This is a genomic window from Methanoculleus sp. (genome assembly GCF_020696975.1).
Taxonomy (GTDB): Archaea; Halobacteriota; Methanomicrobia; order Methanomicrobiales; family Methanoculleaceae; genus Methanoculleus.
Window position 1 is genome coordinate 1 of the sequence record NZ_JAJGBK010000014.1, and the last position, 109591, is coordinate 109591.

The following is a 109591-nucleotide window of genomic DNA, read 5'->3' on the forward strand; positions in this document are numbered from 1 at the left end:
CTATCTCATCCCCGAGATGATGGTGCCCGACGACGCTGACTGGTACCTCACGTTCGCGAAGAACCGGATGGTCCTGACCTACTCAAACGAGAGCAAGTACGCAGACGAGATCACCGCCGAGAACTGGTATGAGATCCTCGACCGTGACGGCGTCCGGTGGGGCTTCTCCGACCCGAACTCCGACCCATGCGGCTACCGCACCCCGATGGTGATCCAGCTCGCGGAGGCCTACTACGAAGACGACCAGATCTTTGAGACCCTTGTCAGCGAGCACAGCGAGATCACCGTCACCGAGGCAGACGGCGTCTACACGATCCACACCGCGGATCCCAAGCCCGACAGCACCACGCTGACGATCCGGCCCAAGAGCGTCGAACTCGTCCAGATGGTCCAGGCCGGCGGGCTTGACTACGCCTGGGAGTACAGGAGCGTTGCAGTGCAGAACGACCTTCAGTTCCTCGAACTCCCCGAGGAGATCGATCTCTCGTCGGTCGCGTTCGCGGAGACCTACGCGACCGTCCAGACCGAGACGAAGAAGGGCGACGGCACGGCAGTCTACGTGGGCTCTCCGATCGTCTACGGCGTGACGGTCCCGAAGATCGCCGAGCACCCCGACCTCGGCATCGCGTTCGTCGAGATGCTGATCGGCGCCACCGGCCAGGAGATCCTCACTGCCGACGGCCAGCCCCCGATCGTGCCCGCGGACGGCTACGGCAGCGTCCCTGAAGACCTCAAGCCGCTCGTTGCGGTGCAGGCCTGAACCTCCCCTCTTCTTTTTGCCTTACAGGCTTTCAGTGAGGCGTGTACAACTTGTATTAGCAACATCACGGACATGAAGACTGAAACACTCTCAACCGATCCCTTCCCGGCAGACGGGGAGACGAACGCCATCCGGTGGCACAGGTACCGGGAACGCTACGTGGACTGGTGCACCATCGGGTTCTGTATCCTTGGCGGACTGCTCGTCGGGATCACGGTGCTTGCCATCGCGAACATCGCGTCCGCAGAACTCGCCGACCCGGCTCACCTCATCGAGGTGGCGGCAACGTCCGAGGTGGTTCACTCGATCCTCCTCACATTCGGCGCGGGAGCGAGCGCCGTCCTCCTTCTCATTCTCTTCGGGACCCCGCTTGCCTACGTCCTCGCCCGTTCCCGCCCCTCCCGCTTCAAGGGGGTTGTCGAGAGCATCGTCGATATACCGCTCATCCTGCCCCACACCGTGGCGGGCCTGCTCGTCTACCTCCTCTTCATGCGCCGGGGATGGCTCGGCGCGCCGCTCTCGGAGATCGGGCTTGCGTTTGAGGACGCACTCCCGGGGACGATCGTCGCGATGCTCTTCGTCGCCTCGCCCTTCTACGTCAACAGCATGCGGGAGGGGTTCGAGAAGGTGCCGGTCCACCTGGAGAACGTCGCCCGCACGCTCGGGGCGGGAACCTTCACGGCGTTCCGGACGGTCACCCTCCCCTTAAGCCTCCGGCACATGTACAGCGGGGCCATCCTCGCCTGGGGGAGGGCGATCGGGGAGTTTGCCGGCGTCATCATGATCGCGTACTACCCGTTCATCATATCGACGCTGATCTACTACTCTTTCACGACGGACGGCATCCACACGAGCAGGAGCATCGCGTTTACCGTCATCCTGGTCAGTTTCGGGGTCTTCTACCTTCTCAGGCGGATGACCCGGTTCATGGGGAGGTACGATGATCGCGTTTGACCGCGTCTCGCTCAGTTTAGGCTCGTTCCACCTGAAAGACGTCAGCCTGAAGATCGGTAAGGGCGACTACTACTTCATCGTCGGGCCGTCGGGGGCGGGGAAGACGGTGCTCCTTGAGGCGATCGCCGGCCTCCACCTGCCGGATAGCGGCCGCCTGCTCCTCCGGGGCAGCGAGATCACCGCTCTCCCCCCGGAGAAGCGGAAGGTTGCCCTCGTCTATCAGGACTACTCCCTATTCCCGAACATGCGGGTCATCGAGAACGTCTCCTACGGCCTTCGGGTGCAGGGGATGGGGAAGAAGGAGGCGCACCGCGAGGTCGCCCCTCTCCTCGAACGGTTCGGGATCGCTCACCTCGCGGACCGCTACCCGGGAACCCTCTCCGGCGGCGAGCAGCAGCGGGTGGCGCTCGCCCGGGCCGTCGCGGTGAAACCCGACGTCCTCCTCCTCGACGAACCGCTCTCGGCCCTCGACCCCGTCACGCAGGAGAAGTTCATCGCCGACCTCAAGCGGCTCCACCGGGAGGACGGTCTCACGATCGTCCAGGTGAGCCACTCCCGCCGGGAGGCCCATCTCCTCGCCACCCGGGTGGCGGTGATCATCGACGGGACGCTCGTGGACGAAGGAGAGGCCGACGTTGTCCTGAACACTCCCCGGAGCCGGGAGGTCGCGGCGTTCGTCGGGATCGAGAACATCCTTGACGGAAGCGTGACGGCGAACGAGGGCGGGCTCGCGACGATGGACGTCGGCGGGCGGGCGGTCGAGGCGGTGACAGACGCCGCCGTGGGTGAGGAGGTCACCCTCTGCATCCGGGCCGACGACGTCGTCCTCGCCGTCGGGGATGGCCCGCAGTCCAGCGCCCGGAACACCATGGCCGGGACGGTTGTCTCCATCGCCGAGAACGGTCCCGTCGCCGAGGTGCGGGTGGACGCGGGCATCACGCTCACCGCGGTCCTGACCCGGCGGTCGGTGCGCGACCTCGCGCTTGCCCCCGGGACCGCCGTGACTCTCTCGGTCAAGGCGACGGCGGTTCATGTCATCCGCGGGTGAGATCCCTCACCCGTTCTTTTGTTTCAGCATGAGTAGCAGGCCGATCAGCCCGGCCGTGACTGCGTTCGCCGCGACGATGGCAAGATCCCCCTTCACCACCCCGTAGGCGAGCCAGAGCAGAACGCCGGTAAGAAGGACGAGGAGCATCGAAAGAGAGAGATCGGCGGTCGACTGCGTGCGCCATGCCCGGATGGCCTGCGGTGCAAACGAGAGCGTCGTGAGCGTCCCGGCGATAAGACCGAGTAAGGTGACGGTGTCCATAAGTCCGTCACCCGTATTCAGACCAGATGAACCCTGGGTTTCAGCAGGATCTTACCTTCAGGCTCCGGCCCCCCGCCTTCCTGTCCACCACTTCTGCGCGTAGGCAAGGACCATCCCGATGATGAAGGCGAACGTGAGCCCGATCAACAGGGTGAGGACGGCGATGACCGCCGTGACCAGGTAGGACTCCGTCTTTGCGCTATGCTTCCCGAGCTCGAGCGCCACAAAAACCAGGAGCGCGCCGAAGACGCCGAAGGGGATGAGAGTCAGCACCTCCGGCGGGGCGAAGGCAACGGCGAAGATGAGGATGAGCAGGCCGGCGACGATGTTCGCCCCGCCGGTTCGCGCGCCGAACCGGTACATGGCCGCAAGCCCCCCGGCGCCGTGGCACATCGGAAACCCGCCGAGCGGCGTCGAGACCAGGTTCATGGCGCCGATCGTCCGGGAGAGCCGGTCGGGGTCGACGCCCTTCTTCGGGAAGAGGTCGTAGGTGAGGAGCGATGTCGCGAGGATGGCGTTTGCGATCGTGAGAGGGATCTGCGGGAGGACCAGGTCCCACGTCGCGGTGATAAAGTCCGCCGGCATCGGGATGACCGGGACCGGAAGCGGCATCAGCCGGAACGGCGGCATCCCCTGGGCGGCGATCCCGGCGGCAAGCCCGATGATCAGGACAAGCAGGGCGGAGACGTCCGGGACCCGGGTGCGCTGCGACGCGACGAAGAAAGCGAGGATGATCCCGATGGATATGGCCGCAACGAGGACGTCGGCGAGGATGTAGCCAAGAGATGTCCGCAGGAGGAGGAGCGCAAGCCCTGCCTGGACGCCCCGGATGACGCTCTTCGGGATATGCTCCCCGAGCCAGGTCATCCCACCGGCGAGCCCGAGCAGGAGGAAGAGCACCCCGACGATGATCCCCGACGCCACGATCTCGCCGGCACAGAGCCCTTCGGCGATGACGATGGCCCCGATCGCCTTCATCGGCTCGATCGGGATGGGGAGGCGGTAGTAGAGCCCGGTGATGATGAACCAGGCGGCGAAGAAGAGGAAGAAGTGGCTGACGCTCACGTCCGGGCAGACGATCGCGACGCCGAGCAGGATAGGGAAGATGGTCCCGAAGTCGCCGACGGCTCCGGCGATCTCCTCGATGTTGAACCGGATGCCGCCCTTCTCCGTCGCACTCTCCTCCGCCATGGAACACCTTTCGATCCCCTCGCGGGGGTCCGTCCGGGGCTTCGTTTCCCGTGACGTCTAAAGGTTTATTACTCCCTCTTGATAAGTAAAACCGTTAACTTACAATCATTTCCCCGGTACCACATGTAAACGCTTATTGTGCCCATTTGTGCAATTATTCTTATGAAAGCAGACCTGACCCTTGTTCTTACGCCGTCTGTCGCGGCAGCCGCAGCGCGTGCATGCGGGTGTACCGCGGCACTGACCGCCTGCGCGACCTCCAAGGAGATGATGCATTGACGGGCCAGGAGGAGAACGAAACTATGGAAACCGCCACCTACCGGATCATCGGCACCATCCACTCACCGTTCACCGACCAGGACACCACGCCCATCCAGAGCATCTTCTCCGAAGCGGAGGGGACGATCGAGGTCTTCCCCGAGTATGCCGAGGGGCTTGAAGGGGTCGATGGGTTCTCCTACATCTACCTCCTCTACCACTTCCACCGGGCGAACGGCTATCGCCTGCGCCAGCGTCCGTTCGCTGACGGCAGCAAGGAGCGCGGGATCTTTGCCATACGCCATTTCAGCCGCCCGAACCCGATCGGGATCTCTCTCGTCGAGGTCGTCTCCGTCGAGGGCAGCACAGTCCGGGTCCGTGGGATCGACGTGCTGGACGGCACACCGCTCCTCGACATCAAGCCATACGTCCGCCAGTTCGATCAGCGCGACGATGTCCGGAGCGGCTGGGTCGACGCACGGCATATCGAAGAGATGAAGGTCCGGAGTTTCTCGCCAAAGGACCTCCGAGAGTACGAGGAGTCCTCACGAACCTGAAAACTCCTTTCTTTCCCACTGCATGCCCCCTACCTGGGCGCGGCGCCCTTCCCCGAAGCCGCGGGGTCCGGCCCGGGCTCGTCCTCCCGTTTCTTCTCGGCGAGGAGGTCCTCGGCCTTCAGCCGTTCGATGGCCGCGTCCAGGTAATCCGAGACGATCCGGTCCCTCTCCGGGATCTGCCTGATCCAGACCCGCACCATCAGCCTGACCCACTCCTCCTTGACCGACGAGACCTGCACTTTCGGTTCGAACAGTACATGACCGGGGCGGGGAGTGTCGGAGGAGAGGCGCCCGATGTAGGGGAGATCGAAGAGGTTCTGGAGGGCGGACCGCTCGGCAGGCTCGACGTGGGGCAGGATCCGGGGATGGTCGTGCGCGGCGGCGAGCGCGATCTCCTGAACCCGCGCGAGATCTGCAGTGACCGGGACAGCGAGCGGGATCGAGACCTCCAGAAGCCCGCCCCGGGAGTAGTTGATGACCTTTGAGGTTATGATGCTCGAGTTCGGCGTGAGGACGAAACCGCCGTCGAGCCCTCGGAGGGTCGTCGTCGTGAAGGAGATATCCTGCACCTTCCCGGGCCCGGTCTCCGGCCTTCCGCTGACGGCCACCCACTCCTCGAGCTGGATCGGGCGATTGACGGTGATCAGGACACCGGCGATGGCGTTCTGGATGATCTGGCGCGACGAGAAGGCTATGACGATACCGAGGACACCGAGCGACGCGGCGAAGGCCGTCGGGTCGAAGGCGAGGAAATGCCTGGCGCTCGCGTAGATCCCCCCGATGGTGATGCCGTACTGCAGGACGGCCGCCGTCCACTTGGCCGTCCCGCGGGAGACGCGTCCGTCAAGAATCCGCCGGAAGAGCAGGTAGGCGAGGTTGCCGAGGAAGAGAAACCCGATGAGGGTGAAGAAGAATGCGAGGAACGCATCAAGGGGTACCCCGCCGATCAGGACCGAATCGCTCTCCTGCATGTAAAGGGGTGAGAGGGAGGAAGATTAATCCCTTCCGTCAGGCCGCTTCGGCCTTGACCGGAATCTCCTCAGCCGAGAGACGCCTGAGAACCTCCTTGAGGTACCGGGAGACGATATCGTCCTTCTGGGGGATCTTGCGGGTCCAGACCCCGACGGTCAGCCTGATCCAGCCGTCGGTGACGGACGTGGTGCGGATGGCGGGCTCAAGGTATGCGAAGTCAGCGCGGTCTGAGCGGAGACGCCTGTTGTAGGGAAGGTCGAAGAGGTCCTGGATGGCGGAGTGTTCAGCTTCATCGAGGTTTCGGATGATCCGGGGATCGTCGTGCGCTACCGCAAGTGCGATCTCCTTGACCCGCGCGAGGTCTGCGGTGGCCGGGACGGAGAGTGAGACCCGAATCTCCATCAGCCCGCCCCGGGAGTAGTTGACGACCTTTGAGGCGATGATGCTCGAGTTCGGCATGAGGACGAGGCCGCCGTCGAGCCCCTGGAGGATCGTCGTCGTGAAGGATATGTCGCGCACCCTGCAGAGCCCGGTCGACGGCAGTTCCCCGACAACGATCCACTCTTCGAGCTGGACCGGGCGGTTGATGGTGATCAGGACACCTGCAAGGACGTTCTGGATGATCTGGCTCGACGAGACGGCCACGACGATACCGAGGATCCCGAGGGATGCGGCGAAGGCCGTGAGATCGAAGGCGAGGAGATACCGTGCGCTCGCGTAACCCCCGCCGATGATGACGGCATACTGGAGAATAGCCGCCGCCCACTTGGCCGCCCCGGGGGAGACCCGCCTGTCAAGAACCCGCCTGATGAGGAGGTAGGCGAGGTTACCAAGGAAGAGGAGCCCGATAAGAGCGAGGATGAACCCGAAGAACGCGTCAAGGGGTACCCCGCCGATCAGGACCGGATCGCCCGACTGCATCTCAAAAGTAATGGGTGAGCGAAGGAATTAACTCTCCTGTATCGTCCCGTCTACCGCTCAGGCTCCTCGCCGCCCGGTGCGGCCGCGCGGGCCTGAAGCGCCGGGAAGATACCGGCGCCGAGGATCTCCTCCGCGTGCTCGCCATACCGCTCCGCCATGATCCCGAGGAGCCGGCGGGTCCCCGCCGCCGTGGTCGAGATCCCTATCCGCTCCACCCGGCGGATCAGCCCGTCGCGTTCCATCGCCCCGAACCGGGGAAGCACGTAGTAGTGGGGTATTCCAAGGTGTTCGGCGAGTTTGCGGGTCGTGGGGAAGCGGATGGAGATGCCGTCCGGAGAGAAACCGATGGTTACGCACCGATCCTCCTCGAGGAGGATCCTGACGGCCGCATCGATTATGTCGTCGTGTTCATGCGTGGACATCCGATCGTAGGAGTACTCGCGCCCGGCGCAAAAAAGAGAGTCGGTTCGGTTACGCCGCTTCGGCCTTCTGCATCTCGCCCCGCTCTTCCTCGGGCATCTCTTCGAGATAGACGATCTCCGCACCGATGTCCTGTGCAATCTGTTCGAGTTCTACTTTGCGAAAGTGCGTCCCCTCCACCTTCAGGTGCTTCTTTTCGCCCTGCTCTTCGACGACGGCGACGACGCGGAACCGGGGCTGCTTGACGCCGGTACCGACTTTCTGGCGTTCTCGTGCATAGATCTTCATATTTTTCCTCCCATACCAGTTGGTATACCTGCTGATATACCCCAAAGATACATAACGTTTTCCCTCACACCTGAATTAAGTGGTCTTCTATGGCAGAACGGTTTGAGATGGGATCGAGACTCAAAGGCGAGAGTCTGGTCCGGCGGGGCCTGCTCCGCGAGACTGAGGGGGGCGAGCAGATCAGGATCATGCCCGACCTGAACGTCGTCAAGATCGGCGGCCACGGCGTCATCGACTACGGGCGGGAAGTCATCTATCCGCTGATCGAAGAGATCGGGGAGCTCTCCCGGAACAACAAGATCCTGGTCGCCACCGGCGGCGGCGCCCGGGTGCGGCATATCCTGGACGTCGGGATCGATCTCGGGATGCCGACGGGGGTGCTTGCGGAGCTCGCGGGCAAGATCAGCGAGCAGAACGCTATCATGATGTCCATCCTCTTCTCGAAGTACAACGGCACCCGGATCCACACCGACGATCTCTTAAACCTCCCTTCGCTCATATCCCTCGGGATGTTGCCGGTCGTCCAGGGCACCCCGCCCTACGGGCTGTACGAGCACCCCCCGAAACTCGGGAGCATCCCCCCACACCGGACCGACACCGGCGCCTTCCTGATGGCCGAGGTCGTGGGCGGGAAGAACTGCATCCTCGGGAAGAACGTCGACGGGCTCTACACGGAGAACCCGTTTGAAAACCCGGACGCCGAGTTTATAGCGGAGATCGCGGCCGACGAGCTCCTGGAGATGCAACTGGAGGATATGGTGCTCGAACCGATGGCAGTCGAGCTCCTCCGGGACGCCGTCCATGTCAGAGAGATCAAGGTGGTGAACGCCCACATCCCCGGCAATATCGCAAAGGCTGTCAACGGGGAGCGGGTCGGCACGATCATACGGGCCTGACAGCCCGAAGTCAATCTCTTTTTGTTAACTGATGAGAAGCCTTCTTTAGTCTTGCGAGTGGATACAGTACAGCATACGAGCGATCCCATGACTCTTTATCTCGGCATTGACGACACCGACACCCGCGAGTCCCGGGGGACCGGACGACTCGCCCGCGCGATTGCAGCAGAACTCGCCAGGAGATACACCGTGACGGGGGTGACCCGGCACCAGCTCTTTGTCCACCCCGCCGTCCCCTACACATCCCACAACAGCTCCGCCGTCATCCATATCCAGGAAGGAGAGAACGGGGCCGCGGCCGACGTCTTCGCGACGGCAAAGGAACTGATGCTCGCCGACTTCATCGAGGGGAGCGACCCCGGCATCTGCGTCGCCGCCGGCCGGACCATCGACGGCACCCTCCACCGGTTCGGGCTCGCCGCAAAGACGAGCATCGTGACGCAGGAAGAGGCGCGAAGACTTGCCCGCAATGCCGGAATCCTCCTCGAAGGGCTCGGCGGTACCGAGGACGGCGTCATCGGCGCGCTTGCCGGCGTCGGGCTCGCGGCGTCGGGCAACGACGGCCGGTTCGTCCAGAAAGGAACGACCCGGGACCTCCGCGGCAGCCAGACGGTCGCCGCGATCCTCGCCTCAGGCGTCGACCGTGTCTCGACCAGGGACGGGAAGACGGTCAGCGAAGGCATCGTCACCCTCCGGAAGTTCCCGAAACCCGCCTTCATCGAGGGAAACGCCGTCCTCTTCGTCGAGGCTGACGGTGACGCCTACCGCGACATCGTGGTCGGGTGACGATGACCGGGGTCGGAACGACCACACTCTATCAAATCCATTTTTCAACCGACCACCCACGCAAAAATAGGTAAACCTAATCAAGTTAACACCAGCACAAAACGACAGTATTTAAGTGTGAGTATTCCGACACTTCCATGATATTTATGGTAAGACGAACCCTTTTCGCTGTTGCGGCCGTCATGGTCGCCTTCCTGCTCATCTGCGGCTGTACCGGGACGACATCCGACCCGACTCCCGTAGAAAAGCAGCAACTCCGTATCGCGACGACGACGAGCCTCTACGACACCAAACTCCTCGATCACCTCACACCGATCTTTGAGGAGAAGTATAACGCCGAGGTGCTGATCGTCTCCGCCGGGACCGGCAAAGCGCTCGAGTACGGGCAGCGGGGCGACGTGGACGTCATGATGGTCCACGACCGCGCACGTGAGGACACCTTCCTCGCCGACGGCTACGGGACCGACAGGCGCGTCTTCGCCTACAACTACTTCGTCCTCGTCGGACCGGAGTCCGACCCGGCAAATGTCAGCGGCATGGCTCCCGAAGCAGCCTTCACCGCCATCCGCGAGAAGGGAATGGCCGGCGACGCGAGCGTGATCTTCGTCTCGCGCGGCGACGCATCGGGCACACACTCTAAAGAGCAGGCCATCTGGAAGGCCGCCGGGTTCAACTACTCGGCAGAGGTGAAAGGTTCCGGCGACTGGTACCAGGAGGCCGGGACAGGCATGGGCGCGACCCTTGAGATGGCAAACGAGAAAGAGGCCTACACCCTCTCCGACATCGGGACCTACCTCGCCTACAAGGGCAACCTTGACCTTGTGACGATCGTGGACGAGGGCGACATCCTGCTCAACGTCTACTCCGCGATGCAGATCAACCCCGAGAAGTTCCCCGACATCAACAGCTCCGTCGCAAAGGACTGGGTCAACTTCATGATCTCCGACGAGATCCAGCAGGAGATCGCCTCCTTCGGTGTCGACCAGTATGGCCAGCCGCTCTTCTACGCAGCCCAGAACGACTGGGAGAAGATCGGCGTGACCGAGGCTGAAGTAAAGAACCCGGTTGTCTGAGCCGGTAACAATCTTCACTCCTTTTTGCCTCCGGCGGACCATAATCAGGTGCAGAGTATGTACGAGATCATCGAGGGATTCCTGGAGGCGGCAAGACTCATCGCCACGTTTGATGGCGATGTGATGGGAATCGCCGCACGAAGCATCATCATCTCGCTCACCGCAACCGTGCTCGCCACCCTGATTGCCGTCCCGCTCGGGGCCGCGATCTACTTCGGGACGTTTCCCGGCAAGAAGAGCCTGATCAACCTGATCCAGACGCTCTACTCCCTGCCGACGGTCATCGTCGGGCTGCTCATATTCCTGCTCATATCCCGTGTCGGGCCGTTCGGCTTTATGCGGCTTCTCTTCACCCCGACCGCCATGGTCATCGCCCAGACGGTCCTGGTCCTCCCGATCATGACCGGCCTCACGATATCCGCGCTCTCCGGGGTCGACCCGGTCATCAGGGATACCCTCCGCTCGCTCGGGGCGACCCACCTCCAGTTCCTTGTGAACATCATGAAGGAGGCCCGGTTTGCAATCCTCGCGGCCGTCGCGATCGGGTTCGGGCGGGCGATATCCGAGGTCGGAGCCGCAATCCTTGTGGGCGGCAACATCATGGCGTCATCGTTCGCGAGTTCGACCCGGGTGCTGACGACCGCGATATCCCTTGAGACCTCGATGGGGAACATCTCCCAGTCCATCGCGCTCGGAATCGTCCTCCTTGCAATCGCCCTCGCCGTCAACCTCGTCATAACGACGATCCAGCACCGGTGACCCTATGATTGAACTTGATAACGTCTCAAAGCAGTTTGACGGTCCGGCGGTCCTTGCCGGCGTCACCGCACGCATCAGGCGGGGAGAGATCTTCACCGTCATCGGCCCCTCCGGGTCCGGAAAGTCGACCCTGCTGCGCCTCATCGACCTCCTCGACTCCCCGACGGGAGGGACGATCCGGGTCAACGGCACCGATATCCACGCAAACGGTGAAGAAAGCCTCCGGATTCGCCGGATGATGGGGATGGTCTTCCAGAAACCCGCCGTCTTCAACACCACGGTCACCGAGAACGTCGCCGTCGGCCTTCGGTTCCGGGGAGCGGAGGAGAGGGTGGTTCGAGAGAAGGTCGAGGAAGCCCTCGCCATGGTCGGCCTTGCCGATTACGGGGAGCGGCGGGCCCGGACGCTCTCGGGTGGAGAGATGCAGCGGGTGGCGCTTGCCCGGGCGATGGTGATCGAGCCGGAGATCCTCCTTATGGACGAACCGACCGCGAACCTCGACCCGGTCTCGGTGGAGAAGATCGAGGAGCTGGTGCTGCGGATCAACCGCGACCTCGGGACGACGATCCTCTTCTCGACCCACGACATGTACCAGGGCCAGCGGCTCGCCCACCGGGTCGGTGTCCTGATGAACGGTATCTTCGCACAGGTGGGGACCCCGAGGGAGGTCTTCACCCTGCCCGCGACCCGGGAGGTCGCCCGGTTTGTCGGGATCGAGAACATCATCGACGGGGTTGTCGTCGCTGAGAACGGCATCTCCGTCATCGATGCCGGCGGAATACGGATCCGGGCGCGATCGCCGTTGTCCCGGGGCGAACAGGTCGCCCTCTGCATCCGGTCGGAGGACCTGCGGGTCTTCCTTGAGGAGGGAGGAAAGACTCATCTCAACGGGAACACCCTCCCCGGCACCGTGGCCTCCATCGTGCCCCGCGGCCCGTTCAGCAGGGTGACGGTCGACTGCGGGTTTGCTCTTTCGTCCGTCCTCTCCTGGAAAGCGGTGGACAACCTCGGCATCCGGGAAGGGAGCCGGGTTACCGTCTCGTTTGCCGCGGAGTCGGTCCACGTTATCCGGCAGGAGTGACGGGCGCCTCCACCCCGGGTCTTGGTGTGAAGATGGATTACCGCGACGTCGGCGCCGAAGGCTCCACCACCCCCCCGCTCTGGACCATCCGGATCTTCTCTATAGCGTCCTCCGCGACGCTCTTCTCCTCCGCATCCCCGCTCCGGGCGAGAGCCTCGAGAGCGTCGATCGCTCGCGGGTTGCCGATGTACTTGAGCGCTCCGGCCGCATAGAGCCGGACGTTCCTGTCGGCATCCTTCGTCGCGCCGATGAGCGGGTCCACTGCAAGATCGCCCATCCGGAAAAGAGCGCCGGCCGCCGCCCCCCGGACGTCGGTGTTCTCGTCATGGAGCGCCCCGATGAGCGCCGCGACCGCGGAAGCCTCCCCGGTATCACCAAGGACACCAAGCACGACGGTCCGCACCTCGGGATCGGGGTCGGCGAGCATCGCGGTGAGCGGTTCCACCGATCCGCGGCCGAACTTCGCTATGGCTCCCGTCGCCTGGCACCGGAGATCGTCGTTTGGGTCCTTGAGCGCCCGGATCAGGGACTCCACCGCTGACGGATCGCCTATCTCGCCAAGGATGGCGGCCGCGTAGACACGCCGGAGGTCCCGCCGGGTCTCGATCTCCCAGGTCTGGCCCCCGGGCCCGGTCACGGTCGCCTGCCCCCCGGCAGTCGTCGGCTCCTCGTACTTCCCCGACGCCTCCGGGTTCTCGATGAGTTCGATCAGCGGTTCGACCGACGCACCCTCGAGCAGGGTGAGCGAGTCCGCCGCCGCTTCCCTCACCGCCGTCAGCGGGTCGCCGAGGGCCCGGATGAGCGGATCGACCTCCTTCACCCCGCCGAAGTCCCCGAGCGCCAGAGCGGCCCGCTGGCGGGTCAGGCCGTCACCGCTCCCGAGCGCCTCGATCAGGCCGTCGATGTCCTCCTCGGCCCGCAGCAGATCGATATTGAACCTCCTTTCGCCCTGCTGCTCCTCGATAAAACTGCTCTCTTGCTCCAACCATTTCGCCTCCGGGTCCGGCGTATACCATTACCCGATATAATAACCTTCTCCGGCAGGGATGGCCCGGCCGGGGAACCGCAAAAATGAGTGGCCGGTTCCGGCATCAGCGCGATGCCGGTGGGACGACCGTGGGCGTACCCCGCCTCTCCCGGAACCGCACAAGCCCGTCCTCGGCCGCCCTCCTGACGGCGGGGTCACTGTCGGAGAGCGCACGGTTGAGAGGGGCCTCCACCCGCGGATCGGCAATCTCGCCAAGGATGACGGCGGCATAAGCGCGGCGCAGTCCCCGCCCGGGAAGAGCACCCTCCGGTACGACGGCGGCCCTCCTTGCTCCGGGGAAGAGCCTTTCGTGCTCCTTCGCATCCTCAGGGCCGCCGAGGAGGTCGTGCTGGGCGAGCTCCCGATGCCGGAGAGGTTTTTGCGGCCCGACATCCCCCGGGCCGCCGAGGAGATCGTGCTGGGTGATCTCCCCCTCCGTATCGCGCGACACTGCGCCCCCTGACTCCCGGATATCTGCCGGACCGCCGAGCGCATCGTGCTGGGCGAGGCCCTCCTCCTCATCACGGGCCCTTCCGCCCCCCGATTCCCGGATATCCGCGGGGCCGCCGAGCGCATCGTGCTGCCTGATGCCTCCATGGTGGCGGAGTCTCCTCTTTGCGGGCGGTATCCCCTCAGGCCCCCCGAGGAGGTCGACCTGGGTAACGCCCTCCTCCGGCGCCTCCTGCGGCATCCCATACGCTGCCGCGGCCTCAGGACGCTCCAGGAGGTCGATCAGCGGGTCGACCGCCGGCGTCCCGACCATGGCAAGCGCGTTCGCCGCCCCCTCCCGGACACGCTGATCCGGATCGGCGAGTGCATGGATGAGCGGATCCACCCCCCTCCATTCCCCGAGCGCGCCAAGGGCAAGGGCAGCATTCCGGCGGACAGCCGGATCGCCGCGCCGCAACGCCTCAGTCAGGCCGCCGATGTCTCGTCCGGACGTCATGCGCTCAAGATCGTATTGCTTCTCCCCCATTGGAAGATCCCTTCTTTGCACCACAATCACCTCAGGATAGGGCGTTGTAACCGGCGCAGAGTATAATAATCTTATGTATAAAAATCCCCACATACCATCCGAAGGATCCGGGCCGTTTCCGGGAGGAATCCCACCGGGAAAGGCGGCCCGGGGGTTACAGATATTTATCCCCGCAGAGCGAGGAGAGTACCATGCCTGAGGAGAAGAGGACGGCGGAACTGAAGATATCCGGGATGCACTGTGCGTCCTGCGCCCTCAACATAGAACATGCTCTCCAGGGCCGGGACGACGTCTATGATGCCCGGGTCAACCTCGCGGCCGAGACCGCCACGGTCGAGTACGACCCGACGAAGACCAGCCTTGCCGACCTCGAGCGGACGGTCGCCGACGCCGGTTACGAGGTCGTGAGGAACGAGGTCACCGTCAGGATCGGCGGGATGGTCTGTGCGGCCTGCGCCCAGGTGATCGAGGCCTCGCTCACCGATCTCGACGGCGTCTACGAGGCCCGGGTCAACCTCGCGACCGAGGACGCGCACGTCGTCTACAACCCGGCGCTCGTCACGATGCCCGATATCCGCGCCGCCGTCGAGGGGGCCGGCTACCAGTATCTCGGCCTCGAGGAGGAGGTCTCCGAGGACGTCGAGGAGAGGATGCGGGAGGAAGACCTCCGGGACAAGTTCCGGCGGTTCGTCGTCGGGTTTGCGGTCAGCATCCCGCTCTTCTTCTACATGCTCCTCGGGATGCCGGGGATGGCAGCCCTCCCGGTCTCGGCGAACCTCATCATGCTCGTCGTCACCCTGCCGGTCTTTCTCTATGTCAGCGCCCCCATCTTCAGGGCGGCCGCCGCCGCGCTCCGGAACCGGGCGCTGACGATGGACGTCATGTACGCGATGGGGATCGGCGTCGCCTACGGCGCAAGCGTCCTCGGCACCTTCGGTATCGTCCTCACCCCGGCCTTCAACTTCTACGAGACCGCGGTGATGCTCGCGGCGTTCCTGACGCTCGGGCGCTACCTTGAGGCCCGGGCGAAGGGGAAGACGTCTGAGGCCATCAAGAAGTTGATAGGACTTCGCCCGAAGACCGCAACGGTGATCCGGGACGGTCAGGAGGTCGAGGTCCCTATCGAGAACGTCGTCGTCGACGACGTCCTCATCGTCCGGCCGGGGGAGAAGGTGCCGGTGGACGGTGTGGTCGTGGGCGGCGAGAGTTCCGTCGATGAGTCGATGATCACCGGAGAACCCATCCCGGTCGACAAGCGGGAGGGAAACGAGGTCGTCGGCGGCACCCTGAACGTGAACGGTCTCCTCCGGGTCCGGGCCCAAAAGATCGGGAAGGATATGGTGCTCGCCCAGATCATCAGGCTTGTTCGGGACGCCCAGGGCTCACGCCCACCGGTGGAGCGGATCGCCGATATCGCGGTCTCCTACTTCATCCCGGCCGTGCTCGTGATCGCCGCCGCCGCCTTCCTCATCTGGTATGTGGGGCTCGGCGCATCCCTCCTCTTCTCACTCACGGTGCTGATCTCCATCCTGGTCGTCGCCTGCCCCTGTGCGCTCGGCCTCGCCACACCGACCGCCGTGACCGTCGGGATCGGCCGGGGCGCGGAACTCGGGCTGCTGATCCGGAACGGCGAGGCACTTGAGATATCCGAGAGACTGACCGCGGTCGTCTTCGACAAGACCGGGACGCTCACCCGGGGGAAACCGGACGTCACCGACGTCATAGCGTTCGGGATGCCGGAGGACCGGCTCCTTGCAATCGCGGCGGCGGTCGAGTGGAACTCGCAGCACCCGCTTGCGGCGGCGGTCGTCCGGCGGGCGGAGGGTGCCGGGATCACGATCCCGGCCTCAACCCGGTTCACGACCTTCGGCGGCCGGGGGGTCAGCGCTGTCGTGGAGGGAGAGGAGGTCCTCATCGGGAGCCAGCCCTTCCTCATCGAGCGCGGTATCGCCGTCCCGCCAAAGGTGGAGATGCGGGTAGCCGCGTTCCAGGATGTGGGGAAGACCGGGGTCCTGGTCGCCGCCGGGACCGAACTTGCGGGCATCCTCGCCATCGCCGATACCCTCAAGCCGACGACGAAGAACGCCATCGCGGACTTAAAACGGATGGGTCTTAAGGTAGTGATGATCACCGGCGACAACGAGCGGACAGCGAACGCCATCGCGCGGGAGGTCGGGATCACGGACGTCCACGCCGGGGTGCTCCCGCAGGAGAAGGCACAGGAGGTCCGGGCCCTCCAGGAGCAAGGAGCGGTCGTGGCGTTCGTGGGCGACGGGATCAACGACGCCCCGGCGCTTGCGCAGGCGGATGTCGGGATTGCGATCGGGAGCGGGACCGACGTCGCCATCGAGAGCGGGGACATCGTCCTCGTCCGCGACGACCTCGTCGACGCCGTCGCGGCCGTCGAACTCTCCCGGAAGGTGATGAGCCGGATCAAGCAGAACCTCTTCTGGGCGTTCGCCTACAATGCCGCCCTCATCCCCCTCGCGGCAGGCGTGCTCTATCCCTTCTTCGGCATCACCTTCCGGCCGGAGTTTGCGGCGCTCGCGATGGCCCTCTCATCGGTGACGGTCGTCTCGCTCTCGCTGCTGCTCAAGACATATATACCTCCGGCGAAGAGAGGGATCCTGTCGGAGGTTGATACATATGGCAGTTGATCCGGTATGCAAGATGGACGTCGACGAGGCGACCGCGAAGTTCAAGAGCGAGTATAAGGGCAAGACCTACTACTTCTGCGCCCCGGGGTGCAAGAAGCTCTTCGAGCGGGACCCCGAGGCGTACCTCAAAGAATCGTAACCATTTTTAAAACCGGTAGACCGCCTGCCGGGTCCGGGCTCCCTGCCGCTCCTCCCCGGGCTCGAGGTCCGCGGCGTCGTCGCAGACCCCCCGGAGGGTTGCGCTCGCGTTGTCGGCGAAGTGGACCGCCCAGGCCTCGGGGGTCCGGGGCAGGACCTCGCCGTGGGGGCCGTGGTGGGCCATCACGATATGCAGGATGTGGCTGAACCGTGCAGGGTCGACGCCGGCGGAGTGCCGCAGAAGCGCAGCGGCCCCGATCGCCGTATGCCCGACGAGGGTGTACTCGGGGAGCGCGATGAACGTGAACCCCTGGCGGCGGAAACAGGACGCTTTGCCGATGTCGTGGAGGAGGGCGCCGGCGAGGAGGACGTCGGTGTCCATCTCCGCCCGGTTGATCGTCTTCGCGAGCGAGAGCGCAATCTCAGCGGTCTCGAGGGTATGCTCCGCAAGGCCGCCGATGTAGGCGTGGTGGTGGCGTTTGGCCGCCGGTGCTTCAAGGAACCCCGGGGTGGTGTTCATGACCGCGGAGACGAGGGAGAGTATGCCGGGGTCCTCGATCTTTGCAGTCATGCGGGCGAGCCCCAGCCGGACACCGTCGCCGTCGACGGGCGCATAGACAAACAGGGTGGGATCGAACCCATCCGGCGGCACGGGGGTTGCGAGGCCGGTTATTCCGTCGTTCACGTTGACCTCGCAGGTGCGGTTGTAGACCTTCGCGTAGCCCTGGATGCGGTAGATCGCACCCGGCCGGATCGCGTGGCAGAACGCCTCAATCTGCTCCACGGTGTGTTCAGACGTCCCCCACACCTTGCAGGCCCCCCGGCCCGTCCTGTCGGAGATGGAGAGCTGGATGTACTTGCCGCCGTCCCGCTTCTCCTTCAATTCTGCAGTCTCCACCACGAAGGGCGCATCGACCTGCATGCTCCCGTTGATCTCCTCCACAAAGACCGCCTTCTCAAACACCGGGCTCATCGCTCCTGTGAGAATTCGTTCGCCCGGAAAAACCTTAAAACCCGGCGGTTTGTTCCGGGAGAGCAGGAGAGGGCTATCTAGCGAACCGGAGGCGGAGCATCCCCATCAGCATCGCTTTTGCATCCGACGTCGCAACCTTCGACTCGTCCCGGTTCTCCCAGGTTATCGGGACCTCCACCACCCGGCAGCCGCGCTGCGCGAGCCGCCAGAGGAGTTCGACGTCGAACTCGAACCCTGTCGACCGGATGGAGGGGAGAACCGTATCAAGAGCAACTCTGCGGAAGGTCTTCGCGCCGCACTGGGTGTCCCGGTAATCGAGCCCGAAGAGTGTTCTGACCAGGAGGTTGAAGAGACGGCTCTCGGCCCTGCGCCGGAACCCCTGTTTCACCGTCAGGACCGAGCCGGTGACCCAGCGCGAGCCGATAGCGCCGTCCGCGGTCGCGAGGCGGTCAAAGAGGCGCTCCATCTCGGACAGGGCCGTCGAGCCGTCGGCATCCATGTAACCGACGTAGTCCGTCGCCGCCGCCTTCATTCCGGCGACAACCCCTCCACCCTTTCCGAGACGGGCCGGGAACGTCAGGCACCGGATGGAGAGGGAGGGGTGCTCGGCCGCAAACGCGCCGATGATCTCTGCAGTGGCGTCGGTCCCGTCGCAGACGAAGACGATATCGCCGGCAAACCCGGAGATATCTCGAAGAAGTGACTGGATCCGCTTTTCTTCGTTGTACGCGGGGATTACCAGGGTGCAGTCCGCCCGGCTCACGCCACCGCCGTCCGTATCGTCTAGCATTCCAGTTTCGTTATGATGGTATCGGCGAACTGCGCGGCAGCAGTGGGGCCGTTCGCGGTCACGATCTGCATATCGGCGACGACGGGGATCTCTAGGAGGTTCGCTCCAGCCTTCTTCATCTCCTCGACCGCCTCCGGGCTCGGGTAAACCGTGGCCTGCCGTCCGGAGAGGATGCCCGCCTGTGCCAGGACGACCGGCGCAAGACAGATGGCGGCGACGACCTTGCCCTGCTCGAAGAATGACCGGACAAGGGCGATGAGCCGCTCGTTTCTCCAGAGATGGTCCTTTGAGCCGGCGCCGCCCACCACGACGATCCCGGCGTAGTCGTCGGGGTTCACGCCGTCGAACCCTACGGCCGCCTCTGCGGTGGCGCCCAGCATCCCGGTGCACGTGCCGGCAGCGGTCGAGGCGATATCGACGCCGATCCCCGCCTCCTCAAAGGCTCTCTTCGGGACCTCCAGTTCTTCATCCCTGTACTGCTCCGGTGCAATCGCAAGCAAGAGTCTCATGTGGGTTTCCTATCAGGGTTTGTTCATAAGCGTATTGATGGTTGTGGGGCAGGGAGACACCGGCAGAACCGGGTCGTATTCTGGCCGCCACACCCGGGATGCTGGGCGCCACCGCAAGGCCCGGCGGCCATCCCGGAAAGGGTCGGATCGAGGCATACCCGATCGTGAGATCATGGGCTGTTTTCGATTCTCCACCCCATCTGATTTTGAAACAACATTATTATATTAATGTCGCCATCCTGATGCAGACCCCGTTGTGTTGTAGGACCATGAACGCTACAGGGGACCCGCCTTCCCGTTACCGGACCCAGGGCATGGCAACCGCCTATGTTTCGTCGAAACGCGGGACGACAGGCGGCCCCCGGCACGGACTGCAGCACGTTCCCGGGGAGAGGACCTGAGGAATTGTCATGCAACGCAGCATCTATTTGGGGATCATTCTCCTGACGGCACTCGCGCTCATCGCAGTCACGGGAGCGCAGACAGGAGAACCAGCAGTTATCTGGAACCGGACGTACGGAGGACCGGGTGCCGGGGATGCGGCATACGGGATCGTCACCGACCCCCAGAGAGCCGGATTCTTCCTCGCCGGGGAGACGGCATCGTTCGACGAGGGAAAGACGGACGCCCTGGTGATCCGGCTGACACCTGAGGGCGCCGAGGATTGGAACAGGACGTACGGCGGGAACGAGACCGACACCGCACGTTCGATCATCCAGACCGATGACGGCAACCTTCTCATCGCCGGGAACATCACGCTCGTCACGAATGAGACACGACGGGACACCGATGCCTGGATTGTGAAGATAGAGCCCTCGGGCGACGAGATCTGGAACCGGACCTACGGCGGCCCGGACGTCAACGCCTCGGCGAGCGCGGTGACCGGGACCGATGACGGCGGCTACCTCTTCGTCGGGTCCACCATACCCTGGGGAGGGAACGAGTCGGATGCCTGGGTGGTCAGGCTGAACGAGTCGGGCACGGAGGTCTGGGACGGGAGGTTCGGCGGGGACGGGAACGATACGGCAAACGCCGTCACCCGGCTCCCGGACGGGGACTTTGTCTTTGCCGGCAGCACCGCGTCCACCGGAGCGGGCATGACCGATATCTGGGTGGTCAGGCTGAACGAGTCGGGCACGGAAGTCTGGAACAGGACGTTCGGCAGCCCCGATGATGATGCTGCACTGGCGGTGATCAACACCTCGGACGGCAATCTGCTCGTCGCCGGTTCGTTCACGGAGAGGCCCGATAATACAACGGTCGATACCGACGCTCTCCTGATCAAACTCACGCCTGAGGGGGATATCGTCTGGAACTGGATCTACGGCGACTTCGGCGTGAACGAGTCGGCCGCAGCCGTCATCCAGACCGCTGACGGCGGCTACCTCTTCGCCGGGGAGACGGCTTATCCGGGTGTGAACGATACCGACGCCTGGCTTGCTGCGACCGATGCTGACGGAGCGGTGGCGTGGAGCAGGACCTTCGGAGGCAACAACCCCGGCGACCGGGCTCTAGCCCTCCTTGAGATCGCGCCGGAAGAGCACATCTTTGCAGGGATCTTCAACTCCACGGAGAAGGGAGGACCGGCAGATACGGACGCCTGGGCCGTGAGACTGGGACCGCGCCCGGAGCCGACGCCGACCGTAACCCCGACGCCCGAGCCCACGGCAACGCCGATAAAGCCCCCGAAAGCACCGGAAGTGCCCCAGAAGCCGATGGTAACGGCAACTCCGATGCCGACCGTGATAAAGCCGACGGCGACACCGACAGAGATACCCACCCGGACCGCAAGACCCACTGAAGAACCGACGATGACACCGACGCCGACGCCCACCCGGACCGCAAGACCCACTGAAGAACCGACGATGACGCCGACGATGACCCCTACCATGACACCGACGGAGACACCGACGGAGACACCAACGGAGACACCAACGGAGACACCGACACCGACGCCAACGATGACCCCTACGATGACCCCTACGATGACACCGACGATGACACCGACGGAGACACCGACGATGACACCGGATGACAATGGGGACGATAACGGCGACGATAATGGAGACGACAATGATAATGGAGACGATAACGGAAACAATGATAACGGAGACGACAACGAGAGCAATCCCGGCAGCAGCGGTTCGCTCTCGGGAATGGTCTGGTATGACCTGAATGGGGACGGCATCCTCGATCCCGGCGAGCCGGGCATCCCCGGCATCGCGGTGCGGCTTATCGGGGCGCGGACCATGATGGACTATACCACCACCAGCCCTGACGGGTCGTACCGGTTCGGGGACAACACCCCCGGCGGGTACGTCGGCGCCGAGTTCGTCCTGCCGGACGGCTTTACCTGCACCGTCTCCGGCCAGGACAGCCATGCCGCTCCTCTCGACAGGCATGTGGCATACGCTGAAGGAGGGAGCGGGCAGCGGATCCTGAACGCCGGATTCACCGGGAGTCCCTTCCCCCCGACCCCTGCCGCGGACTACGGGTGGGTGCTCGGGACCACCTGGAGCGACGGCAACCAGGACGGCGTCAGGGACGAGACCTACGGCATGACGGATGTCGAGGTCCGTCTCCTGGATGCGGGCGGGAATGTGGCGGCATCGGCCCGCACGGGCTACCATGACTACTACTTCTCCATGTATCTCTTCGGGCCCCTCCCGCCCGGAGAATACACCCTGGCGTTCACCGCGCCGGACGGCTACACCTTCACAGGCACCGGCCAGGACAGTTATGCCGACCCGGAGACCGGAAAGACCGGCCGGTTCACGGTCGGCGGCGGGGAGACGGTCGTCAGGGATGCGGGGCTGGTCCCCGTACCTGCCACCTCTCCGGGCAATCCGCCCCCGGGGGAGAGCGGCACAGCCGCCGACGAGACCCCAAGAGAGCCTGCTGGCGAGGCTGCCGGCGGCACCGCGGACGATACGCAGGAGAGACCGGCCATAGCGGATAAGCCGCAAAACCCGGAGAGTAAGCCTGCTGACGGTAAGCAGGAGAGTGATGCCGGCGACAGGACAGACGATGCGGAGAATAGACCGGCCATAGCGGGTAAGCCGCAAAGTAAGCCTGCTGACGGTAAGCAGAAGAGCGATGCCGGTGACGAGCGGAAGACCTCAAAACAGGTTAAAGACGACAGGTCGGATAAGAAGAGCAAGCCGGGTAAAGATACCAGGTCTGTAAAAGATAACAGGTTAGACAATAGCGGCAAATCGGACAAAAACAAGTCAGACAAAAACGACAGATCGGATAATAACGACAGATCGGACAAAAACAAGTCAGACAAAAACGACAGATCGGATAACAACGACAAATCGGACAAAAACAAGTCAGATAAAAACGATAGATCGGATAACAGCGACAAATCGGATAAAAACAAGTCAGACAAAAATGATGGATCGGATAAGAAACGATCAGACAAAGACCGCAAATCGGATAAAAAACGATAGATCAATCACGGGCAACCGGCCAGCGATCAGGAAAGACAGAAGCCGGAATAACGGCCACAGCAACTCCCGAACAGACCGCTTGGCGCGAAGACCGCCATGACCGGCCACAGCGATTCTCAAAGAGACGTTCATCCTCCAGTCGCCCGCATACCGCTATTTGCTGCAGTATCAGGCTCCAGTCGGCGGGCTTCCCCCACTCGGGCAATCTCCTCGAGTAGAGGTTCGAGTGCAGTGCGGATATCAAGGACACCTGCCCCGAGAACCATAAAAATATTAATATAATATAACGACCATTCAAAGCCCGAACCCGGGGCAGGCGGAGTATCGGAGAAACCCCGATTCATCCCGCTGCCGGAAGGCGAACCAGATGAGCACTGCAGCCTTCCATGGGGTTACACGCCCGGAGAGCCCGATGAGGCATCCGGGCAGATGAGGTGAACCGATTGAGAGGGATCAGCATTCTACTAATCGTCATTGTATCAGCGTTCGTCTTCGGTTCGACCGCAGGCGCGGCAGTCCACGCTCCGCCGGGTGCGGGAGAGGAAAGAGGTATCGGCACGATCGGAGGGACGGTCTTCCTGGATGCCGACGCAAACGGCGTGCAGGACCCCGGCGAGCGGGGTATGAGCGGTGTTGCCGTCCACCTCCTCGACGCCGCAGGGGAGAGGATCGCGACGGCCGAGACGTTCTCCCACGCCTGCGAAGGACTCTACATCTTCAGCGGCGTCCCCCCGGGAGACTACACCGTCGAGGTCGTCCCCCCGGAGGGGCACGCCTTCACCCACCCCGGCCGGGGCTCCCCCGGCGAGACGGCGAGCACAATCGACCCGGTCAACAGAACATCCACCGGCATCAACCTGACTTCCGAGGTCATCCGGACGACGGACCTCGTTGTCAGGGATGCCGGGCTCGTGCCGACCGAAGGCTGACAGCACCGGCACAACACTTTTTGGAAGATCTCACTGGTGTTTCCCGACATGCTGCCGGAGCATCGTGCCGGGCTTGTAGCGGTCGGCGATATCAAGCGCCGTCGCGCGCAGGGCCGCGTGCTCGGCGATGCAGGTCTCCGGCGGGGCGGTCTTCCTGAGGATGGCGGACGTGTTCTCGGTGATCTGGATGAGTTCAGTGGCTATCACGGCATTGAGCCAGACGAGGTCACGGAGCATCTCCTTGAGTTCTTCATCCTGCTGCATGGAGGAAATGTAGGGGATGCTCCCACATCAAGCATGCAGACCCGACCCTCCAGGAAACCCGTTCATAACGCTTATCGCGGCTGACCCCAAAGCCTCTTGCAGAGAGGTCTGGTCACGTGGGCTACATAGACGAGATAAAACGGGTCGGGAGGGACGCAAACCCCTTCTTCAAACTGATGGGCATCGAGGTGGATGAGTTCGGCGACGGGCGCGCCCGCCTTACGATGGAAGTCCGGCCGGATATGCTGAACGGCGCCGGGTGGCTCCAGGGCGGGATCTACGTGGCGCTCGCGGACGAGGCGATTGCGCTTGCGCTGTATACGCTCCTTGCCGAGAACGAGAAGATCGCCACGATCGACGAGCATACCAGTTTCATCAAAGGCGTCAACACGGGGGCGATCACCGCCACCGGGAGGGTCGTCCGGAAAGGCCGCCGCGTGGCGTTTGCCGACGGAGAGGTCCGGAACGCCGCGGACGACACGCTTCTCACCCGGACATCGACATCGTTTGCGGTCATCGACGGGTAGCGCCGCGAAGGCCGCCGGCCGACCGTTCTCCGCCGGGAGGCCCCTTCCGGAGAATGCCCGAACAATACATTCTCAATCTCAAAGATCACATACATGAGATAAAGACTCTGGAACAACCGGAGGGGAACGAGAGTTTGAAGTATATCATTGTAACCGGCGGCGTCATGAGCGGGCTCGGGAAGGGCATCACCACCGCATCCATCGGCCGCCTCCTAAAAAACCGCGGCTACCAGGTGACGGCGGTGAAGATCGACCCGTACCTGAACATCGATGCCGGCACCATGAACCCCGCCCAGCACGGTGAGGTCTTCGTCCTCTCCGACGGTGGAGAAGTCGACCTCGATCTCGGCAACTACGAACGGTTCCTGGACATCAACCTCAAATCGATCCACAACATCACGACGGGCAAAGTCTACCGGAACGTCATCGAGAAAGAGCGGCGCGGAGACTTCCTCGGCGCGACCGTCCAGATCATCCCCCACATCACCGACGAGATCAAGCACTGCATCGGGCGTGCGGCGGGCGAGGAGGTCAACGGCGGCAGGGGAGCAGACATCTGCCTGGTGGAGGTCGGCGGCACGGTCGGCGACATCGAGAGTATGCCGTTTCTGGAGGCAGTCCGGCAGATGCACGGCGAACTTGCCCCGCAGGATATGATCCTGGTCCACGTCACCCTGGTCCCGATGGACACCATGGGGGACTTCAAGACCAAGCCCACGCAGCACTCGGTCAAGGCGCTCAGGGAACTCGGGCTGCAGCCCGATATCATCGTCGCGAGGAGCAGCGAGGTGATCGGGCCGCAGACGAAGAAGAAGATATCCGCCTTCACCGACGTCCCGGCAAAGGCCGTCATATCCGCAAAGGACGTTCCGGACATCTACCAGATCCCGATGGAACTGGAGAAGGAAGGGCTTGCGGACGTCGTCTGCAGTTACCTCGCCCTCGAGAACAGGGAGCCCGACACCACATGGTACCGGGTCGTCTCGCAGGAGTACACGAACCGGGCGACGGTCGCCATCGTCAGCAAGTACGGGATCGAGGACGTCTATATGTCCATCAAGGAGTCGCTCAAGCACGCTGGAAGAGCGCTCTCCACCGAGGTGAGCATACGCTGGCTGGATGCCGAGATGCTCGATCTCGCTGATCTTGCCGACGTCGACGGCATTCTGATCCCGGGAGGGTTCGGCAAACGCGGGATCGAGGGCAAGATCCGGGCGATACAATACGCCCGCGAGAACAAGAAACCCTATCTCGGCCTCTGCCTCGGCTTCCAGCTCTCGGTGATCGAGTATGCCCGGCACGTCCTCGGCATCAGCGACGCCACGAGCGAAGAGATGGGAGAGGGAACACACGTCATCGCCATCCTCCCCGAACAGGAGGAGGTCAGCGACCTCGGGGGCACGATGCGCCTCGGGGACTGCAACATCGTCCTGAAGGATGGGACGAGAGTGGCCGAGCTCTACGGCAGGACCACAATCCTGGAGCGGCACCGCCACCGCTACGAGGTGAACCCGGAGTTCATCGGCGACCTCGAGGGTGCCGGCCTCCTCTTCTCGGGCTCCTGCGGGCCGAGGATGGAGGTCTGCGAACTCCCGGACCACCCCTTCTACCTCGCGACGCAGTTCCACCCCGAGTTCAAATCGAGCCCGACAAACCCCTCCCCACCCTACATCGGCTTTGTCAATGCATGCAAAAAGAATAAGACATCCTCAAATGACCAGGTGAGATGACAGAATGGTAAATGTTGAGAAGTTCATCGACCGGGCAGTCCAGCAGATCCGTGACACCGCTGGTGACGATAAGGTCGTGATGGCGCTCTCCGGCGGCGTGGACTCGTCGGTCTGTGCGGCGCTCGCCACCCGTGCGATAGGCGACCGTCTCGTTCCGATATACGTGGACACCGGCCTCATGCGCAAAGGGGAGACCGATCGCATCCGCTCCCTCTTTGCCGACGCAAACCTCCGCGTCGTTGATGCGGCCGACGAGTTCTTCGAGGCCCTCGCCGGCATCACCGATCCCGAAGCGAAGCGCAAGGCCATCGGCGAGAAGTTCGTCCGGATCTTCGAGCGGGAGGCAAAGCGGACCGGCGCGACGATGCTCCTGCAGGGCACGATCTACCCTGACCGCATCGAGAGCGAAGGGGGCATCAAGAGCCACCACAACGTCGGCGGCATGCCCCTCGATATCGAGTTCAAAGGCGTCATCGAGCCGCTTGCCGACCTCTACAAGGACGAGGTCCGCGAGGTTGCCGGCGGGCTCGGGCTTCCCGCAGAGATCCAGCACCGGATGCCCTTCCCGGGACCGGGGCTCGCCGTCCGGGTGCTCGGTGAGGTGACGAAGGAGAAGATCGCGATCGTCCGGGAGGCGAACGCCATCGTCGAGGAGTGCCTGGTGGAGGAGTTCCACCCCTGGCAGTGTTTCGCGGCCCTCATCGGGCTCGGGACCGGCGTCAAAGGGGACGTCCGGCTGCACGGCTGGATCGTCGCCGTCCGGGCTGTTCAGTCGCGGGACGGCATGACCGCCGACCCCCTGCTCCTGCCCTACGAGACCCTCTCGCGGATGGCAACCCGGATCACCGCCGAGATCCCCGGGGTCTCCCGGGTCGTCTACGACGTCACCCCCAAACCCCCGGCGACGATCGAGTACGAGTGATACGATGATGGAACGAGAATCGCGGGTTGATGCCCGCGGCCAGAACATGGAAGGAGATTCACGGGAGCTTGATGCTCGCTACTACATGCCCGCGTTCAGCCGGACGATGAAGATCGTCCGCGGCGCGGGTTCGCGTCTCTGGGACGACCAGGGACGGGAGTATATCGACTGCGTTGCCGGTATCGCGGTCTGCAGCACCGGCCACTGCCACCCGTTGGTGGTCGAGGCGATCTGCGACCAGGCAAAGCGACTGATCCACTGCTCGAACCTCTACTACGTCCCGAACCAGGCGGAACTCGCCGAGAGACTTGTTGAGATATCAGGGCTTGACAAGGCGTTCCTCTCGAACTCCGGCGCGGAGGCGAACGAGGGCGCGATCAAACTCGCCCGCGTCCGGACGGGGAGGAAGAAGTTCGTCGCGTTCAACCACGGGTTCCACGGCAGGACCTGCGGGTCGCTTGCGGTCACCCACAAACCCGCAATCCGGGAGCCGTTCGAGCCGCTCTCGCCCGCCTGCACCTTCGTGGACTACGGCGACCTCGACGCCCTCGCGGGTGCGGTCGATAAGGATACCGCCGGGGTCTTCGTCGAGCCGATCCAGGGCGAGGCCGGGGTGCTGATCCCGCCCGACAGTTTCCTCCGGGGCATCCGGGAGATCTGCGACGATGCCGGCGCGCTGATGATCGTCGACGAGGTGCAGACCGGTATGGGCCGGACCGGCAAGTGGCTTGCCGTCCAGCACACCGGCGTCACCCCCGATATCGTCACGCTCGCGAAAGGGCTCGCGAGCGGGTTTCCGATCGGGGCGCTCGTCGCCCGCGAGGGGCTCGAGTTTCAAAAGAGCGAGCACGGCAGCACCTTCGCCGGAGGGCCGCTCGCCTGTGCGGCGGCGCTCGCAACCATCGGCGTCATCGAAGAGATCCTCCCCGACATCGCGCGGAAGGGCGAACTGTTCATGCAGGGTCTCTCCCGCCACAACCCCCGCGGCCGCGGCCTGATGATCGGCATCTCCGTCGGCGACCGGTGCCCGGAGGTGCAGAAGACCTGCGCCGAAAACGGGGTGCTCGTCAACTGCGCCGCAGACGGGAATCTCCGGCTGATCCCGCCGCTCGTGATCACGGACGAGGAGATCGAGACCGCTCTCGGTGTCATCAATGCGGCGCTTGATTAGAGCGTGCTATACGGGCGCGGGGGGTTACTCCTACGCCAGAAAGGCGGACGACGTCGCGCGGGAGCACGGCTTCGACCGGGTGGCCCGCCTCGCGAGCAACGAGAATCCCCGGCCGCCGTCGCCCGCCGCGATCGAGGCAGGGATGGCGGCCCTCCGGGAGGGGAACCGCTACCCGGACGAACGGGCCTCTGCGCTCGCCGGGGCTCTCCGCCGCTACCACGGCGATTACCGGTTCGTCACCGGCGCCGGGATGGACGGCGTCATCGAGACGGTGATCCGGACGGTCGTCGAGCCGGGCGAGACCGTGGTCGCCTCGACCCCGACTTTCTCCTTTTACGGGATCGCGGCCGCGGCGCACGGCGCCCGGGTCGTGACCGTCCCCCGTCGTGAGGACTTCTCGGTCGACCCTGCGGCATTCGCCAGAGCGTGCCGGGAGGCAAAACTCGCCTTCCTCTGCTCCCCGAACAACCCCACGGGAGACTCGGTCCCGATCGAGGCGGTCGAGGAGATCCTCGAGGGGATGGAGGGGCTGCTCTTCCTCGACAACGCCTACGTCGATTTTGCGGATATCGACTACCGGCCGCTCATGCGGCGCTACGAGAACCTTATCCTCGGGCGGACGATGTCGAAACTCTTCGGCCTTGCCGGACTCCGGGTCGGCTACGCCTTCGTTCCGGAGTGGCTCGAACCGTTCTACCAGAAGGCGGCGACCCCGTTCGCCCTGAACTCGGTATCGGCGGCGGCGGCCATCGGAGCGCTCGCCGATACCGACCAGGTGCGCGAGGCACGCGACCACGTGCGGGAGTGGCGGCAACGGTTCCTTGAAGAGGTGCCTTTTAAGGTGTTTCACTCCGATGCCAACTTCGTCATGATCGACGTCGCCCCCCACACCGGCGACGAGGCGGCAGAACGCCTCGCGGCGATGGGTGTCCTCGTCCGGTCCTGCACCAGTTTCCCGGGGCTCGGGGACCACTACATCCGGGTCAGCATCGGTGAAGACTGGGAGAACACTCGATTCCTCGAGGCGATCCGCAACCTATGATGATCGGCATCACCGGCACGCCGGGAACCGGAAAGACGTCCATCGCGGCCGAACTCGAACGGCGCGGACACACAGTCGTCCGCCTGAAGGATACGGTGCGGCCTTACATCATCGAGGAGGACTGCGACCGCCAGACGATGGTGGTGGACGTCGACCGGTGGGTGGAGGAGTTCGAGCCCATCGACGGGTTTGTCGAGGGCCACCTCGCCCACCTCCTCCCGTGCGACCGTGTGGTGGTGCTCCGGTGCCGTCCCGACGTCCTCCGCGAGCGGCTCCGTCCCAGGAACTACCCCAAAGAGAAGATCGCGGAGAACGCCGAGGCGGAGGCGCTCGATGTCATCCTGATCGAGACGCTCGAGAACCACCCCGACGATCACATCCTTGAGGTGGACACGACCGAGCTTCCCGCCGGTGAGTGCGCGGACAGGATCGAGCGGTTCGTCCGGGGAGAGCTGCCGCCGTCCTACGGGTCCATCGACTGGACCGGATACCTGGAGATAGGCTGATGACACTCGACCAGTTCCGACCGCAGGTGCAGGGCATCATACAGCCCGTGGTGAACCTGACCCGGAAGATCGGGGTCACCCCGAACGGACTCACCATCGCCTCCTTCTTCGTCTCGATACTCGCGGGTGTCGCGTTCTATGCCGGGGGCGTCGTGCTCGGCACCGTCATGGTCGCCCTGAACGCCGTCTTCGACGCGCTTGACGGGGCGCTTGCCCGGGATATGGGGATCGCGAACCTCCGCGGCGATTTCCTGGACCATGTCATCGACCGCTACGCCGATATATTCATCATCACCGGCATCTTTGCAGGCGGCGCCGCACCCTGGCCGATCGGGGTCTTTGCCCTGACCGGCGTCCTGATGTCCTCGTACCTCGGCACCCAGGCGCAGGCCGTCGGGGTCGGCAGGTTCTACGGTGGCATCCTCGGCCGGGCGGACCGTCTCGTGCTGATCATCATCGCGGGCATCCTCACGGTGCTGATCCCGGGAGCGATCTACGGCCTGAACTATCTCGGGTGGCTCCTCGTCATATTCGGTATCCTCGGGCACTACACAGCCTTCCAGCGTTTTGCGCATGTCTGGCGCCAGATCGAGAAACACTGAGTCTGCGCCGACGCAACGTCTCGAGGGCGCTCTCCTTTTTTGTCGCGAACCGCAGGCACGCATTACGGGTTGAGGACGTAGATCCCGTAGTTGAGGTAGGCCGCGAAGGTCACCCAGAGAAGATAGGGCACCAGGAGGACCGCCGCGGGCACCGATACCCGGTAGAAGGTGACGACGGTCATGAGGATCGCAACCCAGAGGAGGACGATCTCAATGAGAGCAAAGAAAGGCGCCTGCAGTCCGAAGAAGAGGTATGACCAGAGGACGTTCAAGACCAGCTGGACGGCAAAGATTGCCATGGCGACCTGCACACCCTTCCGCCCCCACCCCTTGCTCCAGACAAGATAGAGCGCGATGCCCATGAGGATGTAGAGCACCGTCCAGACGGGCCCAAAGACCCACGCCGGCGGGTTCAGGTCGGGTTTTGCGAGCGCGGCATACCAGGTCGGGACGGCCGGCGTCGTGAAGAGCGACCCGATCAGCGCCGCAAGCAGACAGACTCCTACCGCCACCAGAAACCTTGCGGCCTGGACGTATGCAGATGCCACGAGGCTTAGTAGCGGATTGCGGCCACTTATATTTTTTGATCGCAGGGCGGATCGTCAGCCTCCACCCTGACAAAAAGCCGACGGCATGCCGCTCCCCTACCGGGGCTCAGTCGTACTCCTCGTCCTCGTCCGGGTCTTCGTCACCCCCGGGCGGGAGGACTTCACGGAGGGTGAACCTGAACGCCGCACCGAGATCCGGCCGCCCCTCCACCCGGTCCTCCACCCGGATGGTCCCGCCGTAGCGCTCGATGAGGGTGCGGACGATGAAGAGCCCGAGCCCGTCGCCGCATCCCCCGACCCACCCGCGCTCGAACCGGTGGAAGATCGACTCCTTCCTGCCGTCGGGTATGCCCGGTCCGGTATCCTCGATGGAGACCAAAACGCTCTCGCCGTCGTAATCCTCCACCCGGATGGTGATCTCGACCCCCGAACCGCCGAGGTCGGCGGCGTTCCGGATAAGGTTCGCGAAGACCTCGGCGAGAAGGTCGTCCGCCCAGACCTGGCGGGGGGCATCACTGTATTCTATCGCAACGTCCGGGAAGGCGGCGATCTCGTTCCTGACGACGGCGTCGAGGTCAATCGGCCCGGCATCAGGCGGATCGTGGTGGATGCGGCGGATCGTGGCGACGTTGCCGAGGATATCCGCACTCCTCTGGATGCTGCTCCGGATCTTCCTCGAGTAGAGCGCGGCCTCCCCGTCCAGCATCTCGGTGAGGAGATCGGCGTAGAGGCCCGAGACGTTCTCGGTGTTCCTGATATCGTGCGTCATGATATCGAGGTAGAGGTTTGCCTCCCGATTCGCCGCTTCGAGTTTCTTGTGGAGCATCGCCTTTAAGATGCCCGACCCGATCTCTTTTCCTATTGTCTCAAGAAGTGTCCTCTCCTCGCAGGAGAAGGACTCCTTTGTCCTGCTGCCGGCGTAGACCGCCCCGACAACGACCGATTCGGCGATGAGGGGGATACAGGCAAGCGACGAGACATCGATCTCCTGGAGGATGCTTGCTTCGATCGAGTTGAGATCGGACCGCCGCTCGATATAGCGGGGTTGGCCGGCAACAAAGATGAAGTTGAACGGCCAGTGGTGGACCTTGATGACGCGGTTCCGGGACATGCAGGATGCGGGCATCCCTCTCTGGTGTTGCAGCAGGGCCCGTTTTCGCTCGGCATCGAGCATATACACGATGCCGACATGGAGCCCCATCAACTCGAGCGTCTTCTCAAGCGACTCTTCCAGGAGTTCGGCAAGAGAGAGGGAGGTGGCCGAGACGCTGATCACGCGGTTGAGCACCATGAGTTGCTCGTTCCGGATCCGGATCTCCTCGTCCACCCGTTTTCGTTCGGTGATATCCATCACGCCGGCAATCGAGCCCTGGAACTCACCGGCATCGTCGGTGAACGGGGACGCGATCATCAGCGCCGTGATGCAGCCGCCGTCCTTGCGGATGAACTCGCACTCATACTGCTCCCGGGCGCCGTCCCTCCACCGACGCATATGGTCCTGCATCATGGCAGTGCAGGAAGGGGAGAGGAAGGTGTAGATGGATTGACCGATCAACTCTTCCGGGGCATACCCGAGCATCTCCGCCATCCGGGGGTTGACAAACGACGTGCAGGCATCCGTATCGACCACCCATATTCCCTCGCTGAGACTCTCAACGACGAGCCGGTACTTCTGCTCGCTCCGTCTAAGCGCCTCTTCCGCCTGTTTTCGGGCGGTGATGTCGAGCACCCCGGCAAGGCATCCGGCGAAGGCGCCGGCGGCATCGGTGATCGGCGACGTGACCACAAGCGCGTGGACATGCCTCCCACCGCTATCGAGGAGGTCCAGTTCAAACTCCTGCCTCTGGTCGGTATGGCCGCAGAACGGGTTTTTAGGTGTATTGATGAACCCGGCGATCGGCGACCCGACCAGGCGCCCGGCGGGGCAGCCGAGGATCTCTTCCATCGCCGGGTTTGCGAAGGTGATGAGACCGGCCTCGTCCACGGCGAGGACGCCCTCGTTGAGGTTCTCAACCAGTCTCCGGTAGGTGGCCTCGGAATGGCGGAGGGCGAGTTCCATCCGCGTCCGCTCCTGCGCGTACCTGACGGCCCGGCAGAGGAGTTCCGCGCCGGTCTTTTCCTTGACCAGGTAGTCCTGCGCGCCGCGCTGCATCGCACGGAGGACGGCGGGGTCGTCTCCGGCCGCGGCGAGCACGATGATCGGGATGTCGGGCGCGGCCGCCCGCAGCCGGTCGAAAGCCGCCGCACCCCGGTTGTCCGGGAGGTCGAGGTCGAGGAGCACGACGTCGATTCCGCCCCTGAATACCGCAGTAAGCCCGTCATCGGGGCGCTCGCAGTGGATCAACTCAACCTCGCGCCCGCACTCGCGAAGCATCTCCCCGAGATTGCCGGGACTCACCCCGATCAACAACACGCGTAAGGGTTCGCTCATGGTCTCACTCGCATCCAGGGCCCAATACCCGCCCGTATCAGCGTAAACTCAGGTGACCCGGTCCGGGACGGCTGCGCCACGGGGTTCTGTTCCCCTCGTGCGGGCATGACGACACGCGGCCGGGTTCTCGCTATCTGTAGTACCGCCCTCGGGGAATTTATACCTCATTCTTTGGGTGTGCCGGGCCGGGGCCGTCCTGGTGCTCGCCACCGGCGGGTTCCTGGTCCGGCGGTGGTGGATCAGGAGGCAGAACCCGGCGCTCTTCGAGAAATACGATTAATAGTGAGGCGCGATAACACGCCCACCATTTTTTGAGGCAAAAATTGAGACGGGTTACTTCTTCCTCGCCCGCAGCCGTGCGATCTCCTCGCCGCCCGGGACCTTCACCACAAACGTCCCGTGGCAGGGCTTGGTGTAGGGGAAGATGAGGTGTTCGCCCTCGACGCCGATGTAGAGCGGCGGGACGCCGATGATATGGACGTCGAAAATCTTATAGCCCGGCTCGACCTCGTGGTACTCCCGGACATTCTTCTTGATGTACTCCCGCGCCTCCTTGAAGGATGACTGGGAGAGGATGATCTCGGGTTTCATTGCTTCGAGACAGCCGCCCATTGCTGCATCACCTCGTCAAGTCGCCGCTTCAGCGGCATGGGGTTGTGCACGGCCTTCGCCGCGACGACCTCGCAGGGGAACTCAATCTCGCCGGCGAGGTCTTCCGCGTGCTCCCCGAAGAGGAGCGCATACAACCGCGCCTTTGATATGTAGGCCATCGTCCCGGCATACGCAATCCCCGAGTCGTTGTGGATGAAGACGAAACAGAGGTCGAAGTCACGCTCTTTTCCCGTGATCGCGTCGATTGCATCGTCAAGGTCGGTCATCTCCGAGACGTAGTACCGGCCCGGGTCGGCAACCTCCATCAGTTTCCGCGCCGCCGTCGTCCCGGCAATCACGGGCCGGATACCCTGCTGCTTCAGACTGTGCAGCAGGTAGAGCGCCATGCTCGTCTGGACGGGCACCTGCGGGCACCCGAGCAGGATCAGTGCGGTCTTCTCTTCGTTATTCTCTGTCATGGTTGAGCCTTCTTTAGGCGTTCGAGGACGTCGGGCACCCGCTCGGGATGCGTGTAGATGGTGAACCGGTCTCCCCGCGAGAAGCCAATCAGGGTGATCCCCGCCCTCTCCGCCGTGAGGATCCCCCCGTCGGTCGAGGCGGCGCGGGAGACGACGATCGGGATACCCGCGTTTGCCGCCTTCGCGACCATCCCCGCCGGTTGCCGGCCAGTGCACCCGAGGATGCAGGTCGACCGGTCGAGCCCCCGGAGGGCCGCGTGGCCCACGACCTTGTCGACGGTGTTGTGCCTCCCGACGTCGCAGGCCCGGGTGATGAGTTCGCCGTCGCAGAAGAGGACCGAGCAGTGGACGGCGCCGGTCCTCCGCCAGACATCGGACTCGATCGCCGCCGTGACCGCACGGATGCCGGCCGCCGTGACGGTGATGGACGAAGCGACCGATCCCGGCTCGCCGACCACGCGGGAGCCGCCGGAGGACTCCGTCTCGAGCTGGATCTCCTTTTTCGCCGGGGCGGTGATGTGGATATCCTTCCCGGAGACCTCCACCGACTCGACCCGGTCGGCCAGCCCCTCGCTGATGACGAACCCGGCCCCGAGATCGTCAAGGCGGTCGGCGCTCGCCACCAGGGCCGTGAGGAACTCGCCGTTCAGGAAGAGCCGGACGCGGTCCTCGACGATGATGTCGTCATGGACCTCGCGGGCGCTCTCCCCCGCCACCTGGATCCCGGCGCGGCAGACGATCTCCATCACGATGTCTCCTCCCGGATCCAGTCCAGGTACGGCGTGTAGCCGCCGATGATGGGAATGGCGATGATCTCAGGGGTTTCATAACTGTGAAGGCCCTTGATCCTGGCGATCAGGGGATCGAGCAACTGGTACTGCGTCTTGATGACCAGGAGCCGTTCGGGCTCGTCGCGGATCGTCCCCTCCCACCGGTAGCAGGACTGCACGCCGGTGACGTTCACGCAGGCGGCAAGCCGGGCATCGACGATCGCCTTTGCGATCGCCTCCGCCTCACCGGCAGGGGCCGTACAGAGGACAACAACATACTCCGGGAGAACCATGGTTTTACCTTTGCACCGCCCGTATTTAACCGTTCTCCGGTTCTGCCTCGCCACAGCACCCGCGGGATCCCGCGTCCCATGGGGGAAGCCCCTGGCGTGTCCGCCAATCGTTGATGGCGGCCCGGATGGCGTCGCTCGCCAGGACCGAGCAGTGCACCTTCGCGGGCGGGAGACCGCCGAGAGACTCGACAACGTCGCCGTTCGAGAGGCTCCATGCCTCGGCGAGCGTCATGCCCCGGATCATCCGGGTCGCCATGGAACTCGATGCTATCGCTGCAGCGCACCCGAAGGTCTGGAACCGCACATCGGCGATCCGGTCGCCCTCGACCTTGAGGTAGATCTTCATGATATCCCCGCAGGTCGGGCTCCCGACCTCGCCGACACCGTCGGCGTCCGCCATCTCACCCACATTCTCGGGGTTCGTGAACTCTGCTATCACTCTCTCTGTATACATCAGTCAACCTCCCGCACCCCGGCGCCGGGCGGCGTCAGTGGCGATATCCGCCGCAGCCGCCCGATGACGTCGGGGAGGACGCTAAGGACATAATCGACGTCGTCTTCTGTGTTCGCATCACCAAGGGTGAGCCGGAGCGAACCGTGCGCCTCCTCGTGGGAGAGCCCGGTCGCGAGCAGGACATGCGACGGCTCAAGCGACCCCGATGAGCAGGCGCTCCCGGTGGATGCGCAGATCCCCTGAGCGTCGAGCAGGAGGAGGATCGACTCGCCTTCGACGTAGCGGAAACTGAAGTTCGCGTTGTTCGCGAGCCGCTCCGTCGGGTGGCCGTTCAGCCGGGCATCCGGGATCGACCCGAGGACGCCGCGGATCAGCCGGTCCCGCATCGCGGCGATCCGGCGGTTGTGCCCCTCGATATCGGCGGTCGCAAGTTCGATCGCCCGCCCGAGCCCGACGATCCCGGGAACGTTCTCGGTCCCGGCCCGCCGGCCCCGCTCCTGCCCGCCGCCGTGGACCAGGTTCTCAAGCCGGGTCCCGCGACGGACGTAGAGCGCCCCGGTCCCCTTCGGACCGTAGAACTTGTGCCCGGAGAGCGAGAGAAGGTCGATGTTCATCGCGTCGACATCGATCGGCACCGCCCCGACCGCCTGGACGGCGTCGGTATGGAAGAGAGCGCCGTGGTCGTGCGCAACCCGGCCGATCTCCGCAACCGGCTGGATCGTCCCGATCTCGTTGTTCGCCGTCATCACCGAGACGAGGGTCGTCCTATCGGTGATCGCCTCCTCGACCGAGCCCGGGTCCACCCTGCCGAACTCGTCGACGGGGAGGTAGGTGACCAAGAACCCCTGCCGCTTTAGCCACTCGCAGGTGTGGAGGACGGCGTGGTGCTCGATCGCGGAGGTGATGATATGGTCGCCGCGCTTCCGGTTCGCAAGCGCCACCCCCTTGATCGCCCAGTTGTCGGCCTCGCTCCCGCCGGCGCAGAAGTAGATCTCCTCGGGGTTTGCGCCGAGAGCCGCCGCCACCTGCCGGCGCGCCGCATCGACGCCCTTCCGCGGCTCGCCGGAGAACCGGTAGAGGGAGGAGGGGTTGCCGAAGTATTGGGAGAAGTACGGGGCCATCGCCGCGAGGACCTCGGGCTTCATGAATGTCGTCGCCGCGTGGTCCATGTACACGGGACGGTCTGCCTGGTCGTTCATGTCCGCTAAAGGGTTGGATGCAGGGGCGTATCAGCGTTACCGGACCGGGGGCATCCTCGGGGACGAGCAAGAAATTAGATAGGCTTCTGCGCGCAACCATTCTGGCAATGTACTCAAGACGCATGGATCACCTTCCCCCGTATCTCTTTGCACGCATTGACGAGATGAAAGAGGAAAAGAGGCGCCAGGGTGTCGACGTCATCGACCTCGGGGTCGGCGACCCCGACCTCCCCACGCCGCCGCATATCGTGGAGGCTCTCTGCGACGCGGCCCGCGACCCGAAGAACCACCACTACCCCTCCTACACCGGCATGCTCGCCTACCGTGAGGCGGTGGCCGAATGGTACCGGAACCGGTTCGGCGTCGATCTCGATGCGAAGAAGGAGACCCTCGCGCTCATCGGGTCAAAGGAAGGCATCGCCCACATCGCCGAGGCCTTCGTCAACCCAGGAGAATACGTCCTTGCCGCCGACCCGGGATACCCGGTCTACAAGACCTCGACGCTCTTTGCCGAAGGAAAGGTCCACGAACTGCCCCTCCGGGCGGAGAACGACTTCCTCCCGGTGCTCGAGGATATCCCCGCCGACGTCGTGAAGCAGGCGAAGTTGATGTTTATCAACTACCCAAACAACCCCACGGCAGCCATCGCGCCCCTCTCGTTCTTCGAGGAGGTCGTCGAGTTCGCACGGGAGCACAACATCGTCGTCGTCCACGACAACGCCTACTCCGAGATCACCTTCGACGGCTATAAGGCGCCCTCGTTCCTCGAGGTCGACGGCGCGATGGAGGTCGGTATCGAGATGCACTCGCTCTCAAAGACCTACAACATGACCGGGTGGCGGATCGGTATGGCCTGCGGGAACCCGGATATCGTCGCCGGGCTCGGCCGGGTCAAGACCAACGTCGACTCGGGCGCCTTCGACGCCATCCAGCATGCCGCAATCGCGGCGCTCACCGGCCCCCAGGACTGTGTCGCGAACGCCTGCTCGATCTACCAGGAGCGCCGGGACGCCCTTGTCGCGGGGCTCACCGAGATAGGCCTCGACGTCACGGCGCCGAAGGCAACCTTCTACGTCTGGGCGCCGGTCGACGACTGCATGACGTTTGCCGCAAAACTCCTCGACCAGGCGGGGATCGTCGCGACCCCGGGCGTCGGCTTTGGGAAGAACGGCGAGGGGTTCGTCCGGTTCGCGATCACCCGTTCCATCGAGCGGATCAACGAGGCGGTCGACCGGATGCGGGGGCTTGACCTGTGATCCTCCCCTCCCACCTCTCGGTCGGAGACGGCCGTCTCCGGATCGGCGAGCACGACACGGTCGACCTCGCCGGGCGGTTCGGCACCCCGCTCTACGTCACGAGCGAGGACCGGATCCGCGAGAACTTCCGGCGTCTCTCCGGCGCGCTCACCGCCCATTACCCGAAGATCCGCATCCTCTACGCCGCAAAGGCGAACGGCAACCTCGCGGTCTTCAAGACCCTCGCCTCCATGGGTGCGGGAGCGGACGTCTTCTCCGCAGGAGAGGTGGCGCTCGCCCTCGCCGCCGGGATGCGCCCGGCATCGCTCCTCTTCAACGGGAGTTCAAAGACCCCCGCCGACCTCGCCCTCGCCGTCGAGAAGGGGATCCGGGTCTCGGTGGACTCGCCCGACGAACTCCGGCAACTCGATGCCGCGGCCGGGAAGGCGGACAAGACCGTCGATATCGCCTTCAGGGTCAACCCCGCAATCGACGTCCCCACCCACCCAAAGATCGCGACCGGTCTTGCGACGAGCAAGTTCGGTATCCCGGCAGGCCAGATCCTCGATGCCTACAAAGAAGCGCTCGCGCTTGAGCACACGAACCCCGTCGGGATCCACTGCCACATCGGCTCGCAGATCCTCGCCGTGGAGCCCTTCGCCCGCGAGGTCGAGGTCCTGATCGACGTCGCCCGCGATCTCATCAATATAGGGGTTGACCCCGCGTTCATCGATATCGGGGGCGGCCTCGGCATCCCCTACCGCCGGGAGACCGACCGCGCCCCGACGCCGGAGGAGTACGCCGGAGCGGTGATGCCGGTCTTCCTCCGCGGCATCAAAGAACTCGGGATCGAGCCCGAACTCTGGGTCGAGCCGGGCCGGTGGCTCGTCGCCGACTCGACGATCCTCTTAACACGGGTGAACTCCGTCAAGACCGCTCACAAGACATTCGCGAACGTCGACGCCGGTTTCAACCTCCTGGTCCGGCCGACGATGTACGACTCCTACCATGAGGTCGTGGCGGCGAACAAGGCCGACGCGCCCGCCGTGCGGGAGTACTCCGTCACGGGGCCGATCTGCGAGACGGGCGACATCCTCGCAAAAGACCGGATGCTCCCCGAACTTGCCGCCGGCGACATCGTAGCGGTGCTCGACGCCGGGGCCTACGGGTTTGCGATGTCGTCGCAGTACAACAGCCGCCCCCGGTGCGCCGAGGTCCTCCTCACGGGCGAGAAAGCGGCCCTGATGCGCCGGGCCGAGACGATCGAGGACCTGACCGCTCCCATGGTGACGGTGCCCTGGCAGGAATGAGATCGCCGTGAAGTTCCACTACCTCCTGGTCGACGACCTCCTCAAAAAGGAGGAGTTCGACCGCCGTGTGGAGGAGAAGGTGGCGGAGTCGGGCGACCTCCTCGACGAGCGGACGGCGGCGATGCTGGTCGTCAAAGACCTGGGCCGCTCGCACGTCCGGATACGCGACCTCGCGGCCGCCCCGAGCCTCGCCTGCTTCTTTGGGAAGGTCCTCTCCGTCGAGGAGCCCCGGGAGTTCGAGCGGCCCGACGGCACGACCGGTCTCGTCGCAAACGTGATGGTGGGCGACGAGACCGGGAAAGCCCGGCTGACCCTCTGGGACGAGAAGGCCGGGGGTGTTGCTGAGATCGAGGCAGGCGACGTCATCGAGATCCTCGGCCGGCCGAAGGGCAAAGGAAGGGTCCCTGACGTCACCGCCGTCGCGGTCCAGGAGGCGGCGTGCGAGATCACCTGCGAGGAGACGGGACCCTCTGCACCCTCCGGACCGGGAGGAGACCTCCTGGTCCGGCTGATCGCGGTCGAGAGCCCGCGGACGTTCAAGCGGCGCGACGGGAGCGAAGGAGAGATGGTCGAAGCGGTGATCGGGAGCGAGGACGGCATCTTCCGGCTCGTCGCCTGGGCTCCGGCCGTTCTCGAAGGCGTGGAAGCGGGGGAGACGGTCGTCATCCGCGGCGCCGTCGCCCGGGAGAGCGACCGGGGCATTGAGTACAGCCTCGGCGAGGCGGCATCCGTCTCCCCATCAGAGCAGGAGGTCGACGTCCCGATGGACGCGATCGCGGACGTGGAGGAAGGAGGAGCCTACTCGCTCACCGGAACGGTCCTCTCCGTGCAGCCCCCCCGGTCGTTCGTCACGCGGACCGGGAGAGAGTCCGCGGTCCGGAACCTGGTGATTGCGGACCGGACCGGGGAGATCCCGGTCGTCATCTGGGGCGAGAAGGCAGAGGAGCACCTGGCCCCCGGCGACCGGATCGAGGTCTACAACGTAACGGCGAAGCGGGGGCGGTATGCCGACCTCGAGGTGCATGTATCCTGGGGAAGCGCCCTTGTCCTCCTCGCGGAAGAGGAGAAGGAGGTTGAGGTCGAAGGAACGGTCATCCCCACGGCCCACGGGACCGTCCTTGAGACCAGTGATGCCTGCTACCTCCTCAGCCAGCCCCTGCCAGTCGGATATATCGTGCGCGGGCAGGGAACCGTTCACCGGGGCGTGATCAGTTTAAGCCACCTTGAGGTCGTAATCCCGGATAGGGATGAATTGCAGCGCCGCCTGGATCGGTTCACCGGGAAGCCCTGATCCCGATCTTCACTTTCACCCCGCACGGCGAGCGACCTTTATCTCTCCCGCTATAGACTCTTAGTGTAGCGTAACAGAACACACCAGAGATCAAGTGAGGAATAAGATGTCAGAGATTGATCTTGAAGATTTACCCGGCGTCGGGACCACCACCGCAGAAAAACTCCGTGAGGCCGGTTACGGAACCGTCGAGAGCGTTGCAACGGCCACCACATCGGATCTCGCCGAGGCGGCGGAGATCGGTGAGGCGACCGCAAAGAAGGTGATCCTCGCCGCCCGGAAGATGGCGGATATTGGAGGCTTCAAGACGGGCCGGGATATCCTCGACAAGAGGAAGGATATCAAGAAACTCAGGACGCTGGTCCCCGAGTTCGACGAACTGCTCGGCGGGGGCCTGGAGACGCAGGCGATCACCGAGGTCTACGGCGAGTTCGGGTCCGGGAAGAGCCAGCTCGTCCACCAGATGGCCGTCAACGCCCAGCTACCCGAGGAACTCGGCGGCCTCGGCGGCGGGGTTGTCTACGTCGATACCGAGAACACGTTCCGCCCGGAGCGTATCGAGCAGATGGTCAACGGGCTCCCTGAAGAGGCGGACCTCGGGTCGATCGAGGAAGTCCTCGAGCGGATCCACGTAGCCCGGGCGCACAGCTCCGACCACCAGATGCTGCTCCTTGAGACCGCACGCGAACTCGCAAACGACCTGCGGAACTCCGACTACCCGATCAGGCTCTTCGTCATCGACTCGCTGACGTCCCTCTTCCGCTCGGAGTACGCAGGACGGGGCACGCTCGCCGCCCGGCAGCAGAAACTGAACCGCCACATGCACGACCTCTTAAAACTGCTTGACGACCACAACGCCGTCGGTCTCGTGACCAACCAGGTGATGTCGAACCCCGGCATCCTCTTCGGCGACCCCACGAAGCCTATCGGCGGCAACATCGTCGGGCACACCGCAACCTTCCGGCTCTACCTGCGTAAGAGCAAGGGCGGCAAGCGGGTTGCCCGCCTGGTGGACAGCCCCAACCTCCCCGAGGGCGAGGCGGCATTCATGGTCGAACAGGCAGGGCTCAAGTCGTGTTAAAGGCGCTTGTAACGGACGTCGACGGCACCATCACCGACAGGCGGCGGCGGATCAACACCGCCGCCGTCGAGGCCATCCGGACGCTCGTCGATTCCGGGATCGAGGTGGTGCTTGCAAGCGGCAACACCGTCTGCTTCATGGACGGACTCTCGAAGATGGTCGGGACGGACGGGACGATCATCGGCGAGAACGGTGGCGTCCACCGGAGAACGTTCGGAGGCACCCTCCAGGTCTCCGGCGACCGGACGGCCTGTCTTTCGGCATTTGAGGAACTCAAAGGTTATTTTGCCGAAAAAGGCACCGATCTCGAACTCTTCGGGGCGCAGTACCGGTTCGCCGACGTGGCATTCGCCCGGAACATCGATCCCGACGAGGCCAGAGCGGTCATCCGTGACCGCCATCTCCCCGTCCGGGTGCTCGACACTGGGTTTGCGATCCACCTCCAGGCGCTCGGCGTCAACAAGGGAACGGCGCTCCGGGAACTTGCCGGGGATATGGGGATCCGCCCGGCGGAGATGATGGCCATCGGAGACTCGGAGAACGATATCGAGATGCTTGAGACTGCCGGTATCGGAGTCGCGGTGCGAAACGCCCCGGCATCGACGCAGTCGGCGGCCGACTGGGTCTCCGGGGGGATGTACGGGGATGGATTTGTGGAAGCGGTAAAAAAGTATTATCCCGATCTCTTCAGCAGGTAGCGATCGACGACGATATAGTCTCTTATATCCTTCACCGCCTCGAACGGGACGAGCATCTTGTCTCCATCCATCCTGTAACCCTCGGTCCTGAACGTCTCGTCCGGTTTGACGATCAGGTCGACGACCTGCCCCGTGGTGAGGTCGGTCATGATGTTTTTAATGGTCCCAATGAGCATGCCATCGTTGCTCATAACTCTCTTTTTGGCAAGGCTGCGGCAGAAGGTTTTGCTCATACAGAACGTGGGGCGTTAATACTATTTAAATGTTCTAAATTCCTTAAAATCCCCATAAAACAGCATTCTGGAATCCGGGCCGGGAATGACTGTCGCCGGGCGATGCCCGGATGCCGGAGGGCATACCCCGATGAGCGCCCAGAACAGCGGTTACGCGCGAGGCACTGAAGAATATCGGCCAGAACTGCCAGCAAAACGGTTCTTTCCGGTCGAAAAAAGAAGTCAGGGTTGGTTCATTTCACGGTCTCGGCCGCCATCCGGACATCGGTTGCCTTGACCGTCTTTCTGCCTGCATGACCCGCCAGTTTGATCGCCTCTTTGGCGATCCTCGACGCGTACTGCTCCATCAGTTTTGCGAGCTCTTCATTGGCGTCGGAGCTCACTCGTTCCGCGCCGGATTTCTTCACGATCCTTCCAACAGGTGCCAGAGGTATATCTGTCATGATCTCATTTCCCCCTTTTCATTGAGCTCTGTAAAATGTACTCTCAAACAGAACTCGTTTTACAGAAGCACCATAGGTATTCTCATATAAATACTTATCCTTCCCCAGAGGGGTTGAAGGGCCAAATTCAGAACGGGGAGGGTATCAAAGTGAGGGAAAGACCCGAATTATATCTGTCTGGGTAACGATCCCAACGGGCCTGCCGTCCTCGACCACAATCAGCCTCCCGATCTCCCGTTCCTTGAACCGCCCCACGAGCTCGTAGAGCCGGATTGACGACGGCACCTCCACCACATCGGCAGTCATGACCTCCGAGACGGGCGTATCGAGTGTCAGACCCTCGTCCAGGCCGCGGGCGATATCGCTCAGCGTCACGATGCCCGCGAGGCTGCCGTCCGCGAGCACCGGCGCCCCGTGGATATGGTGGGTATTGAAGAGGTGGACCGCATCGCGGATGGTGGCGGAGAGCGGCAGGGTCAGGAGCGGGGTGCTCATGTAGTGCTTGATCGCCTGTTTCGGGAGGGATATCATCTCCGCGACGCTGATAAGGAGCGCCTGCAGGTTCTCGTCCATCCCGTAGATCTCACCCCGGACGAGGAGTTTGTTCACCGGCGTGGGCCCGATCGAGACCATATCCCCTACCCTGAAGAGCTTCACGCTCCCGATGATCCTGACCATCGCGTGGCAGAGGTCCGGGTGGCAGAGGGTGGTAAAATCGAGTTCCGCGACCCGGACGCCTTTCACCTTCTCGCCGTCGCGAAAGATCGGCACCTCAGACTGGTGCTCGAGGTCTCCGAGGTTCAGTTCCTTGTATGCGCGTGCGGTCGGGCTGTAGCCGCCTTTGGGGCCGGGCACGCCGTCGACAAGCCCCAATGCTTTTAATGCCTGCATCTGGTTACGGACGGTGCCGGGGTTGCGCTTCAGCACATCCGCGATCTCCTCACCTTTTATAGAGTGCGAAGACTGATGATATAGAGTAATTAACGTTATCAGGATGTCCTTCTGAATCGGAGAGAGATCCATAATTATCAGTCATATTACGTTGTTAAAATACATTAGGTTGTGCTTGAAGTGGAATTCGAAACCATCCCGACCGTTCCGACGGCGGACGAAGTGCTCGACCGCAGTCTCCGGAGAGCGGCAGCCAAGAAGAAGCTGAAGACCAATATCGATAAAGCAAACGAAGAGTTTGTGAGAGCGGTCGGGAGCGCCATCCACGACAAGTTAAAGAGCGTGGTCAGTTCGTTCCCGAGCTTCGAACGCCTCCCTCCCTTCTACCAGGAGGTGACCGACATCCTCGTCTCGCTTGACCGGATAAAGAAGTCCCTGGGCGCCGTCTCCTGGGCGGCCGACCAGGCCAGGATCGTCGGTTCCGGCTACACCCGGAGCATGCGGTCCGGAGTGGACACGGACCAGAAACGGCGGCAGGCCGTCGCCCGCATCGCCTCCATCGTCCACCAGGTGGAGGACGACCTTGCATTCTTAAACGAAGCCAGAAACATCCTCCGTAAGCTCCCCCACGTGAGCGAGGACGAGTTCACCGTGGTGGTGGCGGGATTCCCGAACGTCGGGAAATCCTCGTTCATCAGGCTGGTCTCGACGGCCGAACCCGAGATCGCCGCATACCCCTTCACCACCAAGGGAGTCATCGTCGGCCACCGCGAGATCGGGAAGCGCGACCGGATCCAGTTCATCGATACACCCGGAGTCCTCGAGCGGCCCGCAGACGAGAGAAACCCCATCGAGAAGCAGGCAGTAAGCGCCATCATCAACACGGCCGACGTCGTTCTCTTCATCCTGGACGCAAGCGAGCACTGCGGGTACTCGATAGACGACCAGATCCGGCTCCAGGACGAGATCCGCCAGCTCGTCGACGTGCCGGTCGAGACGGTCGTAAACAAGGCGGACATCCGGGGGATCGAGGGCTACCCGGCGATGTCCACGCTGACCGGCGAAGGGGTGGATGAGGTGCTCGACCTCTTACTCACATACCGAAAGGAAGCCACCCAAACGAACCTGCGAGAGCCGCCCCAACCAGAAACCCAAGAATAGCGCCGCCGTTTAATGACGGGAGCCCCGCCTGGGGATTGCCCTTGTTGACAAAGAAGAGCAGCACGGCAAGGCCGGCAAGCGAGCCCGCCATCGCGCCGATCGTCGGGGCGGAGAGGGTCCAGAGGAGAGGGGGCGCGCCCACAAACGTGTGGGACGATATAACGAGGATGGAGGGCATGATGAGGTCGCCCATCCCCATAACGAACGCACCGCGCTCCTCTCCGTCCGCGATGTTGAGGCCCTCCCGCCGGAACGAGTAGTCCGCTCTCTTCGGGACAACGACCATAATGGGCGCTTTTGTCTTGATGACGCCTTCGGCAAGCGTAATCATGTGTTTTGTCCGGTAGACCGATATGGCGTCGTAGACGGCGAGGAGCACGAGCAGGACGAGGACCGGGAGGATGGCAAGGGATATCCCGAAGATGGACGCGACACCCGCGGATATCAGCACGCCGAGGATATCGATGACATACCACTCAGGATAGAGGTAGAGGAGCGCCGTCGCCCCTGCTGCGCCGATGAGCGTCGTGATCACCGCGAGATCGCTGGTCCCGAGCGCGAGAAGGGAGAGCGCCGCGAAGATATAGACGAATGTCATAAACAGCGCAAAGCCGATGAAGACGGCGATGAAGCGCTGCCCTCCTATCCGCATCAGGAGGAGCAGGATGAGCGTGAACACGAGCAGCATCCCGATGAAGATCAGGGGGTTTGCGACCGACTCGGGGTCTTCAAACGCCACAAACCCCGCCGCTTGCATGGGTATGACAAGTATGAGTGCAATGACCTGGACAGCAAGGAGCATGAGGGGCATTCCAAGAAGTGGCAGCCAGCCGCGTATCTGCATAATAAACCTCCATTCACTTTAGGTAGGTTAATTAATGCATCCTCATCACTTTAAAATATGGAGATTCGCGAACTCATCGGCGACATTGTTCTCACCATCGTGATGGTAGTCTCCACCATCGTGCTGGTGATGCGGTTCTGGCAGGACCTGACCATAGCGGTTGCTGCAACATTCATGATGCTCTCTCTTGGAGGGCTGCTCATCTCGCTCGGCATGAAGGTCACGAGCCTTGAGGCGAGTGTCGCACAACGGGAGCGCACCATGCGCGTGAACATGGAAGAGATGGGAAGGACGATGAACGCCAGGTATGACAACACCGTGAACCACATCGAGGAGATCGTCGACGGGCTCTCCCGGCGGATGTACCGGTGATGCAGATCGCCACCTTAATGGCCTCTTCGCCTCTCATGAGTAGGTAGCATGGGCGTTGCTATCCGCGACATTCTGGCAGACTGTAAGGAGACGTTGACATGGGACGACCTCGCCGGCACCGCCGCGGTGGACGCTCATAACGCGCTCTACCAGTTCCTCTCGATCATCCGGCAGCCCGACGGCACCCCGCTGATGAACGGCGCAGGGAGGATCACCTCCCACCTCTCCGGGATCCTCTTTCGGACGGTCAACTTCCTGGAGAAAGGCATCAGGCCGGTCTTCGTCTTCGACGGCAAGCCGCCGGAGTTCAAGCAGGCGACGATCGAGGAGCGGCGTCTCGTCCGCACGAGGGCCGATGAGGCCTGGAAGACGGCGCTCCGGGAGGGCGATATGGAGGAAGCGTATAAGCAGGCGAGCGCATCCTCCCGGATCGACAGCCACATCATCGCATCGTCCCACGAACTTCTCGACCGGCTCGGGATCCCCCGGGTGCAGGCGCCGAGCGAAGGCGAAGCGCAGGCGGCCCACATGGTGCAGAAGGGGATGGTCACCTACGCCGTCTCGCAGGACTACGACTCGCTCCTCTTCGGCTCCCCGATGCTGGTGCGGAACCTCACGGTCAGCGGGCGGCGAAAGATGCGAGGGCGGACGGTCACGGTGAACCCCGAACGGATCGCCCTCTCCTCGCTCCTTGACTGCCTGGGTGTGACGAGGGAGCAGCTCGTCGAGATCGGCATCCTGGTAGGGACGGACTTCAACCCGGGGATCCGGGGTGTCGGGGGCAAGACGGCCTTAAAGATCGTGCGAAACGGCGATTTTGAGTCCGTGATTGCGGAGAAGCAGCCGGGGTTCGACCCCGCGTCAATCCGGGAGTTCTTCCTCGACCCGCCGGTCACCGACGATTACACCCTCGAGTGGAGGCCGCCGGACGTGGAGGGGGTCGTCGAGATGCTCTGCGGGCGCTACGACTTCTCCGAAGACCGGGTTAGAGGCGCTCTTGCCAAGGTCTCGGTGAAGGCGACGCAGAAGACGCTGGACGCCTGGTTCTGACGTTCCGGGATGGTGGCGGTCGGGAGGACCGACGGCCGCAGGAGTCATCCGGCAACCCAAAAACGGCTCTTTTTTTGAGATGGGGCCCCTGGCGGGGCAACAACACAAAGCATATATGCGGAAACGACCCAACATGTCGATTGACGAATCTCTACCAGGCTTTCGAGGCAAGAGGGATGAGGCAGGGACCGACAGTGAATTCCTGAATTTCCAGGCCCGTTCAAGTGCCCCTGACCAGCATTGACCACCATTCTTTCCGACTCTTCCGACCTCTCTCCCGGGGCTGCGCCGTCATCCGCATCATCCCCCGCAGGAACCGTTCTGCCAGACATGCTATCCCGGAGACAGGATAGCAGAACCTACCCAGGTGATCGCATATGAGAGAACTCTACGAGAAGATGATAAACGAGGCCATGGCCGCTCAGCGGGCGGACGTGGAGACGGTAAAAGCAAAACGCGGCCAGAAGTTCACCCTTGAGGACACCAAACCCTACGTGGACGTGGTCCGGAAGATGACAGCGATCGGCGACCAGAGCCAGGCGGTCATCGACCTCCACATAAACTCGGTGGTCTCGCACTACGAAGTCCTCCGTAGCCTCACAAAGACCGTCCGCCCCGAGGACGATCCCTTCGTCGAGCACTACCAGACGCCGGTGGTGCTTGAGGTCTTAAAAGATCAGGACGACGCGTTCGCAAAAAGCGTTGAGACCTTCACGAAGGCGATCGCGGATGCCGAAGCCCGGATAGGCCTTGAGGCGGTCCGGCACTACGGCGGGTTCTACGGCCCGACCTGCGTCGTCGACTTCGCCCTGATCCCGGGGAGCACAAGCAACGTGGTGAACCGGGTCCTCCAGAAGACCGATATCCCAATCGAGCATAAGCGGACGATCCTGGCCGCGAAGTCCTGGGCGATGAACACCTCCTACGGCTTCGGAGACGCCTTCGCCCACGCCCTCGAGGAGGGGGCCACCCCCACCGAGGCGACGGCAAAAGAGATCGAGACCATGCAGAGGATCTATCTTGAGCCGGTCGAGGCCCAGGCGGAACTGATGGATGCCGCGGGGATGACGTCGTTTGACCCGCAGAAGTACATGAGCGAGTACCGGCGGCGGATGGAGGGGACCGTCAGGGCCGCAATCGATGACGGCGTCCATTACGGGAACATCCTGACCGTCCCGGCCTACAGTGTCGGGGACATATCGCACCACATTGCGCAAACGACGTTTAACATGTGCAAGGACGACGTCGTCATGGCGGTGATCGAGGCGGTCACCGGGGTGATGGAGGCGACGCTCAAGAACTCGCTCGACGCGTACGGGAGTTACTGGGACGTCCTCTCCCTCGCGACCGGTTCATCGGCGGCCGCGACCGAGTACATACTCGAACTCGATGCGTTCAACGCCCCGATGGTCGTCGATCTGCTCACAAAGCGGTTCCACAACTACGTCCAGTATTACCCCGCCCGGGGAGCTGCGGCGGAACTCCACAACTGCGACTTCATGGACATGATCTACCGCGGGTGGAAACTCCTCGATAAGGCACGCCGGAACCGAAACGGGGCCGATCAGCCGCTCACGCCCACGGTCGGCAAGTATCCCGTCGATCTTACGCCCATCCACCGAAACGAGGTGCTGATGAACCCGCAGTGGTATGCCTACCCTGCCTGCGCCATATCGGTCCGGTTCTCCGCCCTGATGCGCCTTGCCGACTACCCGTGTCTCCTGACGAGCGAGCCCGTGACCGCGACGATGATGACGAACATCATCGCTCTTGAGAAGGAGAAGCCTGCCGCTCCGGCACGGGCCTGCAAGAACTGCGCCACGGCCTGCCTGGTCGACCAGAGGCAGCACTATTGCCAGTGGAAAGAGGCGGTCTAAAAGGAGGGGGACTGCCGTGAAGTGCTACTACTGCGCCCTTGAGGGGAAGGAGAGCGAGGCGGTGGCGGTCTGCATCGTCTGCGGGATGGGCCTCTGCATGGAGCACGCGATCAGGAAGGACCTCGATGTCTGGGAAGGGGGCTACCCGCTCCCCAGCAGACGCGTCAAGGCCCCGCTGCCGAGGATTCTCTGCCCCGAGTGCTATACTGCCCTGTACGGGAAGTAGGGCGCTCTACCATCCCGTTTTGGGAAACTATTCATCTCTAAAGCGCCAAAACTACTATCAGGTGAAATTATGACTGTATCTCTTGGAAAACGGTCCGTTGCGGAAGCGGTCGGGACCTTCATCCTGGTCTTCTTCGGAGCCGGTGCCGCAGTCGTCACGCTGATGCTTGCTTCAGGCACCACCCCGTCGACCCCCTTCAACGTCGGGATCGGGGCGCTCGGGGGGCTCGGTGACTGGCTCGCGATCGGGCTCGCCTTCGGTATCGCCATTGCGGGGGCCATCTACGCCCTCGGGGGGATATCGGGGTGCCACATCAACCCGGCGGTGACGATAGCCCTCTTTGCGACCGGGCGGTTCCCGGGACGCGAAGTCATCCCGTACATCATCGCCCAACTCCTTGGCGCAGCGGCGGCAAGCCTGCTCTTTGCCTGGGTCGTCGGCCCGGACGCCGTCACGATCGGAGGGCTCGGGGCAACAACACCCTTCCCGGGCATCGGCTACCTGCAGGCGATCGTCATCGAAGCGGTCGGGACGTTCCTTCTGATGCTCGTCATCATGGGCGCCGCCGTCGACGAACGGGCTCCCCCGGGCTTTGCCGGTCTTGCGGTCGGTCTTATCGTCGCCGGGATCATCACGACGATCGGGAACCTGACCGGCGCGTCGCTGAACCCCGCCCGTACGTTCGGGCCGTATCTCGGGGACTGGCTCCTTGCCGGGCAGAACCTCTGGACGTTCTTCCCCATCTACATCGTCGGTCCCATCGTCGGTGCGGTGCTCGCCGCGTTCCTCTACGATTACCTCTCCAGCGAATGATCCAGACCCCACTCCATTTTTGGTCGCGGCACAAAGACGGCGCAAAGTAGAAGGAAACTCTGAAAAAACGCTTCACAATCCCGGGACAAGAGCGGTGAACCGGAGCGGATCCGGTTCGCCGCAAGTTCTCCCCCGGATGCCCGTTCACGGGCGCCGGGGAACCCTCAGCGTGGAGCAGATTTCTACGCTCCCACCCGGATCAACGTCCGGAGATCCGCACGTAACCGGCATGGGCGTCACAGATTTGACACCCATGACCGGGATGTTCACATTACCCTCGGAGCCTCATTCCCGCGGAGGACATTTATAGGTTTCGGGTGACTGCCACATCACACCCGGGCTGCCGGCGCCGGGAGGTCCCATGGGTCCCAACCGGCAACGGTGGCCCGAACCCTCACCTGAACCGCTTCGGGTCGGTCTCGATATCGATGAGGACGGGTTTGTTCATCTGCACCGCGGTCGTAACCGCCCCGGCGAGTTCCTCCGGCCGGGTTACCCGGATCCCGGCGCCGCCGCAGGCCTCCGCGAACGCGGCAAAGTCGGGGTTCTTGAGTTCGGTTCCATACGGCGGATAGCCCGCCTCACGCTGCTCCTCCCGGATCATGGCAAGTTCGTGGTTGTTTAAGACCAGCACGATCATGGGGAGGTCGTACTTGACCGCCGTGACGAAGTCGGCCATGACCATGGAAAACCCGCCATCCCCGGTGATGCAGACGACGGTCGCATCAGGATAGGCCAGTTTCGCCGCGATCGCCCCGGGGAGCCCGAGCCCCATCGTCCCGAGGTAGCCCGACATCGCAAACCGCTGCCGCTTCATCCGGAAGTTCCTCCCGAACCACCAGAGGTTCTCCCCGACGTCGAGGGAGATGACCGCATCCTCCGGCAGGGTCCCGGAGAGGACGTTCATGATGTAGGGCGGGCGGATGGGAACGGCATCCGGGTCGGCCTCCTGGTCGAGCCGTTCGCGCCATTCCTGCTTCTTCTCCGCGAGCCACTGCCGGATCCCGGAGTCATCCCGCGGCCGGACCAGCTCCCGGATCCGGGATAGAGCGATGGCGCAGTCCCCCCAGACCCCGACCTCGAGCGGGTGCTTCCCGAGCTGGAGCGGGTCGATATCGATGTGAACGGCCCGCTTCTCTTCCGGGACCCCGGTGAGGTCGGAGAAACTTGTGCCGCAGGCGATCACGAGGTCCGATTTCAGGACGAGGGTCAGGGCGTGCGGCGTCCCGAGCTGCCCGTGGATCCCGGCAACCCACTCGTTATCGTCGGGGAGGATCCCTTTCGCCCGGAAGGTCGTGACGATCGGCGCCTGGATGGTCTTTGCGAGGTCAAGGACCGCTCCGGCCGCATTCATGGCCCCGAACCCCGCGAGGATGACCGGCCGTGCGGCGCCGTCGATCGCCGCCACCGCCGCCCCGACGGCCTCGTCGGTCGGGGCAACCCGGACCTCGGGGAGGCAGGTCTCGCGCTCGCAGTAGGCCGGTTCAAGCGGTTCCCGCTGGACATCGTTCGGAAGGGAGAGCTGGGCGACACCGCGGTTGATGATGGCGTACCGGAGCGCCCGGGTGAGAAGTTTGACCGCTGTTGCCGGGTCGGCGACGGTGTTGTTGAAGACCGTGATGGGCCGGAAGAACGCGTCCTGGTCGATCTCCTGGATGCCGCCGGGACCGGCATACTGTGTCTTCACCTGCCCGGAGAGAGCAAGAACGCTCGCCCGGTCTTCTTTTGCGTCGTAGAGCCCGGTAGCAAGATTGGTTGCTCCCGGCCCGGCGATGGTCAGGCAGACCGCGATCTTTCCCGTGAACTTGTTGTAGGCGGACGCCGCGAGGGCAGCGGTCTGTTCGTGCCGGACGACGATGTACCGGGCGTCCGGGTTCTTCCGCACCGCGTCCACGAGCGGGAGCGACGATGCTCCGGGGATGCCGAAGTAGAGGGTGACCCCCCACGCGGCGAGTTCCGAGACCAGGACGTCGGCCACGGTCGTGGCGGCCTCTTCAGAGGTAGTCTTCTTCATCCGTCTTTACCTCCAGTTCGTTAACCCGTACAAATGCCTCCTTCCCCACGCTGCACCCGGGGCACCTCCAGTCGGCGGGGAGGTCCTCAAACAGCGTCCCCGGCGGGATGCCGGTGGCGGGGTCTCCCGCCTCTTCGTTGTACTCGTAATCACAGACACTGCACACCCATCGTCCCATACCGCTCACGCTCCGGAGATGGTGCTCCGGGCATACCCTTACTCAATGCATATAAAAATGCCCCCGCTCCCGGAATGGACCCCGACCGAAGGCGGCGGTCCGCACTGGAGAACCGGGGATCTCCCCCACAAGCGATGCCGGCAACCGGTACCAGGGGGGGGCATCATCTGCGATCGATGTAATGAGCACAACACCTATATGGACAGCCCCGAACCCGGTCACCAAGCGGCTTTCGGGCCGGGAGATGAACATGGAGATCCATACCCACCCCTTCGACCTGACGCCTGCCGAAGCGATCCGCCTCCAGGAGACGCTCCGGACCAGGGTCCGCCTCTCCGGCGACATCGAGGATATCTCCCTGGTGGCCGGCGTCGATGCCTCCTACGCGAAGGGTTCGGACGAGATCCACGCCGTCGTCGTCGTCCTCCGTTATCCCGACCTCGGCGTCGTCGAACGGGTCTCTGCAAGCGCGGCGACGTCGTTCCCCTACATCCCGGGCCTCCTGACCTTCCGTGAAGGCCCCGCCCTCGTCGAGGCGTTCAAAAGAACGCGCTCCGAGCCGGATCTCGTCTTCTTCGACGGGCAGGGGATCGCCCACCCCCGCGGGCTCGGCATCGCAAGCCACATGGGCGTCCTGCTCGACCGGCCCACCATAGGGGTCGCAAAGAGTCTCCTTGTCGGCACGGCGGCGGAGCCGGAAGTTGCCAGAGGCTCGACCGCCCCCATACTCCGCGACGGCGAGACGATCGGGATGGCGGTGCGGACGAAAGAGAAGACGAAACCCGTCTACGTCTCCGTAGGCCACCGGGTCGCCTTATCGCAGGCCGTCGATCTCGTCCTCGCGACCGCACGGGGGTACCGGCTCCCGGAGCCGACCCGGCAGGCCCACCTCTATGCAAACGCGGTCCGGCAGGAGGAGAAGAGGGAGGAGAGGCAGACCACCCTCTCCTCCGAAGGATAGAACGAAACCGTTATCAGCGTTCGGGAACGAGAGACGGTTGCCGACCGGCGCGGCAGAGCACGCCGGGACGGTTGAGAGTTAACGGAGTAGAGATATGTCGGATCCTTATGTATACCGTATAACGGCCGGGGTGCGACCGATGGAGGGGGGAAGGTATGGCCGCACGTGAGATTGTCCCGGGCGTCCATGCCGTCGGAGCCATCGACTGGGACCGCCGGCTCTTCGACGAACTGATCCCGCTTCCCGAGGGCACCACCTACAACAGTTACCTGGTGCGGGGCAGCGAGAAGACGGCGCTGATCGATACCGTCGACCCGACGAAGACCGCAGAACTGATGGCGAACCTGGACGGGCTCGGTGTCGAGAAGATCGACTACATCATCTCCAGCCACGCGGAACAGGACCACTCGGGCTCGATACCCGCAATGCTTGAGAGGTTCGGCGACGCGAAGGTGGTGACGAACCAGAAGTGCCGGGACTTCCTGATCGACCTCCTCCACATCCCCGGGGACCGGTTCGCCGTCATCGGCGACGGCGAGACGCTCGAACTCGGCGATAAGACGCTCGAGTTCATCATCGCCCCCTGGGTCCACTGGCCGGAGACGATGCTGACCTACCTCCAGGAAGACCGGGTCCTCTTCCCCTGCGATCTCTTCGGCTCGCACTACGCGACGAGTTCCCTCTACGTCCCCGACGAGAACGCAGTGTACGAGTCCGCGAAACGCTACTACGCCGAGATCATGATGCCGTTTCGGTCGAGCATCAAGGGCCATCTTGAAAAACTCGCCTCGCGCGACATCGACCTGATCGCCCCGAGCCACGGTCCGGTCTACAACAGGCCGGCGCTCATCACCGACGCCTACCGGGACTGGACGGGCGACGCTGTGAAGAACATGGTGGTGCTTCCTTACGTCTCCATGCACGGGAGCACGCAGACGATGGTCGACCACTTCGTCGGGGCCCTGATGGCCCGGGGCATCCCGGTGCAGCCGTTCAACCTCACAAAGACCGATATCGGCGACCTTGCAAAGGCCCTGGTCGATGCCGCAACCGTCGTGATCGGGTCGCCGACGGTCATCTTCGGCCCTCACCCGCAGGCGGTCTATGCCGCATACCTTGCAAACCTCCTCCGCCCGAAGACCCGGTACGCAACGGTGATCGGGTCCTACGGCTGGGGCGGGAAGACGGTCGACACCGTGAAGGATATGCTCGGCCGGCTCAAGGTCGAGTTCCTCGAACCGGTCTATGTCAGGGGCCTCCCGAAGGATGAGGACTTTGCGGCGCTCGACCGGCTCGCCGATGAGATCGCAAAGAAGCATCAAGAGGCGGGGATCGTCCCGGCTTAGGCGCCCCCTCCTTTTTTAGCACCAACAACCTGTCAGGAGACCCGCCTCCCGGGCGCCGAAATCTTAACAGTGTAACGCTACCGACCAACCCCTGAGTTGAGTTATGCCCACGTCCGACTTCAAGAGAGTCATTGTAGAGTCACCCTACATCTTCATCATCGGCGTAGCGGGGGACAGCGGGACCGGGAAGACCACATTCACCCGGGCGATACGGGAGATCTTCGGTGAGGACCTCGTCTCGACGATCACCATCGACGATTACCACAGATACGACCGCGAGCAGCGAAAAGTTCTCGGGATCACGCCGCTCGTCCCCGAGGCAAACCGGTTCGACCTCCTAGAGGAGCATCTCCTGGACCTCAAAGCGGGGAAGACGATCCAGAAACCGGTCTACAACCACAGTAACGGGAGGTTCGATCCCCCGGTTCCTTTCAGCCCCACGAAGATCCTGATCCTCGAGGGGCTCCACCCCTTCATCACCCCGAGACTGCGGGACCTGATCGACTTCAAACTCTACGTGGACCCGGACCACGACGTCAAACGGGCCTGGAAGATCAGGCGCGACGTAGAACGGCGGGGATACTCCCCGGACGCGGTCGAGAGGGAGATGGCGGAGCGCGAGCCCGACTACGAGCAGTATGTCGCGCCGCAGTGCCGGTTCGCGGACGCGGTCATCAGGATCGCCTTCTCGAAGTACGGCAGGGAGGCGAGCGAGCGGCGCAACATCTACCGCGTCACGCTCTGCCAGAGCAAACTGGACCGGACCATCAGGGACGTCGACCTCTCCATCGATCTCTTCCCCCTCCTCTCGCTCTCGGAGCGGAACTTCATGGTCGAGTTTACAATCGAGGAGATCGGGGGGAGGGCAATGGGGGCGCTCACGTTCGACGGGGAACTGAACGATGCCGTGGTGAGGAAACTGGAGAAGAACATCGAGATCCAGACGCAGGTGCAGCCGATCGACCTCGTCGCGAGCGGGGCATACCTGACGGCCGGGGATATGGCCCAGCTCATCCTCGCCTGGCGGATCATCAACCGGCGCATCTTCATTGAGAGTGCCCCGGGAGCGGCCGGCGAGGAGGCGCTGGCCGCCGCAAAGAGCGGGTGCGGGTGCGCCCGCAGGTAACCCGGGGCCTGTTTTCGCCCCCGAACCTTGAACGGCGGTACAAGAGAAAGTAGATAAGAGCGCCCGGAGAACGTGTATTGATGGACAGGATCGAGCAGTTCTCGATCATCGCTCCCGACATCGGCAATATCTTCAGGTATATCAGCATCGCCACAGCGCTGCCGATCGTCGTGGCGGTGATCTATCAGGAGTGGGAGATGATCCTCCCCATGCTCTCCGTCCCGGTCGTTCTCTTTCTCCTCGGAACGTTCCTTACCCGCGTCCCCCGGCAGGATCGCGAGGCGCCCCTATCAGCCGCCCTTATGGCCGTCGCCCTGATCTGGCTCGCCATCGCGCTGGTGAGCGCCCTCCCCTTCACCCTCGGGCTCGGCATCTCCTACCTCGACGCCGTCTTCGAGGCGATGTCCGGGTGGACCGATACGGGCCTGACGATGATGCGGTCGGTCGACGACCTGCCCCGGACCCTCCTCTTCTGGCGGTCGCTGATGCAGTGGCTCGGCGGTATCGGGATCGTCGCGTTCACCGTCGCAATGGCCTCGCGGACCGGGTTGACCCAGTTCCGCCTCTACCGCTCGGAAGGGCGCTCGGAGGCGTTGATGCCGAGCGTTGTCGCAACGGGTCTTGAGATGTGGAAGATCTACCTGGTGCTGACCGTCGCCTCGATCGGGCTTGTCCTCCTCTCGGGGATACCTGTCTGGGACGCGGTGAACATCGCCCTTGTCGCGATTGCGACCGGCGGGTTCTCGGTCCACTCGGAAGGGATCCCCTTCTACAACAATCCGCTCCTTGAGGTTCTCATCGTCCCGGTCATGATCGCCGGCGCCCTGCCGTTCAAACTCTACTACTTCCTCTACCGGCAAAGAGACGTGCGGTTCTTCGACGACCAGCAGGCTCGCCTCCTCTTCATGCTCGTCGCGCTCGGGATCGTCGTGATAACGTGGGATCTTGTCACGCTCAACGCAACAGACATCCCCACCGCCATTCGCCAGGCGCTCTTCATGTCGGCCGCGGCGGTCACCAGTACCGGGTTCCAGGTCGCCTCCCCGAACGAGTGGGCGAGCGTGACGGTCCTCTTCCTTGCGATGCTGATCGCGATCGGCGGGGCGGCGGGGAGCACCGCCGGCGGTATCAAACTCTCCCGGGTTGTCCTCGGGTTTCAGAGCCTGGTCTGGTGGTTCCGGCGTATGTTCGTATCGGGGAAGGTGCTCGTGCCCTTCAAGTACAACGGCAGGGTGATCCCGAAGAACATCGCCGACCTTGAGGTCTCGCGGAACATGCTGACGATCATGCTCTTCTTCCTGACCATCTTCGTCGCGACGATACTGGTGATGCACCTGCAGCCGACGGCCTTCGACTCGAGCAACGTGATCTTCGAGGTCACCACCGCGATGTCCAACAACGGCATCTCCACAGGGTTCGTCTCCCCCGACATGACCGACCCGGCAAAGGTCGTCTTTGTCTTCCTGATGTGGATAGGGCGTCTTGAGGTCATACCGGTGATCATGCTGGTCATGGGTCTCTTCAAGCGGTATGAGTGAGCGGCCGTTTCGGGGGTAAGGCAGGCCGCCCATGCCGGGAGCGTGCCGGCCGATTCCCGGACACTCCTGTGGTCTGGCCCCACGTATCGAGCCCGCTGCCCTTCGGATGCGAGGAGCGTGTTCCCGGGATGGGGGAAGCCCCGTGCACCGGGCCGCGGGAGATTCGCGCCTCCGGTGCACGCATCGTCTATCGCCGGGTGAAGGGGAGGGCGTGCTCCCTTCACCACAACGTCAACCCGAACTCCCGGGCCCGGGGGAAAAAAGGAGATGCCGGTTACTCCGGCTGGTAGTGGGTGTACCGGTCGTCCACCGCTGCGCAGTCCCCGCCGTCCTTCACCAGCAGGTCCATGTAGGTGTAGACCTCGGGTGCATCCTCCTGCAGGAGGTCCGGGGAGGTGTGGTAGAGCGCGAAGGCCTCGGCAAAGATCGCGGCCTCCTTCTCCTCACCGGCCGGGACGTTGACCCGGTCAAGGTAGGACCCGGGGGCTACGTCAAGGGTCGGGAGGACCGTGCTCTCGCCGAACCCCATGCTGTGGTAGACGCGGTACCCGACCTGCTGGACAAAGACCTCATCGGCCCGTGACGGGTCCCTGTCCGATCGGATGTAGATGGCGTTCTCTTCAAGGACATACAGGCCGCTCACGCTCCCGGATGCGTCCTGCTGCCTGAAGATCGGGTTCCCGCTGTCGATGTAGACTGTGATGTCCTGTATGAACTCTTCCCGCATCTTGGTGCTCTGCTGCAACACCAGGGCCTCTGCAAGTGCCGCTTCGGTGCCGCTTCCATCCCTGTTCTCCAGACGGAAACCGGTAACCGGGCTCACTGAAAAGGCCGAACAGACGACGATGATGAGGATGATCGCCGCAACCAACCGTGATCGGAATCGTGGGTCCATGGTTCGTTCCCCTCTGCTTAGCAAAGAGTTTCAAATAGGTCGATATATAATTTTCCAATATATAAAACAAGTTTATAATTCCCGAAAAACTAAATCGGAGCAAAAATCAGGATGTTCCGGCTAAATCAGCCCATAAGGACAAAGACTGGATAGCCATAAGATATATATACAAAATCGGGGCGAACACCAGCCGACACATAATTACCCATGCAAGCGCATAGTATGAACAATGAAACAGATCGCCCTCTACGGGAAGGGTGGAATCGGGAAATCCACGACTGCAGCAAACCTATCGGCAGCACTTGCAGGGGAAGGGCTTGATATCCTGCAGATCGGCTGCGATCCCAAGCACGACAGTACCCGCATGCTGATGCACGGGACCTGGATCCCGACGGTCCTCGACCTTATCCGGGAGCGCGGGGATGCAAACATCACCGTCGACGACGTGGTCTACCGGGGCTTTGGAGGGGTGCGCTGTGTGGAGGCCGGCGGCCCCGAGCCGGGGATCGGGTGCGCCGGGCGGGGGATCATCGCGACCTTCCAGCTCCTTGAACGCCTGGAAGCCCTCAGAGGCGACGTGATCGTCTACGACGTCCTGGGAGACGTCGTCTGCGGCGGGTTTGCGATGCCGATGCGGGAGGGATACGCAGAGGAGGTCTACCTGGTCACCTCCGGCGAACTGATGTCCATCTACGCGGCGAACAACATTGCAAAAGCCATTGCCCGCCTCTCGCGCCGGGTCCGGAGCAGGTGCACCCTCGGCGGGGTGATCTGCAACGCAAAGAACATCGAGGGCGAGCGGGACCTGGTCGAGGAGTTCGCCCGCCGGATCAACTCCCGGCTCATCGCCTACATCCCCCGCGACCGGGTGGTGCAGGTTGCGGAACTGCAGAAGCAGACGGTCGTCGAGTACGCCCCCGACTCGGCCCAGGCGGCGGTCTACCGGGATCTTGCCCGCACGATCCACGCAAACGGCACGACAAGCATCCCCACCCCCCTCGAGATGGATGAACTCGAATCCTTCGCCCTCGAATTCGTCCAGGTTTGAGGGGTGCACCCTGACCGGAGCGCTCTCGGTCCTGACGGAGGTACGGGACGCCGTCTGCATCATCCACGGCCCGTCGGGATGTGCGCACCACAACTTCTCCCTCCTCCACGCCACCCACCTCTCAAACGACCGCCTGGAGGTCCCCCGCCTCCTCTCGACCCGCCTCGGCGAGAACGATATCATCTTCGGCGGCGAGGAGGCACTGGAGAGAACCATTACGCGGGCGCTCTCACTCTCCCCGGCTCCCGCCTCCGTCTTCGTACTCTCGACCTGCATCGTCGAGACGATCGGGGACGACACGGCGGGGGTCTGCGCGAAGCCATGGGGCGTCCCGGTGATCCCCGTGCCGACCGCGGGGTTCCTCGGCGGGGTCTTTGAGACCGGGATCAGAAACGCCCTCTCCACTGTCGCCTCGCTCGCCAGCCCCACGGCCGAGAGAACCCTCTCCGTGAACCTCATCGGCGAGAAGAACCTGGAGTACGGCGTCGACGAGAACGCGGCCGAGATCGCACGCCTTCTCTCCCGGCTCGGCATCGGGATCAACCTCCGGTTTGTGCGGGGGATCGGGACCGCCGACGTCGGCCGGCTTGGTTCCGCCGCCGTCAACATCCTCCGCGAGCCCGCCCTCCGGCCGGTCGGCGATGACCTCGAGCGGAGGTTCAGGACACCCTGCATCGACTCGTTCCCGGTCGGCCTCGCCGGGACGTGCCGGTTCCTTGAGGAACTCGGCCTGATCTGCGGCGTCGACGCGTCAGGCGCCGTCGAGGAGGAGCGGGCGTTCCAGAACGATATGCTTGGCCGGTTTGCCGATATCGCGGGGAGCCGCGTGCACTTCGCGTCTCCCCACCCCGCGCTCAAGGCCGATCCGGATGCAGAGACGATCTGCGCCGAGTGCGCAGAAACCCTCGACCTCGTCGTCGACCCGGACGGGACTGCCATCCCGCTCCCCTACCCGGCGCCGGTCGGGACCGCCGGCCTCCGGCGGATGCTGCACCGGTGGCGGGTGCTGGTGCGGGAGAAGAGGCGGGGGTGAGGGGGGCTCCGGGTTATCCTTTTCGGCAGGGTTGGCGGTCAGGATGACCGAGAGGCCGCCACCCCGCTCCCCCACCGGCCCCCGCACAGTCTCTTTTAAATATCCGGCCCGCAGAGGGAAGACCGGAGTGAGTGCCAATGTTCGAACGTATCCTGTTCCCGACAGACTTCTCGGTGCCTTCCATGAAGGCGCTGGATTACATCCCCGCACTGCAGGAGGCAGGGACCCGGGAGGTGGTCCTCGTCCATGTCATCGACTCAAAGGATGTCACGATGATCGCCTCGGGCGGGCAGGGGTTCCTCGGGACCGTCCCCGACCAGGAGACCGAGGCCCAGAGAGAGTTGCGCGAGGATATCCAGCACCGGATCATCGACACCCGCCGGGCGCTTGAGAGACGGGGCCTGAAGGTGACCGTCCGGACGCCCGTGGGGAGCCCGGGAAAGGAGGTCGTTGCCGCGGCGGAAGCGGAGGGGACCTCGCTCATCGTCATCGGCTCCCATGGCCGGTCGAACATCCGCGACCGCCTGCTCGGGACGGTCTCGGAGTACGTGATCAAGAACGCCCGCCAGCCGGTCCTCGTCATCAAGCGGGACGTGGCCATTGGCAGGTAGTTCTCCCCTATTTTTGCGAGAAAAAAAGGGAATCTCCTACCGTTCGAGCAGCCTCTCCAGCAACCGCCGGATCGCCCGGAGTTCCTCCACCGTCGCATCCGCGGCCGGCGGCTCTTCCGGCCCGATGCCGACCGCAACCGGACCGGTCCTCCTGACGAACCCCATGATCTTCTCCTGAAGGTCCTTTGGGTCCTCGATCCCGTTGAGGAGGATCTCCGCCTGCGCCTGGGCCGAGTAGCCGGCGGTCTGCACCCGGACCGCCGAGAAGGAGAAGAACCGCATCAGGGGCCCCTGGGCGATATCGACGTTCGTGATCCGGTTGTAGGGGACGATCCCCGTCTGCCGGAACCAGACCCCCCGCTGCCAGGTGATCTCGGTGACGGTGAGCCGGTAGACGATGCTCTCGTAGTAGAGGGGTATCCAGTAGATGACGAAGACGATGACGGCGAGGACGGGTATGGCTATCGCGAGAGCGACAGGGAGCGGGCTGAAGACGACGACGGGGACGAGCCACGGCAGGATGAGGAAGACGACGGTCAGGACCAGGGAGGCGTAGAGGTACGACCGGAACTGCCGCGCCGGTCTGAACGCCTCTCCGATGCGGAGCGGGATGAGGGGCATGATATCAGACCACCTATCTCAATCCAGACGGATTAAGCCTTCCCCGCCGGCGAGGTCCTTTCTGAGGATGTGACGATCGGCCCCCTCGCCAAAGTAGGCCGGACAGAAGTCGGTCTCACGGAACCCGTGCTTCTCGTAGAGCGCACGGGCGGGGCGGTTTCCCGGCGCAACCGAGAGGTAGACCTCCATCGCTCCCCGCTCCCGGAGACTCTCGATGACCGCGGCAACCAGGCTCTCCCCGAACCCCCTGCGCCGGTGCTGCCCCGAGATCACCAGCCGGATGATCCACCCGGTCTCTGGCCGGTGCTGCACGAGAGCCCCGATGGTGTAGCCGACGACCCTCCCGGCACATTCCGCGACGAGGAATGTATCGGCGAAGAGGACACCCGCCTGCCGGACGAAGACCCCGGGCTTGCACCCTTTCGGGCTGTTCTCCTGCTCAAGGCCGCACACAAGAGCATAATCCTCTTCACGGTATCTCCTGATGACGAGATCCATACCGGAGTATTCGCCGTTAAGGTTTATACACCGGTGGTGCACCCCGCGGGGTGAACGCAGCCGTTCAACCGCAAAAAAGAACCGGCCCGGAGGCGTCACGCCCCCGGGCGCCCCTGAACCCCGACTCACTTCTTCGCGCCGGCCTGGAGCATGTCGCGCGCCATCTTGTAGGTCTCGACCTTCTGCTGCATCAACTCAATCCAGTGCTCTTTCATCTTGATGCGGTTCTCAACCATCCGGACCGTCAACTGCCGCATCTGGTCCTCGTCGAGAAGTTCGAACATCCGCTCAAGGAGCATCCCGTGAGCACCGGGTCTAGCGCCATGTGTCATCTCATAACCCCCTCACTGCGATCTGCCTTCCGGGCAGAACGGCACCCCTGTGCTCACCGGGTCATAAAAATCTTATGGCGGATGTGGCTGCCCCGCGCTTAACCGGATGGCGCGAACGCCTCGCCGTGTTCGGCCCAGTTCTCGACGGGGGGCTCGTAGAGGACGATATAGACGTCTTCAGGGCGAACACCCGCATCATGGGCGAGGTGCTCCACGATCGCCCGGTAAAGCCCCTGTTTCTTCTCGGGCCCGCGCCCCGGCATGAGCGAGACCTCGATCAGGACCGCGTCGCCGGACCGGCCGGGAGGTATCGGGAAGTTCTCCTCCTTTCGCTCGCAGATCCGGATCCAGAGGGCGGTCTCCGGGGTCTGCAGTGCGTCCACAAAAGCCTGGCGGAGGCTCTCGATAAGCGATTGCCGGTACTCGACGGATTTCCCGGTGCGGATCTCGACCTTTACAAGCGGCATTCAGACCAACCTCCAGCAGCAGCCGGGGGTCCGGGCGAACCCCCGTTCTCCTGCATGAGTGCTCTGGCACCGGGAGTAATAACGCTTTCTTAGAAGAGGTCCGCGTTCTCGCTCTCCGGGCGCCGGTTCCGGTTTGCGCAGGCGTTGAGCACGTCGTCCATCAATTGAAGCGCCCCTTCAACCCCGGCAACCGCGCGGGAGGAGAGGAGGACCCTGCCCCGGAGCGGCGACGTCAGCCCGACGAACGCTGCGCCGGGAGCGACCGTCCGCTCGTAGGATGACCCGATGACCAGGTCCGGCTCGGCGTCACGGATCATCTCCCGGATGGCCGAGAAGTCGGTCGATGAGGTGGCGTCGCCGCTGCATCCGCCCGGAGCATTCCGGGCCGCGACGCAGGCGATATCGGCCCCGAGGTAGCGGTCGAGGAGATCGCCGGCAAACGCGGCATACGCGTTCGATGCGGCGATCACCACCCGCGGGGGGTCGAACCTCTTGAGGTACTTCCCGCAGGCCTTCCGTATCCGGGCGTCAGCCCACGCAATCTCCTCTGCAACCGGCCGGGAATCGACGCCGTCGATTGCGGCTGAAAGCCTCTCGAAGGTCTCGCCGACGGCGTCAAGCCCGAGGAGCGAGCCGCACCACGTCCCGACGCCGCTTGCAAGGTCCGGGTTTGTCCCGACCGTGAAGGGCGCCGCCCGGTGGACCGCATCGTACCGGTCCAGGCAGAAGGTGGTGGCGACCGGGGCGCCGGCGAGGCTGAGAAGGCGCCGCGCCTCGATGGCGTTTCCCCGGCAGAAGGGGTCGGTCCGGCAGACGCCGTCGATGTTGACGCCGGGAGTGCCAGTGTCCACCTCCGGCGCGATCGTATCGAGCGCCCGGCGGTAGCCGGCCTCAAGGTCGCCGAGGAACCCCGGGCTGTCGACGAAGAGGACCTGCCCGTCACGGGCAAGACCGGCGAGGTCCTCACCCATGATCGCCGGCACGCAGGTGTTGACAACGGCTATCCGGGAGTATCGGCCGTCGAGTTCCCGGATCACCTCCGCGAGACGGGGCTCCGTCCCGAAGATGACCTCGCTCTCGACGAGGAACGTCCCGTGGATGGGGACCCCGACGAGCGACGCGGGGTAGAAGTAGCACCCGCTCGAACCGTGGACGACGACGGCGAGGTCCTCGAACCCCGAAAGACAGGCGACCGCCCCGGTCATTGCACAGGGCCAGAGCGGGTTCTCGCACGGCGTACGCTGGTCGTTTTGCATCGGTCTAAAAGATCATGGCGGTGCGGAGATATAAAGGACGGTCATTTCGGGAAAAATGAGGGAGTGACGGCCCTACACCGTCTTCACGAGCCCCGCGAGGTAGCGCCCGACCTCGCTCGTCTTCTTCGCCCCGCCCATATCCCGGGGCACATACCCATCAAGGATGCTCCGCTCGATCGCCCGGAGGACCGCCGCCGCCGCCTCGTGCTCGCCGAGGTGGTCGAGGAGCATCGAGCCCGCCCAGACGGTGGCGAGCGGGTTTGCGACATCCTGGCCGCGGTACTTCGGCGCGGAGCCGTGGATCGGCTCAAACATCGATGTGCCGGAGGGGTTGATGTTCCCGCCGGGAGCAAGCCCGAGCCCGCCCTGGATCATGGCCCCGAGATCGGTGATGATGTCGCCGAACATATTCGGCGTGACGACGACGTCGAACCACTCGGGGTTCTTGACGAACCACATCGTGACGGCGTCGACGAAGTTGAACTCCGTTTTAACATCAGGGTAGCCGGCGGCGACATCGGTGAAGACATCACGCCAGAGGCCGTAGACGTCGGAGAGGACGTTTGCCTTGTCAACCGACGTGACCTTCTTCTCCCTCGCTGCGGCGAGGTCGAAGGCGTAGCGGATCGCCCGCTCGGCACCCGCCCGGGTGACGACGCCGATCTGGTAGGCGAGTTCCTCGGCATCGGTCTCGACGTCGAGGCCGAACCTGACGTTGTAGATGTCGCGGACGACCTCGAGGGTCTTTTTCTCGCGCTTCCCGGTGAGGCGCGAACCGATCCCGACGTAGAAGTCCTCGGTGTTCTCCCGGACGACGACGAAGTCGATATCCTCCGGGCCCTTGTTCGCAAGCGGCGTCGCGACCCCGTCGAGGAGTTTGATCGGCCGCAGGTTGATGAACTGGTCGAAGTGGAACCGGATGGCAAGCAGGATACCCTTTTCAAGAATCCCGGGTTTCACCCGGTCGTCGCCGATCGCTCCGAAGTAGATCGCGGAGAACTTCGAGAGTTCCCGGATATCCTCCTCGGTCAGGAGTTCGCCGGTTTTAAGGTAGCGCTCCGCCCCGATATCGAACTCCGTCCACGCGATATCGAACCCGTAGCGCTCTCCTGCGGCATCAAGGACCTCTCTCCCTGCCGCCACGATCTCGGGGCCGATACCGTCCCCGCCGATTGCGGCTACTCTGTGCTGCATGTCTCCACCCTCTCCAGGTCTTTCGCGTAGGCCACAAGCCCGCCGGCATCCACGATCTCTTTGAGGAACCCGGGTATCGGCTCGACGGCGAGCCGCCGGCCGTCGACCTCGATGAAGCCGGCGGCGATATCCACGCTGACGGTCTCGCCGTCCCGGATCGTCTCCGCCTCCGGGCAGACCAGGGGCAGGAGCCCGGTGTTCACGGCGTTCCGGTAGAAGATCCGGGCAAAGGACTTCGCGACCACGACCTTCACTCCGGCGCCGAGGAGCGCGAGCGGCGCGTGCTCGCGGGAGGAGCCGCACCCGAAGTTGGTTCCGGCGACGACGATGTCGCCCTCACCCGCCTCCTTTGCAAACGCATCGCGCGTCCCCTCAAACGCATGCTTTGCAAGTTCCGCCGGGTCGTAAATGGTGAGGAACCTCCCCGGTATGATTGCATCCGTATCGATATCGTTGCCGAACTTCCAGACTCGCATGACTCACACCTCCCTCGGGTCGGTGATCTCACCGTAGAGGGCGCTTGCCGCCGCCGTCGCCGGCGAGGAGAGGTAGACCGACGCCTGCGCACTCCCCTGCCTCCCTCGGAAGTTCCGGTTCGACGTCGAGAGCGAGACCTCCCCGGGGGCGAGGAGGCCGAACGCCCCGCCCATGCAGGGGCCGCAGCAGGGCGCTTCCACAAGGGCTCCGGCCGCGACGAACCGTTCGATCAGGCCGCCCCGGAGGGCCTTGAGGTACTCCGTCCGCGAGGCGGGGATGACGATCACCCTTACACCGTCCGCGAAGCGGTCGGCGTTCCCCATCACCTCGGCCGCCTCGGCAAGGTCCTCGTAGCGCCCGTTCGTGCAGGAGCCGATGAAGACCTGGTCGACCTTCGTCCCGGCGACCTTCGTTACGTCCACGACGTTGTCGACGTTATGGGGGACGGCGACCTGCGGGGCGAGGCCGGTGACGTCGTAGTGCCGGCGCTCCCGGTACTCCGCGTCGGGGTCGCCTGCAAGGTCGAACGGCTCGATATCGCGCCGGGCGGTGACATACTCCCAGGTGGCCGCGTCGGGGGTCACGATCCCGGCCTTCGCTCCCATCTCTATCGCCATGTTCGCGCAGGTCATCCGGCCCGCCATATTCATATCATGCATGGCCTTCCCGGTGAACTCGAGCGCCATGTAGGTCGCGCCGTCGGCGCCGATGTCCCCGGCGAGCGAGAGGATGAGGTCTTTTGCCCCGACCCGCCGGTTAAACGCACCCTCGACTTCGACGAGGATGCTCTCCGGCACCCGGAAGTAGAGCGCACCGAACTTTAAGACGAACCCCATATCGGTCGACCCGATGCCGGTCGCAAACGCTCCCGCCGCGCCGTAGGTGCAGGTGTGGGAGTCGGTCCCGACGACGATCTCGCCGGGTGCCGCCCGCCCCTTCTCCATCACGACCTGGTGGCAGACGCCCTCAAGGAGGTCGTAGTTGTGGATCCCCTGCTCGTCAGCAAACTGCCGCATGAAGACGTGGTTCTCGGCAGCGGGTATTGAGTCGGCGGGCACCTGGTGGTCGAAGAGCATGATGATCCGCTCCGGATCATACACGCGCTCTCCACCCATCTCGCGAAAGACCCGGACCGCGAGCGGGCCGGTGATGTCGTGGATCATCGCCGCGTCAACCGGGGCCATCACCACATCGCCCGCGCGGACGGATCTCCCGCACTTTTGCGAGAATATTTTTTCTGCGATCGTCGCCGGCATAAAGTATCGTGTTCCTGGTACGCGCTCCGGACGTATCTATTTTGCCGGGACCCGCCCGGGTGGTGCAGGAGATCCGGACCCATCGCGGCCGTTTTTGCGGGACAGTACCCTTATGTGACTTTATGCGGATTCTATAAGGAGAAGCGATGAGCGACGGACCGACCCCGGCAATGCGGCAGTATTACTCAGTGAAGGCCCGGTACCCCGATGCCGTCCTCTTCTTCCGGATGGGGGACTTTTATGAGACGTTCGGGGAAGACGCCGGCGTGGTAGCCCGGGAACTCGACATAACCCTGACGGCCCGGGGCAGGGACAGGAACGGCGACCGGATGCCGCTCGCGGGCGTCCCGCACCACGCCGCCGACGGCTACATCGCCCGCCTGGTGGGCAAGGGCTACAAGGTGGTGATCTGCGACCAGGTGGAGGACCCGAAGACCGCGAAAGGCGTCGTGAAACGGGAGGTCACGCGGGTGATCACCCCGGGAACCCTGATCGACTCCTCGATGCTCGGCTCGGCCGGGGCCCACTACCTGATGGCGGTCGCTCCCGACCAAAAAGAGACCTTCGGGCTCGCGTTCCTGGACGTCTCGACAGGGGAGTTCTTCGTCTCCTCCGGGAGCGGCGAGCGCGACTACGCCGATATCGTCTCGGAGGCGGTCAGGTACCGCCCAACAGAGGCGATCGTCCCGGAGAGCCTCAGCGGGGCGCTCCCCGGCCGGCTCGAGACCCTCGGGATGACAGTGAGCCGCTATCATGACGATGCCTTCGATACCGACGCGGCCTGCGAGCGCCTCTGCGAGCAGTTCGGGACGGCGACGCTCGACGGCTACGGGTGCGCAGAGATGCCGGGAGCAGTCGCAGCGGCCGGTGCGGCGCTCCGGTACGCCCAGGAGACCCAGCAGTCAGCCCTCCCCCACATAACGGGGCTTTCGACCCGGGTTCCGTCGGGGACGATGGTGCTTGACGCGATCACGCTGCGGAACCTCGAGATCACGACGGGCATCCGCGGCGTTGGCGACGGGAGCACCCTGCTTGCCGCGCTCGACGTCACGGAGACATCGATGGGGAGCCGGACGATGCGGTCGTTCCTGATCAGCCCCCTGGTCAGGAAGGACGCCATTGAGAATCGGCTCGACGCCGTGGCGTGGTTCCTCGACCGCACCCTGGAACGGCAGGCGCTTCGCGCGAGCCTCGGCGACTTTGCCGATATCGAGCGGATCGCGGGAAGGATCGCCTACGGGAACGCCGGGCCGCGGGATCTCGCGACACTCCGCGAGTCGCTGGAATCCATCCCGGACGTTAAAGCGCTCTTCTCCGGCGATCTCCCCGCCCTCGTCCGCGAGGCCCTCGACGCGATGGACGACCATCCCCGGGTCACGGACCTCGTCGGCAGGGCGATCGTGGACGAGCCCCCGGCGCTCGCAAAGTCCGGCGGGATGATCCGGGAGGGGTTCAACGAGAAACTCGACGAGCTCCGGCACCTCGCGACGACCGGGAAGGACTGGATCGCGGAGTTCCAGCAGCAGGAGCGGGAGAGGACCGGGATTAAGTCACTCAAGATCGGCTACAACCGGGTCTTTGGGTACTACATCGAGGTGACGAGACCGAACCTCTCCCTGGTGCCGCCGGAGTACGAGCGCCGGCAGACGACCGCGAACGGCGAGCGCTACACGATCCCCGACCTCCGGGAGAAGGAGGCGATGATCGCGACCGCCGAAGAACGCCTCGGGGCGCTTGAAGCGGAGATCTACGCCGAACTCGTCCGGACGCTCGCGGCGGAGGTCACCGGGCTCCAGGCGACCGCCCGGGCGGTGGGGCTGCTCGACGTCTACTCAGCCCTCGCGGAGGTCGCCGCCCGCTACGGCTACACCCGCCCCGTGATCGAGGAGAGCGGCCGGGTGGTCATCCGGGACGGCCGCCACCCGGTGGTGGAGCGGCACCTCCCGGTCCCGTTCGTCCCGAACGATACGGACCTTGACTCCACCGGCGACCAGATCATGATCATCACCGGGGCGAACATGGCGGGCAAGTCCACCTACATGCGGGCGGTGGCGCTCTGCTGCATCATGGCGCAGATGGGAAGTTTCGTCCCGGCCCGCCACGCCACCGTCGGGATCGTCGACCGGGTCTTCACCCGGGTGGGGGCGTTTGACGACCTTGCCTCGGGGCAGTCGACGTTCATGGTCGAGATGCTCGAACTTGCAAACATCTTGAACAACGCCACCGCAGCAAGCCTCGTCATCCTCGACGAGATCGGGCGCGGGACGAGCACGCTGGACGGGTGCGCCATCGCCCGGGCGGTGGTGGAGTTCCTGCACGGGAAGGCCTCCGCCGGTCCCCGGACCCTCTTTGCGACCCACTTTCATGACCTGATCGACCTTGAGGGGGCCCAGAAGCGGGTGAAGAACTTCCATTTCGCCGTGAGGGATACGGGGGAGGACGTCGTCTTCCTCCGTAAGATCATCCCCGGCGCGACCGACAGGAGTTACGGCGTCCACGTGGCGCACCTTGCCGGGGTCCCGAAGAAGGTGACCGACCGGGCGATGGAACTCTTAAAAGAGGCGTCGGCGCGGGAGATCCCGGCCGGCCCGCGGGCTCCCCGCTACACCCAGATGCTCCTCGTCGATCCCGGCGAGGGGGCCGTCCAGGAGAACCCCGCGGTCAGGGAGCTCAAAGACCTTAACCCGGACGAAATGACCCCGATCGAGGCGTTGAACACCCTCTGCCGTCTCCGGAAGATGGCAAACGGGGGGAGGAGCGGATAATGACGAAGATCCGGGTCCTCGACCCCGATACCGTGAACCAGATCGCCGCCGGCGAGGTCGTCGAGCGGCCGGCATCGGTGGCAAAAGAACTCCTTGAGAACGCCATCGATGCGGGTGCGACGAGCATCCTCGTCGACGTCACATCGGACATGGCCGCCGTCACGAAGATCCGGGTGACCGACGACGGCGAGGGGATGACGCCGGAGGAGGCGGTCCTCGCGTTTTCCCCCCACGCGACGAGCAAGATCCGGGATATCGCCGATCTCTCGGCCATCCATACCCTCGGGTTCCGGGGGGAGGCGCTCGCGAGCATCGCCGCCGTCGCGGAGGTGACGATGATCACCCGTCCGCGGGGCGCCGGGGCGCTCGCCGGGACCCGTGTGGTGGTCAGGGGCGGCGAGGTCGTGGAGAAGAGCGAGGTCGGTGCGCCGGAGGGGACGACGATCGTCGTGGAGCGTCTCTTCTACAACACCCCCGCCCGCCGGAAGTTCCTCAAAAGCAGGAACACCGAACTCGCCCACATCTACGCCGTTGTGGAGAACCTGGCCCTCGCGCACCGCGAGATTGCCTTTCGGGTGGTGCACAACGGCAAAGAGCGGATGGCGACCCAGCGGTCCGGGGAGGTTCTTGCCACCATCGCCGGGCTCTACGGCGCGGACCTTGCCCGGGCGCTCGTCCCGGTCGAGGGAAGGCTCCCGTTCATCCGCATAAGCGGTTACGTCTCCCGACCGTCGGAGAGCCGGGGGAACCCCTCGCAGGTCTTCGTGAGCATCAACGGCAGAAGCATCTCCTCCCGCCGGATCGCCGCCGCCGTCCGGGAGGGCTACGGCACCCTCCTCCCGAAGGACCGCTACCCGGTGGCGTTCATCGATCTTACGATCGAGACCGATCTTGTGGACGTCAACGTCCACCCGACAAAGAGGGAGGTCCGTCTCTCCCGGGAGCGGGAGATCACGGGGGCGATCGCGGCCGCCGTCGAGGAGGCCCTTGCCGGGCACGACCTCCTCGGTGACGGGGCGGCGGAACCGGTCCAGCAGCCGCTCGTGCCCTCAGAGCCCGCCCGGAATCCAGCCCCGGCGGCCGCCGAGCCCGAGGCGGCCTACGCGGTCGGGCACCGCGGTCTTGCCCGCTCTGATCGGCAACTCCGCCGGACGGAGACGGAGGGGCAGGAGAACCTCCTCCCCCCGATGGAGCCGATCGGGCAGGTTGCCGCGACCTACATCGTGGCGGAGGGGACCGACGGCACCCTCTACCTCGTCGACCAGCACGCGGCCCACGAACGGGTCCTCTACGACCAGGTCGCGGAGCAGCGCGATAAGGCGGCCGGGTCGCAGGAGTTGATCATGCCCGTCGTCCTCTCTCTCCCCCCGAAGGAGTCCGCCGCGCTCAGAGACGCCGTGCCCCTCCTCGCGGACGAAGGGTTCCTGGTGGAGGAGTTCGGCCGGGACACCTTCGCCGTCCGGGCGGTGCCGGTCGCTCTCGGCGCCGTCGAGGACCCCGGGAGAGTCCGGGAGACGATCGATGAGGTCCTCGCCGGGGAGGCCCGCACCGCTCCCGACCGGCGTGAGGCGGTCACCTGCATCGTCGCGTGCCGGGGTGCGGTGAAGGCCGGCGCCCTCCTCACCCCCGACCAGCAAAAGCGCCTCCTCATGCAACTCGCCCGGACGAAGACACCCTGGACATGCCCGCACGGGAGGCCGACGGTCGTGGCGTTCGATAAACGGAAACTCGACGGGCTCTTTCGGCGGGGGTAGAAAGACCACCCTCCCCGGGGGACCCTTATCGCGCCCAAAAATCCCCATTTCTGGAATACCCGGAAAACCTGAGGAGATATCGGTCAAATCCCGTATCACAATGGATTTATTCTTCGGGGATTAGAATGGCTATATGTCACAGGGGGGACTCCTCGCAGACGAAAGGAATGAACCGCGTGACACTCCAGCAGATCCGCCTCTGACGAAGACTCAGTGCAGAGGGGGACTGTATCACGACCGTGCGAACGACCCGGTCATCGAACCCTGCTTCGATCTCTCTCCCGAAGCGATCCTCCCCGCGGGCACCCCGGGATCCCGCCGGGGGAGGTCAGGTGACGGGGCATCCGGGAAACGCCCTACCTGATGGATACCTCTCAACAATCTATGTTACCCCGTCACCTTTTTTGCAGACCGCCTTTGTCCCTCATGAGCCGTGCGTGTACCCGGGAATCGAAGAGAGAAGAATGCCCGACCGGGCAAGGACTGCGGGATAGGAGGAGTTGCATCCGGCCGCGGGCAGGAAAAAAGGGGTTAGAGGAACCGGAACGACTCCGCCGCCGGGGCCGCATCAACGTTGTAGACGTCGTACTCAGCGGGGAATACCGTGTGCATGACCGAATACAGCGTATCATCCCTGATGGCATAGCGGATGACGAAGGTGTACCGGTCGTCCTCGACGATGGGGACGGAGAAGGTTGACTCGTACCCCGGGACGCCGTCAAGGGAGATCCTCTCTGTGGATACCCATTCGGCCCCTATATCGGCTTTGAGATCCTCTGCATAGGTCGTGTTCAGGGCCAGCAGGATCTCGTCGTCGGAGGAGTTCTTGCTCGCGAGCGGGATTGCGTTCACCCGGACCTCCTCGTGCTTCACCGGCGAGGAGAACCATACGCTCTCCCCGGACTCGGTGTAGAACCATCCCTCCGGGCAGGTGAGGGCATAGCCGTAGGTGGTATTGGTGTAGGTGCCGTTCCCCGGGACGGGTGCCGGGGTCGAGGTCGGGACCGGAGCGGGCTCACCCTCTCCCGGGCCGGGCGGCTGCGGTGCGGAGAGTCCCGGCAGCAGTACTGCGAGGACGGCAAGCACGGCGACCACGAGAACCCCGGTGATCAGCAGATGTCTTGAATTCATAGGCTCCGGGTACGTGGCTCAGGAGACCATAAATACCTTCAGTTACGCCGTGCCGGCAGGGATCCCCGGGCCGTCGAACCGCACCGGGTCAGGCCGGCAAGAATGAACCTGTTCCCGGGGTCAGAGGGGCGTGGCCGTGGGGACCGTGGCAGGAGCACGGACGTCGACAAGCAGGTCGTCAATGGAGTCCGCGTACTCCACCCGGATACCGAGATGCTCCTCGATATACTCTTTTGCGTCGACGATCTCCGGCTGCTGCCTCGCTATCCTCAGCCCGCCGATCGACCGGACATCCTCACCGTATGTGACCACCCGGTCGTTTCCTTCCGGCAGGACCAGGAGGGTCTTCCCGCTCGCCGCGGCGGCCTCGGCCTTCTCGAGGACCCCGCTGACCGGGCCGATGCTCCCGTCCTCACCGATGGTTCCCGTCACGGTCACACTCTCGTTGAGTTCGAACTCCTCCAGCACCGAGAGGAGGAGCGTGACCATCAGCGCCCCGGCACTCGGGCCGTCGATCTCGGAGACCTCCTCGGGCCCCTGGATGCTGAAGATGATGTCGCTCTCCGTAAGGTCCACGCGGGAGTCGTTGGCGGCAAAGACGACCGCCCGGTTCGCGGTCTCCTGGAAGACCGTCCCCATCAGGGGCGTTGTCTGAACAAGCACCCGCCCTCTCCCGGGCACGACCTCGACCGAGACGGTCACCATCGTCCCCTCTTCGGCCACCTCCTCGTAGACGAACGGGCCCCGGCCGCGCTCGACCTCGACCCTCTGGAGGATAACCGGTGCCTGCATCGAGGCCGTACCGACCTCGGCCGCCTTCTCCGGGACGGGAGCGGAGATGGTTGCCGTCGGGAGGGGACTGGTCTCTTCCGGTTTGGAGAGAGCCGGGGAGGGGTCCTCTCCCGGCATGAGGACGGCAGCCAGGAAGAAGACATTTGCAAACAGCGATAGAAGAAGCAGAATTGTCAGAGTCTTCCCCCGTATGCGCATATGGTGCCCGAATACCATTCGTTTGGATATATATCTTTCCGAATATGGCTCCCCTGAAGGGGGGCGGGTCTATGCGATGCACCCGTCCTGGGATTTCGGGAGCCCCCGGTGGGTCCTCGGCCTGATGACGATCGCAAACGCCCTCCACCCGGACCTCTTCGCCTTCAGGGTCGAGGAAGAAGCAGACAGGTTCTACCGCCGGTTCTATGGGGTGCCCTACCGGACGGCCGCCGACAACCGCTCGTTCGCCCGTCCCGGGGCGGAGCGGCGGTAGGCCGGGGCTCCCGTCAATCCTATTTTCGGACCGCCCTGACCTCGAGGCGCATCATATCTCAGACATCCCGGCGAAGTGCGGGACCAGAAACCCCTTCCCGGGTTAATCGAAAAAAGGTTGTCAAAGAACCCCGGGATCAGTTTTCCCCGCCGAGGTTCAGTTTCTTTGTCTTCCAGGCTCCCTGCCTGTAGAAGAACAGGTCGCAGAGGAACACCACCACGGTGCCGCAGACCACCGCGAACCAGATGAACTGTAACGGCATGCCCATCGCCACAAAGACTGCACCAAGGCCCACCTGCACGATCAGCTGCCCCGCGATCGCCGCGTACATGCCGGGTCTCGTCATCCCCGCACCGTTCATCGCAAATCCCATCGTCATCGCCATAGCGATCACGAAGTACGACGTCGGGATGATCTGCATGAACAGGATGCCGTTTGCAAGCGACTCGCCTGTCGCGCCGAAGATCGCCAGGAGAGACTTCGCGTGCAGCAGATACAGGATACCCACCATCGCCATAAACGAAGCATTCACGATCATCGCGATCCTGACTGTTTTCTCCGCCCTCTCTACTTTTCCTGCTCCAAGATTCTGCCCGACCATCACCGCGACTCCCGTGCAGAGCCCCATCACGAAGATCAGGCCCAGCATATCCAGACGCTGGCAGATACCGTATGCCGCCACCGCCGCCGTGCCGTAGAGTGCCACGATCGCCGTCATCCCCAGGAACGCAAAACTCCGGACCCCGCTCTGCACCGCTGACGGTATCATGATCTTCACGATATCCTTGATCAGCCGCGGTTCAAACGTCCACTTCTTCGGGAACCTGACCGGTCCGTTCTTTCTGGAAGGCAGATACATCGCCCCGATCAGAAGCAGCACGCCGGTCGTACGCGATGCAAGGGACGCATACGCGGACCCGGCTATTCCCAGTTCCGGGAAACCGCCAAGACCCGTGATCAGTGTCGGGTTCAGGATAATGTTCACGATATTCACTGCGATCATGACAAACATCGGCGTTCTGGAGTCTCCCGTACTCTGGAAGACGGTCGTCAGGATCATCAGCGTGACGAAGACGAACATCCCTATCAGCATCGGGGAGAGGAAGCGTGCCCCCGTCACTGCGACCTCGCTCTCCGCTCCAAGGAGCAGGAGGAGGTCCTGTGACCAGAAGATGCCGATGACCATAAGGATCGCTGAAAAGGCGAGTGCCAGATAGAGCGAATGCGCGAGGATTACCGGGATACGCTCAAACCGCTCTGACCCGTATGCTCGCGAGACGAACGCGGCCGTTGCCGTCACGGTCCCGAAGATAACTGTTGTAAGCACCAGTATGACGGATATGCTCATCGCTCCGCCGGCGATCGGGACATCGCCGAGTTTCCCGATGAAATACATATCCACCACCTCCAGGATGCTCGCGAGAAAATTGCTGATGATGATCGGAAGAGCCACAACCCAGAGGCCTTTTCCGACCGATCCTTCGGTGAGGAGATTATTGGAAGAGTTCATCGTCACGTTGTCACTTATTATTTGAGGTGAGAGACAATAAACATTGACCAAATAATCCACCGGATTTTAGTCGGTAAATTTAGATAATAGTGCTTTTCCGGGGCCTATACGGGGTATCGGAAACACCCGCTCGACATGAACGTTTGGCCGGGGGCGGAGTGGCGGGAGGCAGGGCACCGGATCCCTGATTTTTACCAAAAACGCCGGGGGGCAGCGATAATCAACATTAATTCGCTTAACGCAATTTCTATTCAAAAAGAACGTTTGAGAACTGTTTTATTCTATCCTGTTACATGCAGAAGTAATGATTCAGGTACCTGAGCGCTTTTTGCGCGTATATCGGCCGGCGTGCATTGTCGGCGTACTGATCCTCATCATCGCCGTTGCGGGCTGCACGAACACCGCCATCCCGGCCGGCGGGGATGCCATCTCCGGGAGGGTCACGGGAGACTATGCAGGGGGAACGATCTACATCGCGGCGATCGACGCCTCGGCGTATACCACGTCGGATCTCAGGGTCATGGAAACGGAGGGGCATCCCGAACGCTCACAGTATGTCAGCGGGTTTGCCACGCTCGATAAGCCGGGGGAGTACGTCGTCTCCGGGCTTGCCCCCGGGAACTACACCGTTTACGCCTGGGCGGACACCGACGACAACGGCCGGATCGACCACCTCGACTACCGTGACCCGACCGGGTGGTACCGCACCCCGTCCCACCTCACCCCCGTCCGGGTCGCCGTTACCCCGGGGAACGTCACGACCGGGATCGATATCACCCTCGTCGCCCCGACACCCTATCCCGACGAGGAGACGAACGTCACCGTCGGCAACGGCGGAGGAAGGCTCACCGTCATGAATGGCTGCCATGTTCTCCAGCTCCGGGGAACACCGGAGGAGCGCGCGTACGCCTATGGCTACCTCTGCGCCCCGCAGATCCGGGACTGGATCGACTACGTCCTGATCGAATCATTCATGCAGTCGCCCGCCGAGTACGAAGACCTCTTCATCCCACATATCCGGGAGCGCATGGCGCCGGCGAACCCGACCTACATGGCCCAACTCGACGCCATGCTCGCCGGGATGGCTGCAAGCGGCACGGACCTCCATATCCCGTCGCTTTCGCGGGACGTCACCCGCTACGACCTCCTTGCCGAGAATACCTACGATTTCATGCTCTACTACAAACTCTACGGCCTCATGATGGGCGATCTCGGCATGGACCTCGCCACTACGGGTGACGCCGGCGTGTCGCCGCACCTCTGCACGAGCGCGATCGCCTGGGGCAACCTGACGGCAAACGAGGAACTTGCCGGCGGGGTGATCCACGGCAAGAACATGGACGGGGAGAACGACCTGCGGAAGGTCACGGTGAACAGCCTGCTCATCATCGCTACCGACCCGGGTCCGGGCGCGAAACGCACGGTCGGGGTAGACTGGCCCGGGTTCATCGGGACGTTCAACGGCATGAACGAGGACGGCCTTGTGCTCGTGCCGCACTCGTCGCCGTCGATCCCGGACTGGAACGCGACCGACCTCGTGCCTACCAACTTCCTCTTCATGGACACGCTCAGAAACCAGAGCGACGTTGCCGGGGCATGGGCATACTGGCAGGTGGCGAACGGGACCCGGACCGGCGGGAACAACGCAGGGGTCTCGTCTCCCTACAGGAACGGCACGGGAAGCGTCCCGGCGGCGTTCGAAACGGACTCCTACGGCGGCGCGGCCCGCGGGCCGGGTGTCGTCGAGCCCGACGACCCCGACGGCCTCTTCATCACAAACAACTTCTATCTCTACCAGGGCGCCCATCCTCCTGCGGTCGAGCGGGTGGACGGCTACCACACTGAGGTCAGGCCCACCGACTACCGCTACCGGAACCTGCTCGCTCTCCTCGATAGCTACCGGAAAGAGGGACGGACCATCGGCACGTCGGAGATGATCGCGCTCATGCAGGCGGCATCCGTCTCGGAGGAGTACCAGGGCACAACCGAGTACACCTTCATCGCGTACCCGGATGCGGGCGCGTTCGCCCTGGCAAAAGAGGACCTCGCAGCGGGAATCCTGGATGCACCGTTTGCGAACTTCACGCACTTCGACTTCGATGAAGTGTTCGAGCGGCCCTCTCCGGCGTGAAGGGAGGACCCATTGCTCTTTTTACCGGGCATCAAGCCATCTGAGCCGGGTCGTCACTCACGCAGAGTCCAAAAAGAGAGAAGGGCATTTTACAGACTTCGCGTTCTTCGCGACTCGCACCTTCGGTGCTCAATGCGCGAGACCGTAATCTGCGAGCCTCACGCCCCCATCCGGCAGAGGTCCCGTGCCGCCCGGAGGACGTAGAGCCGCTCCCCCTCGATCGCCTGCTCGTCGACGATGAACGAGACGAACCCATGACGGGCGAAGACCTCCCGGACTTCGTCAACCCCGGTCAGGGACGAGACGAGGAGGAGGACCCTCCCGAAGGGCGCAAGCACTCTCCCCACATCCGCGATGAACCGTTCGATCACGACCCTCCCCGTCGGCCCGCCGTCGAGGGCATACTCCAGCCAGTCGTCAAGCCGCTCCTCCGGGAGGGTCGGAAGGTAGGGGGGGTTGAAGAGGATGAGGTCGAACGGGCCCGAGAGCCCCGCAAAAAGGTCGGTCCGGACCGCCGCCACGCCCCGGGCGCGGGCGCATGCCACCGCATGGGGGTTGATATCGGTCGCGAGAACCCTGGCCGCCCGGCCCATGAGCCCGGCCGCGACGTACCCGCTCCCGGTCCCGACTTCGAGCACCCGGTCGGTCGGGCGGACCTCCCGGAGCGCCGCCCGGAGGAGGAGAGCGGAGTCCTCGGCGGGGGGATAGACCTGGTCGGGGACCCCGCGGTCGCTCACCCTCAGCACCCGCTCATCCGGTTTGCTATCAGTGCGAACTCCTCAAGCGTCAGGTCCTCGGGCCGCCGCTGCAGGAGGTCGTCGGGGAGACCCGCGATCGTCCGCTCGAGGGTTTCCGGTGGAAAAGTGTCCTTACCGCTCCGGAGCCCCTTCCGGACGGTCTTACGCCGGTGGGAGAAGAGGACCCGGACCACACCGGCGTAGACCCGCCGGTCAGCGATCGGGTGCGGCGGCTCGTGGGGGGTGAGCCGGACCACCCAGGAGCGGACCTGCGGTTTCGGGCGGAAGGAGGAGGGGGAGAGATCCAGCAGGGGTTTCACGGAGGCGTAGGTCTGCACCATCACCGAGAGCCGGCCGACGTTCGACGTCCCCGGCGGCGCGATCATCCGCTGGGCAAACTCCTTCTGGTACATCAGAACGGCCACCTCAAACCCGATCTCAAGCAGCCGGAACGTGATCTTTGAAGAGACAGAGTACGGGAGGTTTGCGACGACGATATCGAACGGCGGGAGGTCCACCTTCTTTGCGTCACCAAAAACAATCTCAAGGCGACCATCGGCGATCTCGTCGGCAAACGTGATCTCGAGTTCCTCCACAAGAGCAGGATCGATCTCCACCGCAATCACGTTCGCGCCGCGGTCAAGGAGGGCGCGGGTGAGGACCCCTTCACCGGGTCCAATCTCGAGCACCCTCCGGCCCGAAACGTCGACAAAACCGGCAATCTTCTCGACGGCCCTCTGGTCGACGAGGAAATGTTGGTCCCGCGGAGCACTCATTTCGATGTGAAGATATGGTACTTCTCATCCGGATCCTCGATCTCGTGCAGGATCCGGTTGATGATCATCCTATCCGGGTGAGGGAGCGACTTAATCCGCGCGGAGATATCGGCGAAGGTCTCGAACGGCTTCTTCTCCCGCTGCTGGATCACCTCCCACATCAGTTTCTTCCCGATGCCGGGAAGCAGGTGCAGCATGTGGAACTTCGGCGTGATTGGGACGGACTTGTTGAAGAAGTCGACGAACCGCGCCTCATTCTCGCGGACGATCTGCTCGACCACAAACGGCAGTTCCAGTTTCGCCGTCGCCGTCAGGTCCTCGTAGCTGATCCGCCGCTTGACGCGCTCGATCTGCTTTCGTTCCGCATCACCGATGTAGACCCGGTCGTAGAGCTGGATATCCGCACCAGCCTTCGGGACGAGCTCGAGCAGTTTGAACTGGTCCATGCCGACGGCCTGGACAACCGGTTCACGCCTGTAGGCCGGACGCTGGTCGCTCGCGTACCCCATGGGGAGAACATCGAGGACTACCGCGTTCTCCTCTTTCCTTTCGGTCTTCATTGACACCACCCCTTCAATCAGAAGTGAGTCATTACCAGGTCAAGGATCTCGTCGAGCTCTTCCGTTGTAAGATTGAACCGTTCTTTGGCGTAGATTGCACGGAGTTCGTCCCGGGTCCGCGGCATCAGGTTTGCGATGCGGTAGGCGATATCCTCCTTCATCTTCTCGAGCTTCATGAGCTCGTCGACGAGGTCGCGGGCCTTCTCGGCTGACGTTTTTGCGAGGTGATTGGCATGCTCGATGCTCTTGCGGAGCTCGTAGGACATCTCATCTCCGGATTCGAGCCGGGCTGCCTCCACGGAAAGAAGTGTTTCACGCAATTCGGGGAGTAGCATCCGCTCTTCGCTGACGATTCGTTTTACCTTCATGCCAATCACTACTGTTGAGGATTATACCTTCTGCGCTTTTAGATGTTGCGGTCTCGCAATCACCTGTTTCATCGAATCTCCATCCCTGATTTCGAGCAGCCATGCGCGTCCGCGCTGTCCGATGACCGTGCCGGTCTTCCCGTGGAATCTCCGGTGGGGCATGCCCTTCTGGACACTCGGCTCGACGACGACATGCACTTTCTGCCCGATCTCGAACTCCTGAATCACCGAGGTGACCGGGGGGATACCGCGTTTTCGGAGGTCCTTCTTGAACTTATACCGCGTCTTCTTGCGTGGTCCATTGTGATGTGCCATGATTACTCACCATACTCGTTTGCTGTTTTGACCAGCATCACATCGAGGCTGACAACATTTGCGGTGCGCCCCAGGATCTGGGCAAGGCTGGGCTGGGTTCTGCCGCTGTCACCCGATACCAGTTCCTTGATGTAGAGGCCCGCTTCACCGACGACTTCGACCCAGTATCTGTCGTCTTGCCTGCCTGTACACTGGATATCGAGGACCTGCCGTTCCCGAACTTTATCTGCCCGTCGGTGTGACACCCGCTGGGGGGTGCGCTGTCGTATCGTTACACCTTTTAACTGATCGAGGGCCGCCCTGAGTTCATCTGGGGCTACAGGACCGTCGATCTCGACCAGGATCCTGTATTTTTTATGCGCCTTGTCGGACTTAAGGCTTTGCACCGTCTTCCGATCAGCCCATCCGGTCAGGTGGACCGCCACCCGCCCTTCTGCGCTCCGGTTGATCTCTTCCTCAAGCGCCGCGAGGTCCACCGAGCGTTTCCTCGGCTCCTCGACCTCCATTACGAAGGGGCGGCCCGACCCGAGCATCCGGGCGTCGATATCCTCCCGGCCGGCGCCGTGCAGGACGGCGTTCTCCGCGTCGAAGGCCTCGATCACCGGCCGGCCGATCAGTTCCTCGACGGAATCGACGTACTGTTTGCCGGTGAAGTTGCACTTCTCGCACCCGGCTCCGCGGCACGCCCGGCAGTCCCAGTGGGTCTGCGGGATGCCCCGCTCGTACTTCAGGTACCGGCCGAAGAAGAAGACCGGGTTGACCTGCACCTCGACCGAGTCTTCTGCAAGGTCGAGGATCGCCACGATGTCGGGTCGTTTCAGGTCGGCCGTCTTCCCGGTGAGGGCCGAGACGGCCTTCCCCACCTCCCGGTTCATCTCCGCCTTCATCGGTTCGGGGTCGCGGAGGGAGAGATCGCTCCAGACCATCTCCTCGCTCTCCGCCACAAGCGGCGGCACCTTCGTCCCGACGAGAAACGTATCAAACTCGATGCCGGCCAGGGTCTCGACGACCCTCGCAGCCCAGACATCGGTCCGGGAGAGTTCGCCGCCGCAGATCCAGCAGGATCCCGGGTCCGCTTCATGGTGCGGCACGTTAGCCGCGATCTCGCGCGTGATCCGCAGAGCCCTGCCCCGTTCCTCGTTCGTCAGTCCAAACGACCGCTTGCCGAAGAACCGCCCGAGGCAGTGGTTGCAGGTCTCGCCATACACAAGAATTGCTTCTACCTCTTCGATGATATCCATCAGGATTCCCTCCGGTCCATCTCGTTTAAGAGGACGGTGATAGTGTGATCGGCATGCAGCGACCGCGGCCCCACCGAGTAGCGGGAGTAGCCCTCGATGAGCGCCAGTTCCTCTGCGGTGAAGTTGTGGTGATCGGAGAGGAGGTAGGCCTCCGGGAGCGCCGGTGCGGTCCTGATATCCTCCCCCGCCTCGTCAAGAACGGCAAACGGGATCTCGGCGAGCAGCCGGGACAGCCCCCCGCGCCGGACGTAGACGCCCGGCGTCGACTCCCGAAACTCGTCGCCGCAGGGGATCGAGAGCGCCTTCTTGATCAGGGCGGCGCTGCTTCGCTCGTCCGGCGAGAGGTAACGGACCTCACTACCCCGGAAGAGGACGGTCTTCTCGGGCCCGGGCTCTCCGCAGAGGATGAGGTAACACTCGACGTCGCGCCGGAGATCGTGCGAGAGGAAGAACGAGGAGTTGACACAGCGGCAGAGGACGTCCATCCTCCCGCCGCTGCCTGCAAGATCGTTGAGGCTGAAGGTGCCGCTCGTCGCGGCAAGGTGGCCCACGATGGCAAACCGCTTCATCTACTGGGTCCTGCCGAACTTCTTCATCATGCGCTGCATGTTGAACTTGCCGCCGCCCATGCCCCGCATGCCCTTCAAGGCCCGCTGCATGATCTTGTAGTACTTGATGAGGTCCCGAACTTCGTCGGGGGACACACCGGCACCCCGGGCGATCCGCTGGACCCGGGAACCCCCGATGATCGAGGGGTCGTCGAGTTCCGGGGGTGTCATCGAGTCCATGATCACCTTGTAGCGCTGCATCTTGGTGCTGGTGATGTCATAGGCGTCGTCGGGGATCTGCATGCCCCCGAGGGGAAGCATGCTCATGATCTGCTTTAAGGGGCCCATCTTGTTCACCGCTTCGAGCTGCTTGTACATATCCCGGAGCGTGAACTTCCCCTTGAGCATGGCGTTGACATCGATATCCTCGGCCGAGACCGCCTCCTCCGCCCGCTCGACGAGGGCTTTTAAATCGCCCATCCCGAGCAGCCGGGAGATGAATCCGTCCGGGTCGAACCGTTCCAGGTCCTCGATCGTCTCGCCGCTCCCGATGAAGACGATGCCGCTCTGCGTCTCGGAGACTGCCGAGAGCGCACCGCCGCCTTTTGCCGTGCCGTCCATCTTGGTGACCAGGACACCGTCGATCCCGATCGCCGCGTGGAACCGGCGGGCCTGCTCGCTCGCCTGCTGGCCGAGCGCCGCGTCGATCACGAGCCAGCGGTGGTCGGCATGCGAGATCTCGTTGATGTTGATGATCTCCTCGATCAGGTTCTCCTCAAGGGCGTGTCGCCCCTGGGTATCGATGATGATGACCTCGTACTGCTTGCGGAACCTGGGGAGACCCTCCCGGACGATCTTGAGCGCGTCGGGCTCGTTCGGGTCCCCGTAGCAGGGAACACCGATCCGGTCGCAGAGCGTCTTTAGCTGGTCGTAGGCACCCGGCCGGAACGTATCGGCGCAGATCACCCCGACCCGCAGCCCCTTGCGCTGGAAGTAGCGGGCGAGTTTTGCGGTCGTCGTCGTCTTTCCGCTCCCCTGCAGCCCTGCCATCAGGATCGTCTGGGGTCCGAGCGCCACCTCACCGGGTTTGCCCATCAGCCGGACGAGTTCCTGGTAGACAATCCGCAGAACGTGCTCGCGGACACCCATCCCTTTCGGGGGCTCCTCCTCGAGGGCACGCTGCTTGATCGCCTGGGAGAGTTGCATCACGAGTTTGACGTTGACGTCGGCGGAGAGGAGCGCCCGTTGCAGGTCGCGCACCAGTTCGTCGACCGCAGCCCGGTCGATCACCGTCTTGCCGGCGAGTTTCTTGACCGCGTCCTTCAAGGACGCACCGAGGTTATCGAGCATCAGGCCTCACCACCGAGGAGTTCGTCGACCACGAGCCGGGGGGAGAACGGCATGATGTCGTCATACCCCTGGCCGGTCCCGAGGAAGAGGATCGGCTTTCCGACGGTATGCGCAACCGATATCGCCGCGCCGCCCTTGGGATCCATATCCGCCTTCGTCAGGACGACCGCATCGGTGCCGACGGCCTTGTTGAACTCGTCGGCACGGATGACCGCGTCGTTGCCCGCAACCGCCTCGTCGACGTAGACGACAAGGTCGGGCTTCATGACCCGCCGGATCTTCTCGAGCTGGCTCATGAGGTTGGCCCGGTTGTGGAACCGGCCGGCCGTATCGGCAAGGACGACATCGATCCCGTGCGCCTTCGCGTACTGGACCGTGTCAAAGAGGACTGCGGAAGGGTCGGCGCCGGCCTGGTGCTGGATCGTCTTGATGCCGAGACGGTCCGCATGGGTCCGGATCTGCTCGATTGCACCCGCGCGGAAGGTATCGCCCGCCCCGATCACGACCGTAAACCCGCTCTTCTGGAGATAGTGGCCGACCTTTGCGACCGTCGTCGTCTTGCCGGTCCCGTTCACGCCCGTAAAGAGGATCTTCACGGGCCGCTCGTGCTCGCGGATATACTCTGAGAGGTCGAGGCCGTCACCCAGCACGCCGCAGAGCGCCGACCGCAGGGTGGAGGCGACCAGGTCGTCGACCGAGGCACCGATCTTCCTGTGCCGGCCGACAAGGTCGCTCCTCATACGGGCGATGATCTCGTCCGTGACCGGGAGTGCGACGTCGCTCTCGAGAAGGACCATCTCGAGCTCAAAGAGCGGCTCCTCGATATCCTTCTCCTGGAGGAGGACCTCCCGCTCCCGGACAAGGACTTTTAACCTGTTGAAAAAGGTGGGCTCCACCCGCTCCTCCGGCGTCTCCTCCACGGGGGCCGGGGGTTCGGGTGCCGCCAGAGGAGCAGGCTCCGCAGCCTCTGCTAGGAGAGGCTGCTCGGCCGCTGCCGGTTCGGGGCCGGCGACCTCCTCGATATTCGAGGCAAATTTGGTCCTGATATTCTGAAGTTTTTTCTTTAAGGAATCAAACATTATCAACTTCCGCTCTGGCCTGCCGGGGCCTGCCGGGCTCCCCGGTAGGCCGCCTCAAGGCGCCGGGAGATCTCCCCTGCCTGCCCCTGCAGTTGCTCGACCGAACCTGCAACTTTCTTCCCGAGCGCCTCAAGTTCGGTTATCCGATCCCCGAGATACTCAACCGCATCAGTGGTGGCCCGCTCGACAGAGATGTCGGCCCCGACATTCACGAGGACATGCCCGGCGTCAAGCACCTTCACCCGGAGGAGAGCGCCGCCCCCGATGGGGAGAAGAACAGTGCTGTCCCCGTTCTCCTGGAGCGCCCGGAGCGTCTCAATGGCGGCGGCGGCCTCAAGCCGCTGCTGCTCGATCATCGAGAGCTGCTGCGTCAGGATCTCTATCTGCTGCCCGTACTCGTTCAAGTACATCTGAAGCGTCTGTATCTCGCGAGGATCTGCCTGGTCCACGTCATTCACCAGCTACTACGTTAACCGACTCGATGGTGATATAACTTCTCTTCAGGCGGTGTTTGCTCCCGATCTCAGTGAAAACCCTCTCTCTTGCCTGGTTCTCATTCGGGGCCCCGATGACCTTGCGGTACGGTTTCCACTCGTTGTTGATCTTGCACGCGCCCACAACTTCAAACGTCTGGTTCTCCATGACTGATTCACTCCAAAAATCCAAAGACTTCCTCAATTCGTCCGAGCTCAAACCCGGTCGTAACGGACCCTGCGATGTATCCTTTGCTGTTTGCAAGAAGCCCGGTCCCGACGAGACCGCTTCCCATGTTGACCGACCCGAGGCCGATCGGGAGGTCGACGACCCGCTCAAGGGCGGCGATCTCCGTGTCGTTGGCTCTCGAGTGGACGAGGATCCCCTTATTCGTCGCATGTCCGGCCATACCGACGGTCTTGATGCCCCCGAGCGAGAGCCGGATCACCGGCACTCCAAGGAACGACCCGATCTCCTCGGCGACACCGATCTCCATATCGGAATGGACGGCGGCAACGTAGTCGTTTGCGAGGATCACGTTGCCCGCTGCATTCATGGAACCCTCGAGCAGGAGGATATCACGGTAATCCTTCAGGACCGCAAGTTCCTCATCGGAAGCGAGACCGCTGACGATCAGGCCCTGGCTGTTTCCCGCAACAAGCGACCCGATGATGCTGCTCCCCTGGATAGAGGTGGTTACGATATCGACATCGAGTTCCCGCGCGAGAGCCCCGGTGAACTCCTCGGGCGCCCCGGGATACACGATCGCGATATCCTCAAAGACGCGGGCGTAAACACCGATGTTCGGATCCCCGGCGAGATCGATCGTTCCTGTCATTTCACTCCTCGGCGAGCTCGGCCTGGACCTGCCCGTCCTCGAACTTCATCGCGCGGACGCGAATCTTTCGCGGGGGCTTGGAATTACCGTTCTCCCAGACCTTCTCGTTGATGCTCTTATCCAGTTTGACGTCCTCGCTCTTCATGTGCCGGACGAGGAACGCCCTGATGTCCTTGATGGCGGTGTTGCCCCGCTTCCACCGGGGTGAACGCTTCACCTCGCGGAGAGGGATGATATAGATGTGCTCTTTCAATGCCTCTGCCATGGTTCTACACCTTTAAGCTGCTCCGTCTCCAGTTGCGCCGCTTCGGATGCGACGCGACTGCACGGTTGGTCCTGATCATCACCCATGCCGGCACGCGGCGGTTCTGCTCGCATGCCTTCGCCAGCCGGATCTTCCGGCCCTTCATTAACTTGCTCATAACTCTCACTCTTATACCTTTCAGGTCTCCCGCATCCCGACCACCAGCGACTGCAGGTGGCGGGGAGGAAAGAGTCTCGCCGGATCGATGCCGCGATCGAGGATGGCGCTCCGGATCTCCTGCTCGTAATCACCGTTCCCGATGCTGCCCGTCTCCCCGTAACGGACCACGAGCAGCCTATCCGCGAGGCGTTCCACCTCCGGTTTCCCGTAGCCGAGGAGCGGCCGGACGTAAGAGCGGCCGGTGGTCATCTCCAGGTGCTGCACCTCGGAGCGCTCGAGCCGGGGAACCCGGTCCTCCCGGCGGGTGCCGTCGCCGACAACCGCATACTCATGCATGAGGGTCTCGACGGCCGTCCGGTGGACCATGTTGATCGCGTCGTTCGGGTAGCCGCACGAGAGTGCCAGGTCCACGGCCTCACAAAGGAGGTCTCTTCCGAGCACCCTCTTCTTGAAGGGGAGGTTTAAGGCGGCCGCTGCAGCCTGCACCGCCGGGACCTCACGGTCGGGGTCGAATACACAGGCATTCAGTTCCACGTCGTAGTCGCGCGCGAGCATGAGCGCCGCGAGCGAACTGTCTTTCCCTCCCGAGAAGAGCATACCCGCTTTCATTACTTCCGCGTAATCCTGAACTCTTTTTTGGACGGCGTCAACTGGGTAAGCAGGGCCTTTAACTGATCGTCAGTGATCCGCTGCCGGATCCTGCCGCTCTGGGCCAGCATCACCAGTTGCTGCTCGACCGCTTTCGCAAACTCAGGCCGGGTCAACTTGATGGTATTGAGCCTCTCCCTCGCATCAGGTTCGAGGATCTCCATGAGCATGACGCGGATCTGTGAGTCGATCTGCCGCTGGCGTTCCGCCTCCTCCTCGACTGCCTGTTGATCCATCGCCTGCCGTTGCATCTGTTCCATCTTCCGGCGGCGGAGTTCCGCGAGTTCGTCGTCTACCATCAGTCATGCCCCCGGTCGATCAGTATTTGGCAATGCCAGGTGCGGTCTCGGCTACCTGAGCCTTCAGGCCGTTCGCGATGTTGTCGAGGAACGATCTCCCCGCCGCGGTGACCGTGCGCCCCTCGCTACCGTGGGAGACGTACCCGGCTGCCTCGAGCTGCTGGAAGACCTTCCGGACAATCGAGCCGCTTCCCTTCCGGAACTGCGAGGGTGCCGAGCCGCGGTCACGCTTGCCGCCATAGGCGGAGCGCATCCTCTGGGCTCCCACCGGGCCGTCGGTATAGATACGCCGGAATACTGCCGCCGCACGCACGTACCACCAGTCGTCATTCTCGGGGGGCATCTCTTTGTGTACCCCCGTCTTTGCAAAATTCGCCCAGTCAGGGGGCTGAATCTGCGCGTTTTTCTTGAGTTCTTCTGCCACCTGCCGGATGAACAGTTCGGCAGGGATGTCGTATACAGTCGTCATAGATGAACCTCACTATCGCTAACAGTCTTTACATATTCGTCCAGTGATGTTTTATATATTTCGAGAATCTCGCCCGGGAGATCGGCTTCGCCGCTCCGCGAGGACGAGGGTCCGCCCGCGGACCTCGACGAGCGTCGCACCGGCCGATGCCGCTATCTCTTCGGGATCGACCTCGGTGTTCCGGAGCCACCTGACCTTGACAATCTTGCGGTCTTTCAACTGGCGCCGGATCTCGTCGATCATGACATCTGTTATACCACGCTTCCCCACCCAGATGGTGGGCTTGAGATCCTGATATGACTCTCTGCTCATTCTTGAGGCCTCCCGACCGGATACCGTGACCGGTGCCCGCAGGCAAGACAGGTGACAACCACGTTTCCGCGGTGGATCCTGACCCGGGCATTCGACCCCGGGACCAGGTACGCGCTGCACCGGCGACAGAACCGGCGTTTCAGCGGCCGCTCTATCCGCACCCGGTGGCGCATGCCTATCTTTCGCGCGAGCGCAACACACCGGTTGCTCCAGGCGGGGTTCTCCGGGTAAAACTCCGCTGCACGCGCAAAGAGGAGAGCGATTCTCTCCCGGGCGAGCCTTCTGGAGCCCGATCTTCGTGTAGTATCTGCCATGATCCGTTCCAGTAGCGGGTCTTGAGGTTGGAGGCGAGAGAATAAATAAGGATTTGATGGAGAGGTCAGCGGATCCGCACCCGGCGGCCGGCGACCTCCAGGCGGTCCTCGCAGAAGAGTTTTACGGCGAGAGGGAGGGCCTGGTGCTCCTCGGCGAGGATCCGCTCGGCGAGCGTCGACTCGTCGTCGTCAGGGAGGACCGGGACGCAGCGCTGGACGACGATAGGGCCGGTATCCGTCCCCTCGTCAACGAGGTGGACGGTGCATCCGGCAACCTTCACCCCGTACTCGATCGCCTGCCTCTGCGCGTGCAGGCCGGCAAATGCCGGGAGCAGGGCGGGATGAATGTTCATCATTCTCCCCGAGAACTCGTGGACGATCCCGGCGCCCAGGATCCGCATGTAGCCGGCGAGGACGAAGAGGTCCGCCCGGCAGCCGCGCATCGCTTCAAGGAGCGCCTCCTCGTAGGCAGCTTTCGTCGGGAACCGCGCATACTCGACGACCGTCGCCGGGATGCCGGCAGCCTTTGCCCGCTCTATCGCGTACGCCCCGGGGTTGTCGGTGACGAGGCCGACACAGACCGCGGGGATCTCCCCGGACGCGATGGCATCGATCACTGCCTGAAAGTTCGATCCTCGCCCGGAGGCAAGCACTGCAATCCGTTTTCTGTTATTCGGTCTCTCTGGATCCATAGGTACCATTCTCCCGACTCCTTACCGGGGTTCTCCCGGTCCCGCGGGGTGAGCAACAATCAGTTTCACCTTGACGATCCGCCGCCCCCGCATCTGCATCACCACCAGGGTGATGTTGCTCTCCTCGATCTTGACCACCTCGCCGCGGCGGGGAATATGGCCCAGCCGGTCGATGACAAGGCCGCCGACACTCTCGTACGAGTCCGTCAGCGGAAGGTTGAGATCCAGATCCTCGTTGAGGTGCTCCACCCAGGCCCGTGCGTCGACCAGGTAGACACCGTCCTCGAGTTGCTGCACCTCAGGCTCCTCCTCGTCGAACTCGTCCATGATCTCGCCGACCAGTTCCTCGAGCATATCCTCGACCGTCACAATCCCGGCAAACGATCCGTACTCGTCGAGGACGACAGCCATGTGCTGCTTCTTTACCTGGAGCTCCTTTAAGAGTTCGTCGATCTTCTTGCTCTCGGGGACGAAGTAGGGTTCATACATCAGGTCCCGGATCGTCGCGCTCGTCTGCTGGCGAAAGACCGCTGAAAAGACGTCTTTCACGTTCAGGAGCCCGATGACGTTGTCGATATGCTCGTGGTAGATCGGGATCCGGGAGAACCCCGTCTCGTTGAAGGTGGCAAGCGCGCTCTCAAGCGTGCCGGCATCCTCAATCATGATGACGTCGACACGCGGGGTCATCACCTCGCGAACCGTCGTGTCCCCGAAACGCAGAACGGAGTAGAGCATGTCCCGCTCCTCCTCCTCGATCGTCCCTTCCTCCTCGCCGACGTCAATCCAGCCCTTGATCTCCTCTTCGGTGACGACCGGCTCGGCGACACCGGGCCTGAAGGCGAACTGCTGCCTGATCCGGTCAGATACCCAGAGCACCGGGAAGAGCACCCTCGAGAAGAAGAGGATGGGCCGGGCGACACGGAGCGCCAGATCCTCCATATGCCGCGAGGCATACATCTGCGGGCCGATCTCGCCGAAGACGAGCACCAGGACGGCCGCAACACCGATCGCCAGGGCGATGCCGGGAACCCCATAGAGGGATATGCCGATCGCGGTTGCGAGCGATACTGCGGCCACATTGGCAATGGTGCTCCCGATCAGGGTGGTGATCTGGATGGCATCGGTCGACCGCTTCAGCGTATCGAGAGCCTCCGCTCCCCTGCGGCCCTGGTTTAAGAGTGCATGGACTTTTGCCCGGGTGATCGAGACAAGGGCAACTTCGGAGCCTGAGAAGAAGCCCGAAAGGAACAAGCAGACAATAAAGAGAACAACTTCTATGGTGAGAATATCTACAACTACCATTTACTCCACGCCGCATCGAGCGGCTGCATCCGGTATTGATTATTTGTTGAGGTTATATGGATTATGTTGCAGGCAGATGTTATAAAACCAGCGCTTCACGAGAATATCTTCTGTAACGTTTCCAATTCACGCGCGAGAAGCACAACCTTCTCTTCGGATGAGAGTGCCCCGGGAAAGACCATATCCTCGAGTTCCAGGGTGAGGTATCCGCCGTAACTTCGGTCGGCAAGTTCCTTAAGCACCTCCTGCGCAGAAGGACTGTCATGAATGGGGTGGTGGGGACGCCCGTTCCCGCCGAGTCCGCTGACGTGGACGTTTACGATCCGTTCGATGCAGAGATCGATGAACCGGTCCACCTCGTCGCGGGAGGCCATCATGGCATGCCCCATATCGAGCGTGAACCAGAGCCACGGTTCCCGTTCGAGCACCTCGGCCGTATCCTCGGCCGTATAGAGCAGGGTATTGACCCGGGGCTCCAGGTTCTCGATAGCCACCTTCACCCGCGTCTCTTCTGCCGCCTCACGGAGCCGGGCGATGAAACCCTCAAACCGCCGGTAATCGTAGGCGCTCGGGTGCCGTTTCGCCGTCCGTCTCCCCGGGTGGACCGTGACGACGCCGGCACCCATCCGGTCGGCCATCTTTACCGCTTCGACGGCGTAATCGACGGATATCTCGGCGACCCGCGGGTTGATGGAGCAGGGGTTTAACTCAAGCGACGGGGCGTGGACGGTGATCGGCGAGAGTTCCGGGTGGTCGGCGATACACCCGACAAGTTCTTCTTCAGGAGCGCCGCGAAGCCAGAAATACGGGGTCTCGACCCAGAACTCGATGCTGTCAAGCCCGGATTCGGCAACGTAGTCGAATATATGGTCGCAGGGGTACTCGTGGAAGAACATGGTCGAGACGGCGAAACGGCCCATAACACTACTTGATATAAACCATCGGTCTAATAGATTGTGATGATGCTCGGCGGTCATGCCACCGGTCCGGAACGGTTCGGGACCCCGGTCCTCGGGGTCTCGGAGGTCTCGGGGCTTATCTGCGACCTCCTGGACGATGCCCGCCTGCACGGGATCTGGGTGCGGGGGGAGGTGACGAACTACAAGGGCCACGCCTCCGGCCACCGCTACTTCTCACTCTCCGAGGGGACCGGACGGAGTTCCGCGCTGATCAACTGCGTCATGTGGCGCACGTACGCATCGGGGCTCGGTTTCGCGCCGAAAGACGGCATGGACGTTCTTGCCTTCGGGACCGTGGAGGTCTATGAGCCGCACGGGAGGTACCAGTTCATCGTCCGGGAGCTGCTCCCCGCGGGCACCGGCGAGCGCCACCTCATGGTCGAGCGCTGGAAGCGGGAGCTTGATACCGAGGGGCTCTTTGCCCCGGAACGAAAGCGGCCTCTGCCCCTCTTCCCGCACCGGATCGGCGTGGTCACCTCCCCGACCGGTGCGGCGCTCAAGGATATCCTCTCGGTCGTCTCCCGCCGGTACCCGGCCGAGGTGGTCCTCTCCCCGACGGCCGTCCAGGGCGAGGGGGCGCATGTCGAGATCGCGGAGGCGATCCGGCGGATCGACGGTCTCGTGGACGTGATCGTCGTCGGGCGCGGCGGGGGGAGTTTCGAGGACCTCTTCCCGTTCAACCACCCGGATGTAGTAAGGGCCGTCGCCGCGTGCAGAACACCGGTGATCAGCGCCGTCGGGCACGAGGTGGACACCGCCCTCTGCGACTTCGCCGCGGACCTCCGGGCCCCGACACCGTCCGCAGCGGCGGAACGCGCCGTCCCCGACCGGGCGGAGGTTCTCCGGGAGGTCGCCGGGTCCCGGGAGAGGATGGAAGCGCTCCTCCACAGCCGTCTTGCCGCCGCGCAGAGCGAGGTCGAGGACCTCCGGGGGCGGATGCATCCCCGGCGGCTCGCACGCCGCATTAACGAGCGGATGCAGCGCCTCGCCGAGCACGAGGAACTGCTCCGGCGGGCTGCGTTCGCCCGGGTGCAGAGGGAGCGGGCGGCGCTTGCGGAAGTCCGTGCAGGCCTCGCGGGACAGAACCCGCTCGCCGTTCTCGACCGGGGCTACTGTATCGTCGAGGCCGACGGGAGGATTGCACGGAGCGCCGCGAGCCTTGCGCCGGGCGAACGGGTGGTGCTCAGGATGAAGGGCGGACGGGTGAGAGCCGCTGTCGAGGAGATAACGTATGACAGAGACGTTTGAAGAGATGCTGGAAGAACTCAGGAAGATTGTCCGGAGACTGGAAGACGGGGAGACGAGCCTTGAAGAGAGCATCGCCATCTACGAGCGGGGTGCGCTCCTCGTGAAGCAGTGCGAGGACCTCCTCAGCTCGGCCGAGATGAAACTCACGGAACTCGGCCGCGACCGGTGAACCGGTAGAACCCCGGCGGGATGCTGATCTCGAACCGCGCACCCTTCCCGGCTTCACCGGTCTCCTGTATGGTGATATCGGTGATTGCAAGGATCTCCCGGGAAAGGAAGAGCCCGAACCCGGTCTTCCGTCCAAACCCCCGGGCAAACAGCCTCCCCTTCTCGGCATCGGGGATCCCGATGCCGTCGTCCTCGTAGACGACACGGACCCCCCGATCCGACTCCTCGGGATAGATACGTATCCGGGTGACGTTCCCCCCGTGCCGGAGCGAGTTGTCGACGAGGTTTGAAAACACCCGGACGATAAGGGGATCGGCATACACCTCCAGATCGTCCGCCTGCACCTCGACGGAGACACCGCCCGGGTCGAGCCCCGCCATCGCTTCGTCGACGATCCGGGCGAGAGGCTGCCAGACCGGAGAGGCCACGCCGACGCCCTGGTACTCCCTGGTGAAGGCCATGCAGCGCTCGATACCCTGGACGGCCTCCTCTTCTTTCCGGAAATACTCCTGCAACTCCGGGTCGTCCGTCTGCTCCCGGGAGAGAGCGAGGTATCCCGAGAGCACGTTGAGCAGGTTTAGGATGTCGTGCCGGGTCACGTCCGAGAGGAGGTTGAGTTTCCGGTTTGCGAGGAGGAGCGCCTCCCGGGCCATCCGCGCATCGGTGATGTCCCGGCCCACGGATTGATACTCGACGACGGATCCCTCGTCGTTGAAGAACGCCGTATCGGTCCACTGCTGCCACCGGACCCCGCCTTCCGGCATGACGACCCGGTGTTCAACGGTCGATGCCGGGTGATCGGGGGTGAGGGAGGCGAGGTTCTGGCGGACCCGGGCCCGATCGTCGGCCAGGACGGTGGGGAGATGCCGTCGCCCGACGAGATCCTCGCAGGAGATGCCGATGCAGCGGCAGTAGGCGTCGTTTGCGAAGGTGATGGTGCCGTCGGGGAGCCAGCGGTAGATCAACTCGGTCTGGCTCTCCACGATCGCCCGGTACTCCTCTTCACTTCGCCGGAGGGCCTCCTCGGCATCGCGGCAGGCCGAGACGTCCTGGAGGTAGATGGAGATGCCGGTACGGGTGGGAACGGCACGCAGATCAAGGGTATGCTCCCTCCCGTGGAGAGTGAACCGGTACTCCCTCACATCCGGCCGGCCGGTCTCCACGACCTCGCGGAGGAACCCGGCAACCTCGTCGGTCCGGAACTCAGGGAAGAGATCGTAGATGCTCGTTCCGACGCCCTCCTCTTCCGGGCGGCCCGAGAGGCGGGCGGCCGCCGGGTTCCAGAAGGTGACACAGCCGTCCGGGTCCAGGGCGAGGAAGGCGTCGCTGATGTTCTCGGCGAGTTCCCGGTAGCGCTCCTGGCTCTCCCTGAGGGACTCTTCAACCCCTGCCTGCCCCGCTTCCCGGAACACCCAGAGGAACTCGGCCGGGGCGCCGCCGGGACCGCGCAAGGCCGCGACCGACGCCGCGGCCGGAACCGCGCTGCCGTCGGGCCGTCTGAGCAGAAACTCCTCTGCCGGAAGTTCCTCGCCACGAGCAAGGGCCGCAACTGCCGACCGGAAGGCCGGGAGGCTCTCCGGGTGGATGTGCGTATCAAGAGAGGAACCCTGCAGGCGCCCGGGAGAGAGATGGAAGAGGCTCCCTGCCTCCCGGTTCGCCTCCAGGATGACTCCCTCCGGGCCGGTGCAGATACACCCGGCCGGGAGGTGGAGAAATCGGTCGCGGTATCGCCGGTACTCAGCGTCAACGCTCCGGATGCCGGCAATCAGGGCGTCTACGAGGTCGTAGATCTCGGCAAGGTCCGACCTCTGCAGGAGCAGGGCCCCGCGGGGGTCTCCGACAGCACCCGCCCCGGGAGGGCGGAGACGACGGTCGAGGTCTTCCAGGTGTTCGAGGAGGTCTTCAAGCGCCGGGGCGAACTGTTGCATATCTCAACCCTTCCCCCGCACCGTGAATGCATAAACCTATCCCCGGCGGCATACCGGGGTGCAGGCGCGATCGGCGACCGGCCGTGATCGCGAACGCCATTCAAAACGCATATCCCGCAGAGCGGCGCACCATGCATCATGCCAGACGAGAAGGCGTGGGCGATGATAACGGTCTTCGTTCTGGGCGTCGTCGCGGCCCTGGAATTCATCGGCAGAGCCCCGGTGGAAGTGATCCTGATCGTGGGGCTCTTTGCGATCGTCCTGCTCCTCGGGATCGGCGTCCTGGTGCTCTGCGATATCCGGGACGGCATACGGGACGCCCGGTGACCGGGACCGCTCAGGAACCGTCGGGTATCTTCGCATCGAGTTCGACGACCAGGTCCTCTCCCCGCCGGAGCGCCTCGACGAACTCCCGGGGGAGGGTTGCCGCCACCCGGTCGGAGCGGACGCCCACGGTCCGGTCCGACACGAAGTCGCTGCGCCGCCAGACGAGGTCGGCGGGGTGGTCAAGGGTGAGCCCCGCGCTTCCCTTCGAGCGGACCTCGACGGTCTCGCCACCCGCGGTAAGACGGGTCGTGAGCACCGCCCGGTCGTCGGAGAGCAGCGCTTTGAGACCGGGATCGAGGTCGGCAGCACCCTTGTCGGCGGCGACGCCGATGATGCAGTCGCCGGTCACGGTCAGCGTCTCGTCTTTTGTCACCTCAAACGTCGTCGGATGGGTTGCCTGGACCAGCGGGTGCCCCCGCGCCCGCACGATATCCCTCGCCTTCATGCTTAATTAGGAGAGGGACGCTATTGCTAATGAATGATTAGCATCGTTTGCCCCGTCTGTAAAGAGGAGTGCGAACACCAGGTTCTCCGGGAAGCCGCCGAACTGGTGGTGCAGTGCAGTGAGTGCGGGCAGGTCCACCGGATACCAAAGCCCCCCGAACCCGAGATCCTTACCATCAAGGCGATCGTGAGCCGGGAGACCGAGTCGATGGTCTGCAGCGTCGAGATGCTCGACGACGAGACCGTCTCTCTCGGGGACCAGATCGCCGCGGAGTGCGGCGACGAGGTCTTCGGGGTCGAGGTCACCGGGATCGAGGTGGGAGCCAGGCGGGTCCGCCACGCAAAGGCCGGCAAGGTGACGACCCTCTGGACGCGGGGGATCGAGCAGGTCGTGGTGAAGGCCTCGATCCACACCGGGCGCACGACCCTCCCGCTCTACCAGACCGCCGAGGGCGAGGACGAGTTCGTCGTCGGGGAGACCTACACCTTCGGCGGCCGGCGGATCCGGATCTCGCACATCAAACTTCGCGACGGCCCGGTTATGCGCAAAGAAGGCTGGAAGACGGTAGCCCGGAGGGTAAAGAGGATCTACGGCTACCTTGATCGAGGGTACGACCGGCGGTAACACTCCCGCCACCATTCCCTTATTTTAAGACTTCACCCGATCCACGGTCATCGGTGCCGGGCGGTATGACCGGGGGAGTATCGGAGCCGAAATAGATCGGAGCGCCCCGACCGGGAGACCCCCTCACCGCGGCAGGGGTTCTGGCAGGTGGCGGCGGATCGCAGCCTCGAGGTCTTCGCGGTGGACGAGCCCCACCATCCGCTCCCGGACCTCGCTGCCCTCGATGATGAGGGTCGTGGGGGTCACCCGGAGGTTATACTCTTTGATATACTCCGGATTCTTCACGGCATCGATCTCCTCGATCTCGATCCCGAGATCCTGCTCCACCTCGTGAAGGATCGGGGTCTGCTCCTCGCATCCCATGCACCCTTCCTGGTAGAAACTTATCACTCTCATCGCCATGTACGGCAGAAAGCAGGGAGACTATAAAAAGTGAGGGGGTGCCGTCACCCCGTAATGCTGTTGAGCGTGACCTCGGCGCTGCCGTAGCGGTACATGATGACCAGCGTATCGGAGGTCTTATCGGTAACTTTTCCAAAGCGCAGCGCCGGAGTCTGGTTGGTCTCGTTGCCCACAGGGACGTCCGGGGAGGCCGTGAATCCGAGCGGAACCTGGTCGCCCACTTCCGTCTCTGTGAAGTTGAGGCCGATGCCGTCCGCATCCTCACGGCTCAGGTTTACCTCAAGGTCGTTTGCCCCGTAGGAGAAGGTGACGGCTCTCGTCTCCCCGGTCTGCATCCCGACGAGTCCTGCGGATATGGCGTTGGCCTCAAACCCCAGCAGGCCGAAGCCGTTGAACCCGGTGATCTCGGGGTACAAGATAGGGACAGGAGCAACGTTCTCACCCGATATCTGGGCGCCGACGGGGATCTCTATCCCGCTCGTGAGGAGGACAAGGTTCCCCTTCTCGTATTCGCTTGTAAGGAGGTTCTGGTCGGTCGTGACGAGAGGCCGCCCGTCCTCAGCGCGGATGGTGTAGCCGATCAGCGCCATGCTTCCTATATCGGCGGTCTGCTTCTTCTCAAACATCGGGGCAAGGTAGGTCCCCACCATAGCCACCGCAACCAGCAGGGCGACTCCCACATAGGCCCACTTCATCCAGGGGGTATTCTCGTCTTTCGAACTCTTCTTCTGTGTCTGTTTCATTACGGTACAATCGCCTTTTGGGAAAATAAAATAGTATCGTTCTGGAGAGGGAAGATGCCTATAAACATAGATTCATATCATTAAAGCACTACCTTAAGGTTAGCCTCGACGACCCGATCGTCGCGGGGCTATATCAGAGGATAGGAGCGATTACGATGGCAAGGATTGAACGAGGACCGTATCGCACGTTATGGCAGGACTTCGACGACCTCATGGCCGAGATGGAGGGCAGGTTCCAGTCCCTGCTCGGCGGGATCGGCTCACGGGGAGAAGAGGTCAGGGGCCGGGTCGTCCCGGCAGTCCGTGATTTCCGCGTGGATGTCCGGGACCACGAGGACGAGGTGATCGTCGTCGCCGATCTGCCCGGCGTAGAAAAGGAGAACGTCGTTGTCCGGCTCATCGACCCCCAGCACCTGGAGATCGTCAGCATGCGAACAGGTGAGACCGAGGAGGAGACCAGGGATTTCTTCATGCGGGAGCGGGTCTACGGCCAGATGAGCCGGACGGTCCTCCTCCCCGCCGAGGTGACCGAGGAGAACGCCGGTGCGTCGTTCAAGAACGGTGTTCTCGAGGTCCGGCTGAAGAAAGCGCCGACCGAGACCGGGACCACAATCCCCATAGAGTAACCTTTTTTTCGTGCCTTTGCCAATTTGAACCGAACAATTCATGTTGAGCCAGCGTGACACTACCATGATGGATAAAAAGCGGGTCAAGGACTACATGACCTACGACGTCGTCACCGTCAGCGCCCACGGGACGGTCAGGGATGTCATTGAAACCATAAAGAAGACACACCATGACGGGTTCCCGGTTGTGGAGAACTCAAAGGAAGTGGTAGGCTACATATCGGCGCGGGACCTTCTCTTTGCCCATCCGTCAACACCCATAGACCAGGTGATGTCCCGCCACCTCATCGTCGCCGACCCGGATATGAGCGTGAACGACGCGGCCCGCGTCATCTTCCGTTCCGGTATCCAGAAACTCCCGGTCGTCGACGAGAATAACGCCCTCATCGGGATCATATCGAACGCCGACGTCATCAGGTCCCAGATCGAGCACGTCTCGCCGGAGAAGGTCTTCAAGTTCATCGAGACCCTCAAGAAACTCTACGGGGTCGAACCGACGCTGAAGCGGGGCTCGGTCCCGATCAACGACCTCCTGCCCACCCAGTCGAAGATCTACGAGGATGAACTCGAAGGGCGGATGTATGAGATCAAGAAAGGGCTTGCCGAACCCCTGATCGTGGTCCGGCGGCCGGGCCGCTGGATCCTGGTCGACGGGCACCACCGGGCGATCGCGGCAAAGAGGCTCGGGATCACGAACCTCGACGCCTACATCATCGAGGTCCGGGAGAATATAGAGTTGGGGATGGAGCGGACGGCCCGGACGCTGAACTTAAAGACGCTCGACGACATCAAGGTCCTCGATTACGCCCGCCATCCCCTGGTCGCGCTGACGCACCGGCTTGTGCGGCACGGTTAGGACCCTTCGGTCCGGGTATCGTAGTCCTCGTTTAAGACGTGCTCTTTGACGACCGTCCCCTCCGGGATGATCACCTCCGGCCAGAGCCGGGTCCCGGAGTGGACGACGACGCCGCTCTTTAACACCGCATGCGGCCCGATGACGGTGTCATGCTCGATGTTGCACCCGCTGCCGATGAGCGTATCGTTGTCGATGATGCTCCCGCTGATGGTGGTGTCCCGCCCGATCACCACCCGGTTGTAGATGGACGAGGAGAAGATCTTCGCACTGTTCTTGATGATGCACCCCTCCCCGATGCTTGTGTACGGCCCGATCACGACGTTCTCCTCGATGATCGTCCCGGCGCCGATCGAGACCGGCCCGATCACCCGGGAGTTCGCCGCAACCGAGACGCAGCTCCCTATCTGTGCGGGACCGAGGATTCGGGCGCCCTTGATGTAGAGGTCGCCGGAGATGTTCGTGAACCCGATATCCTGCAGTTTCCAGCGTTCCGCCTCCCGTAGCGACCTCGGGCTCCCCACATCGGACCAGTTCCCGCGGGCAAGCCAGGCTTTTAAGGCGTAGCCCTCCTCCATCAGTTCGGGGAAGAGGTTGCGGGCGAAGTCGAACTTCTCGCCGGTCGGGATATGGTCGAATATATCGGGGTCGCAGACGTACATCCCGGTGCTTGCAAGGTTCGAGAAGATCTCGCCCGGGCTCGGCTTCTCCTTGAACCTCTTAATCTGGTAATTCGCATCAATCTCGGCGATCCCGTACTCGGTGGGGTCGTCGATGCTGATGAGCCCGATGGTGGTGATCGAGTCGTTATTGAGGTGCTCGCGGTAGAACTCAAGCAGGTTCAGGCCCACCACATGGTCACCGCCCACGACCAGGAACGGCTGTTCTTCAAGGTATTTCTGGGCGTTCTTGACACTCCCCGCCGTCCCGAGTTTCGTCTTCTCGTGGACGTAGGTGACGTTGACCCCGAAAAGCGACCCGTCCCCGAGCGCCGCCTCGATGGCCTCGCTCATGTAGCCGAGCGTGATCACCACGTCGTTGAATCCCAGGTTTGCGAGGTGTGAGACGAGGTGCTGGATCGAGGGTTTGTTGACGATTGGAATACACGGCTTGGGACGCCCGAATGTGAGGGGGCGGAGCCGTGTGCCCTCCCCTCCGCACATTATACACACCTTCATGCCACTCCATTGTATGCGTATCGATTTAACCCTTGGGGCTCCTGTTCCCAACCTTTATCCTTTATTGCGCAAAGAATCTACAGGAATGACGGCGTTTGAATGCACTCTCTGCGGGAAGTGCTGCATGCACGCGGGCGGCGAGCTCATCGAGGTCGAGAAGAGGCTCACCAGCCGCGACTTCCTCTGCCGGCAGAAGATCATCGGCGGCACGTTCCGCGCCCGGATTGAGGAGCGGTTCCTCGACGCCTTCAGGGACGCCTCCGAGAACAAAGCGCACCCCTCCTGGTGCCCGTTCCTGCGGGGTCTCCCGGGGGAGGAGGGAAAGTATGTCTGCACCATCCATAACAGCCGTCCGCTGATCTGCCGATCCTATACCTGCTGTGCCATGCGGATCTTCGGCCCCGACGGGCGGGAGGTCGGGAAGGTGAAAGGGAGGAGGAGCCTCGATACCGGGGACGCGGCCCTTCGCCGGTGCTGGGATGAATCGATTGCGCCGCTCACGACCGACGACGATATCGTCTGGCGGACCGAGGTTACCGGAACGCTCGAACGTGCCGGTTACCGGGTCGAGGCCTATGAGTGAGCCCCGGCGCCTTCCGGTCGTCGGGGGCCGGGTGCAATGCACGCCAAAAGAGCCGGTATCCCTCGACCGGTGCAGGTTCTGTGTTCATTCCGCCCGTGTCGTGGTCAACGGAAGAGAGATGCCGTCACCGGCACGGGCCTACTGCACCCGGTGCCGGGAGACGCCTGATCTCGATATGGCGAAGGTCGAGGCGATCCTCTGCGACGATCTCGCCGGGGAAGGGTTCCGGAGCATCACCAATATCATCAGTTAAGAGACCTACCTTCGCCAGAACTCCCAGGGACGCTTGGTCTGGAACGGAACGCCTTTCGCCTCCCTGCTCCAGTCGGCCTCGATCGTGTGGTGGACCAGCCGGACCTCGTTTCGGAGTTCGGTGAGGACCGTCTTGACGTCCTCGACCTCACGCAGGAGCCGGTTCAGATCCTCAAACGAGCGGTGCTGCCGTACGGTCATCTTCCCGTTCTCCTTCCGGCAGGCAAGCCCGGTCTCGATCAGTTCAAGAATCGCCTCGTTCCGGTCGAACGCGTGATCCCTGGCAAATTGATCGATCTGATCCATCAGGTCGGGATCGAGCGCAAACGAACATCTCATCACCATAGGTTATCTGCTCAGAATATTGTATCTGCTGAATATAGTGCCTCCGGTTCAGGCCGTCACGACGCAAATCTGCGACGATTCTCAAATCCTCATCGATACCGCCGTATACCGTCAGAGCAGCGGGGGAACGGCATCCGCTCCCGTTCTAACCATCATCTGCCTGTAAAAAGAGATTTTCCCGGGTTCTCTATAAAGACCCGGGTCAACTGATATTTTCCATGTTGTATCCTTTCTGGGCGAGCAGGTCTTTGACCCGTTCGCGATGGTTGCCCTGCAGCTCGATCGAGGAGTCCTTGACCGTGCCGCCACAGGCCAGCTTCGCTTTCAGGAACTTCGAGAGATCTTCGAGGTCGATATCGTAGGGGTCGAGGCCTTCGATGACCGTGACTTCCTTGCCATACCGCCGCTTGTTAATCTTTACGCTGATTCTCTGCTGCTCTTTAGCAACTTCTTCACAGATACACAGTTCCTTTGGCAGTCCGCAGGTCGGACATATCCCACCGTTCATTGCATGTACCTTTCAGCTCTCGTTATATATTAGTTGGCATGTCACCCGTCAATCTGACAGACGTCGCAGCCCTGCGAGAGTACCTGGTCCGGCCGGCTCCGGTAGCGGTAGATGGTGATCCCCTTGCACCCGAGGTCGTGGGCGAGAGAGAAGACACGAGCGATATCGTCGACCGTCGCACTTTCGGGGAGGTTCACGGTCTTTGAGACGGCGTTGTCCACATGCTTCTGGAAGGCGGCCTGCATCCGGACATGGTGCTCCGGTGCGATCTCAAGAGCCGTCTTGAAGAGGTCCCGGGCATGGTCATCCAGGGGGAGGCCGGCAACGGTCCCGTATCGCCGGACGTGGTCCGCAACGTCCCTCCCGCCGGCAGTCTTCGGCAGAAATTCCAGGACGAGGTCGCTTGTGATCCTGACCGGCTGCCCGTCGATCGTCCGGTTGTAGGCAAACGAGAAGACCGGCTCGATCCCGCTCGTCGTCCCGGCGATGAGGTGGATCGAGCCGGTGGGGGCGATGGTGGTGACGGTGGCGTTCCGCATCTCGCCCGAGAAGATAGAGCCCTCGATCGCCGGAAACGACCCCAGCTCCTCCCCGAGCTCCTCCGACCGCTCCCGGGCCCGGGCCTCGATACGCTCCATCAGGCTCCCGGCGAAACGCAGCGCCTCCTCTGATTCGTAGGGTATCCCGAGGCGTATGAGTGCCTCGCTAAATCCCATGACCCCGAGGCCGATCTTTCGGGTTGCAAGGGTCTTCTCCCGGATCTCGGGGAGAGGGAAGCGGTTCACGTCGATGACCGCATCGAGGAAGTCGACACCGCACCGGACGGTTGCTTCGAGCAGGTCCATGTCGAGGTCGTTTTTGCGGACGCACCGGGCAAGGTTGACGCTTCCTAAGTTACAGCTCTCGTAGGGGTAGAGCGGCTGTTCCCCGCAGGGGTTGGTCGCCTCGATGGGGCCAAGGTGCGGGGTGGTGCTCCGCCGGTTGATCTCGTCGAGGAAGAGCATCCCCGGCTCGCCGGAGTCCCGGGCGGAGGCGGCGATGAGGTGCCAGAGCGACCGGGGATCGATGCTCCGCGGGACGCTGCCGTCACGGGGGTTCGTGAGGTCGTACTCGCGGCCCGTCGCAAGGCAGCGGAGGAACTTCTCGTCGATCCCGACCGAGATGTTGAAGTTCGAGAGGCCTCCCCCCTGTTTTGCGGTGACGAACTCCTCGATATCAGGGTGGGAGGCCGCAAGCACCCCCATATTCGCCCCTCTCCGCCGGCCTCCCTGCCGGACGGCATCGGTTGCCGCATCAAAGACCCGCATGAACGAGACCGGCCCGGTTGCAGCCCCCATCGTCCCGTTGACGATATCCCCGCGGGGCCGGATGCGGGAGAACGAGAACCCGGTCCCGCCCCCGGACCTGTGGACGAGCGCCATCCGGGTGAGGCTTCCGAAGATCCCCTCAAGGGTATCCTCGATCGGCAGGACGAAGCAGGCCGAGAGCTGCCCGGCGGGAGTGCCTGCGTTCATCAGGGTCGGAGAGTTCGGGAGGAAGAGGAGGCTTTTGAGGAGCGAGAAGAACTCGCGGGACCTTCTCGAACCGCCCACGGCGCCGGCGACCCGGGAGAAGAGGCCCCCGGGGGTCTCGCCGGGGAGGAGGTAGCGGCGTTCCAGGAGGAGGCGGCCTTGCGGGGAGAGCTCCATACGATACACCATGAAACCCCGCCCTTAATAATCCGTCGTGCCCAACTCTTCTGCCGGCAATGTCTCTTATCGTGCTCGGAACTGCATCCCACGTGGGCAAGAGCCTGACGGTCGCGGCGCTCTGCCGTGCCCTTTACCGGCGGGGAATCCCTGTTGCACCGTTTAAATCCCAGAACATGAGCCTCAACTCCTACGTCACCGCCGACGGGAGCGAGATCGGGATTGCCCAGGCCGTCCAGGCCTTCGCGGCCGGAGTCGAGCCGGAAGCCGATATGAACCCGGTCCTCTTGAAGCCAAAGGGGGACCAGACCTCGCAGGTGGTGCTCCTCGGCCGGCCATATAAGGATGTGCAGATCCGGGACTACTATGCCGAGACGGATATGCTTCTTGCCGAGGCTGTTGCCGCGTTCGAGCGGCTAAAGAGACGCTTTCGGCACGTGGTGGTCGAAGGGGCCGGCGGAGCGGCGGAGGTCAACCTCTACGATCGCGATATCGCCAACATACGCCTCGCCCGGGCCCTCCGCCTCCCGATCGTCCTGGTCGCGGATATCGAACGGGGCGGGGTCTTCGCCCAGGTCTACGGGACGCTTGCCCTCCTCCCGGAGGATATCCGCCCGCTCGTAGCCGGGGTCATCGTCAACAAGTTCCGGGGGGATCCGGGGCTCTTTGTATCGGGCGTCTCAAAACTCGAGGAACTCACGGGTGTCCGGGTGCTCGGGGTGGTGCCTTACGCCGACATCCCCCTCCCGAGCGAGGACTCGCTCTCGATCGCCGACAAGGGGCACCGGAAGACCGGAACACCGGTCAGGATCGCCGTCGTCCGCCTCCCCAGGATATCGAACTTCACCGACTTCGAGCTCCTCGAACAGCACGCCGCGGTGGACTATGTCCCTCCGGGAAGACCGCTCGCGGGCTACGACTGCATCATCCTTCCCGGGACGAAGAACACCGTGGAGGACCTCGCGGCCCTCAACCGTGCCGGGACGGGTGAGGAACTCCGGCTCGCCCGCGAGAGGGGGGTCCCGATCATCGGGATCTGCGGCGGTTACCAGATGCTCGGGCGCCGGATCGTTGACGCCGGCATCGAGTCGGAATCCCCCGCGGAACACCCGGGGTTCGGGCTCCTTGACGTCGTGACGGCCTTTACCGGCTACCGGAAGACGACGGTGCAGGTCCGGCGCCGGGCAACCGGGCCAGGCCCCATCCTCCCGGCGATGGGGGAGGTGGAGGGCTACGAGATCCACATGGGCGAGACGGAGCGAGGAGATCTCCCCGAGGCGTTCGCCGGGGAGGGGGCGGCGAGCCCCGACGGCATGGTCTTCGGGACCTACATGCACGGCCTCTTCCAGAACCCCGGAGCGGCAAACGCCCTCCTCGCCTACCTCTCGGAGCGGCGGGGGGTGCCGTTTGAGCCGGTGGCGACGGAGAGCGGCGCTCTCGGGGTCGCGGCGGCCTACGACGACCTGGCCCGGCACTTCGAGGAGCATGTGGATATGGAGGCTATTCTGGAGTTTTTTATGGCGAGGGACGAAACGTCCAGAGCATGAGCACCGTCCCGGTGCTCAAACTCCGGATGCTCCATCCGTCGCGTTTCGCGTGCGGCCCTCCCCGAATACCTGCCGCCCGGCTTTTCACAAAAAAGAAACCCCGTCCCGGCCCTTATATGAAGAACCGGAACGCAATCCAGGCGATCAGAACCATGACAGCGGCATACTTCAGCCCCCCGAGCACCCGGCCCTCCCCCATGACGCCTGCCCCGAGCCCGGAGAAGAACCCCTGGATCAGTGCGGCGTGAGAGAAGAGCCGGTTGTAGAGGAAGAGGTCCACGGTCCCCATGAACGTCTGGCTCGATCCCGACGCCGCAACCGCCGCCCCCGCCTCCGCCATCGTGGTCAGGAAGGTGCTTGAGAGCACCCCTATGACGAAGAGGAAGACAAAGAACGACATGACGATGATGATCATGTAGATCATCATACCGTTCCGCCGCTCCGACTTCAGGTTGAAGAACTCGTAGGCGTCGTGGGCCGCAGCCCGCAGAACCTCGCTCACGTCGCCGCCGGCCGAACTCGCATGGGCGATCAGGTCGACGCTCCGCTCGGTGAGCGGGGTGTTCACGGCCTTCCCGAACCGGCGGATGGCCTCCACGAACGGGACGCCCCAGGACATCTCGGTATCGAGTTTGCGGATGTGCGGGGTGAGCGCCCCGTACTCGCCCTCCGAGACGATATGGATGGCGTGCGGGAGCGTCATGCCCGAATCGTTCATCCCGGCCACGTCGCGGAAGAAGTTCGGAAGGGCGGCCTCGATGCTCGACACACGCAGTGTCTCCTTAAGATCGAGGATCGCAAGCGGCACGATGGCGATGAGGAGCGAGAAGACAAAGATATCGTCGATCATCGTCGTCGTGAAGAGGACCCCGACGCCGTAGGAGAGGACCAGGCTCATAAACCCGCCGATGAGGAGGAGGAGTGCGACCGGGACGGAGATGAAGAGGACGGTGACGGGCTCCTCGATCATCACCCGGAGCGGGTGCTTGAGGAACCGGTAAAACCCTTCCTGATACTTCCGCCAGTTCTCAATCCGCCCGAAGATCTCCTGCTCCTGCTCCTCGAACGTCCCGGGTCCCGGGGCATCCGCCACCGCCCTTTCTCGCGGCCGGACCGGGTCCGGCAACCGGTTCAGAAAGTCGTCGACAATCTCTTTGAATCCCATATCACACCTCCGGGGTCATGGAACTGATCAGGATGACGAACATCATGCTCCCGAACGGGATGATCAGGTAGATGATGATGTAGAGGAAGAACGGGTTTGAGTCCCCCGAGAGGATCGTCATCACCGACTGCAGGATGATCAAAAAGAGCATGCCCGCGACCATCGCGGTGACGTAGGACTCCGCGATCAATCCGAGCGTCTCCAAAAACGTCTTCTGCTGCTGGTTGTTCTCGAGCGTATACTGGTGAGCCTTGGTGCGGAAGTACTCCGTCAGGTTGCTCCCGCTTGAGATGCTCGCGACAGCCCCCTGCAGGAACTCCCGCATCCGCTCGCTCGGGGTCGCCTGCGAGACCGTTCGAAGGGCGTCAAGCAGGTCTTTCCCGAAGAAATCGGTCTCCCGGGCGACGTACCGCGCCTCAACGGCGCTCTCCCCGTATATCGTGCTCTGGCCGAGCAGCCGGAAGACCTCGTCGGGGGTGATCCCGGCCGACGACATGGCGGTGACGTAGTTGATGGCATAGGGGAGGGTGGCGTCGATGTTCCTCCGGCGCTCTCCGGCCTGTATACCGGGATAGAGGAGGAAGACCAGATACGATATCCCCCCGAAGATCAGCAGAGAGAGGGCCGTGATGATGATGGTGCCGAGCAGGAGTTTGTAGTCGTTTAACGCGTAGAAGACCTCGGGGACCGCTCCGCGGTAGGTGATCATATCGGGGACCCGCAGGAGGTAGGTGAGGAGCCCGATGAGCGCAGCGGCGACCAGCCCCACGACGAGCGAGGAGACGTAAGCGGTCGCGAGATACGCCTCAAACGGCGTATTCATCCGGGCTCCCACGAGGTCGTTTCTGAGTTTGATGAACTCTCCCCGCTTCGCTTTCAGGTCACGGCCGATCAGGTTGAAGCAGAACCGCTCGTAACCGTTCATGCGGCGTCACCCTCCCCGTAGAGGTCGGAGCGCACACGCTCGATGACCGACTCCGGGTCGCGGAAGTAGGAGACCAGGACCTTGCTCACGTCGCGGAAATAGCGGATCTTCTTGATACGCATCCATTCGAGCACCTCCTGGCGCCGTTTCAGTTCTTCCTGCATCCGCTCCTCGCTCCACCCCCGGTCCTCCATGATCTGTTCGAGGATGTAGGATTTGCCGGAATACCGGATCTCGTCGGTCGCCGGGTGCCACCGGAAGACCTCGTTCGTGATGAGTTCGTTCGTCCGGGGGTCGATGTCCAGGATCTCGATGAGCTGCTTGTTTCGCCGGATGCGCTGGCCCCCGATACGGGCCTGCACCTGGATGGACATCAGGGAGAGGGCGGAGAGCATGTTCCTCGGGACGTCGATCGGCGGGTTCTCCAGACGGTGGACGGCGCTCGCCACCGAGTCGGCGTGCATCGTCGCGTAGGTGACGTGCCCGGTGCTCATCGCCTGGAAGAGGGTCAGGGCTTCCTTGCCACGGACCTCGCCGACCAGGATGTACTCCGGACGCTGCCGGAGGGCGGCACGCAGGAGTTCGTACATATCGATCTCGCCCCGCCCGTCCTGCGAGAACGAGTCCCGGGTGATGCTCGGGATCCAGTTCGGGTGAGGAAGTTTTAACTCGCGGGTATCCTCGAGGGTGACGATCTTTGCGAGCGGCGGGATGAAGAGCGATATGGCGTTCAAGGTCGTGGTCTTCCCGGACGCCGTCCCGCCGGCAAATATGCAGGATTTGGCGTTCTCGACCGCGAGCCAGATGAAGGCGATCCCGAGCGGCGAGAAGGTATGCCACTCGATGAGGTCAGTGGGCGTGATCGGCTCTTCACGGAACTTGCGGATCGTGAACGTCGAACCGTGGGCGGTAACCTCTGAACCGAGCGTCATCTGGATACGCGACCCGTCACTCATCGTGGCGTCCAGCATCGGCTCAGCGATCGATATGTACTTCCCGGCCCGCTGCGCGAGTTTGGTGACGAACGAGTCAAGTTCCGCGGCGTCCCGGTAGACAAGGCTCGTCTTCATCGATTCGTATGTCGTGTGGTAGACAAAGATGGGACTGTTCACGCCGTCGCAGGAGATATCCTCGATGTACTTGTCGTGCATCACCGGGTCGATCAGTCCGTCGCCGAGGAACTCCTTCTCCACATGGTAGAGAATCTTCTCCCGCCCGGGCGGCGCAAGGTGGATGCCGTAATCGGCGATGATCGTGTTCGCCGAATCGCGAAGCGCCTCCCTCGCCGCCTCCCGGGAGAGGTCGCGGGTGGTGATGTTGAGTGTCTCAAAGAGGCGTTCCTTGATCTCCATAAAGAGTTCCCGCTCTGCGGGGGTGAGCACGGGCTCAAGGACACAGTAGGTGTACTCATGGGTCGTGCCGTCGTAGGTCACCCGGACATAGGCGTACGGCTCGTTCACCGGGTAGAGCTCGATCTCTTCCAGCCCCGGGGAAGGCCGCATCGAGAGGTCGACGAGCGGCCCGTGGATGGCGGGGTTGTACTCCTCGATCGCAACCTCAGACCGCAGAGGCTGGAACTTCTGGAGGAACCCAAAGAGGGGTTTTTGGACCTCTTCAGCAGGAGCCGCCACCTGTGCCGCGGCCTCGGCAAGCGTGGCGGAGGAGAACGTCCTGGAGAAGAGGTCGTCGAACTCCGAGACGACCCGGGCGTTATCGACAAAGTCGAAGTGGTGCTCGTTTCGGTTGATGCTCAGTTCCTCGACCTCAAACGTCGCACTCTTCGGGAGGATCAGGTCCGCCAGGTTCCCGAGGTCATCGACGGATACCACCCCGGCAGCGAGGTCGTCGGGCTCGGGCTCGGGCTCGTCAACCGTCACCCCGGGACCGTCGGTCTCCCGCAACCCTTTCATCCGGTTGATAAGACCGAAAGGATCGTGGCGCTCCGGGAGAGAAAGCGGCGTTTCCGCTCCGGCCTCACCGCCAACCGATGATGGGGAGGTCGTACTCCCCCTGCCCGTCCCTCTCCCGGATCCCTCGATCCGGTCGAGGAGCGCCCTGACGGGGTCCCCGTCACCGGGTTTGGGCTCTTCCCCGGCACCTTCCGGCCTCATCACCGAGTCGATGAGCGACCGGATGCCGGCCCTCTTCGGCGCCGGTCCGGAAGGGGGCTCCGGTTGTTCCTCCTCCCCGCCGGG

The 109591-nt window shown here is 63.4% G+C and carries 122 protein-coding genes (1 of these 122 cut by a window edge); 51 read left to right on the forward strand and 71 right to left on the reverse strand.

Features of this window, described 5'->3' with window-relative positions; genetic code table 11:
* From wtpA to QZ650_RS03120, 3 genes are all read left to right on the forward strand, one after another.
* Nucleotides 1-760 (forward strand): tungstate ABC transporter substrate-binding protein WtpA (gene wtpA / locus QZ650_RS03110; protein WP_292522457.1); only part of this gene is annotated, 760 nt, incomplete at its 5' end.
* Between the two features lie 72 nt (nucleotides 761-832).
* Nucleotides 833-1714 carry an ABC transporter permease gene (locus QZ650_RS03115; RefSeq protein ID WP_292516975.1) on the forward strand — a complete coding sequence of 294 codons (882 nt, stop codon included), beginning with the start codon at nucleotides 833-835 and terminating at the stop codon, nucleotides 1712-1714.
* Nucleotides 1701-2762 carry an ATP-binding cassette domain-containing protein gene (locus QZ650_RS03120; protein WP_292516978.1) on the forward strand — a complete coding sequence of 354 codons (1062 nt, stop codon included), beginning with the start codon at nucleotides 1701-1703 and terminating at the stop codon, nucleotides 2760-2762. The genes QZ650_RS03115 and QZ650_RS03120 overlap by 14 nt, the downstream gene beginning before the upstream one ends.
* A gap of 6 nt (nucleotides 2763-2768) precedes the next feature.
* Here the strand turns inward: QZ650_RS03120 and QZ650_RS03125 are convergent, their stop codons facing one another.
* Entirely contained in the window at nucleotides 2769-3023 is a 255-nt protein-coding gene (locus tag QZ650_RS03125) for a SemiSWEET family sugar transporter (RefSeq protein WP_292516981.1), read from the reverse strand.
* Between the two features lie 57 nt (nucleotides 3024-3080).
* The gene (locus QZ650_RS03130; RefSeq protein WP_292516985.1) at nucleotides 3081-4214 is read right to left on the reverse strand and encodes a putative sulfate/molybdate transporter; all 1134 of its coding nucleotides are present in this window, start codon (nucleotides 4212-4214) and stop codon (nucleotides 3081-3083) included.
* A gap of 302 nt (nucleotides 4215-4516) precedes the next feature.
* Between QZ650_RS03130 and tsaA the strand changes: the two genes are divergently transcribed.
* On the forward strand, nucleotides 4517-5029 hold the full coding sequence (gene tsaA / locus QZ650_RS03135) for a tRNA (N6-threonylcarbamoyladenosine(37)-N6)-methyltransferase TrmO (RefSeq protein ID WP_292516988.1): 513 nt from the start codon (nucleotides 4517-4519) through the stop codon (nucleotides 5027-5029).
* Between the two features lie 29 nt (nucleotides 5030-5058).
* Here tsaA and QZ650_RS03140 read toward each other — a convergent pair whose 3' ends face one another.
* From QZ650_RS03140 to QZ650_RS03155, 4 genes are read right to left on the reverse strand one after another with little or no spacing between them, the layout of a single operon-like run.
* Entirely contained in the window at nucleotides 5059-6000 is a 942-nt protein-coding gene (locus QZ650_RS03140) for a mechanosensitive ion channel family protein (protein WP_292516991.1), read from the reverse strand.
* Between the two features lie 37 nt (nucleotides 6001-6037).
* A complete protein-coding gene (locus QZ650_RS03145; RefSeq protein ID WP_292516994.1) occupies nucleotides 6038-6922 on the reverse strand; it encodes a mechanosensitive ion channel domain-containing protein in 885 nt (294 codons plus the stop codon).
* A gap of 50 nt (nucleotides 6923-6972) precedes the next feature.
* Nucleotides 6973-7344: a hypothetical protein gene (locus tag QZ650_RS03150; protein WP_292516997.1), complete on the reverse strand. Its 372-nt coding sequence runs from the start codon at nucleotides 7342-7344 to the stop codon at nucleotides 6973-6975.
* Between the two features lie 49 nt (nucleotides 7345-7393).
* Complete coding sequence (locus QZ650_RS03155; RefSeq protein WP_292517000.1) at nucleotides 7394-7630, reverse strand: hypothetical protein; 237 nt, start codon at nucleotides 7628-7630, stop codon at nucleotides 7394-7396.
* Nucleotides 7631-7719: 89 nt separating this feature from the next.
* Between QZ650_RS03155 and QZ650_RS03160 the strand changes: the two genes are divergently transcribed.
* The 5 genes from QZ650_RS03160 to QZ650_RS03180 all read left to right on the forward strand — a co-directional run bounded on the left by QZ650_RS03160 (nucleotide 7720) and on the right by QZ650_RS03180 (nucleotide 12225).
* Nucleotides 7720-8526 (forward strand): uridylate kinase, encoded by an 807-nt coding sequence (locus tag QZ650_RS03160; protein ID WP_292517003.1) that lies wholly within the window; start codon nucleotides 7720-7722, stop codon nucleotides 8524-8526.
* Between the two features lie 57 nt (nucleotides 8527-8583).
* On the forward strand, nucleotides 8584-9312 hold the full coding sequence (locus QZ650_RS03165) for an ABC transporter substrate-binding protein (protein WP_292522458.1): 729 nt from the start codon (nucleotides 8584-8586) through the stop codon (nucleotides 9310-9312).
* A 146-nt stretch (nucleotides 9313-9458) separates the two neighbouring features.
* Nucleotides 9459-10385, forward strand: a complete 927-nt coding sequence (locus QZ650_RS03170) for a substrate-binding domain-containing protein (protein ID WP_292517008.1) — start codon at nucleotides 9459-9461, stop codon at nucleotides 10383-10385.
* 57 nt (nucleotides 10386-10442) lie between these two features.
* Nucleotides 10443-11144, forward strand: a complete 702-nt coding sequence (locus tag QZ650_RS03175; protein WP_292517011.1) for an ABC transporter permease — start codon at nucleotides 10443-10445, stop codon at nucleotides 11142-11144.
* Nucleotides 11145-11148: 4 nt separating this feature from the next.
* Nucleotides 11149-12225 (forward strand): ABC transporter ATP-binding protein, encoded by a 1077-nt coding sequence (locus QZ650_RS03180; protein ID WP_292517014.1) that lies wholly within the window; start codon nucleotides 11149-11151, stop codon nucleotides 12223-12225.
* A gap of 37 nt (nucleotides 12226-12262) precedes the next feature.
* Here the strand turns inward: QZ650_RS03180 and QZ650_RS03185 are convergent, their stop codons facing one another.
* Nucleotides 12263-13210 (reverse strand): HEAT repeat domain-containing protein, encoded by a 948-nt coding sequence (locus QZ650_RS03185; protein ID WP_292517017.1) that lies wholly within the window; start codon nucleotides 13208-13210, stop codon nucleotides 12263-12265.
* 106 nt (nucleotides 13211-13316) lie between these two features.
* A complete protein-coding gene (locus QZ650_RS03190) occupies nucleotides 13317-14198 on the reverse strand; it encodes a HEAT repeat domain-containing protein (protein ID WP_292522459.1) in 882 nt (293 codons plus the stop codon).
* A 221-nt stretch (nucleotides 14199-14419) separates the two neighbouring features.
* Here QZ650_RS03190 and QZ650_RS03195 point away from each other — a divergent pair, with 221 nt between their 5' ends.
* Both QZ650_RS03195 and QZ650_RS03200 read left to right on the forward strand, forming a co-directional pair.
* Nucleotides 14420-16885 (forward strand): heavy metal translocating P-type ATPase, encoded by a 2466-nt coding sequence (locus QZ650_RS03195; protein WP_292517023.1) that lies wholly within the window; start codon nucleotides 14420-14422, stop codon nucleotides 16883-16885.
* Entirely contained in the window at nucleotides 16875-17024 is a 150-nt protein-coding gene (locus tag QZ650_RS03200) for a YHS domain-containing protein (protein WP_292517026.1), read from the forward strand. The genes QZ650_RS03195 and QZ650_RS03200 overlap by 11 nt, the downstream gene beginning before the upstream one ends.
* A gap of 6 nt (nucleotides 17025-17030) precedes the next feature.
* Here the strand turns inward: QZ650_RS03200 and QZ650_RS03205 are convergent, their stop codons facing one another.
* From QZ650_RS03205 to QZ650_RS03215, 3 genes are all read right to left on the reverse strand, one after another.
* Nucleotides 17031-17996, reverse strand: coding sequence for an HD domain-containing protein (locus QZ650_RS03205; protein WP_292517029.1), 966 nt, complete (start codon nucleotides 17994-17996; stop codon nucleotides 17031-17033).
* Nucleotides 17997-18069: 73 nt separating this feature from the next.
* A complete protein-coding gene (locus QZ650_RS03210; protein ID WP_292517032.1) occupies nucleotides 18070-18786 on the reverse strand; it encodes a dolichyl-phosphate beta-glucosyltransferase in 717 nt (238 codons plus the stop codon).
* Nucleotides 18780-19295, reverse strand: a complete 516-nt coding sequence (locus QZ650_RS03215) for a DJ-1/PfpI/YhbO family deglycase/protease (RefSeq protein ID WP_292517035.1) — start codon at nucleotides 19293-19295, stop codon at nucleotides 18780-18782. Before QZ650_RS03215 ends, QZ650_RS03210 begins: the two co-directional genes overlap by 7 nt.
* Before the next feature lie 410 nt (nucleotides 19296-19705).
* On the opposite strand from QZ650_RS03215, the gene QZ650_RS03220 reads away from it, so the two are divergent.
* Both QZ650_RS03220 and QZ650_RS03225 read left to right on the forward strand, forming a co-directional pair.
* The gene (locus QZ650_RS03220) at nucleotides 19706-22747 is read left to right on the forward strand and encodes an SdrD B-like domain-containing protein (RefSeq protein ID WP_292517038.1); all 3042 of its coding nucleotides are present in this window, start codon (nucleotides 19706-19708) and stop codon (nucleotides 22745-22747) included.
* 434 nt (nucleotides 22748-23181) lie between these two features.
* Entirely contained in the window at nucleotides 23182-23676 is a 495-nt protein-coding gene (locus QZ650_RS03225) for an SdrD B-like domain-containing protein (protein ID WP_292517040.1), read from the forward strand.
* 30 nt (nucleotides 23677-23706) lie between these two features.
* Here QZ650_RS03225 and QZ650_RS03230 read toward each other — a convergent pair whose 3' ends face one another.
* Nucleotides 23707-23940: a hypothetical protein gene (locus tag QZ650_RS03230; protein ID WP_292517043.1), complete on the reverse strand. Its 234-nt coding sequence runs from the start codon at nucleotides 23938-23940 to the stop codon at nucleotides 23707-23709.
* 116 nt (nucleotides 23941-24056) lie between these two features.
* On the opposite strand from QZ650_RS03230, the gene QZ650_RS03235 reads away from it, so the two are divergent.
* The 7 genes from QZ650_RS03235 (at nucleotide 24057) to QZ650_RS03265 (ending at nucleotide 30440) form a co-directional block, all read left to right on the forward strand.
* Nucleotides 24057-24467: a PaaI family thioesterase gene (locus tag QZ650_RS03235; protein WP_292517046.1), complete on the forward strand. Its 411-nt coding sequence runs from the start codon at nucleotides 24057-24059 to the stop codon at nucleotides 24465-24467.
* 134 nt (nucleotides 24468-24601) lie between these two features.
* Nucleotides 24602-26197 carry a CTP synthase gene (locus QZ650_RS03240; RefSeq protein ID WP_292517049.1) on the forward strand — a complete coding sequence of 532 codons (1596 nt, stop codon included), beginning with the start codon at nucleotides 24602-24604 and terminating at the stop codon, nucleotides 26195-26197.
* Between the two features lie 4 nt (nucleotides 26198-26201).
* Entirely contained in the window at nucleotides 26202-27119 is a 918-nt protein-coding gene (gene guaA / locus QZ650_RS03245; RefSeq protein ID WP_292517052.1) for a glutamine-hydrolyzing GMP synthase, read from the forward strand.
* Nucleotides 27120-27165: 46 nt separating this feature from the next.
* Nucleotides 27166-28290 (forward strand): aspartate aminotransferase family protein, encoded by a 1125-nt coding sequence (locus QZ650_RS03250; protein ID WP_292517409.1) that lies wholly within the window; start codon nucleotides 27166-27168, stop codon nucleotides 28288-28290.
* A complete protein-coding gene (gene hisC, locus QZ650_RS03255; protein WP_292517056.1) occupies nucleotides 28274-29332 on the forward strand; it encodes a histidinol-phosphate transaminase in 1059 nt (352 codons plus the stop codon). The genes QZ650_RS03250 and hisC overlap by 17 nt, the downstream gene beginning before the upstream one ends.
* Nucleotides 29329-29838, forward strand: a complete 510-nt coding sequence (locus QZ650_RS03260) for an adenylate kinase family protein (protein WP_292517058.1) — start codon at nucleotides 29329-29331, stop codon at nucleotides 29836-29838. The genes hisC and QZ650_RS03260 overlap by 4 nt, the downstream gene beginning before the upstream one ends.
* Entirely contained in the window at nucleotides 29838-30440 is a 603-nt protein-coding gene (locus QZ650_RS03265; protein WP_292517061.1) for a CDP-alcohol phosphatidyltransferase family protein, read from the forward strand. Before QZ650_RS03260 ends, QZ650_RS03265 begins: the two co-directional genes overlap by 1 nt.
* 62 nt (nucleotides 30441-30502) lie before the next feature.
* Here QZ650_RS03265 and QZ650_RS03270 read toward each other — a convergent pair whose 3' ends face one another.
* From QZ650_RS03270 to nifS, 8 genes are all read right to left on the reverse strand, one after another.
* Nucleotides 30503-30988, reverse strand: coding sequence for a TspO/MBR family protein (locus QZ650_RS03270; RefSeq protein WP_292517064.1), 486 nt, complete (start codon nucleotides 30986-30988; stop codon nucleotides 30503-30505).
* A 106-nt stretch (nucleotides 30989-31094) separates the two neighbouring features.
* Nucleotides 31095-33419: a PAS domain S-box protein gene (locus QZ650_RS03275; protein ID WP_292517067.1), complete on the reverse strand. Its 2325-nt coding sequence runs from the start codon at nucleotides 33417-33419 to the stop codon at nucleotides 31095-31097.
* Nucleotides 33420-33752: 333 nt separating this feature from the next.
* Nucleotides 33753-34031 (reverse strand): DUF1894 domain-containing protein, encoded by a 279-nt coding sequence (locus QZ650_RS03280; protein ID WP_292517070.1) that lies wholly within the window; start codon nucleotides 34029-34031, stop codon nucleotides 33753-33755.
* A complete protein-coding gene (locus QZ650_RS03285; RefSeq protein ID WP_292517074.1) occupies nucleotides 34007-34489 on the reverse strand; it encodes a DUF1890 domain-containing protein in 483 nt (160 codons plus the stop codon). Before QZ650_RS03285 ends, QZ650_RS03280 begins: the two co-directional genes overlap by 25 nt.
* Nucleotides 34486-35235 (reverse strand): formate dehydrogenase accessory sulfurtransferase FdhD, encoded by a 750-nt coding sequence (gene fdhD, locus QZ650_RS03290; protein WP_292517077.1) that lies wholly within the window; start codon nucleotides 35233-35235, stop codon nucleotides 34486-34488. Before fdhD ends, QZ650_RS03285 begins: the two co-directional genes overlap by 4 nt.
* Entirely contained in the window at nucleotides 35235-35552 is a 318-nt protein-coding gene (cutA, locus tag QZ650_RS03295; protein WP_292517080.1) for a divalent-cation tolerance protein CutA, read from the reverse strand. The genes fdhD and cutA overlap by 1 nt, the downstream gene beginning before the upstream one ends.
* Nucleotides 35553-35577: 25 nt before the next feature.
* Nucleotides 35578-36006: a Fe-S cluster assembly scaffold protein NifU gene (gene nifU / locus QZ650_RS03300; RefSeq protein WP_292517084.1), complete on the reverse strand. Its 429-nt coding sequence runs from the start codon at nucleotides 36004-36006 to the stop codon at nucleotides 35578-35580.
* Nucleotides 36006-37205: a cysteine desulfurase NifS gene (nifS, locus tag QZ650_RS03305; protein WP_292517087.1), complete on the reverse strand. Its 1200-nt coding sequence runs from the start codon at nucleotides 37203-37205 to the stop codon at nucleotides 36006-36008. The genes nifU and nifS overlap by 1 nt, the downstream gene beginning before the upstream one ends.
* Nucleotides 37206-37312: 107 nt before the next feature.
* Here nifS and QZ650_RS03310 point away from each other — a divergent pair, with 107 nt between their 5' ends.
* The 5 genes from QZ650_RS03310 to QZ650_RS03330 all read left to right on the forward strand — a co-directional run bounded on the left by QZ650_RS03310 (nucleotide 37313) and on the right by QZ650_RS03330 (nucleotide 42820).
* Entirely contained in the window at nucleotides 37313-38461 is a 1149-nt protein-coding gene (locus QZ650_RS03310) for an LL-diaminopimelate aminotransferase (protein ID WP_292517090.1), read from the forward strand.
* On the forward strand, nucleotides 38458-39750 hold the full coding sequence (gene lysA, locus QZ650_RS03315; protein WP_292517093.1) for a diaminopimelate decarboxylase: 1293 nt from the start codon (nucleotides 38458-38460) through the stop codon (nucleotides 39748-39750). The genes QZ650_RS03310 and lysA overlap by 4 nt, the downstream gene beginning before the upstream one ends.
* Nucleotides 39751-39757: 7 nt before the next feature.
* The gene (locus QZ650_RS03320) at nucleotides 39758-41041 is read left to right on the forward strand and encodes a nucleotide-binding protein (protein WP_292517096.1); all 1284 of its coding nucleotides are present in this window, start codon (nucleotides 39758-39760) and stop codon (nucleotides 41039-41041) included.
* A gap of 106 nt (nucleotides 41042-41147) precedes the next feature.
* Nucleotides 41148-42122 (forward strand): DNA repair and recombination protein RadA, encoded by a 975-nt coding sequence (gene radA, locus QZ650_RS03325; RefSeq protein ID WP_292517098.1) that lies wholly within the window; start codon nucleotides 41148-41150, stop codon nucleotides 42120-42122.
* Nucleotides 42116-42820, forward strand: coding sequence for a phosphoglycolate phosphatase (locus QZ650_RS03330; RefSeq protein WP_292517101.1), 705 nt, complete (start codon nucleotides 42116-42118; stop codon nucleotides 42818-42820). Before radA ends, QZ650_RS03330 begins: the two co-directional genes overlap by 7 nt.
* On the opposite strand, the gene QZ650_RS03335 is transcribed toward QZ650_RS03330, so the two are convergent.
* The 3 genes from QZ650_RS03335 to QZ650_RS03345 all read right to left on the reverse strand — a co-directional run bounded on the left by QZ650_RS03335 (nucleotide 42796) and on the right by QZ650_RS03345 (nucleotide 44519).
* A complete protein-coding gene (locus QZ650_RS03335) occupies nucleotides 42796-43053 on the reverse strand; it encodes a PRC-barrel domain-containing protein (RefSeq protein WP_292517104.1) in 258 nt (85 codons plus the stop codon). The genes QZ650_RS03330 and QZ650_RS03335 overlap by 25 nt on opposite strands.
* Nucleotides 43054-43286: 233 nt before the next feature.
* Nucleotides 43287-43496, reverse strand: coding sequence for a histone family protein (locus QZ650_RS03340; RefSeq protein WP_011844756.1), 210 nt, complete (start codon nucleotides 43494-43496; stop codon nucleotides 43287-43289).
* Nucleotides 43497-43640: 144 nt separating this feature from the next.
* Nucleotides 43641-44519 carry a CBS domain-containing protein gene (locus QZ650_RS03345; RefSeq protein ID WP_292517106.1) on the reverse strand — a complete coding sequence of 293 codons (879 nt, stop codon included), beginning with the start codon at nucleotides 44517-44519 and terminating at the stop codon, nucleotides 43641-43643.
* Between the two features lie 48 nt (nucleotides 44520-44567).
* Here QZ650_RS03345 and QZ650_RS03350 point away from each other — a divergent pair, with 48 nt between their 5' ends.
* Entirely contained in the window at nucleotides 44568-45548 is a 981-nt protein-coding gene (locus tag QZ650_RS03350) for a GTPase (RefSeq protein WP_292517414.1), read from the forward strand.
* On the opposite strand, the gene QZ650_RS03355 is transcribed toward QZ650_RS03350, so the two are convergent.
* The gene (locus tag QZ650_RS03355; RefSeq protein WP_292517109.1) at nucleotides 45481-46392 is read right to left on the reverse strand and encodes a presenilin family intramembrane aspartyl protease PSH; all 912 of its coding nucleotides are present in this window, start codon (nucleotides 46390-46392) and stop codon (nucleotides 45481-45483) included. The two genes, QZ650_RS03350 and QZ650_RS03355, sit on opposite strands and share 68 nt — an antisense overlap.
* 57 nt (nucleotides 46393-46449) lie before the next feature.
* Here QZ650_RS03355 and QZ650_RS03360 point away from each other — a divergent pair, with 57 nt between their 5' ends.
* The 5 genes from QZ650_RS03360 to QZ650_RS03380 all read left to right on the forward strand — a co-directional run bounded on the left by QZ650_RS03360 (nucleotide 46450) and on the right by QZ650_RS03380 (nucleotide 50730).
* Nucleotides 46450-46764 (forward strand): hypothetical protein, encoded by a 315-nt coding sequence (locus tag QZ650_RS03360; RefSeq protein WP_292517111.1) that lies wholly within the window; start codon nucleotides 46450-46452, stop codon nucleotides 46762-46764.
* A 48-nt stretch (nucleotides 46765-46812) separates the two neighbouring features.
* Entirely contained in the window at nucleotides 46813-47814 is a 1002-nt protein-coding gene (gene fen / locus QZ650_RS03365; RefSeq protein ID WP_292517113.1) for a flap endonuclease-1, read from the forward strand.
* Between the two features lie 377 nt (nucleotides 47815-48191).
* Nucleotides 48192-49691 (forward strand): DUF2193 domain-containing protein, encoded by a 1500-nt coding sequence (locus QZ650_RS03370; RefSeq protein WP_292517117.1) that lies wholly within the window; start codon nucleotides 48192-48194, stop codon nucleotides 49689-49691.
* Between the two features lie 16 nt (nucleotides 49692-49707).
* Nucleotides 49708-49917: a DUF2180 family protein gene (locus tag QZ650_RS03375; protein ID WP_292517120.1), complete on the forward strand. Its 210-nt coding sequence runs from the start codon at nucleotides 49708-49710 to the stop codon at nucleotides 49915-49917.
* Between the two features lie 69 nt (nucleotides 49918-49986).
* Nucleotides 49987-50730 carry an MIP/aquaporin family protein gene (locus QZ650_RS03380; protein WP_292517122.1) on the forward strand — a complete coding sequence of 248 codons (744 nt, stop codon included), beginning with the start codon at nucleotides 49987-49989 and terminating at the stop codon, nucleotides 50728-50730.
* A gap of 394 nt (nucleotides 50731-51124) precedes the next feature.
* On the opposite strand, the gene QZ650_RS03385 is transcribed toward QZ650_RS03380, so the two are convergent.
* Both QZ650_RS03385 and QZ650_RS03390 read right to left on the reverse strand, forming a co-directional pair.
* Nucleotides 51125-52744 (reverse strand): thiamine pyrophosphate-dependent enzyme, encoded by a 1620-nt coding sequence (locus tag QZ650_RS03385; RefSeq protein ID WP_292517124.1) that lies wholly within the window; start codon nucleotides 52742-52744, stop codon nucleotides 51125-51127.
* Nucleotides 52725-52922: a rubredoxin gene (locus QZ650_RS03390; protein ID WP_292517126.1), complete on the reverse strand. Its 198-nt coding sequence runs from the start codon at nucleotides 52920-52922 to the stop codon at nucleotides 52725-52727. The genes QZ650_RS03385 and QZ650_RS03390 overlap by 20 nt, the downstream gene beginning before the upstream one ends.
* A gap of 181 nt (nucleotides 52923-53103) precedes the next feature.
* Here QZ650_RS03390 and nfi point away from each other — a divergent pair, with 181 nt between their 5' ends.
* The 4 genes from nfi to QZ650_RS03410 all read left to right on the forward strand — a co-directional run bounded on the left by nfi (nucleotide 53104) and on the right by QZ650_RS03410 (nucleotide 57893).
* Nucleotides 53104-53883: a deoxyribonuclease V gene (gene nfi, locus QZ650_RS03395; protein ID WP_292517128.1), complete on the forward strand. Its 780-nt coding sequence runs from the start codon at nucleotides 53104-53106 to the stop codon at nucleotides 53881-53883.
* Between the two features lie 155 nt (nucleotides 53884-54038).
* Nucleotides 54039-55229 (forward strand): FprA family A-type flavoprotein, encoded by a 1191-nt coding sequence (locus tag QZ650_RS03400; RefSeq protein WP_292517130.1) that lies wholly within the window; start codon nucleotides 54039-54041, stop codon nucleotides 55227-55229.
* 103 nt (nucleotides 55230-55332) lie between these two features.
* Nucleotides 55333-56355, forward strand: coding sequence for a phosphoribulokinase (locus tag QZ650_RS03405; protein WP_292517132.1), 1023 nt, complete (start codon nucleotides 55333-55335; stop codon nucleotides 56353-56355).
* An 80-nt stretch (nucleotides 56356-56435) separates the two neighbouring features.
* On the forward strand, nucleotides 56436-57893 hold the full coding sequence (locus QZ650_RS03410; RefSeq protein ID WP_292517134.1) for a TrkH family potassium uptake protein: 1458 nt from the start codon (nucleotides 56436-56438) through the stop codon (nucleotides 57891-57893).
* A gap of 274 nt (nucleotides 57894-58167) precedes the next feature.
* Here QZ650_RS03410 and QZ650_RS03415 read toward each other — a convergent pair whose 3' ends face one another.
* Entirely contained in the window at nucleotides 58168-58788 is a 621-nt protein-coding gene (locus QZ650_RS03415) for a hypothetical protein (RefSeq protein WP_292517136.1), read from the reverse strand.
* 229 nt (nucleotides 58789-59017) lie between these two features.
* On the opposite strand from QZ650_RS03415, the gene cfbC reads away from it, so the two are divergent.
* The 3 genes from cfbC (at nucleotide 59018) to QZ650_RS03430 (ending at nucleotide 61480) form a co-directional block, all read left to right on the forward strand.
* Nucleotides 59018-59836 carry a Ni-sirohydrochlorin a,c-diamide reductive cyclase ATP-dependent reductase subunit gene (gene cfbC / locus QZ650_RS03420; protein WP_292517138.1) on the forward strand — a complete coding sequence of 273 codons (819 nt, stop codon included), beginning with the start codon at nucleotides 59018-59020 and terminating at the stop codon, nucleotides 59834-59836.
* Nucleotides 59796-60869, forward strand: a complete 1074-nt coding sequence (locus QZ650_RS03425) for a nitrogenase component 1 (protein ID WP_292517140.1) — start codon at nucleotides 59796-59798, stop codon at nucleotides 60867-60869. The genes cfbC and QZ650_RS03425 overlap by 41 nt, the downstream gene beginning before the upstream one ends.
* Before the next feature lie 137 nt (nucleotides 60870-61006).
* Nucleotides 61007-61480 carry a universal stress protein gene (locus QZ650_RS03430; RefSeq protein WP_292517142.1) on the forward strand — a complete coding sequence of 158 codons (474 nt, stop codon included), beginning with the start codon at nucleotides 61007-61009 and terminating at the stop codon, nucleotides 61478-61480.
* A gap of 36 nt (nucleotides 61481-61516) precedes the next feature.
* Here QZ650_RS03430 and QZ650_RS03435 read toward each other — a convergent pair whose 3' ends face one another.
* The 8 genes from QZ650_RS03435 to QZ650_RS03470 all read right to left on the reverse strand — a co-directional run bounded on the left by QZ650_RS03435 (nucleotide 61517) and on the right by QZ650_RS03470 (nucleotide 67581).
* Nucleotides 61517-62101, reverse strand: coding sequence for a PH domain-containing protein (locus tag QZ650_RS03435; RefSeq protein ID WP_292517145.1), 585 nt, complete (start codon nucleotides 62099-62101; stop codon nucleotides 61517-61519).
* Nucleotides 62102-62119: 18 nt separating this feature from the next.
* Nucleotides 62120-62599, reverse strand: coding sequence for a GNAT family N-acetyltransferase (locus QZ650_RS03440; protein WP_292517147.1), 480 nt, complete (start codon nucleotides 62597-62599; stop codon nucleotides 62120-62122).
* A 125-nt stretch (nucleotides 62600-62724) separates the two neighbouring features.
* On the reverse strand, nucleotides 62725-62931 hold the full coding sequence (locus QZ650_RS03445) for a hypothetical protein (protein WP_292517150.1): 207 nt from the start codon (nucleotides 62929-62931) through the stop codon (nucleotides 62725-62727).
* A gap of 98 nt (nucleotides 62932-63029) precedes the next feature.
* Nucleotides 63030-63398, reverse strand: coding sequence for a tautomerase family protein (locus QZ650_RS03450; protein ID WP_292517153.1), 369 nt, complete (start codon nucleotides 63396-63398; stop codon nucleotides 63030-63032).
* 89 nt (nucleotides 63399-63487) lie between these two features.
* Nucleotides 63488-64654, reverse strand: a complete 1167-nt coding sequence (locus QZ650_RS03455; RefSeq protein WP_292517156.1) for a nitrogenase component 1 — start codon at nucleotides 64652-64654, stop codon at nucleotides 63488-63490.
* Between the two features lie 72 nt (nucleotides 64655-64726).
* Nucleotides 64727-65848 (reverse strand): 3-isopropylmalate dehydrogenase, encoded by a 1122-nt coding sequence (locus tag QZ650_RS03460; protein WP_292517159.1) that lies wholly within the window; start codon nucleotides 65846-65848, stop codon nucleotides 64727-64729.
* On the reverse strand, nucleotides 65833-66324 hold the full coding sequence (locus QZ650_RS03465; RefSeq protein WP_292517162.1) for a 3-isopropylmalate dehydratase small subunit: 492 nt from the start codon (nucleotides 66322-66324) through the stop codon (nucleotides 65833-65835). Before QZ650_RS03465 ends, QZ650_RS03460 begins: the two co-directional genes overlap by 16 nt.
* A 3-nt stretch (nucleotides 66325-66327) precedes the next feature.
* A complete protein-coding gene (locus QZ650_RS03470; RefSeq protein WP_292517165.1) occupies nucleotides 66328-67581 on the reverse strand; it encodes a 3-isopropylmalate dehydratase large subunit in 1254 nt (417 codons plus the stop codon).
* Between the two features lie 146 nt (nucleotides 67582-67727).
* On the opposite strand from QZ650_RS03470, the gene mutS reads away from it, so the two are divergent.
* Nucleotides 67728-70346 carry a DNA mismatch repair protein MutS gene (mutS, locus tag QZ650_RS03475; protein WP_292517168.1) on the forward strand — a complete coding sequence of 873 codons (2619 nt, stop codon included), beginning with the start codon at nucleotides 67728-67730 and terminating at the stop codon, nucleotides 70344-70346.
* Entirely contained in the window at nucleotides 70346-72100 is a 1755-nt protein-coding gene (gene mutL / locus QZ650_RS03480) for a DNA mismatch repair endonuclease MutL (protein WP_292517171.1), read from the forward strand. The genes mutS and mutL overlap by 1 nt, the downstream gene beginning before the upstream one ends.
* Nucleotides 72101-72631: 531 nt before the next feature.
* Here mutL and QZ650_RS03485 read toward each other — a convergent pair.
* Both QZ650_RS03485 and QZ650_RS03490 read right to left on the reverse strand, forming a co-directional pair.
* Nucleotides 72632-73231 (reverse strand): hypothetical protein, encoded by a 600-nt coding sequence (locus QZ650_RS03485; RefSeq protein ID WP_292517175.1) that lies wholly within the window; start codon nucleotides 73229-73231, stop codon nucleotides 72632-72634.
* Between the two features lie 120 nt (nucleotides 73232-73351).
* Nucleotides 73352-74221: a S16 family serine protease gene (locus QZ650_RS03490; RefSeq protein ID WP_292517178.1), complete on the reverse strand. Its 870-nt coding sequence runs from the start codon at nucleotides 74219-74221 to the stop codon at nucleotides 73352-73354.
* Between the two features lie 76 nt (nucleotides 74222-74297).
* Here QZ650_RS03490 and QZ650_RS03495 point away from each other — a divergent pair, with 76 nt between their 5' ends.
* Nucleotides 74298-74495 carry a hypothetical protein gene (locus QZ650_RS03495; RefSeq protein ID WP_292517180.1) on the forward strand — a complete coding sequence of 66 codons (198 nt, stop codon included), beginning with the start codon at nucleotides 74298-74300 and terminating at the stop codon, nucleotides 74493-74495.
* 136 nt (nucleotides 74496-74631) lie between these two features.
* Here QZ650_RS03495 and QZ650_RS03500 read toward each other — a convergent pair whose 3' ends face one another.
* Nucleotides 74632-76005 (reverse strand): MATE family efflux transporter, encoded by a 1374-nt coding sequence (locus tag QZ650_RS03500; RefSeq protein ID WP_292517416.1) that lies wholly within the window; start codon nucleotides 76003-76005, stop codon nucleotides 74632-74634.
* A gap of 304 nt (nucleotides 76006-76309) precedes the next feature.
* Here QZ650_RS03500 and QZ650_RS03505 point away from each other — a divergent pair, with 304 nt between their 5' ends.
* Nucleotides 76310-78136: a hypothetical protein gene (locus QZ650_RS03505; RefSeq protein WP_292517183.1), complete on the forward strand. Its 1827-nt coding sequence runs from the start codon at nucleotides 76310-76312 to the stop codon at nucleotides 78134-78136.
* A gap of 158 nt (nucleotides 78137-78294) precedes the next feature.
* Here the strand turns inward: QZ650_RS03505 and QZ650_RS03510 are convergent, their stop codons facing one another.
* The 22 genes from QZ650_RS03510 to QZ650_RS03615 form a co-directional block, all read right to left on the reverse strand.
* Nucleotides 78295-78873 carry a HemK2/MTQ2 family protein methyltransferase gene (locus tag QZ650_RS03510; RefSeq protein WP_292517185.1) on the reverse strand — a complete coding sequence of 193 codons (579 nt, stop codon included), beginning with the start codon at nucleotides 78871-78873 and terminating at the stop codon, nucleotides 78295-78297.
* A gap of 2 nt (nucleotides 78874-78875) precedes the next feature.
* On the reverse strand, nucleotides 78876-79649 hold the full coding sequence (gene rsmA / locus QZ650_RS03515) for a 16S rRNA (adenine(1518)-N(6)/adenine(1519)-N(6))-dimethyltransferase RsmA (protein WP_292517188.1): 774 nt from the start codon (nucleotides 79647-79649) through the stop codon (nucleotides 78876-78878).
* The gene (locus tag QZ650_RS03520; RefSeq protein ID WP_292517191.1) at nucleotides 79646-80209 is read right to left on the reverse strand and encodes a DUF655 domain-containing protein; all 564 of its coding nucleotides are present in this window, start codon (nucleotides 80207-80209) and stop codon (nucleotides 79646-79648) included. The genes rsmA and QZ650_RS03520 overlap by 4 nt, the downstream gene beginning before the upstream one ends.
* A gap of 17 nt (nucleotides 80210-80226) precedes the next feature.
* Nucleotides 80227-80577 (reverse strand): RNA polymerase Rpb4 family protein, encoded by a 351-nt coding sequence (locus tag QZ650_RS03525; protein ID WP_292517194.1) that lies wholly within the window; start codon nucleotides 80575-80577, stop codon nucleotides 80227-80229.
* A 21-nt stretch (nucleotides 80578-80598) separates the two neighbouring features.
* Complete coding sequence (locus QZ650_RS03530) at nucleotides 80599-80892, reverse strand: 50S ribosomal protein L21e (RefSeq protein WP_292517198.1); 294 nt, start codon at nucleotides 80890-80892, stop codon at nucleotides 80599-80601.
* 2 nt (nucleotides 80893-80894) lie between these two features.
* The gene (locus QZ650_RS03535; RefSeq protein WP_292517201.1) at nucleotides 80895-82133 is read right to left on the reverse strand and encodes a tRNA pseudouridine(54/55) synthase Pus10; all 1239 of its coding nucleotides are present in this window, start codon (nucleotides 82131-82133) and stop codon (nucleotides 80895-80897) included.
* A complete protein-coding gene (trmY, locus tag QZ650_RS03540; RefSeq protein WP_292517203.1) occupies nucleotides 82133-82702 on the reverse strand; it encodes a tRNA (pseudouridine(54)-N(1))-methyltransferase TrmY in 570 nt (189 codons plus the stop codon). Before trmY ends, QZ650_RS03535 begins: the two co-directional genes overlap by 1 nt.
* Nucleotides 82703-84031 (reverse strand): signal recognition particle protein Srp54, encoded by a 1329-nt coding sequence (locus tag QZ650_RS03545; protein ID WP_292517206.1) that lies wholly within the window; start codon nucleotides 84029-84031, stop codon nucleotides 82703-82705.
* Entirely contained in the window at nucleotides 84031-85110 is a 1080-nt protein-coding gene (gene ftsY, locus QZ650_RS03550) for a signal recognition particle-docking protein FtsY (RefSeq protein ID WP_292517209.1), read from the reverse strand. The genes QZ650_RS03545 and ftsY overlap by 1 nt, the downstream gene beginning before the upstream one ends.
* A gap of 2 nt (nucleotides 85111-85112) precedes the next feature.
* Nucleotides 85113-85568 (reverse strand): prefoldin subunit alpha, encoded by a 456-nt coding sequence (pfdA, locus tag QZ650_RS03555; RefSeq protein WP_366830363.1) that lies wholly within the window; start codon nucleotides 85566-85568, stop codon nucleotides 85113-85115.
* Nucleotides 85561-85752: a 50S ribosomal protein L18Ae gene (rpl18a, locus tag QZ650_RS03560; RefSeq protein WP_292517211.1), complete on the reverse strand. Its 192-nt coding sequence runs from the start codon at nucleotides 85750-85752 to the stop codon at nucleotides 85561-85563. The genes pfdA and rpl18a overlap by 8 nt, the downstream gene beginning before the upstream one ends.
* 7 nt (nucleotides 85753-85759) lie before the next feature.
* On the reverse strand, nucleotides 85760-86422 hold the full coding sequence (locus QZ650_RS03565) for a translation initiation factor IF-6 (RefSeq protein ID WP_292517213.1): 663 nt from the start codon (nucleotides 86420-86422) through the stop codon (nucleotides 85760-85762).
* Nucleotide 86423: 1 nt separating this feature from the next.
* Complete coding sequence (locus QZ650_RS03570) at nucleotides 86424-86687, reverse strand: 50S ribosomal protein L31e (RefSeq protein WP_292517216.1); 264 nt, start codon at nucleotides 86685-86687, stop codon at nucleotides 86424-86426.
* A 4-nt stretch (nucleotides 86688-86691) separates the two neighbouring features.
* Nucleotides 86692-86844: a 50S ribosomal protein L39e gene (locus QZ650_RS03575; RefSeq protein ID WP_214019632.1), complete on the reverse strand. Its 153-nt coding sequence runs from the start codon at nucleotides 86842-86844 to the stop codon at nucleotides 86692-86694.
* Between the two features lie 20 nt (nucleotides 86845-86864).
* Complete coding sequence (locus QZ650_RS03580) at nucleotides 86865-87455, reverse strand: alpha hydrolase (protein WP_292517218.1); 591 nt, start codon at nucleotides 87453-87455, stop codon at nucleotides 86865-86867.
* Complete coding sequence (locus QZ650_RS03585; RefSeq protein WP_292517221.1) at nucleotides 87455-87793, reverse strand: DNA-binding protein; 339 nt, start codon at nucleotides 87791-87793, stop codon at nucleotides 87455-87457. Before QZ650_RS03585 ends, QZ650_RS03580 begins: the two co-directional genes overlap by 1 nt.
* 19 nt (nucleotides 87794-87812) lie before the next feature.
* The gene (locus QZ650_RS03590) at nucleotides 87813-88262 is read right to left on the reverse strand and encodes a 30S ribosomal protein S19e (protein ID WP_292517224.1); all 450 of its coding nucleotides are present in this window, start codon (nucleotides 88260-88262) and stop codon (nucleotides 87813-87815) included.
* Nucleotides 88263-88313: 51 nt separating this feature from the next.
* Complete coding sequence (locus tag QZ650_RS03595) at nucleotides 88314-88574, reverse strand: YhbY family RNA-binding protein (protein WP_292517227.1); 261 nt, start codon at nucleotides 88572-88574, stop codon at nucleotides 88314-88316.
* Nucleotides 88571-88888, reverse strand: coding sequence for a ribonuclease P protein component 4 (locus tag QZ650_RS03600; protein ID WP_292517230.1), 318 nt, complete (start codon nucleotides 88886-88888; stop codon nucleotides 88571-88573). Before QZ650_RS03600 ends, QZ650_RS03595 begins: the two co-directional genes overlap by 4 nt.
* A 65-nt stretch (nucleotides 88889-88953) precedes the next feature.
* Nucleotides 88954-89580 (reverse strand): phosphoribosylglycinamide formyltransferase, encoded by a 627-nt coding sequence (gene purN, locus QZ650_RS03605; protein ID WP_292517233.1) that lies wholly within the window; start codon nucleotides 89578-89580, stop codon nucleotides 88954-88956.
* Between the two features lie 21 nt (nucleotides 89581-89601).
* Nucleotides 89602-90882: a hemolysin family protein gene (locus tag QZ650_RS03610; protein WP_292517235.1), complete on the reverse strand. Its 1281-nt coding sequence runs from the start codon at nucleotides 90880-90882 to the stop codon at nucleotides 89602-89604.
* 95 nt (nucleotides 90883-90977) lie between these two features.
* The gene (locus QZ650_RS03615) at nucleotides 90978-91802 is read right to left on the reverse strand and encodes a sugar phosphate isomerase/epimerase (protein WP_292517237.1); all 825 of its coding nucleotides are present in this window, start codon (nucleotides 91800-91802) and stop codon (nucleotides 90978-90980) included.
* A gap of 39 nt (nucleotides 91803-91841) precedes the next feature.
* On the opposite strand from QZ650_RS03615, the gene xseA reads away from it, so the two are divergent.
* Together xseA and xseB are read left to right on the forward strand one after the other, a co-directional pair.
* Nucleotides 91842-93089 carry an exodeoxyribonuclease VII large subunit gene (xseA, locus tag QZ650_RS03620; protein WP_366830367.1) on the forward strand — a complete coding sequence of 416 codons (1248 nt, stop codon included), beginning with the start codon at nucleotides 91842-91844 and terminating at the stop codon, nucleotides 93087-93089.
* Nucleotides 93073-93258, forward strand: a complete 186-nt coding sequence (gene xseB, locus QZ650_RS03625; protein ID WP_292517239.1) for an exodeoxyribonuclease VII small subunit — start codon at nucleotides 93073-93075, stop codon at nucleotides 93256-93258. Before xseA ends, xseB begins: the two co-directional genes overlap by 17 nt.
* Here the strand turns inward: xseB and QZ650_RS03630 are convergent.
* A complete protein-coding gene (locus QZ650_RS03630) occupies nucleotides 93233-95185 on the reverse strand; it encodes a PAS domain S-box protein (RefSeq protein WP_292517242.1) in 1953 nt (650 codons plus the stop codon). The two genes, xseB and QZ650_RS03630, sit on opposite strands and share 26 nt — an antisense overlap.
* A gap of 138 nt (nucleotides 95186-95323) precedes the next feature.
* On the opposite strand from QZ650_RS03630, the gene QZ650_RS03635 reads away from it, so the two are divergent.
* Nucleotides 95324-95512: a hypothetical protein gene (locus QZ650_RS03635; protein ID WP_292517245.1), complete on the forward strand. Its 189-nt coding sequence runs from the start codon at nucleotides 95324-95326 to the stop codon at nucleotides 95510-95512.
* 10 nt (nucleotides 95513-95522) lie between these two features.
* On the opposite strand, the gene QZ650_RS03640 is transcribed toward QZ650_RS03635, so the two are convergent.
* Complete coding sequence (locus QZ650_RS03640) at nucleotides 95523-95957, reverse strand: DUF371 domain-containing protein (RefSeq protein WP_292517249.1); 435 nt, start codon at nucleotides 95955-95957, stop codon at nucleotides 95523-95525.
* 33 nt (nucleotides 95958-95990) lie between these two features.
* On the opposite strand from QZ650_RS03640, the gene QZ650_RS03645 reads away from it, so the two are divergent.
* Entirely contained in the window at nucleotides 95991-96581 is a 591-nt protein-coding gene (locus tag QZ650_RS03645) for an HVO_0476 family zinc finger protein (RefSeq protein ID WP_292517251.1), read from the forward strand.
* 123 nt (nucleotides 96582-96704) lie between these two features.
* On the opposite strand, the gene QZ650_RS03650 is transcribed toward QZ650_RS03645, so the two are convergent.
* Both QZ650_RS03650 and QZ650_RS03655 read right to left on the reverse strand, forming a co-directional pair.
* The gene (locus QZ650_RS03650) at nucleotides 96705-96977 is read right to left on the reverse strand and encodes a thioredoxin family protein (RefSeq protein WP_292517254.1); all 273 of its coding nucleotides are present in this window, start codon (nucleotides 96975-96977) and stop codon (nucleotides 96705-96707) included.
* 50 nt (nucleotides 96978-97027) lie between these two features.
* The gene (locus QZ650_RS03655; protein ID WP_292517256.1) at nucleotides 97028-97726 is read right to left on the reverse strand and encodes a hypothetical protein; all 699 of its coding nucleotides are present in this window, start codon (nucleotides 97724-97726) and stop codon (nucleotides 97028-97030) included.
* 155 nt (nucleotides 97727-97881) lie between these two features.
* Here QZ650_RS03655 and QZ650_RS03660 point away from each other — a divergent pair, with 155 nt between their 5' ends.
* Nucleotides 97882-98352 (forward strand): Hsp20/alpha crystallin family protein, encoded by a 471-nt coding sequence (locus QZ650_RS03660; protein ID WP_292517258.1) that lies wholly within the window; start codon nucleotides 97882-97884, stop codon nucleotides 98350-98352.
* A gap of 67 nt (nucleotides 98353-98419) precedes the next feature.
* Nucleotides 98420-99208: a CBS domain-containing protein gene (locus QZ650_RS03665; RefSeq protein WP_292517425.1), complete on the forward strand. Its 789-nt coding sequence runs from the start codon at nucleotides 98420-98422 to the stop codon at nucleotides 99206-99208.
* On the opposite strand, the gene QZ650_RS03670 is transcribed toward QZ650_RS03665, so the two are convergent.
* Nucleotides 99205-100383: an NDP-sugar synthase gene (locus QZ650_RS03670; RefSeq protein ID WP_292517262.1), complete on the reverse strand. Its 1179-nt coding sequence runs from the start codon at nucleotides 100381-100383 to the stop codon at nucleotides 99205-99207. The two genes, QZ650_RS03665 and QZ650_RS03670, sit on opposite strands and share 4 nt — an antisense overlap.
* An 85-nt stretch (nucleotides 100384-100468) precedes the next feature.
* Between QZ650_RS03670 and QZ650_RS03675 the strand changes: the two genes are divergently transcribed.
* Both QZ650_RS03675 and QZ650_RS03680 read left to right on the forward strand, forming a co-directional pair.
* Nucleotides 100469-100966, forward strand: a complete 498-nt coding sequence (locus QZ650_RS03675; RefSeq protein ID WP_292517265.1) for a YkgJ family cysteine cluster protein — start codon at nucleotides 100469-100471, stop codon at nucleotides 100964-100966.
* Nucleotides 100959-101219: a hypothetical protein gene (locus QZ650_RS03680; RefSeq protein ID WP_292517268.1), complete on the forward strand. Its 261-nt coding sequence runs from the start codon at nucleotides 100959-100961 to the stop codon at nucleotides 101217-101219. Before QZ650_RS03675 ends, QZ650_RS03680 begins: the two co-directional genes overlap by 8 nt.
* 5 nt (nucleotides 101220-101224) lie before the next feature.
* Here the strand turns inward: QZ650_RS03680 and QZ650_RS03685 are convergent, their stop codons facing one another.
* From QZ650_RS03685 to QZ650_RS03695, 3 genes are all read right to left on the reverse strand, one after another.
* Complete coding sequence (locus QZ650_RS03685; protein WP_292517271.1) at nucleotides 101225-101563, reverse strand: type II secretion system protein E; 339 nt, start codon at nucleotides 101561-101563, stop codon at nucleotides 101225-101227.
* A gap of 202 nt (nucleotides 101564-101765) precedes the next feature.
* A complete protein-coding gene (yciH, locus tag QZ650_RS03690) occupies nucleotides 101766-102071 on the reverse strand; it encodes a stress response translation initiation inhibitor YciH (protein WP_209730510.1) in 306 nt (101 codons plus the stop codon).
* Between the two features lie 41 nt (nucleotides 102072-102112).
* Nucleotides 102113-103759 carry an adenosylcobalamin-dependent ribonucleoside-diphosphate reductase gene (locus QZ650_RS03695; protein WP_292517274.1) on the reverse strand — a complete coding sequence of 549 codons (1647 nt, stop codon included), beginning with the start codon at nucleotides 103757-103759 and terminating at the stop codon, nucleotides 102113-102115.
* 59 nt (nucleotides 103760-103818) lie between these two features.
* Between QZ650_RS03695 and QZ650_RS03700 the strand changes: the two genes are divergently transcribed.
* A complete protein-coding gene (locus tag QZ650_RS03700; RefSeq protein ID WP_292517276.1) occupies nucleotides 103819-105306 on the forward strand; it encodes a cobyric acid synthase in 1488 nt (495 codons plus the stop codon).
* A gap of 112 nt (nucleotides 105307-105418) precedes the next feature.
* Here the strand turns inward: QZ650_RS03700 and QZ650_RS03705 are convergent, their stop codons facing one another.
* The 3 genes in view from QZ650_RS03705 to QZ650_RS03715 are tightly spaced (at most 1 nt apart) and all read right to left on the reverse strand, a layout consistent with a single transcriptional unit that may run on beyond the window.
* Nucleotides 105419-106471 carry a type II secretion system F family protein gene (locus QZ650_RS03705; RefSeq protein WP_292517280.1) on the reverse strand — a complete coding sequence of 351 codons (1053 nt, stop codon included), beginning with the start codon at nucleotides 106469-106471 and terminating at the stop codon, nucleotides 105419-105421.
* Between the two features lies 1 nt (nucleotide 106472).
* Nucleotides 106473-107396 (reverse strand): type II secretion system F family protein, encoded by a 924-nt coding sequence (locus QZ650_RS03710; protein ID WP_292517283.1) that lies wholly within the window; start codon nucleotides 107394-107396, stop codon nucleotides 106473-106475.
* Nucleotides 107393-109591: the 3' portion of a type II/IV secretion system ATPase subunit gene (locus tag QZ650_RS03715; RefSeq protein WP_292517286.1), read on the reverse strand. Its footprint extends 186 nt past the window's final position; only the last 2199 of its 2385 coding nucleotides appear in the window; the start codon falls outside the window, past its right edge; the stop codon is at nucleotides 107393-107395. The genes QZ650_RS03710 and QZ650_RS03715 overlap by 4 nt, the downstream gene beginning before the upstream one ends.

Excerpts from the sequence above, each read along its gene's own strand:
- QZ650_RS03115 (WP_292516975.1), top strand. The coding sequence starts at position 833 with ATGAAGACTGAAACACTCTCAACCGATCCCTTCCCGGCAGACGGGGAG.
- QZ650_RS03120 (WP_292516978.1), top strand. The coding sequence starts at position 1,701 with ATGATCGCGTTTGACCGCGTCTCGCTCAGTTTAGGCTCGTTCCACCTG.
- QZ650_RS03125 (WP_292516981.1), bottom strand. The coding sequence starts at position 3,023 with ATGGACACCGTCACCTTACTCGGTCTTATCGCCGGGACGCTCACGACG.
- QZ650_RS03130 (WP_292516985.1), bottom strand. The coding sequence starts at position 4,214 with ATGGCGGAGGAGAGTGCGACGGAGAAGGGCGGCATCCGGTTCAACATC.
- tsaA (WP_292516988.1), top strand. The coding sequence starts at position 4,517 with ATGGAAACCGCCACCTACCGGATCATCGGCACCATCCACTCACCGTTC.
- QZ650_RS03140 (WP_292516991.1), bottom strand. The coding sequence starts at position 6,000 with ATGCAGGAGAGCGATTCGGTCCTGATCGGCGGGGTACCCCTTGATGCG.
- QZ650_RS03145 (WP_292516994.1), bottom strand. The coding sequence starts at position 6,922 with ATGCAGTCGGGCGATCCGGTCCTGATCGGCGGGGTACCCCTTGACGCG.
- QZ650_RS03150 (WP_292516997.1), bottom strand. The coding sequence starts at position 7,344 with ATGTCCACGCATGAACACGACGACATAATCGATGCGGCCGTCAGGATC.
- QZ650_RS03155 (WP_292517000.1), bottom strand. The coding sequence starts at position 7,630 with ATGAAGATCTATGCACGAGAACGCCAGAAAGTCGGTACCGGCGTCAAG.
- QZ650_RS03160 (WP_292517003.1), top strand. The coding sequence starts at position 7,720 with ATGGCAGAACGGTTTGAGATGGGATCGAGACTCAAAGGCGAGAGTCTG.
- QZ650_RS03170 (WP_292517008.1), top strand. The coding sequence starts at position 9,459 with ATGGTAAGACGAACCCTTTTCGCTGTTGCGGCCGTCATGGTCGCCTTC.
- QZ650_RS03175 (WP_292517011.1), top strand. The coding sequence starts at position 10,443 with ATGTACGAGATCATCGAGGGATTCCTGGAGGCGGCAAGACTCATCGCC.
- QZ650_RS03180 (WP_292517014.1), top strand. The coding sequence starts at position 11,149 with ATGATTGAACTTGATAACGTCTCAAAGCAGTTTGACGGTCCGGCGGTC.
- QZ650_RS03190 (WP_292522459.1), bottom strand. The coding sequence starts at position 14,198 with ATGACGTCCGGACGAGACATCGGCGGCCTGACTGAGGCGTTGCGGCGC.
- QZ650_RS03195 (WP_292517023.1), top strand. The coding sequence starts at position 14,420 with ATGCCTGAGGAGAAGAGGACGGCGGAACTGAAGATATCCGGGATGCAC.
- QZ650_RS03200 (WP_292517026.1), top strand. The coding sequence starts at position 16,875 with ATGGCAGTTGATCCGGTATGCAAGATGGACGTCGACGAGGCGACCGCG.
- QZ650_RS03205 (WP_292517029.1), bottom strand. The coding sequence starts at position 17,996 with ATGAGCCCGGTGTTTGAGAAGGCGGTCTTTGTGGAGGAGATCAACGGG.
- QZ650_RS03210 (WP_292517032.1), bottom strand. The coding sequence starts at position 18,786 with ATGCTAGACGATACGGACGGCGGTGGCGTGAGCCGGGCGGACTGCACC.
- QZ650_RS03215 (WP_292517035.1), bottom strand. The coding sequence starts at position 19,295 with ATGAGACTCTTGCTTGCGATTGCACCGGAGCAGTACAGGGATGAAGAA.
- QZ650_RS03220 (WP_292517038.1), top strand. The coding sequence starts at position 19,706 with ATGCAACGCAGCATCTATTTGGGGATCATTCTCCTGACGGCACTCGCG.
- QZ650_RS03230 (WP_292517043.1), bottom strand. The coding sequence starts at position 23,940 with ATGCAGCAGGATGAAGAACTCAAGGAGATGCTCCGTGACCTCGTCTGG.
- guaA (WP_292517052.1), top strand. The coding sequence starts at position 26,202 with ATGGTAAATGTTGAGAAGTTCATCGACCGGGCAGTCCAGCAGATCCGT.
- QZ650_RS03250 (WP_292517409.1), top strand. The coding sequence starts at position 27,166 with ATGGAAGGAGATTCACGGGAGCTTGATGCTCGCTACTACATGCCCGCG.
- hisC (WP_292517056.1), top strand. The coding sequence starts at position 28,274 with ATGCGGCGCTTGATTAGAGCGTGCTATACGGGCGCGGGGGGTTACTCC.
- QZ650_RS03260 (WP_292517058.1), top strand. The coding sequence starts at position 29,329 with ATGATGATCGGCATCACCGGCACGCCGGGAACCGGAAAGACGTCCATC.
- QZ650_RS03265 (WP_292517061.1), top strand. The coding sequence starts at position 29,838 with ATGACACTCGACCAGTTCCGACCGCAGGTGCAGGGCATCATACAGCCC.
- QZ650_RS03275 (WP_292517067.1), bottom strand. The coding sequence starts at position 33,419 with ATGAGCGAACCCTTACGCGTGTTGTTGATCGGGGTGAGTCCCGGCAAT.
- QZ650_RS03280 (WP_292517070.1), bottom strand. The coding sequence starts at position 34,031 with ATGGGCGGCTGTCTCGAAGCAATGAAACCCGAGATCATCCTCTCCCAG.
- QZ650_RS03285 (WP_292517074.1), bottom strand. The coding sequence starts at position 34,489 with ATGACAGAGAATAACGAAGAGAAGACCGCACTGATCCTGCTCGGGTGC.
- fdhD (WP_292517077.1), bottom strand. The coding sequence starts at position 35,235 with ATGGAGATCGTCTGCCGCGCCGGGATCCAGGTGGCGGGGGAGAGCGCC.
- cutA (WP_292517080.1), bottom strand. The coding sequence starts at position 35,552 with ATGGTTCTCCCGGAGTATGTTGTTGTCCTCTGTACGGCCCCTGCCGGT.
- nifU (WP_292517084.1), bottom strand. The coding sequence starts at position 36,006 with ATGTATACAGAGAGAGTGATAGCAGAGTTCACGAACCCCGAGAATGTG.
- nifS (WP_292517087.1), bottom strand. The coding sequence starts at position 37,205 with ATGAACGACCAGGCAGACCGTCCCGTGTACATGGACCACGCGGCGACG.
- QZ650_RS03310 (WP_292517090.1), top strand. The coding sequence starts at position 37,313 with ATGTACTCAAGACGCATGGATCACCTTCCCCCGTATCTCTTTGCACGC.
- radA (WP_292517098.1), top strand. The coding sequence starts at position 41,148 with ATGTCAGAGATTGATCTTGAAGATTTACCCGGCGTCGGGACCACCACC.
- QZ650_RS03335 (WP_292517104.1), bottom strand. The coding sequence starts at position 43,053 with ATGAGCAAAACCTTCTGCCGCAGCCTTGCCAAAAAGAGAGTTATGAGC.
- QZ650_RS03340 (WP_011844756.1), bottom strand. The coding sequence starts at position 43,496 with ATGACAGATATACCTCTGGCACCTGTTGGAAGGATCGTGAAGAAATCC.
- QZ650_RS03345 (WP_292517106.1), bottom strand. The coding sequence starts at position 44,519 with ATGGATCTCTCTCCGATTCAGAAGGACATCCTGATAACGTTAATTACT.
- QZ650_RS03355 (WP_292517109.1), bottom strand. The coding sequence starts at position 46,392 with ATGCAGATACGCGGCTGGCTGCCACTTCTTGGAATGCCCCTCATGCTC.
- QZ650_RS03360 (WP_292517111.1), top strand. The coding sequence starts at position 46,450 with ATGGAGATTCGCGAACTCATCGGCGACATTGTTCTCACCATCGTGATG.
- fen (WP_292517113.1), top strand. The coding sequence starts at position 46,813 with ATGGGCGTTGCTATCCGCGACATTCTGGCAGACTGTAAGGAGACGTTG.
- QZ650_RS03370 (WP_292517117.1), top strand. The coding sequence starts at position 48,192 with ATGAGAGAACTCTACGAGAAGATGATAAACGAGGCCATGGCCGCTCAG.
- QZ650_RS03380 (WP_292517122.1), top strand. The coding sequence starts at position 49,987 with ATGACTGTATCTCTTGGAAAACGGTCCGTTGCGGAAGCGGTCGGGACC.
- QZ650_RS03385 (WP_292517124.1), bottom strand. The coding sequence starts at position 52,744 with ATGAAGAAGACTACCTCTGAAGAGGCCGCCACGACCGTGGCCGACGTC.
- QZ650_RS03390 (WP_292517126.1), bottom strand. The coding sequence starts at position 52,922 with ATGGGACGATGGGTGTGCAGTGTCTGTGATTACGAGTACAACGAAGAG.
- nfi (WP_292517128.1), top strand. The coding sequence starts at position 53,104 with ATGAGCACAACACCTATATGGACAGCCCCGAACCCGGTCACCAAGCGG.
- QZ650_RS03400 (WP_292517130.1), top strand. The coding sequence starts at position 54,039 with ATGGCCGCACGTGAGATTGTCCCGGGCGTCCATGCCGTCGGAGCCATC.
- QZ650_RS03405 (WP_292517132.1), top strand. The coding sequence starts at position 55,333 with ATGCCCACGTCCGACTTCAAGAGAGTCATTGTAGAGTCACCCTACATC.
- QZ650_RS03410 (WP_292517134.1), top strand. The coding sequence starts at position 56,436 with ATGGACAGGATCGAGCAGTTCTCGATCATCGCTCCCGACATCGGCAAT.
- QZ650_RS03415 (WP_292517136.1), bottom strand. The coding sequence starts at position 58,788 with ATGGACCCACGATTCCGATCACGGTTGGTTGCGGCGATCATCCTCATC.
- cfbC (WP_292517138.1), top strand. The coding sequence starts at position 59,018 with ATGAAACAGATCGCCCTCTACGGGAAGGGTGGAATCGGGAAATCCACG.
- QZ650_RS03425 (WP_292517140.1), top strand. The coding sequence starts at position 59,796 with ATGAACTCGAATCCTTCGCCCTCGAATTCGTCCAGGTTTGAGGGGTGC.
- QZ650_RS03430 (WP_292517142.1), top strand. The coding sequence starts at position 61,007 with ATGTTCGAACGTATCCTGTTCCCGACAGACTTCTCGGTGCCTTCCATG.
- QZ650_RS03435 (WP_292517145.1), bottom strand. The coding sequence starts at position 62,101 with ATGCCCCTCATCCCGCTCCGCATCGGAGAGGCGTTCAGACCGGCGCGG.
- QZ650_RS03440 (WP_292517147.1), bottom strand. The coding sequence starts at position 62,599 with ATGGATCTCGTCATCAGGAGATACCGTGAAGAGGATTATGCTCTTGTG.
- QZ650_RS03445 (WP_292517150.1), bottom strand. The coding sequence starts at position 62,931 with ATGACACATGGCGCTAGACCCGGTGCTCACGGGATGCTCCTTGAGCGG.
- QZ650_RS03450 (WP_292517153.1), bottom strand. The coding sequence starts at position 63,398 with ATGCCGCTTGTAAAGGTCGAGATCCGCACCGGGAAATCCGTCGAGTAC.
- QZ650_RS03455 (WP_292517156.1), bottom strand. The coding sequence starts at position 64,654 with ATGCAAAACGACCAGCGTACGCCGTGCGAGAACCCGCTCTGGCCCTGT.
- QZ650_RS03460 (WP_292517159.1), bottom strand. The coding sequence starts at position 65,848 with ATGCAGCACAGAGTAGCCGCAATCGGCGGGGACGGTATCGGCCCCGAG.
- QZ650_RS03465 (WP_292517162.1), bottom strand. The coding sequence starts at position 66,324 with ATGCGAGTCTGGAAGTTCGGCAACGATATCGATACGGATGCAATCATA.
- QZ650_RS03470 (WP_292517165.1), bottom strand. The coding sequence starts at position 67,581 with ATGCCGGCGACGATCGCAGAAAAAATATTCTCGCAAAAGTGCGGGAGA.
- mutS (WP_292517168.1), top strand. The coding sequence starts at position 67,728 with ATGAGCGACGGACCGACCCCGGCAATGCGGCAGTATTACTCAGTGAAG.
- mutL (WP_292517171.1), top strand. The coding sequence starts at position 70,346 with ATGACGAAGATCCGGGTCCTCGACCCCGATACCGTGAACCAGATCGCC.
- QZ650_RS03485 (WP_292517175.1), bottom strand. The coding sequence starts at position 73,231 with ATGAATTCAAGACATCTGCTGATCACCGGGGTTCTCGTGGTCGCCGTG.
- QZ650_RS03490 (WP_292517178.1), bottom strand. The coding sequence starts at position 74,221 with ATGCGCATACGGGGGAAGACTCTGACAATTCTGCTTCTTCTATCGCTG.
- QZ650_RS03495 (WP_292517180.1), top strand. The coding sequence starts at position 74,298 with ATGCACCCGTCCTGGGATTTCGGGAGCCCCCGGTGGGTCCTCGGCCTG.
- QZ650_RS03500 (WP_292517416.1), bottom strand. The coding sequence starts at position 76,005 with ATGAACTCTTCCAATAATCTCCTCACCGAAGGATCGGTCGGAAAAGGC.
- QZ650_RS03505 (WP_292517183.1), top strand. The coding sequence starts at position 76,310 with ATGATTCAGGTACCTGAGCGCTTTTTGCGCGTATATCGGCCGGCGTGC.
- rsmA (WP_292517188.1), bottom strand. The coding sequence starts at position 79,649 with ATGAGTGCTCCGCGGGACCAACATTTCCTCGTCGACCAGAGGGCCGTC.
- QZ650_RS03520 (WP_292517191.1), bottom strand. The coding sequence starts at position 80,209 with ATGAAGACCGAAAGGAAAGAGGAGAACGCGGTAGTCCTCGATGTTCTC.
- QZ650_RS03525 (WP_292517194.1), bottom strand. The coding sequence starts at position 80,577 with ATGAAGGTAAAACGAATCGTCAGCGAAGAGCGGATGCTACTCCCCGAA.
- QZ650_RS03530 (WP_292517198.1), bottom strand. The coding sequence starts at position 80,892 with ATGGCACATCACAATGGACCACGCAAGAAGACGCGGTATAAGTTCAAG.
- QZ650_RS03535 (WP_292517201.1), bottom strand. The coding sequence starts at position 82,133 with ATGGATATCATCGAAGAGGTAGAAGCAATTCTTGTGTATGGCGAGACC.
- trmY (WP_292517203.1), bottom strand. The coding sequence starts at position 82,702 with ATGAAGCGGTTTGCCATCGTGGGCCACCTTGCCGCGACGAGCGGCACC.
- QZ650_RS03545 (WP_292517206.1), bottom strand. The coding sequence starts at position 84,031 with ATGCTCGATAACCTCGGTGCGTCCTTGAAGGACGCGGTCAAGAAACTC.
- ftsY (WP_292517209.1), bottom strand. The coding sequence starts at position 85,110 with ATGTTTGATTCCTTAAAGAAAAAACTTCAGAATATCAGGACCAAATTT.
- rpl18a (WP_292517211.1), bottom strand. The coding sequence starts at position 85,752 with ATGGAGAACCAGACGTTTGAAGTTGTGGGCGCGTGCAAGATCAACAAC.
- QZ650_RS03565 (WP_292517213.1), bottom strand. The coding sequence starts at position 86,422 with ATGACAGGAACGATCGATCTCGCCGGGGATCCGAACATCGGTGTTTAC.
- QZ650_RS03570 (WP_292517216.1), bottom strand. The coding sequence starts at position 86,687 with ATGGCAGAGGCATTGAAAGAGCACATCTATATCATCCCTCTCCGCGAG.
- QZ650_RS03575 (WP_214019632.1), bottom strand. The coding sequence starts at position 86,844 with ATGAGCAAGTTAATGAAGGGCCGGAAGATCCGGCTGGCGAAGGCATGC.
- QZ650_RS03580 (WP_292517218.1), bottom strand. The coding sequence starts at position 87,455 with ATGAAAGCGGGTATGCTCTTCTCGGGAGGGAAAGACAGTTCGCTCGCG.
- QZ650_RS03585 (WP_292517221.1), bottom strand. The coding sequence starts at position 87,793 with ATGGTAGACGACGAACTCGCGGAACTCCGCCGCCGGAAGATGGAACAG.
- QZ650_RS03590 (WP_292517224.1), bottom strand. The coding sequence starts at position 88,262 with ATGACGACTGTATACGACATCCCTGCCGAACTGTTCATCCGGCAGGTG.
- QZ650_RS03595 (WP_292517227.1), bottom strand. The coding sequence starts at position 88,574 with ATGAGCAGAGAGTCATATCAGGATCTCAAGCCCACCATCTGGGTGGGG.
- QZ650_RS03600 (WP_292517230.1), bottom strand. The coding sequence starts at position 88,888 with ATGGCAGATACTACACGAAGATCGGGCTCCAGAAGGCTCGCCCGGGAG.
- purN (WP_292517233.1), bottom strand. The coding sequence starts at position 89,580 with ATGGATCCAGAGAGACCGAATAACAGAAAACGGATTGCAGTGCTTGCC.
- QZ650_RS03610 (WP_292517235.1), bottom strand. The coding sequence starts at position 90,882 with ATGGTAGTTGTAGATATTCTCACCATAGAAGTTGTTCTCTTTATTGTC.
- QZ650_RS03615 (WP_292517237.1), bottom strand. The coding sequence starts at position 91,802 with ATGGGCCGTTTCGCCGTCTCGACCATGTTCTTCCACGAGTACCCCTGC.
- xseA (WP_366830367.1), top strand. The coding sequence starts at position 91,842 with ATGATGCTCGGCGGTCATGCCACCGGTCCGGAACGGTTCGGGACCCCG.
- xseB (WP_292517239.1), top strand. The coding sequence starts at position 93,073 with ATGACAGAGACGTTTGAAGAGATGCTGGAAGAACTCAGGAAGATTGTC.
- QZ650_RS03630 (WP_292517242.1), bottom strand. The coding sequence starts at position 95,185 with ATGCAACAGTTCGCCCCGGCGCTTGAAGACCTCCTCGAACACCTGGAA.
- QZ650_RS03635 (WP_292517245.1), top strand. The coding sequence starts at position 95,324 with ATGCCAGACGAGAAGGCGTGGGCGATGATAACGGTCTTCGTTCTGGGC.
- QZ650_RS03640 (WP_292517249.1), bottom strand. The coding sequence starts at position 95,957 with ATGAAGGCGAGGGATATCGTGCGGGCGCGGGGGCACCCGCTGGTCCAG.
- QZ650_RS03645 (WP_292517251.1), top strand. The coding sequence starts at position 95,991 with ATGATTAGCATCGTTTGCCCCGTCTGTAAAGAGGAGTGCGAACACCAG.
- QZ650_RS03650 (WP_292517254.1), bottom strand. The coding sequence starts at position 96,977 with ATGAGAGTGATAAGTTTCTACCAGGAAGGGTGCATGGGATGCGAGGAG.
- QZ650_RS03655 (WP_292517256.1), bottom strand. The coding sequence starts at position 97,726 with ATGAAACAGACACAGAAGAAGAGTTCGAAAGACGAGAATACCCCCTGG.
- QZ650_RS03660 (WP_292517258.1), top strand. The coding sequence starts at position 97,882 with ATGGCAAGGATTGAACGAGGACCGTATCGCACGTTATGGCAGGACTTC.
- QZ650_RS03665 (WP_292517425.1), top strand. The coding sequence starts at position 98,420 with ATGGATAAAAAGCGGGTCAAGGACTACATGACCTACGACGTCGTCACC.
- QZ650_RS03670 (WP_292517262.1), bottom strand. The coding sequence starts at position 100,383 with ATGAAGGTGTGTATAATGTGCGGAGGGGAGGGCACACGGCTCCGCCCC.
- QZ650_RS03675 (WP_292517265.1), top strand. The coding sequence starts at position 100,469 with ATGACGGCGTTTGAATGCACTCTCTGCGGGAAGTGCTGCATGCACGCG.
- QZ650_RS03680 (WP_292517268.1), top strand. The coding sequence starts at position 100,959 with ATGAGTGAGCCCCGGCGCCTTCCGGTCGTCGGGGGCCGGGTGCAATGC.
- QZ650_RS03685 (WP_292517271.1), bottom strand. The coding sequence starts at position 101,563 with ATGGTGATGAGATGTTCGTTTGCGCTCGATCCCGACCTGATGGATCAG.
- yciH (WP_209730510.1), bottom strand. The coding sequence starts at position 102,071 with ATGAACGGTGGGATATGTCCGACCTGCGGACTGCCAAAGGAACTGTGT.
- QZ650_RS03695 (WP_292517274.1), bottom strand. The coding sequence starts at position 103,759 with ATGGAGCTCTCCCCGCAAGGCCGCCTCCTCCTGGAACGCCGCTACCTC.
- QZ650_RS03700 (WP_292517276.1), top strand. The coding sequence starts at position 103,819 with ATGTCTCTTATCGTGCTCGGAACTGCATCCCACGTGGGCAAGAGCCTG.
- QZ650_RS03705 (WP_292517280.1), bottom strand. The coding sequence starts at position 106,471 with ATGGGATTCAAAGAGATTGTCGACGACTTTCTGAACCGGTTGCCGGAC.
- QZ650_RS03710 (WP_292517283.1), bottom strand. The coding sequence starts at position 107,396 with ATGAACGGTTACGAGCGGTTCTGCTTCAACCTGATCGGCCGTGACCTG.